117 protein-coding genes and 5 tRNA genes (2 of these 122 running past the window's edge) are annotated in these 111,135 nt (G+C 58.3%); 65 read left to right on the forward strand and 57 right to left on the reverse strand.

Translation table 11 applies throughout. The annotated features are described in order from the left end of the window. Positions 1–351 carry the 3' portion of a M20/M25/M40 family metallo-hydrolase gene (locus tag VOI23_RS06370; protein ID WP_323783209.1) on the forward strand. Its footprint begins 1,029 nt before the window's first position, so only the last 351 of its 1,380 coding nucleotides appear in the window; its start codon lies off the left edge, out of view; its stop codon occupies positions 349–351. Between the two features lie 131 nt (positions 352–482). Continuing rightward, complete coding sequence (locus tag VOI23_RS06375) at positions 483–1,343, forward strand: alpha/beta hydrolase (RefSeq protein ID WP_323783212.1); 861 nt, start codon at positions 483–485, stop codon at positions 1,341–1,343. Here the strand turns inward: VOI23_RS06375 and VOI23_RS06380 are convergent. Then, entirely contained in the window at positions 1,340–2,215 is an 876-nt protein-coding gene (locus VOI23_RS06380; RefSeq protein WP_323783214.1) for a glycosyltransferase family 2 protein, read from the reverse strand. The genes VOI23_RS06375 and VOI23_RS06380 overlap by 4 nt on opposite strands. 186 nt (positions 2,216–2,401) lie before the next feature. Between VOI23_RS06380 and VOI23_RS06385 the strand changes: the two genes are divergently transcribed. After that, positions 2,402–3,124: a hypothetical protein gene (locus VOI23_RS06385; RefSeq protein WP_323783217.1), complete on the forward strand. Its 723-nt coding sequence runs from the start codon at positions 2,402–2,404 to the stop codon at positions 3,122–3,124. On the opposite strand, the gene VOI23_RS06390 is transcribed toward VOI23_RS06385, so the two are convergent. The 3 genes from VOI23_RS06390 to VOI23_RS06400 all read right to left on the reverse strand — a co-directional run bounded on the left by VOI23_RS06390 (position 3,115) and on the right by VOI23_RS06400 (position 3,554). Further along, complete coding sequence (locus VOI23_RS06390; protein WP_323783220.1) at positions 3,115–3,342, reverse strand: RND transporter; 228 nt, start codon at positions 3,340–3,342, stop codon at positions 3,115–3,117. The two genes, VOI23_RS06385 and VOI23_RS06390, sit on opposite strands and share 10 nt — an antisense overlap. A 24-nt stretch (positions 3,343–3,366) precedes the next feature. Then, positions 3,367–3,443: transfer RNA gene (locus VOI23_RS06395), tRNA-Asp, on the reverse strand. A gap of 34 nt (positions 3,444–3,477) precedes the next feature. Continuing rightward, positions 3,478–3,554: transfer RNA gene (locus VOI23_RS06400), tRNA-Asp, on the reverse strand. Between the two features lie 656 nt (positions 3,555–4,210). Between VOI23_RS06400 and VOI23_RS06405 the strand changes: the two genes are divergently transcribed. Continuing rightward, complete coding sequence (locus VOI23_RS06405; protein WP_323783224.1) at positions 4,211–5,680, forward strand: site-specific integrase; 1,470 nt, start codon at positions 4,211–4,213, stop codon at positions 5,678–5,680. Between the two features lie 5 nt (positions 5,681–5,685). Beyond that, positions 5,686–6,198 (forward strand): hypothetical protein, encoded by a 513-nt coding sequence (locus tag VOI23_RS06410; RefSeq protein ID WP_323783227.1) that lies wholly within the window; start codon positions 5,686–5,688, stop codon positions 6,196–6,198. 17 nt (positions 6,199–6,215) lie between these two features. On the opposite strand, the gene VOI23_RS06415 is transcribed toward VOI23_RS06410, so the two are convergent. The 4 genes from VOI23_RS06415 to VOI23_RS06430 all read right to left on the reverse strand — a co-directional run bounded on the left by VOI23_RS06415 (position 6,216) and on the right by VOI23_RS06430 (position 11,349). Continuing rightward, a complete protein-coding gene (locus VOI23_RS06415) occupies positions 6,216–6,827 on the reverse strand; it encodes a hypothetical protein (protein ID WP_323783230.1) in 612 nt (203 codons plus the stop codon). A 162-nt stretch (positions 6,828–6,989) separates the two neighbouring features. Continuing rightward, positions 6,990–9,842 (reverse strand): phage tail length tape measure family protein, encoded by a 2,853-nt coding sequence (locus VOI23_RS06420; protein ID WP_323783232.1) that lies wholly within the window; start codon positions 9,840–9,842, stop codon positions 6,990–6,992. Continuing rightward, positions 9,839–10,156: a hypothetical protein gene (locus VOI23_RS06425; RefSeq protein ID WP_323783235.1), complete on the reverse strand. Its 318-nt coding sequence runs from the start codon at positions 10,154–10,156 to the stop codon at positions 9,839–9,841. Before VOI23_RS06425 ends, VOI23_RS06420 begins: the two co-directional genes overlap by 4 nt. A gap of 506 nt (positions 10,157–10,662) precedes the next feature. After that, a complete protein-coding gene (locus VOI23_RS06430; protein ID WP_323783238.1) occupies positions 10,663–11,349 on the reverse strand; it encodes a recombinase family protein in 687 nt (228 codons plus the stop codon). A gap of 315 nt (positions 11,350–11,664) precedes the next feature. On the opposite strand from VOI23_RS06430, the gene VOI23_RS06435 reads away from it, so the two are divergent. Further along, complete coding sequence (locus VOI23_RS06435) at positions 11,665–12,453, forward strand: hypothetical protein (RefSeq protein ID WP_323783241.1); 789 nt, start codon at positions 11,665–11,667, stop codon at positions 12,451–12,453. Between the two features lie 336 nt (positions 12,454–12,789). On the opposite strand, the gene VOI23_RS06440 is transcribed toward VOI23_RS06435, so the two are convergent. The 12 genes from VOI23_RS06440 to VOI23_RS06495 all read right to left on the reverse strand — a co-directional run bounded on the left by VOI23_RS06440 (position 12,790) and on the right by VOI23_RS06495 (position 19,823). Next, entirely contained in the window at positions 12,790–15,732 is a 2,943-nt protein-coding gene (locus tag VOI23_RS06440; RefSeq protein ID WP_323783244.1) for a primase-helicase family protein, read from the reverse strand. 171 nt (positions 15,733–15,903) lie between these two features. Further along, positions 15,904–16,245: a hypothetical protein gene (locus VOI23_RS06445; protein WP_323783247.1), complete on the reverse strand. Its 342-nt coding sequence runs from the start codon at positions 16,243–16,245 to the stop codon at positions 15,904–15,906. Further along, positions 16,238–16,414 carry a hypothetical protein gene (locus VOI23_RS06450; RefSeq protein ID WP_323783249.1) on the reverse strand — a complete coding sequence of 59 codons (177 nt, stop codon included), beginning with the start codon at positions 16,412–16,414 and terminating at the stop codon, positions 16,238–16,240. Before VOI23_RS06450 ends, VOI23_RS06445 begins: the two co-directional genes overlap by 8 nt. A 355-nt stretch (positions 16,415–16,769) precedes the next feature. Beyond that, positions 16,770–16,979, reverse strand: coding sequence for a hypothetical protein (locus tag VOI23_RS06455; protein ID WP_323783252.1), 210 nt, complete (start codon positions 16,977–16,979; stop codon positions 16,770–16,772). Further along, entirely contained in the window at positions 16,976–17,263 is a 288-nt protein-coding gene (locus VOI23_RS06460) for a hypothetical protein (RefSeq protein WP_323783256.1), read from the reverse strand. Before VOI23_RS06460 ends, VOI23_RS06455 begins: the two co-directional genes overlap by 4 nt. Then, the gene (locus VOI23_RS06465) at positions 17,260–17,772 is read right to left on the reverse strand and encodes a hypothetical protein (RefSeq protein ID WP_323783258.1); all 513 of its coding nucleotides are present in this window, start codon (positions 17,770–17,772) and stop codon (positions 17,260–17,262) included. The genes VOI23_RS06460 and VOI23_RS06465 overlap by 4 nt, the downstream gene beginning before the upstream one ends. After that, positions 17,765–17,938: a hypothetical protein gene (locus VOI23_RS06470; protein ID WP_323783261.1), complete on the reverse strand. Its 174-nt coding sequence runs from the start codon at positions 17,936–17,938 to the stop codon at positions 17,765–17,767. Before VOI23_RS06470 ends, VOI23_RS06465 begins: the two co-directional genes overlap by 8 nt. Next, positions 17,931–18,113, reverse strand: a complete 183-nt coding sequence (locus VOI23_RS06475) for a hypothetical protein (RefSeq protein WP_323783264.1) — start codon at positions 18,111–18,113, stop codon at positions 17,931–17,933. The genes VOI23_RS06470 and VOI23_RS06475 overlap by 8 nt, the downstream gene beginning before the upstream one ends. 1 nt (position 18,114) lies before the next feature. Beyond that, positions 18,115–18,354: a hypothetical protein gene (locus VOI23_RS06480; protein ID WP_323783267.1), complete on the reverse strand. Its 240-nt coding sequence runs from the start codon at positions 18,352–18,354 to the stop codon at positions 18,115–18,117. Next, positions 18,351–18,611 (reverse strand): hypothetical protein, encoded by a 261-nt coding sequence (locus VOI23_RS06485; protein ID WP_323783270.1) that lies wholly within the window; start codon positions 18,609–18,611, stop codon positions 18,351–18,353. Before VOI23_RS06485 ends, VOI23_RS06480 begins: the two co-directional genes overlap by 4 nt. A 26-nt stretch (positions 18,612–18,637) precedes the next feature. Then, positions 18,638–19,192: a hypothetical protein gene (locus tag VOI23_RS06490; protein WP_323783273.1), complete on the reverse strand. Its 555-nt coding sequence runs from the start codon at positions 19,190–19,192 to the stop codon at positions 18,638–18,640. A 555-nt stretch (positions 19,193–19,747) separates the two neighbouring features. Further along, a tRNA-Val gene (locus VOI23_RS06495) sits at positions 19,748–19,823 on the reverse strand. Positions 19,824–19,869: 46 nt separating this feature from the next. Here VOI23_RS06495 and VOI23_RS06500 point away from each other — a divergent pair. From VOI23_RS06500 to VOI23_RS06510, 3 genes are all read left to right on the forward strand, one after another. Next, positions 19,870–20,649 carry an HAD-IIB family hydrolase gene (locus VOI23_RS06500; RefSeq protein WP_323783276.1) on the forward strand — a complete coding sequence of 260 codons (780 nt, stop codon included), beginning with the start codon at positions 19,870–19,872 and terminating at the stop codon, positions 20,647–20,649. Between the two features lie 19 nt (positions 20,650–20,668). Then, complete coding sequence (locus tag VOI23_RS06505) at positions 20,669–21,886, forward strand: glycosyl transferase (protein WP_323783279.1); 1,218 nt, start codon at positions 20,669–20,671, stop codon at positions 21,884–21,886. Positions 21,887–22,067: 181 nt separating this feature from the next. After that, positions 22,068–23,963: a hypothetical protein gene (locus tag VOI23_RS06510; RefSeq protein WP_323783282.1), complete on the forward strand. Its 1,896-nt coding sequence runs from the start codon at positions 22,068–22,070 to the stop codon at positions 23,961–23,963. Positions 23,964–23,974: 11 nt separating this feature from the next. On the opposite strand, the gene VOI23_RS06515 is transcribed toward VOI23_RS06510, so the two are convergent. Further along, a complete protein-coding gene (locus VOI23_RS06515; protein WP_323783285.1) occupies positions 23,975–25,723 on the reverse strand; it encodes a sugar phosphorylase in 1,749 nt (582 codons plus the stop codon). Between the two features lie 138 nt (positions 25,724–25,861). Further along, positions 25,862–26,554 carry an SOS response-associated peptidase gene (locus tag VOI23_RS06520; RefSeq protein ID WP_323783717.1) on the reverse strand — a complete coding sequence of 231 codons (693 nt, stop codon included), beginning with the start codon at positions 26,552–26,554 and terminating at the stop codon, positions 25,862–25,864. Positions 26,555–26,750: 196 nt separating this feature from the next. Here VOI23_RS06520 and VOI23_RS06525 point away from each other — a divergent pair, with 196 nt between their 5' ends. Further along, positions 26,751–28,628 carry a calcium-binding protein gene (locus VOI23_RS06525; RefSeq protein WP_323783289.1) on the forward strand — a complete coding sequence of 626 codons (1,878 nt, stop codon included), beginning with the start codon at positions 26,751–26,753 and terminating at the stop codon, positions 28,626–28,628. A 105-nt stretch (positions 28,629–28,733) separates the two neighbouring features. Here VOI23_RS06525 and VOI23_RS06530 read toward each other — a convergent pair. The 6 genes from VOI23_RS06530 to tgt form a co-directional block, all read right to left on the reverse strand. Then, positions 28,734–28,808, reverse strand: a tRNA-Val gene (locus VOI23_RS06530). A gap of 19 nt (positions 28,809–28,827) precedes the next feature. Further along, positions 28,828–29,259 (reverse strand): HU family DNA-binding protein, encoded by a 432-nt coding sequence (locus VOI23_RS06535; RefSeq protein WP_323783292.1) that lies wholly within the window; start codon positions 29,257–29,259, stop codon positions 28,828–28,830. Between the two features lie 168 nt (positions 29,260–29,427). Next, positions 29,428–31,830 carry an endopeptidase La gene (lon, locus tag VOI23_RS06540; RefSeq protein WP_323783296.1) on the reverse strand — a complete coding sequence of 801 codons (2,403 nt, stop codon included), beginning with the start codon at positions 31,828–31,830 and terminating at the stop codon, positions 29,428–29,430. 234 nt (positions 31,831–32,064) lie between these two features. After that, a complete protein-coding gene (locus tag VOI23_RS06545) occupies positions 32,065–33,342 on the reverse strand; it encodes a PAS domain-containing protein (protein WP_323783299.1) in 1,278 nt (425 codons plus the stop codon). 361 nt (positions 33,343–33,703) lie between these two features. Further along, entirely contained in the window at positions 33,704–34,951 is a 1,248-nt protein-coding gene (locus VOI23_RS06550) for a PAS domain-containing protein (protein ID WP_323783302.1), read from the reverse strand. 216 nt (positions 34,952–35,167) lie between these two features. After that, positions 35,168–36,298 carry a tRNA guanosine(34) transglycosylase Tgt gene (tgt, locus tag VOI23_RS06555; protein WP_323783306.1) on the reverse strand — a complete coding sequence of 377 codons (1,131 nt, stop codon included), beginning with the start codon at positions 36,296–36,298 and terminating at the stop codon, positions 35,168–35,170. Between the two features lie 102 nt (positions 36,299–36,400). Between tgt and VOI23_RS06560 the strand changes: the two genes are divergently transcribed. The 9 genes from VOI23_RS06560 to tpiA all read left to right on the forward strand — a co-directional run bounded on the left by VOI23_RS06560 (position 36,401) and on the right by tpiA (position 43,216). Then, complete coding sequence (locus tag VOI23_RS06560; protein ID WP_323783309.1) at positions 36,401–37,288, forward strand: SPFH domain-containing protein; 888 nt, start codon at positions 36,401–36,403, stop codon at positions 37,286–37,288. After that, complete coding sequence (locus VOI23_RS06565; RefSeq protein ID WP_323783312.1) at positions 37,288–37,560, forward strand: hypothetical protein; 273 nt, start codon at positions 37,288–37,290, stop codon at positions 37,558–37,560. The genes VOI23_RS06560 and VOI23_RS06565 overlap by 1 nt, the downstream gene beginning before the upstream one ends. 156 nt (positions 37,561–37,716) lie before the next feature. Beyond that, complete coding sequence (gene rimK / locus VOI23_RS06570) at positions 37,717–39,132, forward strand: 30S ribosomal protein S6--L-glutamate ligase (RefSeq protein WP_323783316.1); 1,416 nt, start codon at positions 37,717–37,719, stop codon at positions 39,130–39,132. 44 nt (positions 39,133–39,176) lie between these two features. Further along, positions 39,177–39,944 (forward strand): enoyl-CoA hydratase-related protein, encoded by a 768-nt coding sequence (locus VOI23_RS06575; RefSeq protein WP_323783319.1) that lies wholly within the window; start codon positions 39,177–39,179, stop codon positions 39,942–39,944. A gap of 101 nt (positions 39,945–40,045) precedes the next feature. Further along, the gene (locus VOI23_RS06580) at positions 40,046–40,408 is read left to right on the forward strand and encodes an SUF system Fe-S cluster assembly protein (RefSeq protein ID WP_323783321.1); all 363 of its coding nucleotides are present in this window, start codon (positions 40,046–40,048) and stop codon (positions 40,406–40,408) included. Positions 40,409–40,531: 123 nt separating this feature from the next. Further along, the gene (locus tag VOI23_RS06585; protein WP_323783324.1) at positions 40,532–41,188 is read left to right on the forward strand and encodes a MarR family transcriptional regulator; all 657 of its coding nucleotides are present in this window, start codon (positions 40,532–40,534) and stop codon (positions 41,186–41,188) included. Next, complete coding sequence (locus VOI23_RS06590; protein WP_323783326.1) at positions 41,181–41,924, forward strand: DUF3307 domain-containing protein; 744 nt, start codon at positions 41,181–41,183, stop codon at positions 41,922–41,924. Before VOI23_RS06585 ends, VOI23_RS06590 begins: the two co-directional genes overlap by 8 nt. 30 nt (positions 41,925–41,954) lie before the next feature. Then, positions 41,955–42,353: an iron-sulfur cluster assembly accessory protein gene (locus VOI23_RS06595; protein WP_323783329.1), complete on the forward strand. Its 399-nt coding sequence runs from the start codon at positions 41,955–41,957 to the stop codon at positions 42,351–42,353. Positions 42,354–42,460: 107 nt separating this feature from the next. Beyond that, positions 42,461–43,216, forward strand: coding sequence for a triose-phosphate isomerase (gene tpiA, locus VOI23_RS06600; RefSeq protein WP_323783331.1), 756 nt, complete (start codon positions 42,461–42,463; stop codon positions 43,214–43,216). A gap of 140 nt (positions 43,217–43,356) precedes the next feature. Here the strand turns inward: tpiA and VOI23_RS06605 are convergent, their stop codons facing one another. The 6 genes from VOI23_RS06605 to VOI23_RS06630 form a co-directional block, all read right to left on the reverse strand. After that, positions 43,357–44,733: a TRAP transporter large permease gene (locus VOI23_RS06605; protein ID WP_323783334.1), complete on the reverse strand. Its 1,377-nt coding sequence runs from the start codon at positions 44,731–44,733 to the stop codon at positions 43,357–43,359. 4 nt (positions 44,734–44,737) lie between these two features. Further along, positions 44,738–45,427, reverse strand: a complete 690-nt coding sequence (locus VOI23_RS06610; protein ID WP_323783336.1) for a TRAP transporter small permease — start codon at positions 45,425–45,427, stop codon at positions 44,738–44,740. A 78-nt stretch (positions 45,428–45,505) separates the two neighbouring features. Continuing rightward, complete coding sequence (locus VOI23_RS06615) at positions 45,506–46,513, reverse strand: DctP family TRAP transporter solute-binding subunit (RefSeq protein WP_323783338.1); 1,008 nt, start codon at positions 46,511–46,513, stop codon at positions 45,506–45,508. Between the two features lie 350 nt (positions 46,514–46,863). Further along, positions 46,864–48,087 (reverse strand): sigma-54 dependent transcriptional regulator, encoded by a 1,224-nt coding sequence (locus tag VOI23_RS06620; RefSeq protein WP_323783340.1) that lies wholly within the window; start codon positions 48,085–48,087, stop codon positions 46,864–46,866. Continuing rightward, on the reverse strand, positions 48,084–49,835 hold the full coding sequence (locus tag VOI23_RS06625; protein WP_323783342.1) for a sensor histidine kinase: 1,752 nt from the start codon (positions 49,833–49,835) through the stop codon (positions 48,084–48,086). Before VOI23_RS06625 ends, VOI23_RS06620 begins: the two co-directional genes overlap by 4 nt. A gap of 156 nt (positions 49,836–49,991) precedes the next feature. Beyond that, a complete protein-coding gene (locus tag VOI23_RS06630) occupies positions 49,992–50,453 on the reverse strand; it encodes an Lrp/AsnC family transcriptional regulator (RefSeq protein WP_058263493.1) in 462 nt (153 codons plus the stop codon). 146 nt (positions 50,454–50,599) lie between these two features. Here VOI23_RS06630 and VOI23_RS06635 point away from each other — a divergent pair, with 146 nt between their 5' ends. The 5 genes from VOI23_RS06635 to VOI23_RS06655 all read left to right on the forward strand — a co-directional run bounded on the left by VOI23_RS06635 (position 50,600) and on the right by VOI23_RS06655 (position 54,643). Continuing rightward, entirely contained in the window at positions 50,600–50,902 is a 303-nt protein-coding gene (locus VOI23_RS06635) for a DUF2849 domain-containing protein (RefSeq protein WP_323783346.1), read from the forward strand. Next, on the forward strand, positions 50,902–52,569 hold the full coding sequence (locus VOI23_RS06640) for a nitrite/sulfite reductase (protein WP_323783348.1): 1,668 nt from the start codon (positions 50,902–50,904) through the stop codon (positions 52,567–52,569). The genes VOI23_RS06635 and VOI23_RS06640 overlap by 1 nt, the downstream gene beginning before the upstream one ends. Then, complete coding sequence (locus VOI23_RS06645) at positions 52,559–53,299, forward strand: phosphoadenylyl-sulfate reductase (RefSeq protein WP_323783350.1); 741 nt, start codon at positions 52,559–52,561, stop codon at positions 53,297–53,299. Before VOI23_RS06640 ends, VOI23_RS06645 begins: the two co-directional genes overlap by 11 nt. Beyond that, positions 53,299–53,712 carry a DUF934 domain-containing protein gene (locus tag VOI23_RS06650; RefSeq protein WP_323783352.1) on the forward strand — a complete coding sequence of 138 codons (414 nt, stop codon included), beginning with the start codon at positions 53,299–53,301 and terminating at the stop codon, positions 53,710–53,712. The genes VOI23_RS06645 and VOI23_RS06650 overlap by 1 nt, the downstream gene beginning before the upstream one ends. 76 nt (positions 53,713–53,788) lie before the next feature. Then, a complete protein-coding gene (locus tag VOI23_RS06655; RefSeq protein WP_323783354.1) occupies positions 53,789–54,643 on the forward strand; it encodes a ferredoxin--NADP reductase in 855 nt (284 codons plus the stop codon). A gap of 101 nt (positions 54,644–54,744) precedes the next feature. On the opposite strand, the gene VOI23_RS06660 is transcribed toward VOI23_RS06655, so the two are convergent. After that, positions 54,745–55,413: a translation initiation factor 3 gene (locus VOI23_RS06660; RefSeq protein ID WP_323783356.1), complete on the reverse strand. Its 669-nt coding sequence runs from the start codon at positions 55,411–55,413 to the stop codon at positions 54,745–54,747. 196 nt (positions 55,414–55,609) lie between these two features. Between VOI23_RS06660 and infC the strand changes: the two genes are divergently transcribed. Both infC and VOI23_RS06670 read left to right on the forward strand, forming a co-directional pair. Further along, positions 55,610–56,155 (forward strand): translation initiation factor IF-3, encoded by a 546-nt coding sequence (infC, locus tag VOI23_RS06665; RefSeq protein ID WP_323783719.1) that lies wholly within the window; start codon positions 55,610–55,612, stop codon positions 56,153–56,155. Positions 56,156–56,230: 75 nt separating this feature from the next. Further along, positions 56,231–56,827 (forward strand): class I SAM-dependent methyltransferase, encoded by a 597-nt coding sequence (locus tag VOI23_RS06670; RefSeq protein WP_323783358.1) that lies wholly within the window; start codon positions 56,231–56,233, stop codon positions 56,825–56,827. A 186-nt stretch (positions 56,828–57,013) separates the two neighbouring features. On the opposite strand, the gene VOI23_RS06675 is transcribed toward VOI23_RS06670, so the two are convergent. The 4 genes from VOI23_RS06675 to VOI23_RS06690 form a co-directional block, all read right to left on the reverse strand. Then, positions 57,014–57,796 carry a xanthine dehydrogenase family protein subunit M gene (locus VOI23_RS06675; RefSeq protein ID WP_323783360.1) on the reverse strand — a complete coding sequence of 261 codons (783 nt, stop codon included), beginning with the start codon at positions 57,794–57,796 and terminating at the stop codon, positions 57,014–57,016. Positions 57,797–57,850: 54 nt separating this feature from the next. Continuing rightward, positions 57,851–60,226: a xanthine dehydrogenase family protein molybdopterin-binding subunit gene (locus VOI23_RS06680; RefSeq protein WP_323783362.1), complete on the reverse strand. Its 2,376-nt coding sequence runs from the start codon at positions 60,224–60,226 to the stop codon at positions 57,851–57,853. Between the two features lie 92 nt (positions 60,227–60,318). After that, positions 60,319–60,804, reverse strand: coding sequence for a (2Fe-2S)-binding protein (locus tag VOI23_RS06685; protein ID WP_323783364.1), 486 nt, complete (start codon positions 60,802–60,804; stop codon positions 60,319–60,321). 54 nt (positions 60,805–60,858) lie between these two features. Continuing rightward, positions 60,859–61,380: a carbon monoxide dehydrogenase subunit G gene (locus VOI23_RS06690; protein WP_323783366.1), complete on the reverse strand. Its 522-nt coding sequence runs from the start codon at positions 61,378–61,380 to the stop codon at positions 60,859–60,861. A 177-nt stretch (positions 61,381–61,557) separates the two neighbouring features. Here VOI23_RS06690 and VOI23_RS06695 point away from each other — a divergent pair, with 177 nt between their 5' ends. From VOI23_RS06695 to VOI23_RS06710, 4 genes are all read left to right on the forward strand, one after another. Beyond that, positions 61,558–62,247, forward strand: coding sequence for a response regulator transcription factor (locus tag VOI23_RS06695; protein WP_323783368.1), 690 nt, complete (start codon positions 61,558–61,560; stop codon positions 62,245–62,247). Positions 62,248–62,287: 40 nt separating this feature from the next. Further along, positions 62,288–63,469 carry an FIST N-terminal domain-containing protein gene (locus VOI23_RS06700; RefSeq protein ID WP_323783370.1) on the forward strand — a complete coding sequence of 394 codons (1,182 nt, stop codon included), beginning with the start codon at positions 62,288–62,290 and terminating at the stop codon, positions 63,467–63,469. A gap of 4 nt (positions 63,470–63,473) precedes the next feature. After that, complete coding sequence (locus VOI23_RS06705; protein WP_323783372.1) at positions 63,474–65,693, forward strand: PAS-domain containing protein; 2,220 nt, start codon at positions 63,474–63,476, stop codon at positions 65,691–65,693. A 414-nt stretch (positions 65,694–66,107) separates the two neighbouring features. Next, positions 66,108–68,696, forward strand: a complete 2,589-nt coding sequence (locus VOI23_RS06710) for a hybrid sensor histidine kinase/response regulator (protein ID WP_323783374.1) — start codon at positions 66,108–66,110, stop codon at positions 68,694–68,696. Between the two features lie 10 nt (positions 68,697–68,706). On the opposite strand, the gene VOI23_RS06715 is transcribed toward VOI23_RS06710, so the two are convergent. Continuing rightward, a complete protein-coding gene (locus tag VOI23_RS06715) occupies positions 68,707–68,946 on the reverse strand; it encodes an Lrp/AsnC ligand binding domain-containing protein (RefSeq protein WP_323783376.1) in 240 nt (79 codons plus the stop codon). A gap of 144 nt (positions 68,947–69,090) precedes the next feature. Between VOI23_RS06715 and hisB the strand changes: the two genes are divergently transcribed. Together hisB and hisH are read left to right on the forward strand one after the other, a co-directional pair. Further along, entirely contained in the window at positions 69,091–69,678 is a 588-nt protein-coding gene (gene hisB / locus VOI23_RS06720; RefSeq protein WP_323783378.1) for an imidazoleglycerol-phosphate dehydratase HisB, read from the forward strand. 337 nt (positions 69,679–70,015) lie between these two features. Next, positions 70,016–70,654 (forward strand): imidazole glycerol phosphate synthase subunit HisH, encoded by a 639-nt coding sequence (gene hisH / locus VOI23_RS06725; protein ID WP_323783380.1) that lies wholly within the window; start codon positions 70,016–70,018, stop codon positions 70,652–70,654. Between the two features lie 213 nt (positions 70,655–70,867). Here hisH and VOI23_RS06730 read toward each other — a convergent pair whose 3' ends face one another. Then, a complete protein-coding gene (locus tag VOI23_RS06730; protein WP_323783382.1) occupies positions 70,868–71,251 on the reverse strand; it encodes a DUF2147 domain-containing protein in 384 nt (127 codons plus the stop codon). A gap of 133 nt (positions 71,252–71,384) precedes the next feature. Here VOI23_RS06730 and hisA point away from each other — a divergent pair, with 133 nt between their 5' ends. The 5 genes from hisA (at position 71,385) to VOI23_RS06755 (ending at position 74,079) form a co-directional block, all read left to right on the forward strand. After that, entirely contained in the window at positions 71,385–72,107 is a 723-nt protein-coding gene (gene hisA, locus VOI23_RS06735; RefSeq protein WP_323783384.1) for a 1-(5-phosphoribosyl)-5-[(5-phosphoribosylamino)methylideneamino]imidazole-4-carboxamide isomerase, read from the forward strand. Next, positions 72,107–72,394, forward strand: a complete 288-nt coding sequence (locus VOI23_RS06740; protein WP_323783386.1) for a hypothetical protein — start codon at positions 72,107–72,109, stop codon at positions 72,392–72,394. Before hisA ends, VOI23_RS06740 begins: the two co-directional genes overlap by 1 nt. Before the next feature lie 73 nt (positions 72,395–72,467). Next, complete coding sequence (locus VOI23_RS06745) at positions 72,468–72,920, forward strand: DUF2867 domain-containing protein (RefSeq protein WP_323783388.1); 453 nt, start codon at positions 72,468–72,470, stop codon at positions 72,918–72,920. Between the two features lie 71 nt (positions 72,921–72,991). After that, on the forward strand, positions 72,992–73,771 hold the full coding sequence (hisF, locus tag VOI23_RS06750; protein ID WP_323783390.1) for an imidazole glycerol phosphate synthase subunit HisF: 780 nt from the start codon (positions 72,992–72,994) through the stop codon (positions 73,769–73,771). Beyond that, positions 73,768–74,079, forward strand: a complete 312-nt coding sequence (locus VOI23_RS06755) for a phosphoribosyl-ATP diphosphatase (RefSeq protein ID WP_323783392.1) — start codon at positions 73,768–73,770, stop codon at positions 74,077–74,079. Before hisF ends, VOI23_RS06755 begins: the two co-directional genes overlap by 4 nt. 18 nt (positions 74,080–74,097) lie before the next feature. Here the strand turns inward: VOI23_RS06755 and VOI23_RS06760 are convergent, their stop codons facing one another. The 6 genes from VOI23_RS06760 to VOI23_RS06785 form a co-directional block, all read right to left on the reverse strand. Next, positions 74,098–74,799: an ABC transporter ATP-binding protein gene (locus VOI23_RS06760; RefSeq protein WP_323783394.1), complete on the reverse strand. Its 702-nt coding sequence runs from the start codon at positions 74,797–74,799 to the stop codon at positions 74,098–74,100. Further along, positions 74,799–75,569, reverse strand: a complete 771-nt coding sequence (locus VOI23_RS06765) for an ABC transporter ATP-binding protein (RefSeq protein ID WP_323783396.1) — start codon at positions 75,567–75,569, stop codon at positions 74,799–74,801. The genes VOI23_RS06760 and VOI23_RS06765 overlap by 1 nt, the downstream gene beginning before the upstream one ends. Beyond that, positions 75,566–77,425, reverse strand: coding sequence for an ABC transporter permease (locus VOI23_RS06770; protein ID WP_323783398.1), 1,860 nt, complete (start codon positions 77,423–77,425; stop codon positions 75,566–75,568). Before VOI23_RS06770 ends, VOI23_RS06765 begins: the two co-directional genes overlap by 4 nt. Positions 77,426–77,489: 64 nt before the next feature. Next, complete coding sequence (locus VOI23_RS06775; protein ID WP_323783399.1) at positions 77,490–78,695, reverse strand: ABC transporter substrate-binding protein; 1,206 nt, start codon at positions 78,693–78,695, stop codon at positions 77,490–77,492. A 76-nt stretch (positions 78,696–78,771) separates the two neighbouring features. Next, positions 78,772–79,161 carry a hypothetical protein gene (locus tag VOI23_RS06780; protein ID WP_323783401.1) on the reverse strand — a complete coding sequence of 130 codons (390 nt, stop codon included), beginning with the start codon at positions 79,159–79,161 and terminating at the stop codon, positions 78,772–78,774. 86 nt (positions 79,162–79,247) lie between these two features. After that, complete coding sequence (locus VOI23_RS06785) at positions 79,248–79,721, reverse strand: CoA-binding protein (RefSeq protein ID WP_323783403.1); 474 nt, start codon at positions 79,719–79,721, stop codon at positions 79,248–79,250. A 309-nt stretch (positions 79,722–80,030) separates the two neighbouring features. On the opposite strand from VOI23_RS06785, the gene VOI23_RS06790 reads away from it, so the two are divergent. After that, complete coding sequence (locus tag VOI23_RS06790; protein ID WP_323783405.1) at positions 80,031–80,855, forward strand: hypothetical protein; 825 nt, start codon at positions 80,031–80,033, stop codon at positions 80,853–80,855. A 16-nt stretch (positions 80,856–80,871) separates the two neighbouring features. On the opposite strand, the gene rlmB is transcribed toward VOI23_RS06790, so the two are convergent. Continuing rightward, entirely contained in the window at positions 80,872–81,648 is a 777-nt protein-coding gene (gene rlmB / locus VOI23_RS06795; RefSeq protein WP_323783407.1) for a 23S rRNA (guanosine(2251)-2'-O)-methyltransferase RlmB, read from the reverse strand. Between the two features lie 134 nt (positions 81,649–81,782). Between rlmB and VOI23_RS06800 the strand changes: the two genes are divergently transcribed. The 15 genes from VOI23_RS06800 (at position 81,783) to VOI23_RS06865 (ending at position 92,732) form a co-directional block, all read left to right on the forward strand. Continuing rightward, positions 81,783–81,866 (forward strand) — tRNA-Tyr (locus tag VOI23_RS06800). 101 nt (positions 81,867–81,967) lie between these two features. Further along, positions 81,968–83,671, forward strand: a complete 1,704-nt coding sequence (locus VOI23_RS06805; protein ID WP_323783409.1) for a site-specific integrase — start codon at positions 81,968–81,970, stop codon at positions 83,669–83,671. Beyond that, positions 83,668–83,928, forward strand: a complete 261-nt coding sequence (locus VOI23_RS06810; protein ID WP_323783411.1) for a hypothetical protein — start codon at positions 83,668–83,670, stop codon at positions 83,926–83,928. Before VOI23_RS06805 ends, VOI23_RS06810 begins: the two co-directional genes overlap by 4 nt. Next, positions 83,897–84,265 (forward strand): hypothetical protein, encoded by a 369-nt coding sequence (locus VOI23_RS06815; protein ID WP_323783413.1) that lies wholly within the window; start codon positions 83,897–83,899, stop codon positions 84,263–84,265. Before VOI23_RS06810 ends, VOI23_RS06815 begins: the two co-directional genes overlap by 32 nt. A gap of 116 nt (positions 84,266–84,381) precedes the next feature. Then, positions 84,382–84,957, forward strand: coding sequence for a hypothetical protein (locus VOI23_RS06820; RefSeq protein ID WP_323783415.1), 576 nt, complete (start codon positions 84,382–84,384; stop codon positions 84,955–84,957). A gap of 628 nt (positions 84,958–85,585) precedes the next feature. Beyond that, a complete protein-coding gene (locus VOI23_RS06825) occupies positions 85,586–87,124 on the forward strand; it encodes a terminase TerL endonuclease subunit (protein WP_323783417.1) in 1,539 nt (512 codons plus the stop codon). After that, positions 87,118–87,501 (forward strand): HNH endonuclease, encoded by a 384-nt coding sequence (locus VOI23_RS18560; protein ID WP_416376513.1) that lies wholly within the window; start codon positions 87,118–87,120, stop codon positions 87,499–87,501. Before VOI23_RS06825 ends, VOI23_RS18560 begins: the two co-directional genes overlap by 7 nt. Next, positions 87,498–87,992: a hypothetical protein gene (locus VOI23_RS06830; RefSeq protein WP_323783419.1), complete on the forward strand. Its 495-nt coding sequence runs from the start codon at positions 87,498–87,500 to the stop codon at positions 87,990–87,992. The genes VOI23_RS18560 and VOI23_RS06830 overlap by 4 nt, the downstream gene beginning before the upstream one ends. Then, positions 87,989–88,639 (forward strand): hypothetical protein, encoded by a 651-nt coding sequence (locus tag VOI23_RS06835; RefSeq protein WP_323783421.1) that lies wholly within the window; start codon positions 87,989–87,991, stop codon positions 88,637–88,639. Before VOI23_RS06830 ends, VOI23_RS06835 begins: the two co-directional genes overlap by 4 nt. Before the next feature lie 10 nt (positions 88,640–88,649). Next, positions 88,650–89,912: a phage major capsid protein gene (locus VOI23_RS06840; RefSeq protein WP_323783422.1), complete on the forward strand. Its 1,263-nt coding sequence runs from the start codon at positions 88,650–88,652 to the stop codon at positions 89,910–89,912. Next, the gene (locus tag VOI23_RS06845; protein WP_323783424.1) at positions 89,912–90,508 is read left to right on the forward strand and encodes an HK97 family phage prohead protease; all 597 of its coding nucleotides are present in this window, start codon (positions 89,912–89,914) and stop codon (positions 90,506–90,508) included. Before VOI23_RS06840 ends, VOI23_RS06845 begins: the two co-directional genes overlap by 1 nt. Next, a complete protein-coding gene (locus tag VOI23_RS06850; RefSeq protein WP_323783426.1) occupies positions 90,505–91,068 on the forward strand; it encodes a hypothetical protein in 564 nt (187 codons plus the stop codon). Before VOI23_RS06845 ends, VOI23_RS06850 begins: the two co-directional genes overlap by 4 nt. After that, on the forward strand, positions 91,065–92,075 hold the full coding sequence (locus VOI23_RS06855) for a hypothetical protein (protein ID WP_323783428.1): 1,011 nt from the start codon (positions 91,065–91,067) through the stop codon (positions 92,073–92,075). The genes VOI23_RS06850 and VOI23_RS06855 overlap by 4 nt, the downstream gene beginning before the upstream one ends. Then, positions 92,068–92,457, forward strand: coding sequence for a hypothetical protein (locus VOI23_RS06860; RefSeq protein ID WP_323783430.1), 390 nt, complete (start codon positions 92,068–92,070; stop codon positions 92,455–92,457). Before VOI23_RS06855 ends, VOI23_RS06860 begins: the two co-directional genes overlap by 8 nt. An 8-nt stretch (positions 92,458–92,465) precedes the next feature. Beyond that, complete coding sequence (locus tag VOI23_RS06865) at positions 92,466–92,732, forward strand: hypothetical protein (RefSeq protein WP_323783432.1); 267 nt, start codon at positions 92,466–92,468, stop codon at positions 92,730–92,732. A 163-nt stretch (positions 92,733–92,895) separates the two neighbouring features. On the opposite strand, the gene VOI23_RS06870 is transcribed toward VOI23_RS06865, so the two are convergent. Beyond that, positions 92,896–93,414 carry an SRPBCC domain-containing protein gene (locus tag VOI23_RS06870; protein ID WP_323783434.1) on the reverse strand — a complete coding sequence of 173 codons (519 nt, stop codon included), beginning with the start codon at positions 93,412–93,414 and terminating at the stop codon, positions 92,896–92,898. A gap of 146 nt (positions 93,415–93,560) precedes the next feature. Then, positions 93,561–94,481, reverse strand: a complete 921-nt coding sequence (locus VOI23_RS06875; protein ID WP_323783436.1) for an AraC family transcriptional regulator — start codon at positions 94,479–94,481, stop codon at positions 93,561–93,563. 162 nt (positions 94,482–94,643) lie between these two features. Here VOI23_RS06875 and VOI23_RS06880 point away from each other — a divergent pair, with 162 nt between their 5' ends. Further along, the gene (locus VOI23_RS06880) at positions 94,644–95,384 is read left to right on the forward strand and encodes an SDR family NAD(P)-dependent oxidoreductase (RefSeq protein WP_323783438.1); all 741 of its coding nucleotides are present in this window, start codon (positions 94,644–94,646) and stop codon (positions 95,382–95,384) included. A gap of 4 nt (positions 95,385–95,388) precedes the next feature. Here VOI23_RS06880 and VOI23_RS06885 read toward each other — a convergent pair whose 3' ends face one another. After that, entirely contained in the window at positions 95,389–95,931 is a 543-nt protein-coding gene (locus tag VOI23_RS06885; protein WP_323783440.1) for a hypothetical protein, read from the reverse strand. A gap of 96 nt (positions 95,932–96,027) precedes the next feature. Between VOI23_RS06885 and VOI23_RS06890 the strand changes: the two genes are divergently transcribed. Further along, positions 96,028–97,032, forward strand: a complete 1,005-nt coding sequence (locus VOI23_RS06890) for a hypothetical protein (protein ID WP_323783442.1) — start codon at positions 96,028–96,030, stop codon at positions 97,030–97,032. 21 nt (positions 97,033–97,053) lie between these two features. Here the strand turns inward: VOI23_RS06890 and VOI23_RS06895 are convergent, their stop codons facing one another. From VOI23_RS06895 to VOI23_RS06915, 5 genes are all read right to left on the reverse strand, one after another. After that, complete coding sequence (locus tag VOI23_RS06895) at positions 97,054–97,671, reverse strand: hypothetical protein (protein WP_323783444.1); 618 nt, start codon at positions 97,669–97,671, stop codon at positions 97,054–97,056. Then, positions 97,668–99,275, reverse strand: coding sequence for a peptide chain release factor 3 (locus VOI23_RS06900; protein ID WP_323783446.1), 1,608 nt, complete (start codon positions 99,273–99,275; stop codon positions 97,668–97,670). Before VOI23_RS06900 ends, VOI23_RS06895 begins: the two co-directional genes overlap by 4 nt. A 161-nt stretch (positions 99,276–99,436) precedes the next feature. After that, positions 99,437–100,279: a universal stress protein gene (locus tag VOI23_RS06905; RefSeq protein ID WP_323783448.1), complete on the reverse strand. Its 843-nt coding sequence runs from the start codon at positions 100,277–100,279 to the stop codon at positions 99,437–99,439. Positions 100,280–100,380: 101 nt separating this feature from the next. Then, complete coding sequence (locus tag VOI23_RS06910) at positions 100,381–100,980, reverse strand: hypothetical protein (RefSeq protein ID WP_323783450.1); 600 nt, start codon at positions 100,978–100,980, stop codon at positions 100,381–100,383. Between the two features lie 53 nt (positions 100,981–101,033). Continuing rightward, entirely contained in the window at positions 101,034–102,047 is a 1,014-nt protein-coding gene (locus tag VOI23_RS06915; protein WP_323783452.1) for a Hint domain-containing protein, read from the reverse strand. 180 nt (positions 102,048–102,227) lie between these two features. Between VOI23_RS06915 and VOI23_RS06920 the strand changes: the two genes are divergently transcribed. Beyond that, complete coding sequence (locus VOI23_RS06920; RefSeq protein ID WP_323783454.1) at positions 102,228–103,007, forward strand: SDR family oxidoreductase; 780 nt, start codon at positions 102,228–102,230, stop codon at positions 103,005–103,007. A 158-nt stretch (positions 103,008–103,165) separates the two neighbouring features. Beyond that, the gene (locus VOI23_RS06925; RefSeq protein ID WP_323783456.1) at positions 103,166–104,203 is read left to right on the forward strand and encodes a methyltransferase domain-containing protein; all 1,038 of its coding nucleotides are present in this window, start codon (positions 103,166–103,168) and stop codon (positions 104,201–104,203) included. A gap of 55 nt (positions 104,204–104,258) precedes the next feature. Here VOI23_RS06925 and VOI23_RS06930 read toward each other — a convergent pair whose 3' ends face one another. Further along, positions 104,259–104,741 carry a MarR family winged helix-turn-helix transcriptional regulator gene (locus VOI23_RS06930; protein WP_323783458.1) on the reverse strand — a complete coding sequence of 161 codons (483 nt, stop codon included), beginning with the start codon at positions 104,739–104,741 and terminating at the stop codon, positions 104,259–104,261. Positions 104,742–104,958: 217 nt separating this feature from the next. Here VOI23_RS06930 and ectA point away from each other — a divergent pair, with 217 nt between their 5' ends. The 8 genes from ectA to tatC form a co-directional block, all read left to right on the forward strand. Further along, entirely contained in the window at positions 104,959–105,489 is a 531-nt protein-coding gene (gene ectA / locus VOI23_RS06935) for a diaminobutyrate acetyltransferase (protein WP_323783460.1), read from the forward strand. A gap of 57 nt (positions 105,490–105,546) precedes the next feature. Continuing rightward, the gene (gene ectB, locus VOI23_RS06940; protein ID WP_323783462.1) at positions 105,547–106,833 is read left to right on the forward strand and encodes a diaminobutyrate--2-oxoglutarate transaminase; all 1,287 of its coding nucleotides are present in this window, start codon (positions 105,547–105,549) and stop codon (positions 106,831–106,833) included. A 5-nt stretch (positions 106,834–106,838) separates the two neighbouring features. Then, positions 106,839–107,240 (forward strand): ectoine synthase, encoded by a 402-nt coding sequence (locus VOI23_RS06945; protein ID WP_323783463.1) that lies wholly within the window; start codon positions 106,839–106,841, stop codon positions 107,238–107,240. Positions 107,241–107,244: 4 nt separating this feature from the next. Beyond that, complete coding sequence (locus VOI23_RS06950) at positions 107,245–108,669, forward strand: aspartate kinase (RefSeq protein WP_323783465.1); 1,425 nt, start codon at positions 107,245–107,247, stop codon at positions 108,667–108,669. Between the two features lie 188 nt (positions 108,670–108,857). Next, on the forward strand, positions 108,858–109,967 hold the full coding sequence (locus VOI23_RS06955; protein WP_323783466.1) for an ABC transporter ATP-binding protein: 1,110 nt from the start codon (positions 108,858–108,860) through the stop codon (positions 109,965–109,967). 154 nt (positions 109,968–110,121) lie between these two features. Further along, positions 110,122–110,337, forward strand: a complete 216-nt coding sequence (locus VOI23_RS06960; RefSeq protein WP_323783468.1) for a twin-arginine translocase TatA/TatE family subunit — start codon at positions 110,122–110,124, stop codon at positions 110,335–110,337. 4 nt (positions 110,338–110,341) lie between these two features. Beyond that, positions 110,342–110,791, forward strand: coding sequence for a Sec-independent protein translocase protein TatB (gene tatB, locus VOI23_RS06965; RefSeq protein WP_323783470.1), 450 nt, complete (start codon positions 110,342–110,344; stop codon positions 110,789–110,791). After that, positions 110,788–111,135, forward strand: the 5' end (the start) of a protein-coding gene (gene tatC / locus VOI23_RS06970) for a twin-arginine translocase subunit TatC (protein WP_323783472.1). It continues 576 nt past the right edge of the window; only the first 348 of its 924 coding nucleotides appear in the window; the start codon lies at positions 110,788–110,790; the stop codon falls past the right edge of the window. Before tatB ends, tatC begins: the two co-directional genes overlap by 4 nt.

Consider the following 111,135-nt stretch of genomic DNA (forward strand, 5'->3'; position numbering starts at 1 on the left):
TCGTTCCGCGACTATGTCGAAAGCCGGTTGCCCGAAGGGTTCAGCATCGAATACCGCACCGAGAAGGGGTCGCCGGCGTCGCAGATGTCGATCGACAACCCGATGTTCGAGCAGGCCCGAACTGCGCTGAGTGCGGAATGGCCAAACCCGGCGGCTTATGTCGGCTGTGGTGGATCGATACCGATTGCGGGCTATTTTAAGGACATCCTGGGCACCGATGCAATGCTGATCGGGTTCGGCAAGGATGATGACCAGATTCATTCACCGAACGAAAAATACGATCTGTCGAGCTTTCACCGCGGCATGCGCAGCTGGGCGCGCATTCTGGACGCTTTGACAAAACAGGCCTGATCTGACGGAGCGCCCGTTCCGGGCGCGCAGGGGGAGCTTCGCCTTGCGGCGAAGCGGCTTCGGGGGCGCTGCCCCCATCGCGCCTTGCGCGATTCCCCCGGAGTGTTTGGGGCAAAATGAAGGATTAGGACATGCGGGGATTTCAGAACGGGCAAGCGGAGATCGACGGGGCTGAGATAGCCTATGAAATTGGTGGATCTGGGCCGCCGGTTCTGTTGCTGCACGGATTTCCGCAGACCCGGGCGATGTGGTCGGCCATCGCGCCGCGCCTGACCGACAGTTTCACCGTGGTCTGCGCCGATTTGCGTGGGTACGGGAAATCGGCCAAACCGGAGGCGGTGGCCGATTATTCCTTCCGTGAAATGGGGCGCGACCAGGCCGGATTGATGCGCGAACTGGGTTTCGAGCGCTTCGATCTGGTCGGTCATGATCGCGGTGCGCGCACGGCCCACCGGATCGCGCTTGATTTTCCCGACCGGATCAAATCGCTGGTGCTGATGGATATTGTTCCGACCCATCTGTTGCTGGATCAGTTGAGCATGCAGGTTGCCAAGGCCTATTACCACTGGTTCTTCCTGGCCCAGCCGGCGCCGTTTCCCGAACGGTTGATCGGCGCCGATCCCGATTACTATTTCGAGAGTTGCCTGCTGGGATGGGGCGCATCGAAGATCGAGGATTTCGATCCTGTCCAACTGGCCGCCTATCGCGCGGCCTGGCGCGATGCAGACACTATCCGGGGCATGTGCAACGATTACCGCGCCGCCATCGAGGTGGATTTCGCCCTGGACGCGGCTGATCTGGACCGACGGGTCGCCTGCCCGACGCTGCTGCTTTACGGTGCCGACGGGGCGATGGCCCAGGCCTATGACGTCCCGGGCACCTGGGCGGACCGCTGCGCCGACCTGCGGGCCATGGCAATCCCCGGCGGGCATTTTTTTCCTGATACCGCGCCAGAGGAAACCAGTGCGGCGTTGCTGGAATTTCTGGGCTAGAAAACCCCGCTGAAGCGCTCGGGCAGTTCATATTGCGCGTCGTATTCGGGCCGATCGAATTCATAAAACCCGGTATCGCCGCGCAGTTTGAACGTGTCGTGCATATGTTTGCGATAGGCCTGCATGTCGAAGCCGTCGACCATGCTCATCTGGGCGAAGCCGTCGAACAGAGCGCGGTCTTCGCCGCGTTCGGAGGCGAACCAATGGCGCCCGATCGAAGCGTCTGAAATTTCGGCGCCTATTGCGCTGGTCACCGCGTTTCGACGGTTCATCGCGGCGCTGTATTCCTCGAAATCGCAGAATTTCAGATGGAAGAGATACAGCGCCTCGGGCGTGTTGAGCTTGGGATACTGGGCGAAATGGCCGCCCCGCGCAATCTTGGTACCGGTCGAGATCACGCAAGGTTTCGAATAATGCGGCGCGATGCGGACATGGCGGCGCGGGCCAAGAATCCTGTCGCGGATCGGGTCGGGTTCCAGATCGATACGGTGGATCAGTTCCAGCCCGAGCGGGGTCAGCACCTGATCCGCGCGGCGGACTTCGAGAAATTCCAGAAGCGTCCGGCCCTTTTCCGGGTCGATCACCAGCAATTCATCGACATCGCCAACGATGACATGTTTGTAATAGCTTTTCAGCCCGCCAACGATCCCGTTGAGCAGCCGCCAGCGCTTCATATCGAAGTTTTTATGCGGATCGCCCGGCAAGCCGATGATATTGCATCCCTCGGCCAGTTCGGCCACGCCTGCGCCGCGACCGTGATTGATCACATAGAGATTTTCGCGCCCGAAAAGCGCACCGTAATAGCGCAGCCACGCCTTGAGAAAAAAATGGTCGTCGCGCACCATAGTGACGACGGCGGCCGTCGATTGCATTACATCACCTGCAATTATCCCGTTCCGGTTTGCCCGGACGCCTTGTTATCGACAGTCCTAACCTGTTTGATGGGACTTGAGAATTAAAAATATGCGGTCCCTTGAACGAAGGTATCCGCAGCGCAACGCAGAGGGCTTGCCATTATTCTTGATGAATTCAGCCGAACCGGCCTGTTTTTTCGCCGTGTGAACGATGTTCCGCTAACCCAGTTCCAGGTTCTGGGCGAACGGGCTTCGGCCACCAATCTGGTGCGCAAACTGATCGAGAAAAATGTTCAGATCACCCGGACAGAAGCGTTGGGTTGGAAACATGCCGCCCCGCGGATGCCGGCAATCCCGCGCGATTTTCTGGTCGTGGTGGCGGTACGCAATGCCGAAGACTGGGCCCGTTCGATGTTCAAACGGCCCTGGCATCTGGATCCGATGCATCAGGCTTTGAATTTCTCTGCCTTCATCCGCAGCCCATGGCGCAGCATCGTCGATCGCCCCACTGATTTCGAGGAACTACACCCTGAGATTGCCGAAAAGGTGCTGGGTGAAGATTTGCAATATGATCGCCACCCGATAACCGGCAGGCGGTTTGACAACCTGTTTCAGCTGCGCAGTGTAAAACTGGCGTCACATTTGGGAATGCTGAACCGGGGCTGCAATCTGATGCTGGTTAAGGCTGAAACGGTACAGGCCGATCCCGAAGGTTTTGCCAAATGGGCGCTGGACACGCTGGATTTGCCGTTGAAAGGCGAAAGGATCAAGGGTGTCACGCGCCGGATGGGCAACCGGTTCCAGCTCTCGGTAGATCCCGACCTACGGGGCGAAGCGCCTGCTGAATTGAGCGAGCAGGACCGGGATTTCATGCGTCAGGCGCTGGACCTGAAACTCGAAGCGTTACTCGGCTACAGCTATCTCTGATCGCGGTTTTGCAGCGCTCTGACGCCCTTGGCGGCCAACAGAAGCATCGGAAATCCGTGCAGACAAAGATCGAAGATGTCGATTGGTCGGTTCAGATCGCCTGCGGCCAGCATTTTCAGCTTTTCCCACAGATGCGGTTCCGGTGTGAACGGGGCCAGCCCCAAAGCAATCGCAGCCATGATCAGCATCGGCCATGACAAAGTGTCGAGAAATCTCATGGAAGGGCCTGTTATTGAGGAAAATGGCGCGGTTGACGGGGCTCGAACCCGCGACCCCCGGCGTGACAGGCCGGTACTCTAACCATCTGAGCTACAACCGCGCATTTTCTCGGGTCTCATCGGGTTGGGCAGTGGTGGCGCGGTTGACGGGGCTCGAACCCGCGACCCCCGGCGTGACAGGCCGGTACTCTAACCATCTGAGCTACAACCGCTCACTGCCCACCCGGGTCATCCCGAGCGTGAGAGGCTGTTTATGCCGACCGCCCTGCCCCGTCAAGCGCCACTTGGCCGAAAAACCAAAATATTCGGGCGCCTGTTTCAGGCTCTTCGGGTTCCGCCTAGAAATCACAAGAAAGACGCCGAATTTCGACACCGATTTCAGTAGAAAATCCCGTCAACAATGCAAGAATCGAGTCATTGATCACAAGAAATTGGCCTGAGGCACCGTTATGGCGCGGGCAGGCCCAGAACTTTCAATCGCCAAGCGGGACATTGGGTCCGTTTTACATCCCACAGGAAGTGGCCTAATCTATAGGTGAAACGGTGACTAAACAGGAAAAATTCCCTGTAACCGTGTTGTATATATGAAAAATGGTGGGTGATGAGAGGCTCAAAAGCCCCACAATCAACAAAACCCCTTATTTTCAAGCGCTTTTGCACTTCTCCCTTGCACTAAATCGGAAAACCACCCTACAAATTCGGCAGTATTACCCTACAATTTCGCCGAAAGGGGCCGAACATGAACGCCAAGGAAGCCAACGGGATTCCACACCTTAAAGGACCTAAGAACGGTCGGTATCGGTACCAGCGGCGGGTCCCGAAAGACGCACAAGCGGCCCTCGGGGGGCGCAAGGTCTGGGACCAATCCTTGGGCGCGCACTACGGCGCGGCGATGGACCGGGCGCGGCAATTGAATGCGCACTATGACGGACTGCTAGAACGCCTCTCCACGCCAGAAGGCCGCGACAAGCACCACGCAGACATGGAAGACGAAGCCGCCGCTATGGTGGTGCGCATCCGAGCCAATGCGCAGCTAGCGCAAAACGACAAAGGCGAGTGGCAGGAAGCCAAACCGATGGACCGGAATCCGGGAATCTGGCGCGACACAGCGGACAAGATGAAAGCCGCACGCGCCCTGCCCCCGGCACAAGAGCTTGAAGCCTTGGCCGCTCACGCGGCCTTTGCCTTCGGGGACCGGTCAACGTTCGACCTGATAGGCGGCTCGGAATATCATGCGGCACTGGTGGACGTCCTAGAGCCTCAGCGCCCCACCGATGCGGTAGATGCTGCCATGTTCGACGCCATGAAGACCGCGCTAGACGCGCGCATTACCGAACTGGCAGGCGAACGGCTGGTGAACCCCAGGCACACACTGAGTCACCTTCATGCGGCCATCGCAGAACTGCGGAAACTCAAACCCAACACCGTGCGCAATCACAAGGTAACCACCGCCAAGTTCAACAAGTTCCTGCTGGACGAAAAGCGCATGGACTATGAACCTTCTCTGGCCTCGATCACGCCGGACCTGTTGCAGGAATATCTTGACTACCTGTTGCACGACGATGGCGTGAAAAACAGTTCCATCCACAAATATTTCGACGGCATGTCCAGTGTGTTCAATCACGCCATTAAAACCCGGAAAGTACCGGGGGTGATCATGAACCCGGTCAAGACACTGGAAATGCCCCGGACGGATGCAATCGAAGATACGATGTATCTGCCGTTTAACGATGCGGAGATGAAGAGGATATGGGCAGAAGCCCAATGGGAATGGGACCCAGACAACCGGCGGAGCAAGCTCAGTGCTGAACGCCGTCGCGCATTTCTAATGGTGCTGCGGGTGCTGCTGTGGTCTGGCCTGCGCCCTGTCGAAGCGTTTTGGCTACGCGACCACGGCGGGGTCACTGCCGATTACATCGACGTCCAGCGGACCAAGACCGGTATCAAGCGCAAGATTCCGATCTGCGATCACATCGCCGATTTTCCGGCCTTCGTCGCGGATGGTGGCTTTGATGCCTGCATTTTCGAAGGCCTGCACCAAGGCGAGGAATACGGGAAATACAATGCGGAGAAGCTGCACGAAGCCATGCGGCGCTCGTTCGCCGTGATCCGCAAGCGCGCAAGGGTGACCGACCCCCGCAAGGTACTGTACAGTACCAAGGACACGCTATTGCAGCGCCTCCGCGCTGTAGACGGTTACAGCACACCGATTGAGGTAGTTGTCACCGGGCACGTCAAGAAACTGGAAATGGGGCGGCACTACGGCGGAACACTGGGTGACGATCCGGCGATGCGTGCAGCGGTTAAGAAGTGTCTGGACGCGGTGACCTATTGGTGAGCGACATGAAAGAACACGAAAGAATGGCAGGGCGTTTTTGGCAGGTGTCACTAGAATATCTAGAGGCAGCGCAGCTTGCAAACAATCAGCAGCGCGGACGAGGTTTGTACTTTGTGTGCCTTCACAATATCGGACACAGCTTAGAGCTTTACTTAAAATCTCACTTGGTCGTTTTGGATGGTCCGGGCACTGACCCAAAGAAATACAGCCATCACATTCGTGATATGTGGAATGACGACAGGCTAGAGCATATTCGACAAAAAGCTATCAGTCTGCTCGAAGACTCGCGGAGACCGAAAGGAATCGTCATTCATATGATGACCGCCATGGAATTTAGTCGTGAAAAAACCATGGATAGCTACATCGAATTGCTTAGCGAACAGTTTAGCAACGCGAGCAATTATGCACTGAGATATCCACCTGACAGTATCGTGAAAGTACCTGACCCGAAGGAACTCTTATACGTACTGCCCAAACTATACCATCGCGAACCGCCGCTGGACGTCCTGCGGCGCTGATCACGACACAAGCCCGCCTAGGTCTCGTTCTCAGCCGCCCGCAGCGCCTTATACGTCGGGTGCGCTGCGGGCTGGTCGGTTGCTGAGACGGCGGCGGGTTGGGCCTCTGGTGCCTTCGATGCTTTCACCGCGTCCGCTACCTTGTCCAAGATGCCGGACAGGCTGTTGACGTCGATCCGGCCCACCGGGGTGGGCTTGGCTGCTTTGTCGGTGGTCAGGCGGGTTTCTAGGTCAATGAGGCTCTGGACGTTCTTCACACAGGCAGACGCCGTTTTCATGTCTCCCGCCTGCATGGCGAGGATGCGTACCCTGTCGTATTGAGTCGCAAGCCACGGAATGGTGATGCCAAACGCCTCTAGCGGGGTGCCGCCGCCGATGACAGGGGCTAGGGCTTGGCCCTGCAATTCCTCGATCCGGGCGCGGACGTCCGGGCGCTTTGCGAGGTGGGAAGCGTGCGATTTTGCGTTCGCTTCTTTGTAGCCTGCGGCGACGTATGCATCTTCCTGCCGCGCGTGTGTGCCGTTCGCAATTGCCTGTGCGAATTGCTCATGTTTGGCATTTCCAAGGCGGGCCATTACTCGAATCCCCCATTCGTCGGCGGCAACTTGAATATACGGAGTCGCGCCCATTCATATATTCTGATCGACAGCCACAGAATAGAGAGTGCCGCAGCGACGTCAGGGAGGAATCCGAATACGGCCCCGGCTGCGGCCCCCGTTGCCCCGGCGTCGGCGATTGCTTTGATATCTTCTGTCATTACTTAATTACTCTGGTCGATTTGTGGGGGGCTGTTACCAGCCGCCGCGTGGATTTAGTGCGCCGCCGTACCCCGCAGCCTCGGCGATGCGGGTGTCAATCATACCCTCGATGCTCTCCCGGACGGCCTGCCCGATGCGCGCGGCGTTCTGGGGGCTATCGTCGCCGCCCTCAACTTTGACTGCGGTGTGGATGCCGCCGTTGATCGTGACGCCGCCACCTGCGCCGCCGGACATTTCGACCGGTACTTTGCGGCCACGGCTAAGAGGGATAACCGCCTCGTTTGGATGCAGAACGGCGGGCATTCCGCCGGACGTGTTCGCGGTGCCCTCGGCGAAGGCGGGGATTTTCTGCCACGCCGCCGGGTTGCTGGTGTTCGCGACTCCTTCATCGAAGCCGAACAACGAAAGCCCGACCTGCACGGCGGTAGACAACCAATCCCCGCCGGTTCCGCCTGTCGCGGCGCTGGTAGCCTGCCCGGTGGAAATGGCGGTTGCCATGGTCTGCGCTGCGATGTTGCCACCAGTGATGATACCGGCCTGCATTTGGGCTGCGGCAACGTTCCCGCCTGCCCCGAATAGTTTGTCCAGCCCTAGCCCGGTCATGATTTCCCCGGACAGCCCCTTTGCCAACTTGGCGGCGACTTCTGCCTGAATGGCCCGGGCGAAATCTTGGAAGGTAACCTTCTTGCCCATCAGCCCGTCACGGACAGCCGTTTCCAGCGACGACTCTGTCGCGCGGTACATCGTGTCGGCGAACGCCTCGGGGACCTCGCCCAGACGTTCGTTTCGCGCTGCATAGGCGTCGAGATTTGCCAGTAGGGCGGCGGTCTCTTCATCAATCTTCCCGTTGTTCTCCGCCATCACCTGACCGTACAGGCGCGCGGCTTCCTCGCTGCTGTACTGACCCTCTGCCAGCGCGTGCCATGCATATGCCTGTGCTTCGAGGCCCTCAGTGGTGCGGACAATTTCATCCAGCACGCCCCGGCGGTGGCCGCCGCCTTTCTTGGTGGGTTTGTTCGCGTCGTTCAGGCGCTTGCGCAGTTCTTCCTGCTTCTTGGCGGCTGCGTCCAGTTCGTTAATCGCGGCCCATTCCTTGGCGATCTGGTCGGGGGAAATGATCTGCCCGCGTTCTTTGCTGGTGTCGATCATGTCTTGAAGCTGAACCCGGCGGTTGGCGGCCATGGCGGAAAGGCCTTCCGATAGCTGCAAGCCGATGGACTCGTTTTGCGCGTTCAGGCCTGCGATTTGTTGTTCTACGCTCTTACCCATAAGGGACAAGGCACCGGGTACGCTTGTGAGGTTCTGTAGCAGGCGTGCCGCCTCATCTGCGGCGGTTCCAATGGACGCGGTTAGGCCACCGGCTGCGCTCTTGCTGCGGTTTGTGGACTCGCTGGTGCCGTCCATCGCGTGGAGAAGCTTAAGCGCGAAATCCTCAGCGCGGATAAGCTGGGCCAGCATACCACGTCCTGCCCCCTCCGCTTTATCCAATCCGCCTGTGGTGGATTCCACTTCCTTGCGCAGCTTCGTGATAGCTGCGGCTTGGTCTGCGAAGGTGTGGGCGTTGCGAATATCTTCCAGCATGAACAAGAACGTTCTGGCGCGGTCGTTGGTGGTATCGAACGCGCGCCGGACTGCATCCACATCACCTGTAAGTGGATTCCCGTCGCTGGTCAGGGACTCGCGGATCGATGCAGCAAGGTCTGCGTTCTTGGTCGCGGCTTCGATCTGGGCCACCTTTTGCAGGCGCTCTAGATGGGCGTCCAGTTCGTCGTTTACCTTCCCGTATTCCTGACGCAGTTGGCGCAGGTTGCCGCCTGCAAGGGCGTATGAGGCGCTGCGTAGCTCGTTAAGCGCGCTGCGGGCGCCGGACAGAGATTCAGCAAAAGATTTGGTCTTTTCCCGGCCCTTGGTAAACGCTTGGAACAGGGCCGCACCTAGGGCGATTGTACCGATGGTCAGGAGGCTGACCGGGTTCAGCATGGATAGGAAACCACCCTTAAGTGCACCCAGAACGCTGCGAGGTCCGCCGCCAATCTGATTAAGGACCTGCGACAACTGGGTGCCCTGCTGCATCGCCAGCAAGAGCGGCGACTGCCCCGCCGCCAGCATGACGCCGATATCGTTGAATTGCGCGACCATGTTGGCGGTCGCGCCTGACATGTGCATGGAACTGACGCGAACCGACTGAGAATATTTGTTCGAAGAGACAACGCCCATTTGAAGCTGGGTGTTCAGGTGTTCAATCGCATTCTCATGCTGCGATGCAGACAGGACCCCCGCCGCATGGGCCGCGTTCACCTCGCCAAGCTGTTTTTCGTACAGCTTTGACGCCGCAAAAATGGGGTCATACTTCGTTTTCAGCGCGACCAGTTCGGCGGCGTGTGCGGCGCTTGCCTTAGCTGCGGCCTCAGAGGCGCGGGCCTCAGCCTGTAGGCCTGCGGTGGTGGCGCGGTAGTCTGCTTTCGCTGCGCCAAGGTCAGCCGTGCCGCCCGCCTTACCGGCGCGTGATTGCAGGCGCGCCAGCGCGGCCTCGACGCGCTGGATTCCCGATGCATCCCCCATGGCCTCGAACTGGGCGCGAAGCTTCGATGCCTGCCCCGTCGCCGTGGTCATCGCGTTGGTGGTGGCGGTGGCGAGACGCTGGGCGGCTTGCTCGGTGCGGTTCGCGGCCTTGGCGGTATTGTTTAGGGCAGTTTCTGCGCCGCGACCGGGGTTAACCTGCATTCCCTTCTTGAGGTTCTTGAACGTGCCATCGGTGGAGCGTTCCAGCCCCTCCACGGCTCGCTTGATGGATGCCACGGCACCCTTAAATCGCTTCGCGCCGGTTTCGGCGGCGCTGGCATTGATTAGAAGGCGTAGTTCATGGGTCTGTGTGCCGCCGCTCATTGTGCCACCTCATGCAGGTGTGCCCCGGCGCGGGACGGCGGGCAAATCTTATCAATCAGGCCGCGTCGCCATGCAGCCATGTATGCCGATGACTCATTGTTCTGGAACTCAGTGCGCGATTCATACTTGGCCGCGATCTGGCGTAGCTCTTCCTCGGTGAACTTCTTACGCCGCAGGCGCGGCATGTGGTCGAAAAGGAAGGTCAGGCCACGGCGGTGGATTTCTCTGTATTCGGCTGGGAAGCGTTTTGCCATTTCGCCGCGTGAACGACATTGGCGGGCGCGATCCCGCAGGTTTGCGAGGTGTGGATTCATTTGCTCGATCTCGGGGGAGGTTTCTTATATGTTATAATATAACACAATTGCAGACGTTTGTCACGCCATGGCGCGGAACGGTCACGATCACGGCGGGGGTACAGTCATTACGTAACTGCAAGGTAAGGACCGGAATTTTTTATAAAATATGGGGGTACTTAGAACGGAAAAGCGGGGGGTGCTGCGGCGGGTGGGTCACCGGCGGCTGCGTGGCTGCATATGTGTAGCACCTACCAGTAGGTCGGCACTATTGACCCATATCCCTAGACGGGTCCCAGACGCATTCTAGAGGGCCACAGAAGGCCGCTAACGCGGCCATCACCAACCCACATAATCACCAGACTCAACACCTCACAAGCTCGCTCTGCGGCTGTGTGGTGCTGTTACATGTCGATCTGGTGGGATGGTGGGCAAGTCGCCCGCTGACGCGGGCTTTACTGCCTCGACAGCACGGTGTGGTGGTGTGTCGGTGGTGCGGTGTCTCAGGTGTCCCAGAACGTTCCGCGTTAGCGGGCGGCTTTGGCGTCGATCCGGGCCAGCAGGTTCTTGACGGAAGTCGCATACCATTTCCCACCACGCGGCGTCTTGATCCCGCGCGCGTTTAGCTGGTCCGCGATCTGGCGCAGGCTGGTGTGGCCTCCTGCCTTGAGGGAGTCGATTGTGGAGGCGAGACGGTACGCCGCCGCGTCAGCGGCTTCCTTGATAGCTTCCACAGCGTCTGTATTACCCTTCTGGGCGCGCCTAAGGGCCGCTGCCCCGTTGGGGTTACCCAGCTTCACCCCACGCGCTTTGGCGGCTTTCAGGGCCGCTTTGGTGCGCTCTGACGTGATTTCCCGTTCATACTGGGCATGGGATGCCATGACGCCAATCGAGAGGGTGTTGGCGTTCTGCATGTCCAGCGCCTCAAACTCGACGCCCGCGTTACGCAGCGCAAACAGGAATTCCACATCCCGAGACAGTCGGGAAAGTGTGGCGACCACCAGACGCCCGCCCGTGATCTGTGTTTGATGCAGGGCCTTTTCCAGTTCCGGGCGGTCTTTCTTCCGACCGGATTCAACCTCGGTGTATTCTGCGGTGATGGTGGCCTTGTGCTGGGCCGCGTAAGCGGCAACCGCCGCCTTCTGGGCTTCCAGCCCGAGTCCACTCTGCCCCTGCCGTTGTGTCGATACCCGGTAATAGGCGATGATTTTCATGGTTCTGCCCTAGTGTACAAAATTGCGTTACGACCGTTAGACAAATTTATACACCACATCGGCGCGACTGGCAACAAATCACGGTCACGGAACGGGCCGGGACTTCATTCTTCGGCATACAATTGTATACAACTTTTTCAGTTGCGAACTGAGCGACAGGCGGCTGCTGCGGTAGGCTTTTTAGACTGTTCTGGTCGATCGCTTGCTGGTTTTCGAGATAAAAAGGCGAATGGTGCGCGGGTTAATGCAACCTAACGATTGCACAGGCGAAGCATCACGCTAGGGTGAACATAGCACCTCGAAAGGAACGCGGAAATGGCTGGAAAAACCTGCTTTGTTATCTCCCCTATTGGAGACAAGAACACACCTGTACGGAGGCAGGCGGACTGTGCCCTTGAATACATCATCAAGCCTGCCATAACCGAATTAGGATATGATGAACCGACCCGGGTGGATCGCTTGGACAAACCAACGCATATCACCACAGAGATCGTTCAGCACCTTGTTTCTGCCGACATGGTGATTGCGGACCTTTCCGGCTCGAATCCGAATGTGTTTTACGAACTCGGCATACGCCACGCGTACGCGAAACCCTGCATAATGCTCTCAAATTGGGACCCACAGCCACCGTTTGATGTCGGGCACACAAACATTATCAAGTATACCCACGACGACCCCACATCTCACGCTGAAGCGCGTGATCGGATCAAGCACCAAATTACTCAGCTTTCAGGTGGAACACCTGTTAGCAATCCAGTCACATTGGCAGAGGGCATATCAAAGCTGGAATCGAGTGGCGACGATAAGGATCAAATTATTGCAGCACTGACAAAGCAGATGGACGAATTATCCGGACGTGTGGCAACCGTTGAAACGGCTAGCGTACAGGCCTTGCGGGGGTTTGGCAGAAACGCTCTACTCGATATCAGCAACCTAGATGAAGGCCGAGATTTTCTGAGCTGGAGTAGCCATGACGCTCCGGGACACAACAAGATTCGGCTCGCCAAGATTCCAAGTATTTTCGAATTTGACGAAGCGGCGGCAGACATTGATGAGCATTTCGGTCAGATCAACAAGGGATCGGATGAAGGCGGCAACCAATGACCCGATTACTGACCCGTTAACTGACCCGATTACGGACCAACGTAACCACATGTAATCATTAAACTATTCTGGAAGTGACCCGTTAACTCGGTATGACCCGATATCCCCGCCAACTTTGGCGAGAATGCGCGGGCGTGTGCGTTTCTTCTACTCTTCTACTATTCTCAATTTAATTGGGTCAAATAGGGTAATAGGGTCAAGCACACAAAACAGCCATGAAAACAAGGGGTTTCAGGTGACCCGATTACCGCGACCGAAACCGGGTCACCCACGCCGGTAATCGGGTCACCTGAAACGCGAAGGGCGGCTGACGCCGCCCAACACTCTCTCCCTGCCTCACCCGCGACCGTAACGCGCCAAGACCTCTTTCAGATCGCCCAGAGGAGGGACTGGTACGAAACGCACCCGCGCCCCTGTCGTAATGACCGACCGGACCCCGTCCGCGTCCGGGCTTCCCTCATAGGTCACATGCTCCTTGTTATCGTGGACTGCGTCCTCACCAAACAGGGTTTTGATTGCTTTCACCCCTTCGGCTGTTTCATTGCCCCGGCCTTTCTTGATGCCCAGAAAAGCACTCATGTGGGTTTTCGCAACGGGGGTCGTCTCTGTGTCACTTAGGTCGTAGTAGAACGCTTCCCCAGACGCAGTGCGCCCTTGAATAACCCCCTCTTCCAGCGCGTCCACCAGCATCGCCAGCGGACCACTGAGACCCATGCCGACCTGCTGACGCAGGTACTCAGTCTTCGGCGGTGTCCGCAGGCTATCCCACGTCAAATTCACTGCCTCGGGGTTCCAGTGCGTCAGTTCGTACACCATTGCTTCCAAGCCGCCGTCTTTCATCTGGGCGTCGATCTTGGCGAAGTACGGGGCGTCTTCCTTGTGCGCCTCAGACGCCCGCAGCACCAAGAACCGGCGCGCATCTTCCTCGTCGGTCGGGATGATCCAATCGTTATTACTAATGAACGTTGAAGACATGTAGTTCGGGCGCTCTGTCATGTTTTCGAACTTCGGTTCGATGGGGATTTTATCACCGCTGATAATGTCCTTTAGAACACCGCCCGCCGACTTATCCCCGGCCCAGAACGCTTCTTCCGCGACCATCAGCAACTTGCCGTCAAGGTGCTCGTTGAAGTTCCCGGTAATGTGCTTGGGCTGCGTGACCTTGATAGCATTGCACCCCAGTGCCTCGCGTATCCAGTCCCAGACCTTGCTTTTCCCGGTACCTTGTTCGCCGGTCACGGCGATAGAACTTGGCACCTTAACGCCGGGGCGCACGAAGGTGGAAGCAATGTAGGTCAGGACCCAGTGGAACAATTCGTCGTCATTATCGCACAGCACCTCTTTCAGGTGAGTGCGAAGCAGCGACCAGTCACCCTCTACCGGCTCAACAGCGAACCCGGTCCACAGGTTAAAATCTCCGTTGCGGGCGGCTTCTGCGGCCTTCTCGGGGGCAGGTTCATAAACAGTGCGCCCGTAAGTATCGCGCGCGCGATCATACATGAACAGAACCGATGGCTTCAGCTTTTCGACCTTCGGTTCCCCCTTGCCGTTCTCGGTGTAGTAGGAAACTTCCCGATTTCGGAACAGGCGGTCGAGTCCACCCTCGTCATACCACCGTACAGCCGCCCCCGGCGCTGTACGGACACCACCACGTGCGCCACCCTTCGGAAACACCACGTAAGAGAAACGCACCCGCATGGATTCCTTGATCTGGTCGCGGATCAGGTTGACGGCTGCTTTGTAGGCCTTCTGTTTGGCTTCGTCGCTAGCCCCGGCCTTGATCCCGTACTTATCGTAAAGGACCGGATACGCGTCAGAGGCACGAACGAAGCCTTCACCATCGACTAGAAGTTCGTCGTATAGTGGCGCGCGGATATCGGCACAGAAAGCGGCGTCAGCCCCTGCGTCCGAATTGGATACCGACGCGGCCACCTGGCTCTGCTCCTGAACTTCCTCGCCCGGTTCCAGCATGTAAGGGCTGTCATCGTTCAACAGGTCCTCTTCGAACCATTCCTGCCGCAGCATCTCCGCTAGGAAATCCAGCGTCCCGTGATCGGCTGATTTACAAGAATTGCGGTTACAGCGGATCACGAAATTCCCTTTGTCGCTATCCAACGCGTTTACCGCGAAAGTCGCGTTACCACCCTCTTCCGAGTGGTCCCGTTCGAAGGGGCATTCTAGCTGAATTTTGCCTTCAACGCCGGTCGGGTCGCGTAGCTTGTCCGGGCATTCGGACTCGATCAGGTCCGCGATCATCAGGCGGTCTTTTATATCGTGCCACAGCGCCTTGAGATTGCGCCCTGACGGGGTCAACAGCTTGTCGGTGTCTGCCCCCTCGCCTGCCACTGTGAAGGCGTCCTGCGGCCCCTTCAGGCGCTTGGTGTAGTCGCGCTTGCTGAGGGTCGGGATTTCTTCGAAGGTCAGCGGACGCCCCCGCGCAACGGCGGCGTACCAATCCGCCCCCTTGGGGTGGCGGGGCGCGTACATCATCCGGCAGGGATCGGTGCAGGATAGGTCCGGATGCCCGCCCAGTAGTTCGACACCGGCCCCAACGTACTTGGACTCGAACATGTTTAGTTGGGCTTGGTCCGTGTCGCCGAGCGCGTCCATAGCGACCGGAACGGCAAGCGGGAAAATGACTCTGAGCTTGTCCAGCCCTGCGGATTTCAACACGATCTTACTACCACCGCTCGTCCGCTTCACTTCCGAAAACGTGACGGTCTGTAGAAACTCTTCGTCGTAGTGGTGCTTCGAGTGTTCCCGCAAGAACGTCTGAATCTGGTCATCGGTGTAGTTGTCAGCCGCGCCGAACACCTTGACCACGTCATCGCGGGAAATTTCGAAGGTGTCTTTTCCGTGGCTGTGGCTGGTCGATACGATTGCGAACAGGCCTAGTTCTTCGATCCGGTCTAGGATATCGTCCAGCTTGGTTCCGCTGTCGAAATCCAGCGCCATGGCGAAAATCTGATCAACCGCTTTCGCCTTGCGGGCTTTCTCAACGGTGGACGCGTAGACGAAGACGCTGCCAACTTTGTTCTTGCTCTCAATGTGTCGGGTCAGCCCCCAACCCTTCCCGCCTTCCAGCCAATCGCCCCACCGCATGGTCTGGCCTTCCCATTCTCCGTCTTGGGTGTTTCTGCGGTCACGGGGCGCATAGAACTGGCCTGTGGTTAGCGTGGCTTCCTGCTGCAACATGGCGTCGTATTCGGGACATGGCTGTCCCAGCAATTCCGCGCTGTTCCAGTATTCTGCGTCATCAATGACGTGAACGTCTTTCATTTGTAGTTCTCCTAGTTAGCGTCCGATTAGGACGCCAGACACACCTCACCCGCTCCCGGAATCCGGGTCATACGGACATTGTATTCAGGTGGGTCCAATCTTACATTTATACCCGTTTCCGGGCGGTTCTAATCACGATCTGCATTCGGTGATTGACAGCACCTTATCCCCCTAAACCCTTCCTACCGGCTGAACCTTTGTAGGGCGTGTGAAAGTGAACGTTTCGGGGTACTGAAGGTAGCAATCATCCTTGCGGCTAAGTTTGTGGAAAGTGTGCCATTCCGGTCGCGCCTCAAACTCGACCACATCACGACCGATGACCCCAACCCACGCGTTGCCTTTGCTTACTTCAAGATAGTCCGCGAGGATTGACCCTCGGTCGTCTCGAACATCCTCAAGAATAATCATTTTGATGCTTCCGTACCCGTTGTATTGCTCATCGAACCCAACCACATGCGCAGTCATACGGATACGCGGCTCCTTGCGGGCTGTCGTGAATTTTTCCTTAAGCATGGAGCACCACCACGTTACCAGTGGGGATCATCTCCGCCTGCACTCTCAGCACCTCCAAAAGTTCCTGCGTAGCCTCGATGGCTTCCGCGTTCCTCCGTGCTGACAGGACACAATCTGCAATTGTTTCGCTCAACGCCATGGCCATGGTGACGGTCTGGTCAATACTCATCTACTATCTCCTCTGTTTAGCTGTGCCGCCAACATAGCCGCATCAAGATAATCGCGTAACCCTTTGATTTTGAATGTCCGAAAAGGTTGGAAGGCCGATGTGACGTAGAATTGCACGATGTGATCCTAAATCACAAAATGCCCGATTGGCGTGTCCAATCTCCCATAGAGTCACAATATTTCTACCTAAAGCAGAATCTTAACTGCGGCGGAATGTCGCATATGAAACCACCCAGCCGCAGCTTTTTCGGACATTGGGCGGGGCGGCGGAGAAAGGACAAAACCCGCCGCCCCGCGCTTGCGGGCACCACCCCGCCATCCGCCGCGTCGCTGGACATAAGCGCGGCGGCATTCTGTTACGCTGGTCGCACCCAGACGCCGGGGCGCGGATTTAGGAACCCCGCCTCCCGGAGGGCTGGACGGATCGCAATGCCCATCCCGGTAATTTGCCGGACGTCGGTTTCGCGCATGGTCAATTCCTCGCCGGGGTGGTTCTCCGCGAAGATGTTCAGAGCATCGACCAGAGTCCAATGGGGCGCGAAAAGTTCGGCATTGCGCGGCATCATTGTACTGCCTCCCCGTCGATGATGCGGAAGGCGCTAAGCTGACCGTCATGTTGCAGCTCGACGGCCTCAGACCGGGACCACCGGTCACCGATCCCCGCCACATCGAGACCAAGCTCCCGCGCCAGCCGACGCGCCTCGAATATTAGGCGGGACTCTTCTTCGTCCAGTTCATGGGGCGACTTTGCGCCCCGCCGCTTTTCCGCGCGGCTCCACTTCTGTTGCCGCGCCGCCTTCCGGGCCTTTGTGTTGCGATCTTCGCGGATCAGTTCATGCCAACCTCTCATTTCGTGATCCCCCGCGCGGCGTTCATGCGGGCAGTCGCGTCCTCTATGGTCTGGGCGACTGAGTGGTCCGCCACTTTGTTGGCGGAGTCCGGGCGGCGCTGGCCTCGGTCGGCCTCCGGCAACAGGCCAATGCCATGCTGGCGGGCCAGCTTCATGCGCAAATGCGGGTTCCGGACCTGCATCAATGTATCGGCGGTTAGCTCGGTCGCCTCGGGGGCCGCCCCACCCATTTTGGCCTGTTCAAGGCCTTCCGTGTCGGCGAGGTGCTGGCGGACGGCCTCGCTATTGGCCTTGAGGTTGTATAGAGCATTGCTGATATCAGCGCCATCGAGTCCGCCATCGCTGTACACCGCCTCACGGACCTGTACCAAAACGGCGATATCGTCCAGCGGGACGTCCATGCCGAACGCTTCCCGCGCGTGGCGGCTGATTTCGTTGGCGGTTGTCATGAGGCGCGCGGCTTCCTTGGCGCTCAGGTTCTCGATTAGTTTTTCAAGCTTCTCAGACATTGGATTCCTCCCCCTTGATTGCGGCGAGAAGCTCGCCGTAGAATGCGTGTAGTTCTTGATTGACGGCGGTCAGGACAGTTATCGCCTCTGAGGCCTCGTGCAGCGCCTCGGTGAGGAAGGCGATTTTCTCGCCGTCGCTCAGTACCTCGAATGGTAGGTCAAGCATCGGTCGCCCCCTTTAGCTCGGAAATTTCAGCCCGCAGGCGCTCGTTCTCGTCCATCAGCCGCTCTTTTTCGCCGATGACGCGCCGGAAATGGTGCTCTGCGTCCCTGACTGTTCGGCCAAGAAATTTGATCTTCTCCGCGTCGGTCATCGTTTCCCAGATGTGTTCTGTGATCATGTCAGCCCCCGTTCCGGGCTGCGGCCACGGCCTCGAATGCCAGCCGCTCGGCATGGGATAGCCCGCCCGCCTTGGTCTCGGTCATCGCTGCGGCGATCTGGTCCACGGTGTAGCGCCCTGCGACGTCCGGGACGGTGTCCAACGCGATTGCCAGTTCCTCGCCTATATGCATCCCGGAAATCGCGCCGCCCCGAAGGACGGCGAAGATTCCGATGGCGTCATTGATCGTCAGGCCGTTCATTGCGGCACCGCCTTTCCTGCGGCCACCGCCGAGTCGATTGCGGCCAGCTTGGTAATCTCCTGCGCGGTAGTAGCGTCACTATGCGCACGAAGAGTGACCACAACGTCGCGCAGCATGTACTCGCCGCAGGTGTGCGGAAGGTCAGCGAACCACAGGTTCAGGTTATTTTTCATGGTAGCCTGTGCGGCCTCATCAAGCCCCCGCGTTGCGGTGAACAGGCCCAGAACGTGGGCCTTGGTTACAGTAAACAGTTTCATGAGCTTTTTCCTTTTCTGCTCGATAGTTAACCCGCGAGGGCGGTTAGTTCGGTGGGTGTCGCGGTCGCGACGATGTGCAGGGCGATGTAGTCGCCCCACGCTTGCTGCGTATGGTCGGGGAAGCCGGGGCGGCGCTCGCCGGTTAGGACGTAGGCCAGAACCTCGGGGCGGAGAATGAGCCGCCCGAGTGCTGCCCCCAGATTGAACAGGTGGGCCTTCCCCCAGAACGCTTGCCCTGCGGCCTTTGCCGCCATGTCCGAGACGCGGGCAAAGCGCGCCCGCTCTTCCGCTGTAAGCACTCTGTGCAGCGCCTTGGCGCGGTGGTCTAAATCCTCGATGCGGTCGGAAGGATCACCCGCCGGGAAGGCCGCGACTAGGCGGGCCAGATCATCACCGGACAGCCCCCGGCGGCGATTACGGCGCAGGGCCACCACCACATCGTCGGGCCGGAACAGGTGATAATATCGCCCGTTCATGCTCTTGACCCGGCGGCGCGGGACGTCCCGGAACCACCGGGTGATGGAATTTTCTTTTGCGCCCGTGGCATTCATCACGTGCGCGGACGTGATGCAGTATTCCACGGCACCGACTCCTTGCGATCTGTTTTTGATGAGGTGCCAGAGGTTCAGGCGCGCGGCCCTACTGCCATTCCCGGCTATATGTGAAACGCCCCACCCGAAGGCTTGCGTTTTTTCTTGACTTCTGCTGATTACTATGACGCAAAACCGAATCAGAGTCAAGACCAGTCACCAAAACGGGTCACCGGATGGTGATTGACCACACACCACGCTGACGCGGGGGACGCAGCTATATCCTGTCTCGGCGGGTTGGCGTCTCGGTGGGTCACTGCCTCGCCGCCCCGGCGGGTTGGCGTCTCGGTGGGTCACTGTCCCGGCGATGTGGTGGGCCGGTGGGCCGGTGGAGGAAGATTCAGCGAATCGGCGAGGTCCGCGTCAGCGGAAACAGCCCGAGTATTACGGGGAGGGTGACGCGCTAAACGGGCAAAAGCTTGCTTGAAAGCCGTGTAGGGTGCTACCCTACCGTTACCCTACACTACCCTACAAAATCGGGGTCAATTACCCTACACTTGACCCGCTAGGACCCGAAATTATCGTTTAAAATCAATGTGGAAAGGATGGTGGGTGATGAGAGGCTCGAACTCCCGACATCTTCGGTGTAAACGAAGCGCTCTACCAACTGAGCTAATCACCCGTGCGCGCTGTCATAGCGAAAGTCTAGAAAGGGTGCAAGAGGTCAGATGACGAAAGCCCCCCTGATCGTTTTTACCGATCTCGACGGTACGCTGCTGGACCATGACAGTTACAGCTATGCCGCCGCCGCCCCGGCTTTGCTCCGGTTGCGGGAAATGGGGGCGCCGGTGATTCTGGCAAGCTCGAAAACAGCGGCAGAAATTGCGCAGCTCAGGGATGAGCTCGGCCTCGCGGCCTATCCTGCCATCGTGGAAAACGGGGCCGGCATTCTATCGGCATTTGCAAAAACCGCGACCGGCGCGGACGAATATGCCCGTATCCGCACTGCACTAGATCAAGTCGCGCCGGATTTGCGGCGTCACTTCACCGGATTTGGCGATATGACTGCACATGATGTAGCCAAGTCCACCGGGCTGTCGCTGGCGCAGGCGCAGCTGGCCCGACAGCGGTGTTTTTCCGAACCCGGCGAATGGGCGGGAACCGAGGAAGAACGCGGCGTTTTTGAACAGGCGCTGGCCGAGCTGGGCGTCGCGGCGCGCTATGGCGGGCGATACCTGACGCTAAGTCTGGGCAGGACCAAGGCCGACCGGATGGATGAAATCGCCAGTATCTATGGCAACCCGCCACGGATCGCTCTGGGGGATGCCCCGAACGATTTGGAAATGCTGCTGGCAGCGGATTACCCGGTCTTGATCAGCAATCCCCATTCCAAGCCCTTGCCCCAACTGCCCAAGAAACAGGCAAATCGCATCCTTAGAAGCACAAAAACCGGGCCTTCTGGTTGGAACCAAATGGTGCTCTCTCTAATCTCGGACCAACGAACATAACAAACGGAGCCTGAAGCGCGTGGCTGATTTTCACCAGAACGGTAATATCGCAACCCTGCATAATCTGCGTACCAGTGGCCCGGATGTTCTGACCAGAGAGCTAACGACATTCAGCGAAACCCGGAAGATTTCACTGATGCTGCCGTCCCTGTTTTCCGAGCTGGAAGGTGATGCACTACCCAATATCATCGATGAGTTGTCACAGGTTCCCTACCTGCACCGCATCATCATCGGCTTGGATCAGGCGGATGAAGAACAATATCGCTATGCCAAGCAATTCTTTTCCCGGCTACCGCAGCAGCACATCGTGATCTGGAACGAAAGCCCGCGCATGCAGGCGATCGACAATCGTCTGGAACGGTTGGGGCTGGGGCCCTGCGAACCGGGTAAGGGCAAAAATGTCTGGTCCTGCCTTGGGTATATGATGGCCTGTCAGGACAGCGCGGTGGTGGCGATCCATGACTGTGACATCCTGACATATGACAAGGAAATGCTGGCTCGGCTGGTTTATCCGGTGGCAAATCCCAATTTCTCCTATCAAATGTCCAAGGGTTTCTATCCCCGGATCGGTGGCGGAAAAATCAATGGGCGGGTCAGCCGGATGCTGGTCGCACCGATCCTGATCGCATTAAAACGGGTGATCGGTGACCGCGATTATCTCGATTTTTTGCGCTCATTCCGCTATCCGCTGTCGGGTGAATTCGCCATGCGAACCAATATCCTGCCCAATCTGCGGATGCCGTCGGATTGGGGATTGGAAATTGGCGTCCTGTCAGAAGCCTGGCGCAATTTTGCACCGAAATCGGTGTGCCAGGTGGAAATTTCCGACGCTTACGATCACAAGCATCAGATTCTCAGCCCAGAGGACAAGACCAAGGGGCTGAGCCGGATGTCGATCGACATCTGCAAATCGATTTTCCGCAAACTCGCGGCCGATGGCACCGTCTTTACCGAGGAAATTTTCCGTACTCTGAAAGCGACCTATTACCGGTCCGCGCTGGACCTGCTGGAATGCTATTCCGACGATGCGCAGATGAACGGGCTTACCGTTGACCGCCATCAGGAAGAACGCGCGGTCGAACTGTTTGCAGAAAACATCGTCGAGGCCGGGCGCATCTTCCTCGATAACCCGCATGAAACGCCGTTTATTCCGACCTGGAGCCGGGTTCATTCCGCCGATCAGGACCTGATGATGGACCGGCTGAAGGCCGCGCATCTGGATTTCAAGGAAATCTAGAAGGAATATAGCGCAAATATTTCTCTGGTCTGACAGGCATATTGCTTGATCTGAGAACAGTTTGTTTCCACTGCATTCCTTGTGCGAAAGGAACAAAACATGTTGCAATCGTTAACAAAATGCATGCACGAGACGTTCATATTACTTAATGTGTGAGTGTCCTAAGTATTAGGGGAATACGATGTGGGGTTTGATCTTTCTGTTGACCGCGGTCAACAGCTGGGCTGCGATGGAGCTGATTGACTGGCTCGGTTCTGACAACAGCAACGACGGCAGCAATGAAGAAGCCCCCGACGAAATCACCCTGAATGATGGCGTTTTAGCTGGCAGTTCCGGCGACGATTACCTGACACCGGGCAATGACGCGCTTGAAGGCCAAACCATCACCTCTGTGGATGGTGGCGCGGGCGATGATATCATCAGCGGTACGTTGGGCGCCGAGACGATGGATGGCGGCGCAGGTGATGATGAAATGCATGTCATCCCCAGCGGCAGCTACACCGGCGGCGAGGGCAACGATGTCTTCGACATCGAAAGCAACATGAATCATTGGTGGCTGGAAGATACCAGCACATTGTCCGAAGGCGTGATCACCGATTTCACCAAGGACGAAGATCAACTGGTGATGCACCTGCGCAGTGTCGGCGACGAACTGACCCTGTCGAGCCTGAATGTGGCCGACGATGGCGCGGACAGCCTGATCACCTTCAACTACATGCCGACAGCAGACGCAACAGAGGCCGAAACCGCCATTATCCGCGTGACCGGGGCCGCGGGAATCACGATGAGCGATATTACTGTTGAACTGGACGAGTTTGAGACAACGGACGGAGAGACCGTCTATGAAACCGATTTTGTCGATGGCAGCAGTGACGACGACGACCTGTCCCCGATCTTTGGCAATGACGAAGCGATCATCCGCGCCGGCGGCGGCAATGACGTAGTCACCGGGGCCGCACTCGGCACCAACGCCCTGCTGGGTGAAGGCGATGACAGCTATAGCAGCGATGGTGAAGGCAATGTCGTACACGGCGAAGCCGGCGATGACGAAATCATCTCGACCGCGACAACCCAATCAGAGGGCGCGATCGAAAGACTTTATGGCGGAATCGGTGACGACACTATCTCTTCAGCGATGGAAGAGGCCCGCCTTTACGGCGGTTTTGGCGATGACGAAATTTCCGGCGCGGCCAGTTCGTCGATTTCCGGCGGTGAGGGCGACGACATACTGGCCGTCACCACCGAAGGCACCGGACCGGATGTCGGCGAAACCCAGATTCGCGGCGATCAGGGCAATGACACCATCACTGGCAGCGCGACCGACGATGAAATCCTGGATCATCAGGCCGGTACTGTTTCTGTAGAAGGTTTTGACAACGATATAGTGTCGGCCGGAGCGGGCGACGACGTTCTGATGCACCAATTCGGCGATGACAGCTATTCCGGCGGCGCGGGCGACGACCTTCTGTATAGTATTCAGGACGAAGCCGATGCGGCCCCCGATGCCGTTGTGTTCGACGGCGAAGAAGGCGACGACACGCTGGTCGGCAGCATCGTCGGCGCCGGTGACAACCTGATCGGGGGGGCGGGAGATGACCTGTTGGTATCGGGTATGGTGCGCGGCGATGTCAGCAGCGAAACCGTTGGCGAGACCACAACCCTGACCATCGAGCGGGCCATCGGCGATGCCGGTGCCGATACCTTGGATGGTGGCGCAGGCGACGACATAATCCTGTTTGACCGTGCCGATTCCGTCGCCGGCGGCGATGGCGCAGACGATTTCAGGCTTGATCTGAACGACGATGCAGCAGCGGACGGGGATTTCGCCATCATCACCGACTACGACCGGGCCGAGGACGTGATCGCCCTGCATGTCGCGGATGCCGGGGCCGCGACGGTGACGATCGCCAATGGCGCATCCGCCAGCACCGTTTCGGTCGATGGTCTGGTGGTGCTGCAACTGGACGGGGTTCTGGACCTGTCAGCGGACGATATCGTGGTTACCGATACGGCGGCATTCGACAGCGGCAGCTATATCGTGACACATAATACCGGATCAGCGACCAGCACCATTTGATCGCTGGCTGCTCAGCCCCGGTTGGAAATCCATCGGCATTGATAGGGCGCAAATCTGATCTCGGTGCCGGTGGGATCAATCTTTTCCCCGCTCAGCAGATCAACCCAGTTTGCGCCATCTATCAGGTTGATCGCCTGAGGTGCGATAACCAAGGCATCGTCGCTGACATTGTGCAAAGCAAAGATCGACTGGTCCCGCTCTAGACTTTGCCGCCAAAGCCCGAACAAACGCTCGTCAATCTGTAGGGTGAATTGCGTCGCATTCGGGTGGAATGCTTTCTGTCGCCGCCGCACCGACATCCGCCGCAGCAATTCGTTCATGACCCGCGACTGGGTGCTTTCAGGGTCGTCCAGCCGCGCATTCAGATCCTCGTAGTCCCAGCGATGCCGGTTGATGGCGCGGTTCTGACCGCTTTTTTCGACCCCTTCAATGTCGTTTGACGCGCCCAACAGCGCCTGAATATATAGTGCTGGAATGCCTTCCAGCGCCATGATCAGGGTCTGGCTGGCCATGAAACGATCGAATTGCCATTGATCCTTGCCCGCAAAGGTCCCCTTCATAGCATCATACCAGGTGATGTTCAGCTCATATGGGGCTTCGCCGCCACCCGGTAACGCGCGCATCGACACCCGGCCACCAAAATCGCGCACTTTTTCAATCACACGGGCCTGTTCCTCGGCCTCCAGCAACCCTTCGGCAGGGCGCATCCCGATGCCGTCATGACTAGCCGTGAAATTCAGATAGGCGCACCCCATCTGCGCCGGCGGCATGGTCCCTTGCCAGCGGTTCAGCACCCGCGCTGTTCCCGCCATCATCGCGTGCAGGACCAGCGGCGGCAGCGAAAAGTTGTAGACCGAATGCGCTTCGTTCCGGTTCCCGAAATAGCTGAGGTTTTCCGCGTTGGGCACATTGGTTTCGGTCAGCAGGATCACCGGTTCGATCGCGTAATCCGCCAATAGCCGCATCAGCCGCACAATGGCGTGGGTCTGCGGCAAGTGGATACAGCTGGTCCCGACCTCTTTCCACAAGAAGGCCACCGCATCCAGCCGGATGATCCGGACCCCTTTTTCGACATGCATCCGCATGACTCGCAGGAATTCCAGCAAAACCTCGGGATTGGCAAAATTCAGATCGACCTGATCGTGGCTGAAGGTGCACCAGACATGGCGCGGCCCGTTCGCAGTATCGACATCGCGCAGCAGGGGATGGGTGCGCGGCCGCACGACCGATCCCAGATCGTCGGTGGGGTTGGCTTCGAAAAAGAACCGATCATAGGGTTCGTGCCCCTGTAGATAAGCGTTGAACCAATTCGACTGGCTGCTGACATGGTTCAGCACCAGATCCGACATCAGGTTGAATTCCGCAGCGATCCGGCTGATATCGGCCCAATCGCCCAAGACCGGGTTGACCGCGTAATAATCGGTCACCGAAAATCCATCATCAGAGGTATAAGGAAAGAACGGCAGGATATGCACCCCTGCAATCACACCATTGAGGTGCCGGTGCAGGAAATCGTACAGCAGATCCAGCGGTTTGTGCTGACCATCGACAAAGCTGTTGCCGTAGGTAATCAGCAGGCTGTCGCGTTCGCTCCATTGCCCGTTGCCGGGCACCCTGCCGCGTTTACGCCGGTGGGTGCCCTCAGGGAAAAAGGCATCAATGACCTGTGATGCCAGAATATTGGCGTCAACTTCGGGATAGATTTCACCGATCAGCGCCGCCAGTTTCAGACTAAAGGTGTGATTATTGTCTCGGGTCATGCGGAATATAGCCTTACGTTCTATCATTTGTCCGCCAGCCACGGCGGGGCAGCAACCCCGGGGCGGCAAATGAGCGATTCCAGCGGCGCTTTATGCGACATTTGATGAAGCCTTATGCAATCAACCACAATCCTGGCGTCACAAGCAAAGCCCATCCGGTTCAATCAGGTCAGGACCATCATCGGCACTGCCGAAGCGACGCACCTTATGGGCGCGAAAATTCCACCCGGTTCCGAAACTGTCGCGCACTTCATCATCCGAAACTTCGGCCTTCAGCCACGGCACGACCTGATCGTCGCGCAAAATCACCGGCATACGATCATGAATATGCGCAATCTCAGTGTCGGCCGGGCGGGTCAGCAAGGTACAACTGCGCAGTTCACTAGACAGTTTTGACATTAGGCCAGCAAAGAAAAACGCTGGTTCGTTGCTCAGCGGTGCAATGAACCAGGGTTGTTTATGCCCCTTTTGGCCGGTCCATTCGTAATATCCCCGCGCCGGGATCAGGCAACGTCCGTGCCGCCAGGCATCCCGAAAGGTCGGTTTTTCCGCTGCCGTCTCGATCTTGGCGTTGAAGGTGGTCGCTTTCCAGTCGCGGACATCGCCGCGGTGCCAATACGGCACGAACCACCAATGCGCCGAAGACGCCACCAGGTCGGTCCCTTCGGCAAAGGCTATCGCGACCTGTTGCGTTGGCTTGATATTATACCCCTGAGCAGGATCGGGCGCATCTTCGCTTCGCAATTGCCCGCCCGCGTCAAGGAAACCACGCTGGATCGCAAAAAGCTGCGCCCATGTCATCCCTTCCGCTGCAACGAATCTTCCGCACATAATATCAGGGTAGCAGGTTGCGCGGCCGACACCAGAATGGACACCAGTGTTCGTCAGCGTCGGGTCCGGATCAGCATGGTTCTCGGATAACCGAAAATATGCTATATCTGTCATGATTTTATTTCAAACCAAGCAGCTCAGAAGCTGTGTATGGTTCAGTCAAAGCAAATTTAACGACGAGCCGAAAGGATTTCTCATGCCTGTTTATTCTGCCCTCTCTGGCGCACCTTTCACCATCAATACAAACAGCAACGGGCTTGAATACGATCCCGAAGTGGCCGGACTTTCCGATGGCGGCTATGTCGCGGTCTGGACCACGGTTAATCAGGACGGGGAGCAAGACGGGGTAGCCGGACAGCGCTTTGACGCCAGTGATAGCCCAGTGGGGCCGGAATTTCAGGTCAACACCCTGACCAGCAGCAACCAGAACGTGGCCCATGTCACAGCCTTGTCTGATGGCGGCTTTGCAGTGACCTATTCCAGTTTCGGGATCGATGGCAGCATCACCGGTATCGCATTGCAGCGCTACTCTGCGACAGGAACGACGGTAGGCGATGAAACGGTCATCAACCAATACACCAACAGCCAGCAGGACCTGCCTGTAATCACCGAACTGTCTGATGGAAATCTGGTTGCGGTCTGGCAAAGCTATGGATCAGATGGCGTTCTCTACGGGATCGCGGGCAGGATCATACCCGCAACCGGTGATCCGGTGGCGGATGAATTCCAGGTCAACACCTATGTCACCGCCAGCCAGACCAACCCGGATGTTGCCGCTCTCAGCGGCGGCGGGTTCATCGCGGTCTGGCAATCACTCGAACAAGACGGTAGCAGCGAGGGCGTTTTCGCGCAACGCTTCGACAATGGCGGAAATCCTGTGGGCGATGAGTTCCAGGTAAATACTTCGACCAACAGCGCACAAGATCGCGCTTCGGTCTCGGCGCTGGCAGATGGCGGTTTTGTGGTGACCTGGGAAAGTTCGCACATGGCCATTGGCAGTTCGGAAATTTGCGGCCGTGTCTACAATGCTGACGGGAGTACCAGAGTCGGCGAATTCTTAGTGTCACAAACCGATACCGGGTTCGAACAAATGCCTGATGTATTGGGGCTTTCCGATGGTAGCTTTCTTGTCAGCTGGCGTTCGGGTGGCAATGCCTCCAACCCCGATGAATTTCCGGGGGGGCACTACGCGATGCGCTTCGACGCCGACGGAGCGGTGTTGGGCGACGGTATTTTAGTGACCAGCGACAGCCCCTCCGCCCCGCGTCATATGCGACTGACAGAGCTGGATAATGGCGATGTAATCGCGGTTTGGAATTCCTCTACCGGCGATACCGATGGCGCCCAAATTATGGGGCAGCGCCTGTTCACCGCAGGCGAGATTTCCGGCACCGAAGGGGACGATTCTTTGATCGGAGCGGGTCAAGACGACCGGATTCAGGGGTTGGGAGGCAATGACACATTGAGCGGGTTCGATGGAAATGACACGCTGATCGGCGGCGACGGTGATGACTCTCTGATCGGTGGGACCAGCGAAGACGACCTGCGTGACGTGCTCTATGGCGGCAATGGCAATGACCATCTGGATGGCGGTTACGGCAATGACGAACTGCGCGGAGATGCCGGGATGGATACCATCATAGGCGGTTTCGGCGTCGACACCATTATCGGCGGGACTGGTGACGATCAGCTAACCGGCCAGGCCTGGTCGGATCTGATCTTCGGTGGCGATGGAATTGATTTCATCAATGGCGGTTTCGGCTACGACCGGGTCAATGGCGGCGACGGGGCGGACCGTTTTTTCCATCTCGGGGTCTTGGATCACGGTTCCGACTGGATTCAGGATTATAATGCTGCTGATGGCGATGTACTGATCTTTGGCCAATCCGGTGCCACCGCAGACCAGTTCCAGATCAACCTCGCCAATACACCGGATGCCGGCTCGGCCGATGTTGAGGAGGCCTTCGTAATTTACCGCCCAACCGGCCAGATCCTATGGGCGCTGGTCGATGGCGGCGGGCAGGATGAAATCAACCTGGTGCTGGACGGGATCACCCACGATTTTCTGGCCTGAAACAGCGAAGGCATCGACCGGGTTAAGCCGTTAAAAGAAAAGGCGCTCAACCCGCACGGGGAGCGCCTTTTCCAGTAAGCAGCAGTCAACCGGACTTACAAAAAATGGTGGGTGATAAGGGATTTGAACCCCTGACATCTTCGATGTGAACGAAGCGCTCTACCACTGAGCTAATCACCCGGTAGCGCGCCTTTTAAACTCACTCCGCAGCTTCTGCAAGAGGGTCATTTTCTTCATTTTTCGTCCGTAAAACCTGCCGAACTTTGCAGTTAATTACCCGTGCGTTGGACAGGTGCTTCATCCGGTTAATCTTGACCTTGCCAAGTGAATGAAGGTTCATTTCACGGCCATCGGCCAATGCTTCGCCAAGGATACTCAGCGCCGCTTCGATTGCCGGTTTAGCAAAGCGTTTCTTAACGCCGCTGCGTTCCACGACCATTTCGATCAGCTCGGCTTTGCGCAGCTCCAGTTCGTCGGAAACCGGTACGGTTTCGTCGACGATGACAGGATCGGGCGCAGGCGCGGCCTCGACCGCAGTTGTGCGGCGCACCGGTGCTTTGGCCGTGGTTTTCGGCGCTGTTGTGCGACCGCTGGGTTTGGCGGCTACGGTTTTAGTCGGTGTTCGTGCCATGCTAGATATATGCCTCTATGTTTTTTGTTATGCTCGATATTGTATAAAATCATAGGCGAAAAGCCGTGAAAAATCTACCCGGTTAATGAAATGGCTGGAATTCGGTAAAAAAAATGGCGCTTCCCCAAAGGAAAGCGCCATTCAATTTTTCAGCCAGTTAGTAACGGGTCAGTGGGCGACGGCCCCTTCCCCGCTGCTCGACTTCAGGGCGGCAGCGGCAGCTTCTTCTGCCTCTTCGTCCCATTCGATCGGTTCGGGTTTACCGACCAGGGCCAGCCGCAGAACGTCGCTGACATGGCTGACCGGGATAATATCCAGCCCTTCCTTCACGTTATCCGGAATATCGGCCAGATCCTTTTCGTTCTCTTCCGGAATCAGAACGGTTTTCACCCCGCCCCGAAGTGCCGCCAGCAGCTTTTCCTTCAACCCACCGATAGCGGTGGCGTTGCCGCGCAAGGTGACTTCGCCGGTCATGGCGATATCTTTGCGCACCGGAATGCCGGTCAGAACCGAAACAATCGCCGTCACCATAGCCAAACCCGCACTCGGCCCATCTTTGGGCGTCGCCCCGTCGGGAACGTGGACGTGGATATCCCACTTGTCGAATTTGGTCGGCTTTACCCCGATCTTCGGCGCGATGGAACGGACATAGCTCGACGCGGCGTCGATCGATTCCTTCATCACGTCACCCAGTTTCCCGGTGGTCTTCATCCGGCCCTTGCCGGGCAGGCGAAGTGCCTCGATCGACAACAGGTCGCCACCGACGCTGGTATAGGCGAGACCGGTGACCACACCAACCTGATCTTCCTGTTCGGCCAAGCCGTAGCGGAATTTCTTCACGCCCAGGAATTCATCGATATTGTCAGCGCTGACATGGACGCTTTCGGCTTCGCCCTTGACGATCTTGGTGATCGCCTTCCGCGCCAGTTTACCGATCTCTCTCTCAAGGTTCCGCACCCCGGCTTCGCGGGTGTAGCGGCGCACCATTTCGGTCAGCGCATCTTCGCTAACGTCAAATTCGTCCGCCTTCAGGCCGTGGTTCTTGATCTGCTTGGGCAGCAAGTGCTGTTTGGCGATCTCGACCTTTTCGTCCTCGGTATATCCGGCCAGCGGAATAATCTCCATCCGGTCCATCAAAGGCCCGGGCATGTTGTAGGAGTTCGCCGTGGTCAGGAACATCACGTTCGACAGGTCATATTCGACCTCAAGATAGTGATCGACAAAGGTCGAATTCTGTTCCGGGTCCAGCACTTCGAGCATGGCCGAAGCCGGATCGCCCCGGAAATCCTGGCCCATCTTGTCGATTTCATCGAGCAGGATCAGCGGATTGGTGGTTTTCGCCTTTTTCAACGCCTGAATAATCTTGCCGGGCATCGACCCGATATAGGTCCGGCGGTGACCGCGGATTTCGGATTCGTCGCGCACGCCGCCAAGCGAGATGCGGATGAATTCGCGGCCCGTCGCCTTGGCCACCGATTTGCCAAGCGATGTCTTACCCACACCCGGCGGGCCGACAAGGCACATGATCGGGCCTTTCAGCTTGGCCGAACGCTGCTGCACGGCCAAATACTCGACGATCCGTTCCTTGACCTTTTCCAGACCATAGTGATCGACGTCCAGAACGCCCTGCGCGCGGTTCAGGTCCTTTTTCACGCGGGATTTGACACCCCACGGAATCGACAGCATCCAGTCGAGATAATTGCGCACGACGGTCGCCTCGGCGCTCATCGGGCTCATCGATTTGAGCTTCTTCAACTCGCCTTCGGCCTTTTCCCTGGCTTCTTTGCTGAGCTTGGTCTTGGCGATCTTTTCTTCCAGTTCAGCAATTTCATTGCCGCCCTCTTCGCCATCGCCCAATTCCTTCTGAATGGCCTTCATCTGCTCATTCAGATAATATTCGCGCTGGGTGCGCTCCATCTGGGATTTGACCCGGGTCTTGATCTTCTTCTCGACCTGCAAAACGCTCATTTCGCCCTGCATCAGGCCGTAGACCTTTTCCAGCCGTTCGCTGACGGAAAGGGTTTCCAGCAAATCCTGTTTCTGCTCCACCTCGATGCCCAGATGCCCCGACACCAGATCCGCCAGTTTGGCCGGTTCAGAGGTTTCCGAAACCGTCACCAGCGCCTCTTCGGGGATGTTTTTCTTTACCTTGGCATAACGTTCGAATTCACCACCGACAGTGCGCAGCAACGCCTCGATCGTGGCGGCATCGCCGGGAATTTCATTCAGATATTCGGCGCGCGCTTCGAAGAAATCGTCGTTTTCCAGATAATCGGTGATTTTCACCCGGGCCTGACCTTCAACCAGCACCTTGACGGTGCCATCGGGCAGTTTCAGCAGTTGCAGCACATTGGCCAACACACCCGTGTTGTAAATCCCGTCATTCGAAGGATCGTCTTCGGCCGGATCGATCTGGCTGGACAGCAGAATCTGCTTATCGTCCTGCATCACCTCTTCCAGTGCACGGACCGATTTTTCGCGCCCGACGAACAGAGGCACGATCATGTGGGGGAAAACCACAATATCGCGCAGTGGCAGGACTGGATAGGATGCGTTAAGTGGCTCTTGCATGCGTTTTCCTTGTTCTTGGCAAAAAGGCACTGGTCCCAGTGTGGCAACCCCGGCCTTTTCCGTTTCCTGAGGCTTTATCTGGGGTCTGCACCACCGATTTCAAGCATGTCCGGCAACCCCGGGTGGGCAGAATGCCGCGCCTAAACGTAATGAGCAAGGCGCGATTGCCGCAGAACCGGCAAAAAGGCGTCGCATCGCAAGCAGGTAACGGCGCGACGCCCCCCATGACAGGCACTAATCAGGATGTTCCACAGATTGCAAAATGGTTGCGACGTAACTTTTTATTCTTTCCAGATGTGCTTCGATTTCATCATGAAACTGATCCAGACGTGACACGATCGTTTCCAATCCCTTGGCATGATCGCGCAACATGCCGGCTTCGACCCGACAGGCAATCCGGACAGTAGACAGCCCCAAGACCATGCGCTGAAGGAAGTCTGTACGCCGCTGGATCGCAATCGCCGATTTCACACCAAATTCTATGGCCTTGTCTGATTTCAAATCATAGCTGCGCCGAAGCTGATCCAGAACCCGCTTTTCCGCCTCCCACTCTGCACCTTCGGAATGGCCGTTTTCGGTATCGAAAAATTCGGACATCTCCGTCATCAAATGCGATGCGCAGATCATGAAATAGGCGCTCAATTCCTTGGGCGCATCCCAAAGCCCGCGATCCGCTGGAGGCACGGCAAGGGTTTTGAGATGGTTCTGAATGTCTTTCAGCATCAGGTCGTAGTTCTTGGCGATCTCGTTGATAGTCGCCCGACCTACCGCCAGCTTGGCGGCGAATATCTTCATGTTGGCGGTCAGGATTTCCGCTTCCTGAAATTCAGCCGTCAAATTTGTCAGCTCCCGGCGCAGCTTTTCTGACGCAACGGCAAGAGTTCCGCTCTGGGCCAGATCTGGAAGTTGCGGATGGCCGATTGCGATGCGGCGGGCTTCGAATTCCTGATGCAAGGCATGGGCCTGAAACGCGCCATAGGTCGGGAACCCCAAATCGGCCAAGCGTGCGGCAATCACCTTGGCGCTTTCTTCTGGTGACAGGTTCTGTTCCTGTTCGAGTTTGCAAATGTCTTTGTAAAGCCCCTCTACCAGCTTCAGCTGCGGGCTTGTCGGCTTGATCCGCAACGACAGATAACCGCCATCTTCGACCGGGGTTACCAATGCGAAGACCCAGTAATAATGACCTTCCTTGCTTTTATTTTTAACGTAGGCCCCGACAGAATGACCGTTTTCCAACCCGTTCCACAACAGCCAGAAAACACCTTTGGGCATATGGCTGTGCCGGATGATTTTATGCGGCGCACCTTTCAATTCCGAAGCGGAGTAGCCAGCCACCCGGACAAAGACAGAATTATAGGCTTCGATCACTCCGCGCTTATCGGTCCGTGAAAAAAAGATTTCTTCAACATTGAAAGGTTCTTCGACGTTGACTTCGGGCACTATGCGCGAGCGCGCGTAATCGCGCACGGGGTTTTCGGCGGTTTCGAAGTCTCTCACCGTCATTGTGTTCATCGGCAGCTCCAGTCCGGGTCTTAAACTTTGTACTCGTCACCCACAGCCGTTCCGCACACGGCAAACGATCCGCAGCTGTCCAGGCCCGTCGGCAAAAGCCGCGATTGGTGTTGTCAATCGCATCAAAGACAACGACCTCAGAAATCCGAATTTTAGAGAAAGGTGGCGTGACAAACAGAAACCCGATCAGAGAGGGTAAGGCGAATTCTCTGCGGCGACTGCGGCGCAGTTCATTGCCGGTCAAAGCCCAGACCTCCCTTAAAATAGCGCTGAAATTTCCAGCGCGATCAAAGGCTGAATGCGATCATTGTCCGCAGAGATTTCTCCCGTTACCGCCACACCCTGTCCAAAATGACCATGCCTAATACCCCGATTTGCCGATGCATTGCAGGATGCAGGTGACAAGATCCTGAATCCTGACCATCCGGGCTTCAATCGTATCGTGAAAGTTATCGAGCCGTCCAATGATCGTGTCCAGCCCACTGGCGCTTTGACTCAGCGCGCCCGCTTCGACACGGCAGGCGATACGGATGGTCGACAGCCCCAGCACCATCCGCAGCAGGAACTCAATCCGCCGTTGAATGACGAGCGCGGATTTCACACAGTCGTCAACTGCAATCGCGGACTGCGTTTTGTAGCCCGACCTCAGTACATCGATTTGATGCAACTCTTCCGCGCCGTTCTGTGTGTTTTCGCGTGTGTAATCCTTCACCACCTCGTCCAGAAGATGGTAACCGCACAGCATGAAATTCGCCTTCTGCTCTTCTGGTGATGCCCAAATCCCGCCTGCGCGCGGCGGTGCCAGAAGCGTTCTCAGGTGGCTTTGAATGTCGCGCAGCATCAAATCGTAGTTTTTTGCGATCTCATTGATCGTTGCGCGCCCGTGATCCAGTTTGGCGGCAAATATCTTCATGTTTGCCGTCAGGATTTCCGCGCTGTCGAATTCCCTCGCCAGCGCATTGAGTTCGTTCCGCAAATCAGAACTCAGCAGCGAAACCTTTTTTGTATTCACCACGTCCGACATCTGCGGTAGCTTCATCGCGCTTTGCCGGGCCTCGAATTCGGTGCAAAATGCGGTGGACTGGAACCAGCCATAATTCGGGAAACCCATTTGCTTCAACCGGAGCAGAAGTCGCTGCGCGCTTTCTTCAGCGCTCAGGTCTTCCGACAACTCCGCCGCGCGGATTTCCTTGTACAGATCGACGACCCGTAAATATGTTTCGCTGCTCGGCTTGATCCGAACAGAAAAATAGCCGTCTTCGACCGGGGCCGCGAGGGCGAAAACCCAGTAATACTTGCCATCCTTGGTCTTGTTCTTGACATAGGCACCAACCGGATGGCCGCTTTGCAACCCGTTCCACAACAGCCAGAATACCGCCTTGGGCATATCGGGGTGGCGTAAAATTTTATGCGGCGCCCCTTGCAGGTCTTCTCCGTCGAAACCGGAAACACGCACGAAAACGGAATTGAAGGCATTGATCACGCCTCGTTTATCGGTTTTGGAAAAGAACATTTCTTCGATACCGAATGGCATTTCCGCATCGCGGGTCGAAAGGGATAGCGCGGTGACGGGAACTGGGTCCACTATTTCCAATGGCTGCATATTCATCAGGGGGGTCTCCTGGGTGAAATGGGTTGCGTCAATTCACATCTCACCGCTCAATGGCACAGGCGGAAAGACATCTCTCTTCGCAAGGCCGAATACGGCCTTGTAACGACCATTCGGTCTGCGGAAGGTTCTTGTTATGAGTTTTTTTGACTGCAGCTAAACCAACGACCGCCCAGCCATTAGTTTTAATAAAACATACAAAATAGTACCAAAGCCTTAGAGCGGCTCAATATCGCCTTCAGCTCGCTGCGCATGAAAATCGCGTTGAAATGCGTCGAATGTCTCATTTGCGATCGCATCTCGCATTCCCTGCATAAGATCCTGATAATACTGGAGGTTATGCCAAGTCAGCAGCATGCCGCTGATCATTTCCTGGGCCCGGAACACATGATGCAGATAAGCCCGGCTGTAATTGCGACAGGCCGGGCAGGAACAGGCCGCGTCAAGTGGGCGCGGGTCGTCCTGATGGCGGGCGTTCTTGATGTTCAGCACACCATGCCGGGTAAAAACCTGACCGGTACGGCCTGAACGCGTCGGCAACACGCAATCCATCATGTCGATGCCCCGCGCCACCGCACCGACGATATCGTCAGGCTTGCCCACCCCCATCAGATAGCGCGGCTTGTCCTCGGGCAGCATGTCTGGGGCGTAATCGAGAACCTCGAACATCATGTCCTGGCCTTCGCCCACGGCCAGACCGCCTACCGCATAGCCTTCGAATTCGATGGCTTTCAACAATTCGGCGCTGCGTTCGCGCTGATCGCGGTAAATACTGCCCTGCTGGATGCCGAACAGCGCGTGCCCCGGTCGGTCGCCAAAGGCTTCGCGCGACCGCTGCGCCCATCGCATCGACAGCCGCATCGATTCCATAGAGACCTTAGGATCGGCCGGAAACGGCGTGCATTCATCAAAACACATCACGATATCGCTGCCAAGGAGACGCTGAATTTCCATGCTGCGTTCCGGGGTCAGCGTATGGCGCGACCCGTCGATATGAGATTTGAAGGTGACCCCTTCTTCGCTCATCTTGCGCAGGTTCGACAGGCTCATCACCTGAAACCCGCCACTGTCGGTCAGGATCGGCTTTTCCCAGTTCATGAATTTGTGCAGACCGCCCAGCCGGTCGATCCTTTCCGCCGTTGGCCGCAGCATCAGATGATAGGTATTGCCCAGAATGATATCTGCACCGGTCGAAGCCACGCTTTCCGGCATCATCGCCTTGACGGTGCCCGCAGTGCCCACCGGCATGAAGGCCGGTGTGCGGATCTCGCCGCGTGGTGACCGGATCACCCCCAGCCGCGCTTTGCCGTCCTGGCCCAGTTTTTCGAATTCGAAATGGCGTGTCATCTGGCACCTTTTGCTTTTGACGTCCTTTAATCCCGAAATCTCTGGAAGTCCAAGACCCCAAAGCTTATTTGAAATCTACATATTACAACTGGGAATACGAGTATGGACCAATTTTTTTCAGAAATTCAGCCCGGCACAGTGATCTGGCTGCTTATAGCGATCTTTGTCATCTCGATCATTTTTCGAGGCGTGCGCATCGTGCCGCAATCGGAAAAACACGTGGTGGAACGATTTGGCCGCCTGCATTCGGTATTGGGACCGGGGATCAATTTCGTGGTACCTTTTCTTGATAAGGTGAAGCACCGGATTTCGATCCTGGAACGACAGTTGCCGACCGCCAGCCAAGACGCCATCACCAAAGACAACGTGCTGGTGCAGGTCGATACCTCGGTATTCTATCGCATCATCGAGCCGGAAAAGACCGTCTACCGCATCCGCGATGTTGATGCAGCCATCGCCACCACCGTGGCCGGGATCGTCCGCGCTGAAATCGGCAAAATGGATCTGGACGATGTGCAGGCCAACCGGTCCCAATTGATAGACACGATCAAAACGTCAGTCGAAGACGCGGTCGATGACTGGGGCATCGAAGTCACCCGGGCTGAAATCCTCGATGTCAATCTGGATCAGGCGACCCGCGAAGCGATGCTGCAACAGCTCAATGCCGAACGCGCCCGCCGGGCCCAGGTGACCGAAGCCGAAGGCCAGAAACGCGCGGTCGAATTGCAGGCCGATGCACAGCTTTATTCGGCCGAACAGATCGCCAAGGCCCGCCGCATTCAGGCCGAAGCCGAAGCCTATGCCACCGCCGTCGTGGCCAAGGCGATCACCGAACACGGCATCGAGGCGGCGCAATACCAGGTCGCGCTGAAACAGGTCGAGGCGCTGAACGCCTTGGGCGCGGGCAGTGGCAGTCAGACCATCGTGGTCCCCGCCAACGCGTTGGAAGCTTTCGGAGACGCCTTTAAAATGCTAAAGGGAAACAAGTAATGGCAGGCGTCTTGGAAATATGGTGGGTCTGGCTGGCCTTCGCGCTGGTTTTGGCAGTGGCGGAAATTTTTGCCCCGGGCTTCATCTTCCTTGGCTTCGCAGTTGGCGCGGCCTTGACCGCGCTGGTGGTAGCGGTCTCGGCATTTGGCTATCCGGTTCTGTGTGCCCTTTTTGCCATTCTGTCGCTTGCGGCTTGGCTGGTCATGCGACGCCTGTTCAAGCTGCCAAATGAAAAACGCAAGGTTTTCAATACCGATATCAACGATAACTGACATGCTACTGTCTGCGCCTAGGGTATTTACGCGCCCCGTTCCTTTACGCAAATTCCAACCAGCACAAAGACCTGTTGCTTTGCGGACTGAACTCCTTTCAGTGGCGCAAGAACGCCGGACTGACCGGCACGATTCCCAACGAGAAGGAGCCCGCCGATGAAGACGCCAGCCCCGGAATTGCAATTTGGATGGGAAGAATGGGTCTCGCTGCCCAATCTGGGCCTGCCCGCGATGAAGGCCAAGGTCGATACCGGGGCGCGCACCTCGGCTCTGCACGCCACCGATATCGAAAGCTTCGGTGCCGCAGATGCACCGCAGGTGCGTTTCATGGTCCATCCCATTCCCGGCCGTGAAGACCTGGTGATCCCCTGCTCCGCTCAGATCGTCGACCGGCGCGAAGTGACGTCGTCGAACGGCGAGGCAGAAATGCGGTTTGTCATCAGCACGACGTTGTCGGTCAATGGCCAAAGCTGGCCGATCGAAGTGACCCTGACGGACCGGCGCGGTATGGCGTCTCATATGCTGCTGGGGCGGCAGGCGCTCTTGGATCACATCACCATCGTGGCCACCGACCGTTTCTTTCAGCCACAGCTCAATTATGAAGTTTATCACAGCAAGGCAGTGCGCGAAGCCGCCCCGAACCGCGCGCTGCGGATCGCGGTGTTGAGCCGGGAAAACAACTATTCCACCCGTCGGCTGGTCGAGGAAGGCGAAGCGCGTGGTCACACGGTCGAGGTGATCGACACCACCCGCTGCTATATCGCCATCAACGCACTGGCCCCCGAGGTCCATTATGACGGCAAACGATTGCCGCATTATGACGCGGTGATCCCGCGCATCGGCGCATCAATCACCGGTTACGGTAGCGCCGTCACCCGCCAGTTCGAAACCATTGGCACCTTCTGTGTCAATGGCAGCGAAGGCATCACAGCCAGCCGCGATAAGCTTTATGCACACCAGATCCTTGCCGGGCAGAGGATCGGTATGCCCACGACCGCCTTTGCCGCCTCGCCGAAGGATACCGATAACCTGATTGGGTTGGTCGGGGGCGCCCCTTTGATCGTGAAGCTGCTGGAAAGCACGCAGGGCAAGGGCGTGGTACTGGCCGAAACGAAGAAAGCCGCCGAGTCGGTGATTTCCGCCTTCCGCGGGCTCAAGGCGTCTTTCCTTGTGCAGCATTTCGTAAAGGAGGCCGCAGGCGAAGACATCCGCTGCATGGTGATCGGGTCCAAGGTGGTAGCCGCGATGAAGCGCAGCGGTGCCGATGGCGATTTCAGATCGAACCTGCATCAGGGCGGAACGGCCAGCAAGGTCCGGATCACCAAGGAAGAACGCGAAACCGCGCAGCGCGCGGCAAAAGCCTTCGGGCTCAACATGGCCGGTGTGGACCTGTTGCGCTCCGAAAGCGGTCCGAAGGTGCTGGAGGTCAATTCCTCGCCCGGCTTCGAGGGGATCGAGAAAGTGTCGGGCAAAAATGTCGCTGCGCTGCTTTACGATGAAATCGAACGCCGCGCCCGCCCCAGACCAATCCGCCGCCGGAGAAGTGGAAAAGCCGGCAGCGCGGAGTTTTGATTTTTCCGCTCGTGCTGGCATAGTCGGCGCGGGAGGAAACCAAGATGAACACACAAGACATTCCACTGATCGAGGCAGAGGACAAAGACAAGGTTCGGCTGCTGCGGTTGGGCAAGGCACCGGCACATCCGTTGTCGCGGGCGATGATCCGGGCGTTGCACGACCAGATCCGCCAGGCTTTGGCGGATACGAGGATCAATGTGATCGTGCTGGAAGGCCCCGGCCATATCTACTGTGCCGGTCACGATCTGAAGGAAATCGGACGCCATCGCGCCGATCCGGATCACGGTCGGGCCTATCTTGTAGAGCTGTTCACCGAATGCAGCGCACTGATGCAGGACATCACCCTGTCGCCAAAACCAACCATCGCCATGGTTGATGGCATCGCCACCGCAGGCGGCCTGCAACTGGCTGCGGCCTGCGATCTGATCTTTGCTTCGAGCCGGGCCAGTTTCTGCCTTCCGGGGGTGAAGAATGGCGGTTTCTGCACCACCCCCGCCGTCGCGGTGTCGCGCAGCCTGTCGCGCAAGCATATGATGGAAATGGCCCTGTCTGGCGACACGTTCGATGCGGATTGGGCGCTGTCCGCAGGTCTGGTCAACCGGGTTTTTCCGTCCGAACAACTGAGCGCGGCCACAATGGAATTCGCCCAACAGATCGCCAGCTACCATTCCACTGCGATCGCCGATGGCAAACGCATGCTGCACGACCAATTGGAAATGCCGTTGGATCGGGCCTATGCCGAAGCAACCGAGGTAATGGTTGGCCATTTCATGGACCCGGTGCGAATACGGGCAGAAACGAACTGCTGAACCGTCGGTTTTGCCGCTACTGCGCATCCGTTTCGCCGACCCCCTAGACCTTTCCGAACCCAAACCCTATATCTTCGGTCAGGAAATTACGGACAGGTCACATGAACGAAAATGCTGAACCGCTCGAAGGGGAACCGCTGATCGCACCCTCCAGCATCGACCACCCCTTGTACGAAAAGGTGGTCGAGGCATGCCGGACGGTCTATGATCCCGAAATCCCTGTCAATATCTACGATCTCGGCCTGATCTATACGGTCAAGATCACCCCTGAGAACAAGGTCAGCATCATCATGACACTGACCGCGCCGGGCTGCCCGGTCGCAGGCGACATGCCCGGTTGGGTGGTCGACGCGGTCGAACCTCTGGACGGTGTGCAACATGTCGAGGTCGACCTGACCTGGGATCCGCCCTGGGGCATGGAGATGATGAGCGACGAAGCCCGGCTGGAACTGGGCTTCATGTAAGCAAGACGGCAACGCACCCCTTTGAGGGTGCGTTTTCATTTTAGCAACCCATTTAGGCTGCAACCATATAAAGGCAACCTAAATAGGTTGCATTACCTCCTTCGCACCCTATAATAGGTGCGCATGATCTCCGTAGTTTCACATATCGCCGTTCTGACAGGCGATCTGGTCGGCTCCACCGGCCTGAGCCCGGCTGAGGTTACCCAAGCCTTCGACGCCTTGATCGATTGCGCCGCGATGCAGGCCGATTGGCATGGCGCACCGCTGCATTTCACCCGCCAGCGTGGCGATGGCTGGCAGGTTGCTCTAGCCCGGCCCGCCCTTGCGCTGCGCTCCGCGCTCGCCTTCCGCGCCGCGCTGCGCTGTGAAGGCGGTGAATTCGACAGCTATATATCCATCGCCGAAGGCGAGGTGACAGGCGCGATCGGCCCGGACCTCAACGCCGAAACCGCCGCTGTCTTCGTTGCCTCGGGCGATGGGCTGGACATACTGAAATTGCTAAGCCTTTCGGAACGCGTGGTTTATGTCGATGACGCCTATGATGAAGGCGCCCCCCTCAACGCCGTCACCGTGCTGGCCGATCATATTTCGCAGGGATGGACCCCGGCGCAGGCAGCCGCCATCCTGCCCTTTCTCACCCCCGGTGATGAACCCTCCTATACGGAAGTGGCGAAAGCTCTCGGAAAATCCCGGCAGGCCGTGACCAAGGCGCTCGACGCGGCCGGCTATCCGGCGCTCAAACGCGCCCTGCACAGCATCGAGGAAACCGCCAATGGCTGAAACCCTCATCGCCCTGCTTTTCGCCCACGCATTGGCTGATTTCGTGTTGCAACCCAACTGGCTGGCCAGCCGCAAGCATCATCCCGGCATGTCGCTGCTGCATGGTGCGCTGGTGCTGTTGAGCGCACAGATCGCCACCGGGCAGTTCGCCGCCCTGCCGCTGCTGGTACTCGCCTTGCTGCATCTGATAACCGACTTGGTCAAAACCTATGGCGGGGCCACCGGCCTGGCGGGGTTCCTGATCGATCAGGCCCTGCATTTGGTCGCGCTGGCCGGGATCGCCCTGTGGGCCCCTACCCTGTGGGCCACCGGGCAGTGGCCGGTACTGCTGCCCCAATCGATAACTGCCGTCCTGCCCCATATTCTGGCCGTGAGCGCGGGTGCAATTCTGGCGATCCGCGCCGGAGGCTTTGCCATTCAGTTACTGATGCAAGGCCACGCCCTGTCGGACACACCCGAAGAGGACGGCCTGCCCGGTGGCGGTGCCACAATCGGATACCTGGAGCGGGCGCTGATCTTCCTTCTGGTGCTGGCCGGACAAATCGCCGGACTCGGTTTTCTGGTGGCGGCGAAATCAATCCTCCGCTTCGGCACGATATCGGGCGATCGCAAGGCGACAGAATATGTCATCATCGGCACTTTGTTCAGTTTTGGCTGGGCTTTGTTGATCGCGCTTGGCACACAAACCCTGCTGGCCGCCCTGCCGCCGCTTGAGATTACCGCCCAGTGGCCCTAGATTAGACTTGAACAGCAAACAGGATGTCCCATGTTCGGTATTCCCGGCAAACAGGCGGTCACCATGACCGCGCGCGCAGCAACGCAGATTTCCAAGCTCATGAACCAGAAGGGTCATAAAGGGCTGAGGATCGGCGTGAAGAAAGGCGGCTGCGCCGGCATGGAATACACCATGGACTATGCCGACGAGATCAATCCGCATGACGAAATGGTCGAACAGGACGGTGCCCGGGTGATGATCGCACCAATGGCACAGATGTTCCTGTTCGGGACCGAAATTGATTACGAGGTCTCGCTCCTTGAATCCGGTTTCAAATTCAACAATCCCAACGTGACCGAGGCCTGTGGCTGTGGCGAATCGATCAAGTTCAAGGATGTCGAGGAATTGAGCGCCGAACAGACCGTTAACGGCGCGCCCAAGCTCGTCTGATCCCCCTACCCGTATCCTCTAACCGGTGCCGCCCGCTGCCCCTTGACCTGCGGGCGCTTCTGGCAATGATGCGGCGATGACAAAACTTAACAGGCAAGGAATGAATTATGCGTCGCAAGCTGGCAGCGGGAAACTGGAAGATGAATGGCCTGAGCGCCGAGCTGGACCAGATCGACGCGTTGACAGCCAAACATGCCGATAGTGCCATCGACCTGCTGATCTGTCCGCCCGCGACCCTGATCGCCGCTGCGGCGGCACGGATGTCCCCCCATGCGATGATGATCGGCGGCCAGGATTGCCACAGCGAACCCAGCGGTGCCTTTACCGGCGACATCTCTGCCGCGATGCTGGCTGATGCCGGGGCCGGGGCGGTGATCCTTGGCCATTCGGAACGGCGTGAGCAGCATGAAGAAAGCGACGAGATGATCCGCGCCAAGGCGCTCGCGGCGCATCAGTCCGGGTTGATCACGGTGATTTGCGTCGGCGAATCGCTGGCACAGCGCGACGCCGCCAACACGCTCGACATCATCGGCGCCCAGTTGGCCGCCTCGGTGCCGAACAATGCAACAGCTGAAAACCTGGTCATCGCCTATGAACCGATCTGGGCCATCGGCACTGGCAAGGTGCCGACGCTGGACCAGATCGGCGAAGTGCATGATTTCATCCGCGCGCGGCTGGAACACCGCTTCGGCGCAGATACGGGCCATTCCATACGGCTGCTCTATGGCGGCTCTGTCAAGCCGGGCAATGCCGCAGATATCTTTACCGTAACCAATGTCGACGGCGCGCTGGTGGGCGGGGCCAGCCTGAAAGCCGCCGATTTTTCTCCGATCATCGAAGCGCTGGAAACCGCAGCAAGCTGACCGCGTTTCATCTTGGCAAAAATACTCCCGCCGGAGGCTCGGAAAGTCCTTCTCAGGAGTTTTGTCACCTCAGAAAGACACCTTAAACAAAACTGAAACACGGCGCCGCAAGGGGCGCCGTGTTTCAGTTTATGCCCCAATCACTTGGTAATGATCTCAGGCCCCATGATCGAGTTCGGCAAATAGGTGCTGAGCCACGGGATATAGGTCACCATGATCAGGAAAACGAACAATACCGCGAGAAACGGCAATGCGGCCCTGACCACCCGCATCATCGGCATCCCGGCCACACCGGAGGTGACGAACAGGTTCAGCCCCACCGGTGGTGTGATCATGCCGATTTCCATGTTGACCACCATGATGATGCCCAGATGGATCGGATCAATGCCCAACTCGATGGCAATCGGAAACACCAGTGGCGCCACGATCACGATCAGCCCCGAGGGTTCCATGAACTGACCGCCGATCAGCAGGATCACATTGACGATCACCAGGAACATCACCGCGCCAAAACCCGCTGCCAGCATCGCGCCGGCGATCTGCTGCGGGATCTGTTCGTCGGTCAGCACGTGCTTCAGGATCAGCGCATTGGCGATGATGAACATCAGCGTCACTGTCAGCTTGCCCGCCTCGAACAGCGTATCGCGGGTATCGCGGTGAAAAAATGCGGTAATCAGCGCCAGCGGTTTTTCCAGCAGCGACAGGTTGCGTTCGCCTTCGGGGCGGCTTAGCGGCCCCATGTCGCGATAGACGAAGCTGGCGATGAAGAACGCATAGACCGCCGCCACCGCCGCCGCTTCGGTCGGGGTGAAGATACCGCCATAGATGCCGCCCAGGATGATCACGATCAGGAACAGCCCCCAGATTGCGTCCATACCGGAAGCAACGACTTCGCCCCAACCCAGCCATTCGCCCTTGGGCAGGTTGCGCAGCCGCGCGATGACATAGATCGTGGTCATCAACATTGTACCGGCCAGCAGCCCGGGGATGACACCGGCCAGGAACATCCGCCCGACCGACACGTCGGTGGCGCTGGCATAGACCACCATCACGATCGAGGGCGGAATCAGGATGCCCAAGGTGCCAGCATTGGCGATCACCCCGGCGGCGAAATCCTTGGAATAACCGACTTGGCGCATACCCGCGATCACGATTGACCCGATGGCCACCACGGTGGCTGGCGACGACCCCGATAGGGCGGCGAACATCATGCAGGCGAACACACCCGCAATCGCCAGTCCGCCGTGGAAATGGCCCACGATGGCGATGGAAAACCGGATGATCCGCCGCGCCACCCCACCGGTGGACATAAAGGACGAGGCCAGGATGAAGAACGGGATCGCCAGCAGCGTGTAATGCCCCGCCATCGCCTGGAAAAAGCTCTGCGCCACCGACGCCAGCGAGGTGTCGCTGAGCGCCAGCAGGAACAGGATGGAGGACAGCCCGAGGCTGACCGCGATCGGCACGCCAAGCAGCATCAGGCCGACGACCATGGCAAAGAGAATTGCGACTTCCATATACTTAGTCCTCTGCGTTCAGGCTGCGGACGTCGTCGACGGCGTCTTCGGCTTCGTGACTGGCGATCAGGCTGTCGGCCTCGCCGGTCATCACGCGCCACGTCGCCTGTACGAACCGGAACAACAGCAACCCGGCCCCGATCGGCAGCATCGCATAAGGGATGAAGCGCGGGATCTTTTCATAAGCCTCGCCTTCGTTGATCAGCGGTTCGATCCAGCGCAGCCAATCCGGCATTGGGATATCGACCACCTCGTACCAGCTGCGATAGCTGGTACGCTTCATTTCTTCGAAGCCCAGCGGAAACCAGCGCCCGTCGGTCTGCGGCAGGTTGGCGAAATTGGCCCAGTAATCCCAGGCCCCCTTGAACAGCAGGAAGGCGTAAAAAATGCAAAGCGCCCCGGCAATCAGACCCAGCACCCGGCGAATACGCAAATCGAAAAGGTTGATCACCGCGTCGACGCCCAGATGCGCAGTAACCTTGACCGCATAGCTCATGCCGAACAGCACCAGCCAGGCAAACAGGAAGGTGGTCATTTCCAGCCCCCAAATCAGTCCGGTATTGAAGCCATAGCGCAGCACGACATTGATGAAGGTAATCAGGGTCATCAAGCCGAGGATCAGCGCGATCGCGGTTTCCTCGAATTCGTTGACCGCCCGGCCCAAGGCCGTTTGCGAAGAGTGGTGATGAGACATCCGAGCCCCCGTCCCCCGAGTGGATGTGAAGAACCCGGCTCCGTTGAGGGAGCCGGGACAGTTGGCCTGAATTCAGGCTCAGTGCTTGGCGTTGATCGCCTGAGCAGCGGCGATATTGTCTTCGCCGACATCCCCTTTGAACTGCTCCCAGACCGGTTTCATCGTGGCGACCCAGGCAGCGCGTTTATCGTCGTCGAGCTGGCGTACCACACCACCAGCATCAATGATCGACTTCTTTGCGTCGCTGTTCACTTTGGTGGATTCCGAGTTCCGCGCCGCGGTTACTTCGTCGATGATGGTGGCCAGCTGGTCGCGCACGTCTTCGGGCAGGCTGTCCCAGAAATCGGTCGAGGTCACCAGCAAGTAATCGATGATACCGTGATTGGTTTCGGTCACGCCATCCTGCACTTCAAAGAACTTCTTGCCATAGATGTTCGACCAGGTGTTTTCCTGACCGTCAACAACGCCGGTCTGTAGGGCGCCATAGACCTCGGAAAACGCCATCGGCTGCGGGCTGCCGCCCAAGGCCGCCATCTGTGCTTTCAGCACATCGGAATTCTGCACCCGGAATTTCAGCCCGTTCGCGTCGGTCGGGTCCACCAGCGCCTTATTTGCCGACATCTGTTTCATACCGTTATGCCAGAAGGCCAGCCCCAGCAAACCGCGACGGGTCATCGATTCCTTCATCGCCTGTCCGGTCTCAGAATTCTGGAATTCATCCACCGCGTCGATATTCTTGAACATGAAGGGCAGGTCGAAGATGCGGAATTGCTTGGTGAACTGTTCGAACTTCGACAAGGACGGCGCTGCCAATTGCACATCGCCCTGCAGCATCGCTTCGAGGACCTGGTTGTCGTTATAGAGCGTCGAGTTCGGAAAGACCTCCATGCAGGCCTTGCCGTCCATTTCCTCGTTCACACGCTTTTCCAGCAACGATGCGGCGATCCCTTTGGGGTGCTTATCGGTGTTGGTCACATGGCTGAATTTAATGACGATTTCGCCGTCGTCGCAGCCAGCGGACGCCATGACGGCCGATGCAGAAACGCTCAGCGCCAGCGCGGCAGCTGCGGTGGTCAGGAATTTCATGTCTGTCTCCTCCCGAGAGATCGGTAATGATGTCTTGCGCCTCCTCCGGGCGCGGCATGAGGACCTTTCCCCATTCCGCGTCATACGCTCAAGAAAAACTGACAAACGCGTGAAGGGGCATGAAATTATTATATCTTTCAAGACACTATGGGGCCCACCTCAACAAACCCTCCGTGCTGCAAAACAGCATTGTGCGATAAGCCGCACAACAAAAAGCGGCGACTGTGTGAAATTTCGCACAAAGTGGTTTTACCCATTGCTGTCGAATCCCCTACCGGCTGCGGTGTTTGCCCCAAAATCCGGCACGGGTTTCAGGTGTTTCTGAACCAGCAAACGTCTCACCCTCGCGCTTAGCGAAACTCTTCGGGTTTGATTCCATACCGTGCCAGTTTGTCGTAAAACGTCTTGCGCGGCAGCTTCAGCGCCTTGGCCGCTGCGCTGGCATGACCTTCGGCCTTGCGCAACGCGGTGATCAGCAGGCTCCGTTCAACCTGTGCCAGCTGTTCTGCAAGCCCCAGTTTCTGCGCCGCGTCATCGGAATCGTTCAATCCCAAAACAAAGCGCATTGCGGCACTCATCAGAGCGCGGGCATTTCCGGGCCATTCCTGCGTCATCAGCCGTGATACCATCTCGGGTCTTAGCTCGGGGGCATCCAGCCCCGCCTGTTCAGCCGCCTGAGCCACGTAATGCCGGAACAGAACCGGAATATCTTCGGGCCGTTCCGACAGTGACGGGATGCGCACCATCATAACCTCAACCCGGTAATAGAGATCGGCTTGCAGCCGCCCTTCTTCCACCGCCTTGGACAGGTCTTGGGTGGTCCCTGCGATCAGGCGAAATCCACCCTCTTCCAGCGCGTCGATCAGCGCCATTTGTGCATCCGCCGACAATCCCCCGATATCGTCGAGAAACAGCGTCCCGCCCTGTGCCGCCGCGACCACCTCGGTCATTTCGGCCCGGCTCAGCGCCGGAGCGGCGCGTTTCACAAACGGCCCCTTTGCGCTCATGGAACACAAATGCACCACCTCGGCCACCTTGTAGATGCCTGATCCCGGCGCCCCGGTGATCAGAACATCGGTACCCGCCCGCGCCGCCGCGCGTACCCGATCGCGCAGCGCCTCGGACAAGGTCGACTGACCGAACAACATCCGCGCCGCCGGATCGCCGGTTTCCAGCTGCGCTTTGAGACGACGGTTTTCCTGCACCATCGCCCGGGTTTTGATCGCCCGTTCGATCACCGCCAACAGATCCCCCGGCGGGCAGGGTTTTTCCAGAAACCCGAACGCACCCTGCCCCATCGCCTTGACCGCCATCGGAATGTCGCCCTCGCCGGTCAACAACACCACAGGTAATTCAGAATCCAACTTCTGCGTATATTCAAGCAGATGAAACCCGTCCCGCCCCGGCATCCGGATATCGGATAGGATGACACCTTCGAACTCTTCGGAAATGTGGTCCTTGGCTTCGATGAACGATCCCACTGCAGTGGGATGATAATCGGCCAATTCCAACGTCTGAGCCAGCGCTTCGCGTACCGCCGCATCATCATCGACCAGCAAAACCTTCCCCTTCATGCGACGTCTTCCTCCTGCCAGTATTCCAGGTCAACGGTGAACATCGCCCCGGTGGTGGTGTTGCTGCCGCGGATATTGCCACCAAAGCTTTGCACCAGCCCGTAAGAAATTGACAATCCCAAGCCCATGCCTTCGGAACTGCCCACCGTTTTGGTCGAATAGAAGGGTTCGAACACCTTGTCGGGTTCCTTAATGCCGGGACCAATATCGCGCACCGTCACCGCCAATTTACTGCTGTTATTGATGATGATACGGATCTGTCGATCCTCCTGATCCAACATCGCATCGGTGGCGTTGTTGATCAGGTTCACGAAAACCTGGGTCAACCGCACATCACCACCACGAGCCCAGACCGGGCCGTTATACCGCGACGGGTCCCAGTCGAGCGTGACATGATCAGATTTCAGCCGTGCCGCCGCCAGTTCCACCGCCGTCTCGATCACCTGCACCAGATCGACTTTGCCCACAGGTTCGCTTTCGTTGCGCGCGAAGGCGCGTAGGTTCTTGATGATCCGCGACATTCTTGCTGCCATATCCGAAATGCGCTGCAAATTATCCGCCGCGCGTTCTGGCTTGGCGCGGGCAATAAAGGCCGATCCGTTTTCGGCATATTGCTGAATCGCCATCAGCGGCTGATTCAGTTCATGGCTGATCCCGGCGCTCATCTGGCCCAGCGCGCTCAGCTTGCCAGCCTGCACCAGATCGGCCTGCGCCTGTTTCAGCGCTGTTTCGGCGCTTGTGCGTTCGGCGACTTCGTGGCGCAGCGCGACATTCGCCTCTGACAATTCCTTGGTGCGCTCCTGCACCCGGCTTTCCAGCCTTGCATTGGCTTCGGCAAGGGTACGCCGACGTTCGGTGGCCAGAAACAGGAAGGCACCAAAGGTCAGGAACACCGCGGCCACAACCGCTGCCTGCAATGCCGCTAACCGGCGCGCCGGATCGACGTCAATCAGCGCTTCGGCCCGCATGCCGATGATCGGCAAGTCCTGGTGCAGATGCAAGGCACGCCCGGGGACATAGGGCGACCAATCCGTCAACCACAATTCATAGGCACCGATATGGCCGATGGCAAAGGCCGGTTCTGGTCCTGCAGGTGGGAACAACCGGCCATTTTCACCCTGCCGCCAGAACAGCAATTCGGAACGGTTGGAAATGAAAACCTCATTGCGGTCATCGCTAAAAAACACCGCCGGGCGCGCACCGCGCCAATCGGATTCAACCCGGTCGATATTGGCCACCACGACCAGAACCCCGACAACCTCTCGATCTTTGCCAAAACTCGGGGCCGCAAAATAGTAGACCCGGTTTCCGGTATCCTGACGGGTGCCGTGACCTTCGCCCAACGCGCCCTGTAATGCGCGGACGAAATAAGGGGTCGTGTCGATGTCGGCGGGGTCGGATTGGTTGGCCGAAGCCAGAACCCGACCATCGGCATCGGCCAGAAACACATCCAGCGCGGCCGTCTTGTCCGCCGATTTTTGCAGCAGATTTTGCAATTCGTCATTCGCACCGCTCGTCAGCGCCGCCTGCACGGTCGGATGATCCGCCGTGAGAACCGCCAATTGCTGATAAAGCTGCAATTGGCCGGTCAAACGGTCGGTGGCCAAGCTAAGATCCGCCTTGCCACGCTGCGCCAGCTGCGCCAGGGCCTGAACATAGCCATATCGCCAAACCCCGCCGGAAACGGCGACTACGGCCAGTAGGAACAGAACGACGATGATCAGACGTCGCAACAGCGAAGGTTTCATGGCATCAATCTATCGCGCCCGCCCCCGCAAAGACCAGAGCTCATGACGATGGATGATCTGATGCGAAAGGGACAGATCATTTGCACCTTCACCGATTGACCAGAAGGACACCCAGCACCAGAACGACCTGTGGCCTTGGGTCCGGGCCGGGCCGCTCTACAGTGGTAATTCCGTCGTCGATTTGATTTCTTCCATCGACAGCAGCGCGGTGATGTTGTTCACCTTCACCTCGGAAATCAACGCCTGGTAAAACGCATCATAGGCGCGCGCGTTCTTTACCCGCACCTTCAGGATATAGTCGATATCGCCCGCCAGCCGGTGCGCCTCCATCACTTCGGGACGGTTGCGCAGGGCCTGCAGGAATTTCACCTGCCAGTCTGCTTCGTGCTCAGACGTGCGTATCAGAACAAAGAAACAGGCTTCAAAGCCCAGCTTCTCGGCATCCAGAACCACCGTCTGTGGCCCCATGATCCCGGCGTCGCGCATTTTGCGGATACGATTCCAGACCGGGGTCTTCGACGACCCCACCTTGCGGGCGATTTCATCCAGCGACTGACCGGCATCCCTTTGCAACTCCATCAGGATTTTCCGATCGGTCTGATCCATTCGAACCGACATTTCGCCCCCTTCGCCCATTTTGGAACATTATCACCATATCAGCGCGTATTGCCTGAACCAGATCCTTATTTGTTCCAGCACATAGCGCAATAGGGGGAATATTTTCTATATTGGGCATCAAGTCAACCAGAGGAAAAGGCCCTGTCATGGCACGTCCCTTTACACCCAAAGTCATCACCGCCAACGCCTTGTTGGAAGGTGAAGTCGTCTATTTCACGGAAAACGACGACTGGTCGCCGATGCTGTGCAACGCCGAGGTGATCGAGGACGAAGCCCATGCCCAGCTGCGCCTTCTGGAGGCCGAGCGTCAGCAGGCACGGATCGTCGGTGCCTATCTGGCCGATGTGAACAACGGCGCCGATGGTCCCGAACCCAGCCATTTCCGCGAGAATTTTCGCCGCAGCGGCCCCTCGAACTACTTCCACGGCAAACAGGCGGAGTTGATCTGATGTATCGCTATAGTGATTTCGACGATGCCTTCCTGTCCGCCCGCAACGCGCAGTTCCGTGCCCAGGTTCAGCGCCGTATCGACGGGTCGCTGACCGAGGATGAATTCAAACCGCTGCGGCTGATGAACGGGCTCTATCTGCAGCTGCACGCCTACATGCTGCGGGTGGCAATCCCCTATGGCACGCTGAGCGCCGACCAGATGCGTCAACTGGCGCTGATCGCCGACAAGTTCGACAAGGGGTACGGCCATTTCACCACAAGGCAGAACATCCAGTACAACTGGCCGAAACTGCCTGAGGTGCCCGATATCCTTGACGCGCTGGCCGAGGTGAAGCTGCACGCGATCCAGACCAGCGGCAACACCATCCGCAACGTGACCGCCGATCATTTTGCCGGGGCCGCAGCGGATGAAATCGACGATCCGCGACCAGTGGCGGAACTGATCCGGCAATGGTCTACCGATCACCCGGAATTCCAGTTCCTGCCGCGCAAGTTCAAGATCGCCATCACCGGATCGCCCAACGACCGCGCCGTGACCCGCGCCCACGATATCGGGCTACGGATGGTTGAACGGAATGGCGAGGCCGGGTTCGAGGTGATCGTCGGCGGCGGTCTTGGCCGCACACCCGTGGTGGGCAAGGTGATCCGCGATTTCCTGCCCCGCGCTGATCTGCTGCCTTATCTGGAGGCGGTCGTGTCGGTCTACAACACGCTGGGACGGCGCGACAACAAGTACAAGGCGCGGATCAAGATCACCGTCAACGAAAACGGGATCGACGCGATACGCGACAAGGTCGAGACGCGGTTCGCAGACTTGCGGCGGCTGTTTACCGGCGTCGATCAGGAACTGCTGGCGCAGATCGAGGCGCATTTCGCCGCGCCCGAATTTGCTACCAAGGACGAAGCTCCCTTTGAGCTGGCCTATGCCAACAATCCGGTGTTCCGCTCCTGGGCCGACACCAACCTGTACGCTCACAAGGCACCCGGTTACGCTATTGTGTCGATTTCGCTTAAAGCGCACGGCCAGACTCCGGGCGATGCGTCCAGCGACCAGATGCGACTGATGGCCGACCTGGCCGACCGCTACGGACATGGCGAATTGCGCATCAGCCACGAACAGAACGTGGTCCTGCCGCATGTGCACAAATCCGACCTGCCCGCCTTGCACGCGGCGCTGAAACCCGCTGGCTTGGCAACCGCCAATATCGGGCTGATCAGTGATATCATTGCCTGCCCCGGCATGGATTATTGCGCGCTGGCGACCGCCCGTTCGATCCCGGTCGCGCAGCAGATCGCGGAACGGTTCGACGACCTGAAGCTGGAACATGACATCGGCCCGATGAAGATCAAGATCTCGGGCTGCATCAACGCCTGCGGCCATCACCATGTCGGCCATATTGGCATTCTGGGGCTGGACCGGGCGGGGGTGGAAAATTACCAGATCACCCTTGGCGGCGACGGCACCGAGGACACGGTGATCGGTCAGCGCACCGGCCCCGGTTTCGCCTATGACGAAATCACCGATGCGATCGAACGGATTATCCGCACCTATCTGGATCTGCGCGACGTGGCCGAAGAAACCTTCCTCGACACCTATCGCCGACTGGGCCCGGCCCCGTTCAAGGCTGCGCTCTATCCGGAGGCCACGAAGAAGAATGCCGCTTGAAGCCCCGTTCACCCCGGTCGCCGACCGGGTCATGCATCTGAATGCGCGTTATCGGCATCACGCCGCCAGCGCGGTGCTGAAACGTGCCATGAGCGATCCGCAGGTCGGCCGCATTGCAATGGTCAGCTCCTTCGGGGCCGAAAGCGTCGCGTTGCTGCACATGGTGGCGATGGTGGACCGCTCTACCCCCGTCGTGTTCATTGACACCCAAATGCTGTTTCCCGAAACGCTGGCCTATCAGCAAGACGTGGCCGGGCTTCTTGGCCTGACAGATTTGCGCATCATCCGCGCCGACAAGGTCACGCTGGATGCAGAAGATCCCTATGGCGCGCTGCATCTAAGCAATCCCGATGCCTGCTGCGATCTGCGTAAAACCCGGCCACTGGAACAGGCGCTGAAAGGGTTTGACGCCTGGATAACCGGGCGCAAACGGTTTCAGGGTGCCAGCCGCGCCACGCTGGATTTCTTCGAGAACGAAGAGGACAGGCGCATCAAGGTCAACCCGCTGGCCCATTGGGACAAGCAGGATGTGCAGGACTATATGATCAACAACCGGCTGCCCCGCCACCCGCTAATTTCCAAAGGGTATCCGTCGATCGGCTGCACCCCCTGCACCTCGCCGGTTAAGGCTGGCGAAAACGAACGGGCGGGGCGCTGGCGGGGCAGTGACAAAGAAGAATGCGGTATCCATCTGGTGGATGGCAAAATGGTAAGAATTGGAGCAGCATAATGAGCGTGATCGTGACCGATAATGGTTTTCAGACCGATGATTTCGCAGGTGACATCCTAGCGCTTGATGACGTGACCGATAGCGCCGCTTTGGCCATTGATCTTGACCCCGATGCCGATCCTCAAGACTTGGTGGACAGGCTACCGGTCCTGCACCTGATCCGCGTGGATTTCCCCAGTTTCGCCGATGGTCGCGGGTTCACCATTGCGCGGCAATTGCGGCTGATGGGCTTTACCGGGCGTTTGCGCGCCTGTGGCCATGTGATTTCAGACCAATACGCCATGGCCCGCCGGTCGGGATTTGACGAAGTGGAAATCAGCGATGATCAGGCCAGCCGCCAGCCCGAAGCGGAATGGACATTCCGCGCCAATTGGCAAAGCCACGATTATCAATCCCGGCTGCGCGCCGGGTGAAACCGTTTACGCCTTTCATCTGACATGGATCAAAGCTAACTGGGGACTGCCGGTTTACTGACCGGTTTGAAACATAATGACCGAGATGACCACCGTGACCGACACTGCGGCCCCTGCGCCCAAACTGCCCACCCTGCCCGACGCACAGACCGTGACCGAGGTTAAGCATTGGACGGATCGTTTGTTTTCCTTCCGCTGTACCCGGCCTGCATCGCTGCGGTTCCGATCGGGTGAATTCGTGATGATCGGGCTGATGGGCGATCCTGATCCCAAGACGGGCAAACAAAAACCGCTGCTGCGGGCCTATTCGATCGCCTCGCCCAGTTGGGACGAGGAACTGGAATTTTATTCGATCAAGGTACAGGATGGGCCGCTGACCTCGAAACTGCAGCATATCGAAGTGGGCGATCAGATCATCCTGCGCCCGAAACCCGTGGGTACATTGGTGCATGACGCGCTGCTGCCCGGCAAACGGATCTGGTTCTTTGCCACCGGCACCGGCTTTGCGCCCTTCGCCTCGCTGCTGCGCGAACCGCAGACCTATGAAGATTATGACGAGGTCATCATCACCCATACCTGCCGCGAAGCTGGCGAACTGCAATATGGTCATGACCTGATCGAAGCGCTTAAAGACGACGAACTGCTGAACGACGTGATCGGCGACGGGTTCTGGAAGAAGATCAAGTATTACCCCACCACCACCCGCGAAAAGAGCCCGAAAATGGGTCGGATCACCGACCTGATGCGCAAAGGCGAAGCGTTCGAGGATTTGGGCGTCGCGCCAATCAATCCGCAAGACGACCGCGCGATGGTTTGCGGAAATCTGGCCTTCAATCTTGAAATCAAGGCGATGCTGGAAGACTACGGCCTGGAAGAGGGTGCCAATTCGAAACCAGCGCAATACGTGGTGGAAAAAGCGTTTCTAGACTGATCGAGGTGCTGCGCGTTCTGCCGTCTTGATCGACAACACTGCAATATGAAAACGCCGCGCGAAGGATCGCGCGGCGTTTCTGTATTCGCGACCGGGCGGGTTTACAGCCCCAGTTTCGCCCGCGCGGCCTGCAGCGCCGCTTTCAACAGCTCGGGATTATCCTTGGCTTTTTCGATCGCCGCCTTGGTCACCATTTTGGTCGTCGCATTCAAATCAGACGCGTCGATATATTCCAGCGCCTTGTCCAGAGCGAACCCATCAACGGTGAACAGCTCCGCAGGATCAGTGGCTTCAGCGGAATCAGCTGTGGCTGCATCTTCCGTTGCCTCGGGGCTTTCGGTCATGGCCTCGCTGGCTGTTTCAGCCGCATCGCCCGCCGCGTCTGTGGCGGTGTCCATCGCCGCGTTTGCTGCATCGCGTGCCGCATCCGCAGCGGCGCCTGCGGCATCGCTGGCCGCTTCGGTCGCGCTTGCGCTGCCTTCAACCACCGCCTGAACCGCATCTTCTGCCGCTTCTGTGACGCCCTGAACGGTTTCCTCCACGGCTTGTCCGGCCGCTTCGGTGGCGTTCTCCACAGCGGTTTCAACCGCTTCCTGTGCAGATTCATTCGTGTCTTCGGTCACGTCTTCAACCGGCGTGGGGGCTTGCACGCTTGCTGCCGGGGTTTCGGCCACCGGGACCGGTTCGCTTTCCATATTTGGTTTGACGAACACAAAATACGCCGCTGCAATCACGATCGCCGCCAGCACTACCCAAATCGCATTTTTCATCTCAAATCACCTTTTCTTTCCGGGACCGGTTTGCGGCCCGTTCTATCCATGGTCACGACATGCCGACCAACCCTGTCGGCAACAAGGGGGAAAGTGCTAAAATTAAACGCATAGGCGAGGATTTGCCGCTTGAAGTAATCCGGCGAAATCGTTACGTTAGGTCCTCGAATTCGCCAACAATTGAAGGAAGAAAACCATAGCCCGCAGACCTCACAACGCGCCCCCGACGCGCGACACCGGCCCCCGTTACAACGAACGCATTCGTGCTACGGAAATCCGCCTGATCGGCGCTGACGGTGAAAATGTCGGTGTTGTCACCCCTGCACGCGCTATGGCCATGGCAGAAGAGGTGGGTCTGGATCTGGTGGAAATTTCGCCCAATGCCACACCGCCCGTGTGCAAGATCATGGATTTCGGCAAGTTCAAATATGAAACGCAGAAACGCGAAGCCGAGGCGCGGAAAAAGCAGAAGATCATCGAAGTCAAAGAGGTGAAATTCCGCCCCAACACCGATACGCATGACTATGAGGTCAAGATGCGCAACGTGGTGAAGTTCCTGGAAAGCGGCGACAAAGTGAAAATCACTTTGCGGTTCCGCGGCCGGGAAATGGCGCACCAGAATCTGGGTCGTGAACTTCTGGAACGCGTGGCAAAGGACATCACTGAAATCGGTAAGGTTGAAAACATGCCGAAGATGGAAGGCCGCCAGATGATCATGATGATCGGGCCGCTACCCAAATAATTTCTTGTGACAAGCCATTGAAACGCCCCCGGGTCAGGTTACCCTTGGGGGCGTTTGCATTTGAAGGGCGACCTGATGTGGGAAAAACGGTTTTCAGCAACGGATGACTACGTGTTCGGCACCGATCCGGCACGGTTCCTGACCGAACACGCCGAGTACCTGAAAATGGGCGCCACGGCACTGTCTGTCGCCGATGGTGAAGGGCGCAACTCGGTCTGGATGGCGCAGCAGGGAATGCAGGTCACCGCGCTGGAATTCGCGCCTTCGGCCATCGCCAAGGCGGAAAAGCTAGCGCAGACGCGGGATGTCCAGGTGGATTTCCGCCATGCGGACGTGTTGCGTTACGATTGGCCTGAAACTTATGATCTTGTCGCCGGTGTCTTCATTCAGTTCGTCGGCCCCGAAGAACGGCACAAACTGTTCGAAGGCATGAAACAGGCGGTCAAACCTGGCGGTCTGATACTGCTGCACGGCTATACGCCGAAACAGCTGGACCATGGCACCGGCGGACCGCCCTTTGTCGAAAACATGTATACCGAGGCCACCCTACGCACTGCCTTCGCCGGTTGGGACATCCTGGAATGCCGCGAATACGAACGCGAAGTGCAGGAAGGCCGCGGCCATTCAGGCATGTCGGCATTGATTGATTTCGTAGCGCGCAAACCAGGATAAACGCCCAAGTCTCAACCACCAATTTTTGGCAGGCTCCGCCGATTGAGCATTTTCCAGAACGATGAAAGAAACTTCTGCTCTTTCACTGTTCCCAAAATACTCAATGCCCAAAATACTCAATACCCAATGTAGCAAAGAAAACGGCGCGCCCGGATTGAGCGCGCCGTTCCAATTTTTCAGTCGCAATCAAGCAGCGGCAACCGCCCGCTTGGTCAATGTCTTGATCAGGCTTGCTCGATAGGCCGGAGTGCCATGCAGGTCGCCGATAAGCCCGTCTTGCGGCACGCTCAGCCCGTCCACGGCCTCGGGTGAGAAATTCGCCGACAGGGCCTCTTCTGCCTCGGTCCAGCGGAACACCCCCTCTTCCGATGCGCCGGTCACAGCAACACGGACACCATCGGCAGTCTTGGCAACGAACACACCGGTCAGTGCAAAACGCGACGCTGGCTGTTCGAACTTCTGGTAATTGGCCTTTTCCGGGATTGGGAATTTGACCGAGGTGATGATTTCACCTTCCTCCAGCGCCGTGGTGAACATGCCCTGGAAATAGTCATCCGCCGCGATCTCGCGCGCATTGGTCACCACCGTCGCACCCGAGCCCAGCGCTGCCGCCGGATAGCAGGCCGCCGGGTCGTTATTGGCCAGAGACCCGCCAATAGTGCCGCGATTGCGCACCGCCGGATCGCCGATCCCACCCGCCAGAGCCGCCAGCGCCGGATAGGCCCCGGCTTCGGCGGCCACTGTGGCATGGGTGGTGCCAGCACCAATGGTCAGAACCCCGCCCGCAGCCGAAACACCCTTCAGCGCGTCGATCCCGATCAGGCTTACCAGTTTCGATGGCGCGTTCAGGCGCTGTTTCATCGTCGGAATAAGGGTCTGACCGCCACTCAGCGGCTGGGCGTCTTCAGCCTTCAGGGCTGCCACGGCCTCTTCCACGGTGGCTGGTTTTTCGAACTCGAAATTGTACATCTTGTTTCCTCCCCTAAGGGTCTGGGGGCAAAGCCCCCTTTCCCAAGGTTGATATCACTTAACCGACTGGATCGCTTCCCAGACGCGCGACGGGCTCAGCGGCATGTTGATATGTTCAACAGGATATCCGCCACGATGCAATGCATCGATCACCCCATTGACCAGCGCGGGCGGTGATCCGATTGCCCCTGCCTCGCCACAGCCCTTCACCCCAAGCGGGTTATGGGTACAGGGTGTCTGGCAGGAATGATCGACATCGAAAGTGGGCAGATCCGAAGCCCGCGGCATTGCGTAATCCATGAAGGACCCGCTCAGCAACTGACCGTTGTCATCATAGGAGCAGTTTTCCAACAGCGCCTGACCGATCCCTTGTGCCACGCCGCCATGGACCTGACCTTCGACGATCATTGGGTTGATCACATTGCCGAAATCATCCGCCGCGGTGAAACCGAGAACCTCGACCGCGCCCGTGTCCGGGTCGACTTCCACTTCGCAGAAATAGGCCCCCGACGGATAGGTGAAGTTCGACGGATCGTAGAAAGCGGTTTCTTCCAGACCCGGCTCGATATCTTCCAGCGGATAATTATGCGGCACATAAGCAGCCAGGGTGACGTCACCCCAAGCAACCGATTTGTCTGTGCCAGCCACACTGAACTGTCCATCAGCCAGTTCGATATCGGCCTCTGACGCTTCCATCAGGTGGGCCGCGATCTTCTTGGCCTTATTGATCACCTTTTCCGCGGCACGGACCATGGCCGACCCGCCGACCGCGATTGACCGCGATCCGTAAGTACCCATGCCCATCGGCGTTTTCGAGGTATCGCCATGGACAATATCGATCTGGCTTTCATCGATACCGATCATTTCGGCAATCACCTGCGGGAAGGTGGTTTCATGCCCCTGACCGTGGCTGTGCGAGCCGGTCAGAACACTGATCGAACCGGTGGCGTTAACCCGCACCGTGGCGCTTTCATACAGACCCGCGCGCGCGCCCAGTTGCCCCACAAGGTTCGACGGCGCGATGCCGCAGGCTTCGATGAAATGGGCAACGCCCAGACCGCGCAGCTTGCCGCGCGATTTGCTCTCGGCCACGCGCTTGTCGAAATTGGCGTAGTCGCTCATCTCCAACGCCTTATCCAGCGTCGCGTGATAATTGCCGGTGTCATAAGTGACCGCCACAGGCGTGTCATAGGGGAACTGTTCCGGCTTGATGAAGTTTTGCCGGCGCAGTTCCGTTGGATCGACCCCCAATTCGCGCGCCGCCTTGTCGACAACCCGTTCCAACTGGAAGGTCGCTTCGGGTCGCCCCGCACCGCGATAGGCATCGACCGGAACGGTATTGGTGAACACGGCCTTTACGTTGGTGTAAACCAATGGCGTCGTGTAATTGCCAGCCAACAATGTCCCGTGCAGCCAAGTCGGAACAGACGGGGCGAAGGTCGACAGGTAAGCCCCCATATTGGCATAGGTTTCACAGCGCAGCGCGGTGAAATTGTTGTCCTTGTCCAGCGCCAGTTCGATTTTGGTCACGTGATCGCGGCCATGAGCGTCGGAAATGAACGCCTCGGACCGTGACGAGGTCCATTTCACCGGACGGTTCACCGCCTTGGCGGCAAAGGTCACGAAGGCTTCTTCGGCATAATGGAAAATCTTGGTACCGAACCCGCCGCCCACGTCGGGTGCAACCACGCGCAGCTTGTGTTCCGGAATGCCCAGCACGAAGGCCCCCATCAGCAACCGGATCACATGTGGGTTCTGGGACGTGGTGTAAAGCGTGTGATCATCCGTACCGCGGCTGTAATCACCAATCGCCACCCGCGGTTCCATTGGATTGGCGACCAGCCGGTTATTAACCAGTTCCAGCGTGGTGACATGCGCGGCATTGGCGATCGCTTCATCCACCGCAGCCTTGTTTTCCTCCACAAACCCCCAGTCATAGCAAAGGTTCGAGGTCAGATCGTCATGCACCTTGGTGGCGCCGTCCGCCAGCGCGGCTTTCATGTCCACCACGGCCGGCAATTCGTCGATATCGACCACGATCGCCTCGGCCGCATCGCGGGCCAGTTCCGGCGTTTCGGCCACGACGGCGGCAATCGGGTCACCGACATAACGTACCTTACCTTCGGCCAGAACCGGGTGCTTGGGTTCCTGCATCGGTTCACCGAACTTGTCGGTCACCTGCCAGCCACAGGGAATACCGCCCACGGCTTCAAAGTCCTTCGATGTGAACACCCTGAGCACGCCGTCCATCGCTTCGGCGGCTGAGCTATCAATATTGGTAATAATGCCATGCGCGACGTCAGAGCGCAGGAAATGGACATAGGTCTGCCCCGCGATATTGATGTCGTCGGTATAATTACCGTCCCCGGTCAGGAACCTTACGTCTTCGCGCCGCTTCGAGCTGGCGCCGATGCCATGATCCTTCGGCATAGTGAATCCTCCCTAGATCGGAACAGGTTTACCCTGCCCCTTCACTGTTCTGAAAATACTCAAATACCGCGCGCAAACCGCGCGGCTTCCGGTCACTCGGCTGCGACCGCAGGCACGTCCTGACCACTGGCGGCCATAATCGCGCGGACAATATTGTGGTACCCGGTACAGCGGCAGATATTGCCTTCCAGGTAATCCCGAATCTCGGCCTCGCTCGGCTTGGGATTATCCTTAAGCAGCGCGGCTGCCGACATCACCATGCCCGGGGTACAGAACCCGCATTGCAGACCGTGGTAATCCTGAAACGCCTGCTGAATGACGTTCAGCGTCCCGTCCGGTGCAGCCTGACCTTCAATCGTCGCCACCTCGGCGCCGTCGGCATCAAGCGCAAACATGGTGCAGGATTTCACCGCGGCGCCATCGACGTGAACCACGCAGGCTCCACATTGCGACGTGTCGCAACCCACATGAGTACCCGTCATGCCAAGGTTTTCACGCAGGAATGCCGACAGAAGCGTACGCCCCTCGACATCACCTGACACCTTGCGGCCGTTCACTACCATACTCACTTCTGTCATCGTGCCCTCCCTAAGCCGATAAAATTTTCTACATGCTTGGATGATTGTATTGGATTAAGAACTGAAAACTTTTTTCAGCCAACCCTTTTTCTCGCCATCTTCACCTTCTGCCGCGGCGTCATCCGCCTCACCCGGGCCTTCCACGACCTGCTGGAATCGTTCGAAAAACTGGTCTGCCATTTTCTTGGCAAAACCATCAATGATACGGCTTCCCAGCTGCGCCAGCTTGCCGCCGACCTTAGCTTCGACATCGTAAATCAGCTTGGTACCGCCCTCGGGCAGATCTTCCAGAGACACTTTCGCACCGCCCTTGGCGAAGCCTGCCGCGCCGCCCTTGCCTTCCCCGGTCAGGGTCAGACTGTCGCCCTCGACGATATCGGACAGGCTGACAGCGCCCTTAAAGGTCGCTTTGACCGGACCGACCTTCTGCATAACGGTCGCTTCGAATCCTTCTTCGGGCGACCCCGTCATTTCCTGGCATCCGGGCACGCATTCCTTGAGTACATCTGCAGAAAGCAGTGCCGCCCAGACGGTTTGACGGTCCGCATTGATCTCGCGGGAATCAGTCAGATGCATAGATGGGTCCTCCTTGTTATGGACGAGCTAATCTCAAACGCGGCATGATGGCTATGCTACTAAGGGCGTATGACCCTGACTGAAACTGCTTTGGGATACGACCTTTGACTAGTATGCGCCGAAGATCAGGCTTGATATTGTGAACGATAACGCTCCGTTTCGGTATAAGGCAAGGTGATGACACACAGTACGGCTTCGTCCAGTCCGTCCGAAATCCAATCGGCCCTTGTTGTCGATGACCACCCGCTGTTTTGCGACGCTCTGGCTATGACATTGCAGGCGGTGACCGGCACCGCAACGATCCGCGCCACCGCAAGCCTCGAAGCCGCCCTGAGCGAAATTCACCAAAATGGTAACCCCGACATCGTGGTGCTGGATCTGAACTTGCCGGATGTGAAGGGCTTTGACGGGCTGATCCGCCTGAAAACCGCGACACAGGCACCGGTGATCGTCGTTTCTTCGATGAGCGATAATCGGGTGATCACATCCGCGATCAAATCGGGCGCTGCCGGTTTCGTGCCCAAACACAGTCAGCGCGATGTTTTTGCCGCCGCGTTCGACGCAATCCGTCGCGGCGAAGTGTTCATCCCCGACGGGTATGACCTGCTCGACGACGCGGCCGATCTGGATGGCAATGACGCCGCCGCCCGGCTAGCCACCCTGACCAATCAACAGGCCCGCATTCTGCAACTGATCTGCGAAGGCAAGCTGAACAAGCAAATTGCCTATGACCTGTCCATCGCTGAAACCACGGTCAAGGCCCATGTCACGGCCATCATGCGCAAGCTGGGAGTGCAAAGTCGGACTCAGGCGGTGCTGATCGCCAATGAAACGAGCTTTAGTACGATCTTGCAAGACAGCAGTTAAACCGCGACTATCGTGGGGAGGAAAAATGGGAGGAGAGTGGATGGACCAGTTCGCGGGTCCGTCACAAGCGGTTCGCTGTGCGCCTGAAATCGTGCGCACAGCCAATGTCGTGTGCACCGTTGCCGATCCCGTTCAGGATCTGTCCCGCGCCCTTGGCGATGTCGATTTCGACCTCGTGCTTTTGTTCGTGTCGCCACAGGCGGATATCGCACAGATCGCGTCCCGGTCCATCGAAGTGTTCAACGATAGTCTGGTTCTGGGCTGCACCACGGCGGGCGAATTGAATTGCGATGGCTATTCGGACGGCAGTATTGTCGCGGTGGGGTTCCCCCGCGCGCAGTTCCGCGCCCGTATGTTGCAGGTGGATGATCTGGGCGACTATGACGCGCAGACCCTGATCGACCGGATGATTCAGGGCCGCAATGCCCTGATGCGGGACGTTCCCGACTGGGATTATGAGTTCAATTTCCTGATGATTGACGGGCTGTCTCGCTGCGAAGATAAACTGACCGCCGATCTGGCGCTCGGACTGGGACCGGTACCTCTTTTTGGTGGCTCGGCCGGAGACGGGGAAACCTTCGAAACGACATTCCTGATCGCCAATGGCAAGGTCCTGCGCAACGCCGCAATTGTGGCCCAAATTCGCACGATTTGCCCTATCAAGGTGTTCAAAAGCGACCACCTGATCCCGACCGAACAGCGCATGGTGGTGACGGGCGCCTATCCCGAGCAGCGGCTGGTTTACGAAATCAATGCCGAACCCGCAGCACGGGAATATGCGCGCGTGCTTGGCAAAGATCCTGAACAGCTCGACACGTTCACCTTTGCCGCCCATCCGGTGGTGGTGCGGATTGGCGATCAGCATCATGTCAGGTCGATTCAAAAGGTCGCCGAAAACGGTGATTTGTGTTTCTTTTCGGCAATTGATGAAGGTCTGGTACTGACTCTGGCCGAACCATTGGACATGGTCGAGCACCTGAAACAGGAAATGCAGGCCCTTTCGGTCGGTGGTGCCCCTGATACCATCCTCGCCTGTGACTGTCTGCTGCGCAAAGTTGAGGCAGAACAGAAACAAATCAAGGGACAGATATCCGATATTTTAGCAAAAAACCGGGTTGTGGGCTTTTCCACCTATGGCGAACAGTTAAACTCGATGCATGTAAATCAGACGCTGACCGGCGTTGCCATTTATCCGCCCGAGCATTCTACAAAAACAGGCTGAAGCCATGAGCCATTCCCTGATTGATCCGCGTGATTCCACCGAACGGCAGAATGAAAAGCTGATTAAGATCACCGAGTCGCTGATGCGGCGAGTGGAACGGAGCGGCGACGAGTCAGGCGCGGCCTATGCCCAGTTTCAGCGTGCCGTCATTCTGGAAGAAGAGGTGCGCGCGCGGACCCGGGATCTGGCCCGAGCGCTGGAGCTTCTGAACGAATCCAACGCCAAGCTGGCACAGGCCAACCGCGAAACCGAAGCCGCCCAGACCAACCTGACCAATGCCATTGAAACCGTGCAGGAAGGCTTTGCGCTGTTCAATTCCGATGAAAAACTGGTCATGTGCAACAGTCGTTTCGGAATGCATATGCCCGACATCCGCGACAAAATGGTGCCCGGTCTAAGCTTCCAGGACTATGTGCGTCTGGTCAGTCATTCACAGTTCATATCGCTGGGTCAGGCCGAAACGCCCGATCAATGGGCCGCGCGCCGGATGGAACGGCACATGGATCACCATGTCATCTTCAACGCCCGCATGGTGTGGAACCGATGGGTTCAGGTCAGCGAACACCGCACCCCCGACGGCGGCACGGTCATCCTGCAAACCGACGTTTCCGATATCATGCGGCTGGAACGGCGCGAACGGGACCGTATGCTGGACGATCAGGCCAAACTGATCCGCGCCACGCTGGATCATCTGGACCAGGGCGTTTGTATTTTCGACAGTCAGGCGCGGCTGATCGGCTGGAACCAGCGCGCCAGTGAATTATTGTCGATCCCACTGGGGCGATTCCGCATGGGAATCAATTTTCTGATGCTGTTTGAACGGTTCCGCAACGAGGTCAGCTTCGAAGATGGCATGTCGGGCCAGAAGATCGAAGACTGGGTACGCACAGAAAAAGAGCGCCCGCCACTGTCATTCGAATTGCAACATAGCAACTCCAAGATTCTGACCGTTTTCGCCCAGGAAATGCCCGACAAGGGTTTCGTGTTTTCCTTCACCGATGTCAGTGCGGAACGCTCGGCCGTTCAGGCGGTCTATAATGCCAATGAAATGCTGGAGCAGCGGGTCAACGAACGCACGTTAGAACTGGAAGACGCGCTGGCCGAAGCAGAACGGGCGAACGCGTCGAAATCCCGCTTTGTTGCCGCAGCCAGCCATGACCTGCTGCAACCGCTTTCGGCTGCCAAGCTTTATGTTGGATCGGTCGCAGCGGATCATCCAGATTCCGAGATCCGCTCGGTGCTCGACCGCGCCAACAACGCGCTTGTCAGTGTCGAAAGCATCCTGGGCGCGTTGCTCGATATTTCGAAACTGGATTCGGGCCGGGCCTCGGTTCATGTCGGGCAAGTGCCGCTGATGCGGATCATGACCCAGTTGCAGGACGAACTGGCACCGATGGCACAGCACAAAGGACTGGAATTGCGCATGGTGCCGTCTTCGGCAGTGGTGAGTAGCGATGCCACCTATCTGCGCCGTATTTTGCAAAACCTGATGGCAAACGCGGTCCGCTATACCGAAACCGGGCGTGTTTTGGTCGGGGCCCGGCACCTGAAGAACACGATCCGGATCGAAGTGCATGACACCGGGCCTGGCATCCCTGAAGATCAGCAGGACCTGATCTTTCGAGAATTTCATCGGGTCGACAGTCTCAGCAGCGCCTCTGAAGGGCTGGGTCTGGGACTGGCGATCGTCGAACGAGCCTGCGCTTTGCTGCAACACCCGCTGCAAATCCGCTCGACCCCCGGGCAGGGTACGATGTTTTCGGTCGAAGTCCCATTGACGCAACGCGAAAACGAAGCGGCGCGGCAAACGGCGGCGCAACGGGTAATGCCATGTGACAGCCTGGAAAACATGATCGTGCTTCTGGTTGAGAACGATGCGGAGCTGCGCAATGCTCTAACCCTTGCGATGGAACATTGGGACGTCACCGTTCTGGCCTGTGCAACTGAGCCCGAAGCGCGAAGCCTGATCAACGAATTTGGTGTCACCCCGGATGCGATTGTGGCCGATTATCAACTCGATGACGACGAGCTGGGCACCGATCTGATCGACGCCCTGCGCGCCGAATTTGGACCGATCCCCAGTTGCCTGGCCACCGCCAACCGTTCGGTCGAAGTTACTCAGGTCAGTCAGAAGAACGGAATTCACCTGATGCACAAACCCATCGCCCCGGCCGAGTTGCGCGCCTTTCTGTTAAGAGCGTTCCGTCAACCCCTAGGGAAATAGCCTGTCCGGTCAAGACCACGATATATACTTAGGTCGTTCAGGCACCCTGCCAAAACGGGTATCCCATCCTTTTGAAGGGACAGACTTAACTCCCCAGAATTGCTAGGCTTTCGGATAAGGATCGGGCTGCCCGGTTCCAAACACCGCCCATTTTTACGCCGCCCTCCCTCCCTGTAACGTAGGCGCGCGTAAAACGGGCATTCGGAATATGGGCATACAGACCCTAATACGGCGCAAGCCTGCCCAAATCAGTAACGTAACTATTGGTATCGTTTAACAGTGCCCGAATCGTCTTTTTACACTTCTCGCACGGAAGGCTCGACAGAGCGTGCCGCTCTTAATAGGGTGTCACAAAGTGCAGCGCGCGGGATCGAAAAAAATGACGACTTGGGTATCGATGAAACTGGGCGGGGCATGGGTAGTTCCAGAGTACTGATGGCGATCGCCGCCGTCAGCTTCTTGCTGGTGGTATTTCAAACCATTGATGTTGTGCGAAAAGTTCAGCAGTTGCGCGGCGCGTACAGCGAAAACGTGCAATGGTCGCTGAGCCAGTCCGAAGTCGAATTTCTGACCTATCGCAACAGCATCCACGAGGCCAAACCGGATGACGCCGAAAGCCTGGACCTGGTGCGCCAGAAATTCGACATTTTCTACAGCCGTATAGACGTTTTTCAGGTCTCCCCGACCTTTGACAATCTGCGCGGCCAAGAAAATTTCGACACCGCGCTCACCGCGGTCCGCAATTTCCTGTCGCGCACCGTGCCGGTGATCGACGGCGGCAATACAACCCTGGCGGCGGGATTGCGCGATCTGGATCAGCGCGCCGCTGATCTTGCCCCTCAGGTGCGGCGACTGGCCGGTTCAGGGCTTCTGCTCTATGCTGAAAAGCGCAAAGAGCAGCGCAATCAGATTTCCAGGACCCTGATGATCCTGGCGGCGACATCCGCGCTACTGATGGGTACGTTGGTGCTGCTGGCCTATTATTACAATACGCTGAACCGCAGATCGGATGAACGCCGGCGTCAGGTTCTCGAAGCCAGCCAAAGAACCCGCGCGGTGATTTCGACAGCGTTGGATGCGGTGATCGTTGCCGATGAACACGGAATCATCGAAGAATTCAACAACGCTGCCGTGGAAATATTCGGCTATAGCCGGGACGAGGCGATCGGCTGCGAAGTGGCCGATCTGATTGTTCCGGACCACTTTAAAGAAACTCATCAGAAGTCGATGGACCGCGTCCGAATGGGCGGTCCATTCCACGTGGTCAACAAGGGCCGGGTCCGGTTGGACGCCAAACGCCGCAATGGCGATCTGTTCCCCATCGAACTGGCCTTGCAGAAAAGCGAAGTGAACGGTCGCCGTTTCTTTATCGCTTTCATCCGCGACATTTCTTACCGGGTCCGGTCGGAACAGGATCTGATCGAAGCGCGCGATCAGGCCTTGGCTGGCGAAAAAGCGAAATCGCGGTTCCTTGCGGTGATGAGCCACGAAATCCGCACCCCGCTGAACGGCTTGCTGGGCAATCTGTCTCTGATTCAGGACACCCCGCTGAACCAAAGCCAGAAATCCTATGTGGAAAACATGGCCACATCGGGCAAGCTGCTGATGGACCATATCAACGACGTGCTGGATATCGCACGTTACGAGGCTGGCAAACCAATCCTGCGCAATCGCCCAACAGATCTGCAAAACCTGGTTTCGGCGGTTTTGACAAGCCTGAGGGATCAGGCCAACAGTCGCGGCAATAAGCTTGAGACCGTATGGTTTGGGCCCAAGCGGGAATGGGTCCAGACAGACCCGGGCCGCATCCAGCAAATCCTGATTAACATCGTAAGCAACGCGGTCAAATTCACCAAAGACGGCGATATCACCGTCGAAATACACACCGATCCCGACTCTGACATTGTCGAATTCCGGGTGGTAGATACCGGCATGGGCATTTCCGAAGAGGACATGAAAAGCGTGTTTGACGATTTTGTCACCAGCGACAGCGCCTATAACCGCGAAGCGGGCGGCACCGGGCTGGGACTGGGTATCGTCAAGCGCATCACCGCGATGCTGAACGGCGAAGTCGGTGCCGAAAGCGTGCTGGCGGAAGGATCTACATTCTGGGTCCGCATTCCAATGGCAGACGCCGAAGCCCCGCCCGCAACGACCGCACCCGACATTGATCAACTGAACCAGAACAATGCCCGGGCAGATACCGGGGACGCAGAAAACGACCTACCCGCCGCCCCCGAACAACCAGCGAACGGTCCCGGCCTCGACATCCTCGTGGTCGAGGATAACGAAATTAACCGTAACGTCGTGCGCGAAATGCTAAAACGTGAAGGCCACAGGATCGAAGAAGCCTATAACGGCCAATTCGGTGTCGAAAAGGCCGCTGAAAAAACATTCGACTTGATCCTGATGGATATTTCGATGCCGGTTTTGGACGGGCGCGAAGCCACCCGGCGCATCCGCGCCGAAAATGGCCCATCGTCCAAGACCCCGATCGTGGCACTGACCGCCCATGTTCTGCCGGAAAATGTAGCCGAGTTTTTGCAAGACGGTATGCAAGATGTCATGGCCAAACCGTTGATGCGGCAGGATCTGGAACGGATCATCCGCACTCATACGAAATTGCCACGACAGGATGCGGTGCCGCAATCGTCACGATCTCCCGATGCTGCCCCGGACCAGCAATTGATCAATCCGGACACCAATGCCGCACTGCGCGAAAGCGTCGATTCTGCTTATCCGATGTTGCTGTCACAAATGACCGACGAACTGACCGACCTCGTCGACTGGCTGCAGGACGACGGACAGGACTTGGCGGAGATCGCGGATCGCTGCCATAAATTCGCCTCCAGCGCGGCCTTGTTCGGCGCCGAACGATTGCGGCAAGTGCTGATCGAAATCGAATTGGCCGGTAAACGCGACGACAGCGCCACCGTTGCGGGACTGCGGAAAACGCTGCCTGAACTGCTGCGCGACACGCTCGATGCGCTGGAAAAGATCTGAGCCTAGCCGATCAGAATGCCTTGAAAGTCAGCGTCGTCAACGACCGTTCAATGCCATCTATATGCAGCAGGTTTTCATTGATGTATTTGCCGATATCTTCACCTTTGGGGATATACAGCTTGATCAGCAGATCATATTCGCCGCTGGTCGAATACAGTTCGGAATGGATTTCGCGCAGGGCGATTTCCTCGGCCACCTCATAGGTGGTGCCGGGTTTGCAGCGAATCTGGATAAATACGCAGGTGCTCATGGGGCTCGTTCCTCTTTGCGCCAAGCTGGCACGTCCACGCTGGCGCTGCAACGATGATTTGCATTCCCGTATCGGGGCCTATTGCAGCCTTGGAAATGCCCCCGCCCCGGCCTATAAACCTGCGACAGCAACAGGAGACCCGACATGCGGACGGCCAAGATCACGCGCAAGACCGCGGAAACCGATATCTCGGTCGAGATCAATCTCGATGGGACCGGGGTCTATGACAATAAGACAGGCGTGGGATTTTTCGATCATATGCTGGATCAGCTGGCACGCCACTCGTTGATCGACATGACCATCCGCGCCAAGGGCGACTATCATATCGATGACCATCACACGGTCGAAGATACCGGTATCGCCCTGGGTCAGGCGCTGACTCAGGCTTTAGGTGACAAGAAAGGCATCCGGCGCTATGGCGAATGCCACCTGCCGATGGACGACGCACAGGTGCGTTGCGCACTCGACCTGTCCGCGCGCCCCTACCTGATCTGGAACATGGATTTCGAGGCGTCCAAAATCGGTACCTTCGACACCGAACTGGTGCGAGAATTTTTCCAGGCGTTCAGCACCCATGGCGGCATCACATTGCATGTGGACCAGATCCATGGCTTCAACGCCCACCACATCGCCGAAGCCGGTTTCAAGGCGGTGGCGCGCGCGCTGCGGCTGGCGGTGGAAACCGACCCTCGCAAGGCAGATGCAATCCCCTCTACCAAAGGGGCATTGTAAGCAGCCGCGGGGATACGCAGCCGCTTGCAATGACGTGCGCCCGTACCGGACGCGTTGGATTTTCTTCGCCTGAACGCCGCGAAATGGGGGCCCTGCCCCCAAACCCCCGGAGTATTTCGACCAAGATGAAGTTCAAAATGCCCTTTTCGTTTCACCTTGGCGCAAATACTCCCGCCGGAGGCGAAAACCCGAGCGAATTTGGCGAAGACAAATTCGTGAGATATGATGCGCGCGCCCTGGCGCGCACAATCAGGTCCGGCGCTTACCGGCTCCCGCCGCTTGACCTCAGCGGTTTTTCGTTTCAGGTGAAGTCTGCAAAGACAAAGGATCTCGGCCCATGCTGACAGCGATTGTGGATTACGAAAGCGGCAACCTGCATTCGGCGGAAAAAGCGTTTCAGCGTATGGCAGCGGAGACTGGTGCCGGCGATGTGGTGGTGACCTCCGACCCCGACCTGATCCGCAAGGCCGACCGCATCCTGCTGCCCGGCGACGGTGCTTTCCCGGCTTGCCGCGCAGCGTTGTTCGACCATCGCGGCGTGTTCGAGGCGATGGAAGAGGTCGTGATAAAGGGCGGCAAGCCGTTCCTGGGCATCTGTATCGGCATGCAGATGATGGCCACCCGCGGGCTGGAATATAGCGAAACCCCGGGTTTCGACTGGATCGGCGGCGATGTTGTCAAAATCACCCCTTCCGACCCCGCGCTAAAGGTGCCGCATATGGGCTGGAACGATCTGGTCATCGACCAACCTCACCCGGTTTTTGACGGGATCGAAAGCGGAAACCATGCCTATTTCGTGCATTCCTATCACATGCAGGTGACAAATCCCGCGCATTTGCTGGCGCATGTGGATTACGGTGGACCGATCACCGCCATCGTTGGACGCGATAACCTTCTGGGCATGCAGTTTCATCCGGAAAAAAGCCAGAAAACCGGGCTGCGGCTGATCGCCAATTTTCTTGGCTGGAAACCCTGACACACTGCCAAGTCTGCGATTTACGGACAAAAGCGATGCAATCCCGCGCTCCATCCAGTCGTCCTTGACCTTCATTTTGTCCTGAAACACGGCACCACAAAATAGTAAGGCGCGAAACAGCCCCCTCGGATCGCTTCACCCGCCGAATCCCGCAGGTTTCACGCCTGCTCCCCTCTACGCCGTCAGATATCGGTGATATCAGCCAGGCCCGGCCTATTTGATGCGATTCCAGGTCTGTTTCTTGCAAATCGGGCCGATGCAGCCGGACACTTTCAGAACATCGCCCTTCAACGACATTTTCGAGCTGTAAATCTTGTCGGTCGAGGGTTGCCAGATCTTGCCCTTCTTGTAGCTGCCGCGACCTTGGGATTTCATGTCCCAGACCAGTTTTTTGCCGATATTGTCGGACGCATATTCGCCGCTGTCATTGAACGTGCGCGAAATCACACCGCAAAGGCTGTCGCCGCAGGTCGACATCGTGACATGCGCGTACGCGCCGTCATCGACCTGGGTTTTCCAGATCCCTTCGACCGGATCGGCCAACGCTGCACCGGTACCCGCCAGGCCTAGCATTGCGGCCAAAAACAACTTCTTCATGGATTTTCCTCCCTCTAATGGCGCAATCCTGACCCGGAGCGGCGATTCCGATCAAGCCTGACATAGGGGCAAGTTGCAATTTCGGCAGCTCCGTGCAAAAGACCGCCCAACCGACGAAGCGAAAGGCTGTTTCATGATCCTCTACCCGGCAATCGACCTCAAAGACGGCAACGCCGTGCGGCTTTACAAAGGCGAGATGGATCAGGCGACTGTATTCAACGACAACCCCGCCGCGCAGGCGATGGAATTCGTCAATGCGGGCTGCGAATGGCTGCATCTGGTCGATCTCAACGGTGCGTTTGCCGGTGAACCGGTTAACGCCGCCCCGGTCGAAGAAATCCTGGCTCAGACCAAGACCCCCGCGCAGTTGGGCGGTGGCATCCGCGACATGGCGACCATTGAACGCTGGCTGTCCAAAGGACTGGCCCGGGTCATTCTGGGCACTGTAGCGGTGGAGAACCCAGACCTAGTACGTCAGGCGGCCCGCGCCTTCCCCGGCAAGGTTGCAGTCGGCATCGATGCGCGCAATGGCCGGGTAGCGACCAAAGGCTGGGCCGAGGAAACCGATGTAATGGTCACCGATCTGGCGCGGTCGTTCGAAGACGCCGGTGTCGCCGCGATCATCTATACCGACATCAACCGCGATGGCGCGATGCAGGGGCCCAATGTCGAAGCCACCGCGGCGCTGGCCAACGCTGTGTCGATCCCGGTGATTGCGTCGGGCGGCGTCAGTTCGCTGGACGACCTGCGGGCGCTCAAAAATTGTGGTGCGCCGCTCAATGGTGCCATTTCGGGCCGCGCCCTTTACGATGGGGCCATTGATTTGAAAGATGCGCTGTCCTTGCTGCGCGACTGATGTGGCGCTGGCGATACATCGTCGTTCTGATCGGTCTCGTCATTTGTTTCAGCCCGGGTTTGGGCGTCCTTTGGTCCGGCTGGTTCGCAGACCGCCATGATTGCGTCCTTCACGAGGGCTTCAGCAATCCTTGCATCGTGGATGGCGAAGATTGGGGCGAAACGCTCTATAGTGCGTTTGTTCTCGGTTGGCTGATGCTGGCAACCCTGCCATTGGCTGCAGTCCTTACTCTCATTCTGATCGCAATGATCGGTTTCGACCTGATCCGGAAATGGGTTCGGCGCTAGCGCGACAATATAACAATTGCACATGCTTTCAGCCCGTGATTGTCTTTCGGGGCAACATGATCGGAACCGTCCCATGACTAAGGTCGAAAAATCCGTCCTGCCCGCCAAATCCGCGCTTTGGGCGTTACACCGAACGGGTGACTTCGTTGATTGCTATAGCTGCGACAGCGCCTTGCCCCCCAAGACCGCAGCCGAACGTGCGATGCAAATACCCAATTGGGCGTCGCTGTTGATGCGTCTGCGCAATGCGGTCGTTGTGCCGCTGGGGCTTAAGTCCGAATCCGATGCAGGCCCGGTTGCACCGACCGTCTTTCCGATCACACTGGAAACCGAAGACGAGGTTCTGTTCGGCTTCGACGACCGGCATCTGAATTTCCGTATCGCCATGCTACGCGACAAGGACAGGATATTCATGTCCACCTGGGTGCATCCGCACAATTTTCTGGGTCGGGTCTACCTCGTCCTTGTGATGCCGTTCCATGTCTTGATTGTGCGCAATGCGATGCGGCGGCTGGCCTCGGGTTGATCTGCGGCATCGGGCGATTGCATCGCGCCCCGGCGGGGATTATGGAAAGGGCGTCAATCAAAGGACGCGCCATGCTGAAAACCCGCATCATTCCCTGTCTCGACGTGGCCGATGGCCGCGTCGTCAAAGGCGTGAATTTCGTCGATCTGGTCGATGCCGGCGATCCGGTGGAATCGGCCCGCGCCTATGATGCCGCCGGGGCGGATGAGCTGTGCTTTCTCGACATCCACGCCACCCACGAAAACCGGGGCACCATGTTCGATGTGGTGCAACGCACTGCTGAACAATGCTATATCCCGTTGACCGTGGGCGGCGGTGTCCGCACCGTGCAGGATGTGCGTAATCTGCTGCTGGCCGGGGCCGACAAGGTCAGCTTCAATTCTGCCGCCGTGGCCAATCCCGATGTGGTGGCCGAAGCGGCCGATCAATTCGGCAGCCAATGTATCGTGGTCGCCATCGACGCCAAAACCGTGGAAACCGATGCTGATGGCAATGGCGTCAAATGGGAAATCTTTACCCATGGCGGTCGCAAATCCACCGGCATCGACGCGGTGGAATTCGCGCGTCTGGTTGCAGAAAAGGGCGCCGGTGAAATCCTGCTGACCAGCATGGACCGAGACGGCACCCGGGCCGGGTTCAATTTGCCGCTGACCAAGGCGATTTCTGACACGGTCGACATTCCCGTCATCGCGTCCGGCGGCGTCGGCACGCTGGACCATCTGGTCGAAGGCGTTACCAAGGGCGGTGCCAGCGCCGTTCTGGCGGCCTCGATCTTTCATTTCGGCGATTACACCATCCGCGAAGCCAAGGATCACATGGCCGCTGCGGGCATTCCGATGAGGATCGAATGACACTCGACGATCTAGCCAAAACCATCGCCTCCCGCGCCAATGCCGATCCTGACAGCAGCTGGACCGCAAAACTGTTGGCCAAGGGCCCTGAAAAATGCGCCGAAAAGTTCGGCGAAGAAGCCGTCGAGGCAATCATCGAGGCCGTCAAGGGTGACCGCGAGAAACTGGCCTCCGAAGCCGCCGACGTGCTGTTTCACCTGCTGGTCATGCTGCAATCGCGCGACGTACCGCTGGCGGATGTATTAGCCGAACTGGCCCGCCGTCAGGGCACGTCTGGTATCGCTGAAAAGGCATCTCGCAAGGGCTGAGAGAAAACCGTTTCCGCCTCAAGCCGCGAGATAGGCGTCGCGTATCTCGGGATGGGCGCTGAGGTCACCCAGGGTGCCAAAATACACCTGCGCCCCTCCTTCGATGATCACCGCCAGATCAGCGACGGCTTGTGCAAAATGCAGGTTCTGTTCCGACAACAATATGGTCAGGCCCTCTGACTTCAGCTGCCTGATTACATGCGCCATCTGTTCGACGATTACCGGAGCGACGCCTTCGCTGGGTTCGTCCAGCAGGACAAAGCGCGGATTGCCCATCAGCGTGCGGGCAATCGTTAGCATCTGTTGTTCGCCCCCCGAAAGGGCTTTACCCCGGTTGTTGCGGCGTTCGGCCAGATTCGGGAACAGATCAAACAACATGTCCTCGGTCCATGTCACCGCCCCGTCACGCGGCGGTTGCAGCCCGACCATCAGGTTTTCCGACACCGTCAGGTCGGAAAAGATCCGGCGCTCTTCGGGCACATAACCCAGCCCCAGCTTGGCGATTTTATGCGGCGGCAACCCGATCAGTTGCTGGCCTTGGAACAACACACTGCCCGAGGCCGGGCGTACCAGTTGAATGATGGATTTCATCGTGGTGGATTTGCCCGCGCCATTGCGCCCAAGCAACGCCACCACCGTCCCATGCGGCACCGCAAAGCTGAGATCGCGCAGCACATGCGCCTTGCCATAGAAACTGTTGATTTTTTCAACCTCAAGCATCACTGCGCTCCTTCCGGGGCAAACGCGGTCCCGCCACCGAGATAGACTTGCTGAACCATCTGATTGTTGCGGATCTGTTCGGCATTGCCTTCAGCGATCAATTCGCCCCGGTTCAGCACCAAGATCCGGTGCGAATGAGCAAAGACAACATCCATGTCATGTTCAGTGAACAGCACACTCACCCCGCGATCACGCACGACGTCGGCGGTCAGCTGCATCAGCGCCACCCGTTCCTTTGGGGCCATGCCCGCCGTGGGTTCATCCATCAACAGAAGTTTTGGGTCATGAGCCAGCGCAATCGCCAGCTCCATCCGTTTCAAATCACCATAGGCCAGAACGGCAGAATGGCGTTCCGCCTGATCGCCCATCCCAACCATATCAAGAAGCGCCAGCGCCTCGTCGCGGTACAGCCGCGTCGCATAAGGCAAGAAGCGGAAAATGTCGCTATTATGGGACATCAACGCCATCTGTACATTTTCGATCACCGTCATCGAAGTATAGGTGGCGGTGATCTGAAACGTGCGCCCCACCCCTTTGCGCCAGATCTGTCGCGGCTTCAGCCCGGTGATCCGTTCACCCTCCAGATACACGTCGCCCGACGTCACAGGCAATTGTCCCATCAGCATGTTGAAACATGTGCTTTTCCCGGCGCCATTCGGACCGATGAGCGCCAGTAATTCGCCCTTGTGCAGCTCGAAAGAAACATCGTTGACGGCGACAACCCCGTCAAAGTTCTTGGTCAGGCCCCGGGTTTCCAGAATGGCGGTCATTCGTTACCTCCTGGTTTCAGAAACCCGACCCGACGGGCCGCTTTGCGCAGCGATCCAACGATTCCATCCGGGGCAAGAATGACCACGAAAATGATCAACAACCCCATGATCAGCCGCCAATATTCAAACCGGGTCAGCACGTCCTCGATCCCTTTGAACGCCCCTGCACCGACCACGCCACCGGACAGAGTTTTTACTCCGCCAAGGAAGACAACGATCAATGCGTCGAAACTGCGCGCGATTTCCAACTCGTTCGGAAACACGCTGCCCTTTGAAAACACGAACAACGCCCCGGCCAGCCCCCCCATCATCCCGGCAAAGCCAAAGGCGAGCAGCTGAACCTTTTTTGTGTTGATACCGGTGGCTTCGGCCTGGCGTTGACTGTCACGTGCGGCGCGCAGCGCATAACCAAACGGCGAATGCGCCACATGCCGCATCACCAGAATACCACCCACGGCAAAGAACAGGGCGAAATAAAAATAGATCGTGGTGTCCTTCAACCATTCTGCCGGCCAGATATTGATCAACCCGTCATCGCCCCCCGTTACAGCCCCCCATTGAAAAACAAGGCTCCATAAAAGCTGAGCAAAGGCCAGTGTCAGCATAGCAAAATAGACCCCTGTCAGCCGCAGACAGACCCAACCGATAGCCAAAGCGGCCAGACCCGCCCCGATCGGCGCGAGGATAAAGGCCAGCTCCATCGGGGTGCTGGCATGGGTCACCAGCAACGCCGCGACATAAGCCCCGCCGCCGTAATAGGCAGCATGGCCGAAACTGACCATTCCGCCCAATCCCAGCAGGAAATGCAGCGATGCGGCAAACAGGCAGAAAATCAGTATGTCTGTCGCCAGCACCTGTGCAAAGGACGACCCGTAAAGCGGCAACAGCGCCAACACCGCGATCCCGGCCATCACCGCCAGTCGGACCTTTCCCGAAGCGGGTTTGATCGGGCGTTCCGGTTCCCCGGCCTGACCATGTTCCCCGGCAACTTCTTCGCGGCCAAACAATCCGTAGGGCCGGATCATCAGAACCACGATCATCACCACGAACATCAGCACCAGCGTCGATTGCGGCATATAGGCGACACCGAAAACGTTCAGCACCGAAATAATGATCGCCGCCAGATAAGCGCCGGGCAGCGATCCCATGCCGCCAATGACGACCACGACGAACAGCGGCGGCAGTATGTTGAAATCCATCAACAGATCGGCACCGCCTTTGGGCAGTTGCAGCGCCCCGCCCAATCCGGCCAGCGCCGCCCCCAGCGCAAAGACGCCGGTGAATAACCAGGCTTGATTAACCCCCAATGCGCCAACCATTTCACGGTCCTGCGTCGCCGCGCGAACCAGAACCCCCACCCGCGTGCGGGCGATCAGGTACCACAATGCCACTGCGACAAGCGGGGTGATCACCAACAATGCGATGTCATATTTCGGGATCGGTTCGCCCATGATCCGGACCACTCCGCGCAACCCCGGCGCGCGCGGCCCCAACAAATCCTCGGCCCCCCATATGATCAGCGCCAGATCCTGAACCACCAGAATGACGCCGAAGGTCGCAACCAGCTGAAACAATTCAGGGGCACGATAGACCGGCCGCAAAACCAACATTTCGATTGCGACACCGACCGCGCCGACAATCACGCCCGCCAGCAAAATGGCCCCCCAGAACCCGATCATCCCAGGCAACACCTGCATCAGGGAATACCCGACATAGGCCCCCAGCATATACAGGCTGCCATGGGCGAAATTCACGATCCGTGTGACACCAAAAATCAGCGACAAACCGCACGCCACAAGAAACAGCGAACTTGCATTGGCCAGACCAGTCAGAATCTGGGCGACGAAAAGTTCCATCAGTGCATCCTAAGTCTATGCGAGACCGGCCCCCCGAACCGCGTTCCGGGGGTCGGAGACCAGATCATTCGGCAGGGCGCAGCTTTCGAACGTCTTCGTCCGACGGCAGATAGTCCGCTCCGGTCTTATAGGACCAATTAACCATGACGCCTTTGCCGTCCCTCAGGGCGGTGGTGCCGACATAGGCTCCTGCCGTCGACTGGTTGTCGATCGAACGGTAAGAGATGTCGCCCAGCGGAGTCGCAACCTGCAGATCCTCGAACGCCGCCTGAATCGCATCGCTATCGGTCGATCCGGCCTTCGTCAGGGCGGCCGCAATAGATTGGACCGCCATATAGCCGACCAGTGACCCTACCCGCGGATAATCGTCCCAACGCGCCTGATAAGCAGCAACGAAATCCCCGCCGGGTCCATCCTTCAGATCGTACCAGGGATAGCCGGTCACGATCCACCCTTCGGGGGCTTCATCGCCCAGCGGGTCGAGATATTCCGGCTCACCCGACAGCAGGCCAAAAACCTGACGCCCTTCAAACAGGCCGCGATCGGTGCCCTGACGCACGAATTTGGCCAGATCAGTCCCAAAGGTCACGTTGTAAATCGCATCGGGCTTGGCCCGTTCCAACGCCTGCACTTCGGCACCTGCGTCGATCTTGAACACGCCGGGCCACTGTTCGGCAACAAATTCAACATCAGGTTTCAGGCGCAGCAGATTTTCCTTGAACGCGGCAACCGCATCTTTGCCATAGGCGTAATTCGGCGCGATAGTGGCAAATTTCTTGGCATCCGTGTTGGCTGCAGCTTCGGCCAGCATCGCCGCCTGCATATAGGTCGAGGCGCGCAGGCGGAACGTGTATTTGTTACCTGCCCCCCAGACCAGACTGTCGGCCAAGGGTTCCGAGGCCAGATAGACATAGCCCTTTTCGCCCGCAAAGGACGAAATCGCCAAACCGACATTGGACAGGATGGTTCCCGTCAGCATCACCGCCCCTTCCCGGGTCATCAGTTCCTCGGCGATCTTGATCGCCTCGCCCGGTTCTCCCTGGTCATCGCGGAAGATGAATTCCAGCGGTTTGCCCAGCACGCCACCAGCGGCGTTGATCTCTTCCAGGGCCAGTTCGATACCCTGCTTATAGGGCCCGGCAAAGGCGGCCATACGTTTATAGTGGTTGATTTCGCCGATTTTTATCGTGTCTTGCGCCGATGCGACCACAGGCATTGCCGCCAATGTAGCGGTGGCGATCATCGCCTTGAGAAAAGTTGAGCGTTTCATATCTTCCTCTCTTTTGTCCGGTCTGTTTTTGTCGATTTTTCTATAAAGACAAGGCGGACCGGATCGCCGAGGTCTTCTACCGTTTCTGCCGCGACTGAATCGCAAATGCGTTTGCGACATACGTTTGGTCCGTTGTCGATGGCAATTCTGATCGGTCGACGCTGCGGACGCTCTTTTCTTCTTGAACCGCTTCCAAAATTTCTCCGTCGTCGGCAAAGCTAAAATTAAACAGCGCGTCCATCTGCTCCGGCGGCGCCTCATCCCGCGGTGCCATTCTGCGCAGGTTCATCCAGTGGTCGATAATATACTCTTCGATGACCGACGCCACGAAGTGAACTGCAAAAATGCGCCTACCGCGATCACGCTCCTCTTCAGGGCAATTCAGGTCTGTATCGATTCTACCGAAATCAATCACAGCCGTCGATGGCAGATGCAGGTTGCGGGGGGGGGGGGCAGTAATCGACATTGCCCGAAAACCTGCCACATTTCTGGACGCCTCCAATGTGGACAGCCCTTCGCCGAACGGGCCACTACACACAGATTGCGCAAGGATTACAGCTTGGAGGAAATCACCCCGGTCGCAAATCCGCCCATGCGCAATTCGCCATAGAGACGTTGATATTCGATCTTGGGACAGCGATTCATGATCACATCGACGCCACGCGCGCGCGCCGTTTCCGCCGCTTGCGCATGCTCCACGCCAATCTGCATCCAGATCGTCTTGAGGTTGGGAAAACACTCCAGCGCTTCGTCGACGATGGGCGGCACGTGATCGGAACGACGGAAGATATCAATCATATCGACCGGCTTGTCGATATCACGCAAGGAGGCCTGCACCGTTCTGCCGAAAAGCATCTTGCCGGCATGGCCGGGATTGACCGGCACCACGTCAAAGCCCTTCAACGACAGATACCGCGCCACGTAATAGGACGGACGTACCGGGTTCATAGAAACGCCCACCACGGCAACACGTTTGCTGCAGTTCAGTACCTTTTTCAGGAAATCATCGGTATATTCTTCGCTCATCCCCTAGCGATACCCCGAGTGATGATTCAGGGGAAGTCCGTTCCGTCTTAAAAAAGAAAAAGCGCCCAAGTCATCTTGGGCGCCAGTTACGGAACGAGGGACAGTGAATGAGGTCACGAAAGTTCCGATTTCGCGTCTCGTGATTACAAATAGGGTCAAATCCGACAGATAAAAGGGCAGGTAAAGTACCTGTGAAGACGACGTGATTTTTTTCGCTGTTCTTGGCGGCATTCGGCACAAATCCTACAAAATTGAGAAATTTCTTGCCATCATGCTACTATAGGGCGCAAATCCGATCCGGAGTATTCCATGCAGCCAATATTAAAAATGGCCGTAAAAGGCCCTGCCGGCCGGTCCGGCGACCCCAATCCAATCCCGCTCAACGCCAGGCAAATCGCAGTCTATGTCGGCCTTGTCGCCTTTTCTTTGCCAATCATCCTGTACACGGCGGCCTGGCTGGCCCCCTATTGCCGCCCCAGTTCAATCAGCCATTCCTATTACATCCCGTTCTGGGGCAGCTACTTTGTCGGGGCGCTCGGCTTCATCGCGGTATTTTTATTCTGTTATCCTGGTCATACGAAATGGGACAACCGGTTGGCCTCGCTTGGCGCGGTCGGCGCAATGCTGACGGTCATCTTTCCCACCGGCGGGGATGGTTGCGCCGAAAACTATTTCACCGGGCGCAGCCTGATCCGCTATTTCGAAGATACAAGCCTGACTCCGCCCGGGCGCGGTCAGGACATTCTCTATCACTATGATCTGGCCGATCTCTTCGGTTATACCATCACATCACAGACCTTGCATTTCACTGGCGCAGCACTGGTCTTTTCGGTCCTTGCGTATTTCGCGCTATGGGCCTTTCGCCGTGACAATGGCGAAGGTGTGCGGAAGACAGCCAAGGGCGATGTGGAACTGAGCATGCGTAAAATTCAGCGCAACACGATCTACCTGATCTGCGGGTTGACCATCTTGGCATGCATGGCAGCAATCGCCTTCTGGCCAGTTAAAACCAATGACGGTACCACCGCGCTGTTCCCGCCGATTTTTACGCTGGAAAGCATCGCGCTGTTCGCCTTCGGGATTTCCTGGGTTGTGAAAGGCCGATTACTGAAAATCCTGCGGGAAACCGGCTGATCGCACCGGAGTGCGTCTAGCCCCGAACCGCGTAAAGCGCCACTGCGGCGGCGTTGGATACGTTCAGCGACCCGAAGTTACGGGCGAAATCAATCCGCACCAGCTTGTCGCAGGTTTCCTTGGTCTTTTGCCGCAGTCCCGGCCCTTCGGCCCCCAGCACCAGTGCGATGGGCCGATCCCGGGCTCCCTCAACCGCCGCGTCGATCGTCACCTCGGCCTCGCCATCAAGCCCCAGAATCAAATATCCCATCGACCGCAGTTCTTCCATCGCCTCGGCCAGGTTCTTGACCCGCAGATAGGGTTGGCGTTCCAGGGCCCCGCTGGCAGTCTTGGCCAACGCCCCGGTTTCCGGCGCACTGTGATGGCGCGGGCCTATCACTGCCGACGCTCCGAAGACTTCGGCCGACCGCAGAATGGCGCCGACATTATGCGGATCGGTCACCCGGTCCAACAACACCACACGCGGCACCAGACCGGGCTGTCCGGCGCAAACCTGATTTAACCGGCCCCAATCAAGTGGCTTGACCTCCAGCGCGGCGCCCTGATGTACAGATTGCGGATCAATCGGCGCGGAAAATTTGCGCGGATCGACGATTTCCGGCTCAATCCCTGCCTCGACAATGGCCTCGGCCAACTTGTCATGGGCATTCTTGGTCACGATCAGGCGCAGCTTTTCCCGGGCCGGATTCATCAACGCATCGCGCACCGCATGCAGCCCGAATAGCCACACCGTTTCTGCTGCGGAGGCCCGTTTTGCCTGTTCTTTTGCGACCACCCATTTTGGCTTCTTCATGACCCGATCCTTTCCCCGGAAACGTGCCCGCGTTAATGCGCCGTGACATCGCCGCCTGCAAGGGATTTTCTGGTTGACGCCCGTTTCAGACCACAGTAATCAGCCCCTCACCAGACGGCAGTGCCGTCGGAAGTGGGCGACAGGCCGCAAGGTGTGGCAGGGGACTGTAACTCCCTCGCGGAGACGCACGCCTGGTTCGATTCCAGGGTCGCCCACCATTCTTCCTCTAAGTCTTTGATCTTCCATAGATCGCTGATTTAGTTGGGTTTTTTCCATCCCCCTTGGTCACAATTTTGGTATACACAGGGGTATGCGAAAGATGGCCGAGACACATCATTTACAGAAGCGCGGGCAGACCTGGCACTTTTGCCGCCGGGTGCCCACTGCGCTTGTTCCTGTCGTGGGCAAGACCTTCGTCAAGAAAAGCCTGGGGACTTCTGACCTCAAAGAGGCGAAAATTCTTCGCAACGCGCTAAACGTGCAGATCGACGCCGAATTCGCAGCGGCTGAGGCTCAAGGCGATGGTGCTCCCCCGCCTGCCCCCGTATCGCTGGCGATGCTGACGGAGCATCTGCGACAGCACATCGCCGGGCTGGACCAGCGGAGCGCTGCACGGCTGGTCAGTGATCCGCCTGAGACCGAGACCGAAAAAGCCGAGATGAAGCAGGATGCGGAAATCGGCCTGGGCGTCCTGAAAAACCGTGACGACCCGCGCGGCGACGAATGGGTGGCGTCCGTCTTCGACAAGGTGACGGCCCAGGCCGGGGCCAGCCTCTCCGACAAGGAAGTGGTCAGCGGCTTCGCTGAGATCGTACGCCGGGGCTTGATGGAGCTGCAGCACCGCAAGCTGGACCGTCTCCAGGACGATCACGGCGCGGGGCCGCACGATCCGCTCTTTGACGCCAAGAAGCCCCCGGCCATGACCTTTGGCGATTTGTGCGATGTGTACTGGAATGTCCGCTCTGCCGAACTCGCCGCGAACCAGACCAACGAGAAGCGCGGAGACCGAATTGCCGGGGAGATCGCCCTGCTTCGTGAAGCGCTGGGCAAGGATACCCCGCTCACCGAAATCACCTATGACCGCATACAGGAATTCCGTGCGCTCATAGCGAGGGTGCCGACGAACAGGAACAAGATTTTTCCCGGCCTCACCCTCCAACAGCAAATTGCCCGCGCTGAGAAGGCGGGCAAGAACACTCTGTCGATCCAGAGCCAACGCCTCTACCTGCGCTGCCTTCACGATGTGCTCGAAGCTGGCCGGGTGCGGAACTTCATGCCGAACAACCCGGCGACGGGCGTCAAACCGCTGCAGAAAGAGAAAGAGACCGACGCGGAGAAGCGCCTGCCCTGGGAGATAGACCAGGTACGAGGGTTCTTTGAAGGCAAATTCTACAATCTCTGCGCCTCTGACCTCGCCAGCTACACCAAGAAGGATCGGGCCTGGCGGTTCTGGATGCCGCTCTTGATGCTCTATAGCGGTGCCCGTCCGAACGAGATCGCCCAGCTTCACTGCGACGATGTACGTCAGACCGACGCGGGCATTTGGTATTTCAGCCTGAGCGATGAAGACGGCAAGACGCTGAAAACAGGGTCCAGCCGCCGCCGGGTGCCCCTGCATCCTGAGCTAATCAAGATTGGCTTCCTCGAATTCGTGGAGGCGCGGCGCAAGAAGAACGGGGCGAAAGAGCCGCGCATCTTCTCCGAACTGAAACCAGACAAATATGGTTCTCTCGCCGCCTATGCCTCGAAGCGCATCCGCGACACGTTCATCCCCGAGGAAATCACCCTCAAGGATAAGCAGACCTTCTATTCGCTCAGGCACAACGTGCGGGACGCCCTGCGACGGGTGAAGGCCCCGGCAGATACCCTGCTGGCCGTCTGCGGCTGGTCTCCTGCTGGCAAGGCTGTGTCCGATGATTACGGCGACGGGGGCAACCCTGACCTCCACGCGGAGTATGTGGAGGCGATCACCTATCCGGGCCTCGACCTGTCGTTTCTCTACGGGAAAGGAAGCAAGATATGACCAAGCCAAAGCAACCATCTGAACTGTTAAGCGCAGCAACAAAATTGGGAGAGCATTATGCGAGACAGCATTTTGCCAACCATTTGTCCGCCGCAGCCGGTTCTCTATTGGACGAGATTGCAAAAGCCGAAAAGGAGTTTGAAGGGTTCTCTTTGTCCAGTGCTGAAATGGAGAAGGCTCGGGCGCATTTGAAAGCGACGTTTCGAAATGAATGGGAGAGACTATATGACCACGCCGTATCAGGTATTGATCCGTAATATTGCGCTAACTTTCGCAACCCTGTCCGCATCGACTTCATTGGGCCAAGCTGATGTTCTGCAACTTGAAGAGCGCGCGCTCATTGTTTGCGAGTCGATAGGCGAAGCTAAAAGAACCCAGAGAATAACAGAGGCAACAGGGCAGCTTCCTGGTTATGGTCAGCATCGCTGCTGGAAAGTCAGCCCGCCAGCAGAAGTGCTTGTCATTGAGAGAATAGGAACATTCACTTCAATCGTTTATAGGAACCGGATTTACAAAGAGTGGTCGCCAACAACTCCGGCTTGGCTACCTCAAACGTGGCTGGATGGAAGCACAGGTGTGATTTTTCGGGACTAGAAGTGTTGGGGCAGCGCAACTGCCGAGTGTGTGCCGCCCCCATAAATAACTAAGGTGACAACCCCAGATCATGCACAGAATCGTTGATCCGGGCTTCATAGGCAAGAGGAACGACGATGAATTTTCTGAATTCACAAGCGGCCAAGGCCGAGATGAAGAAGGCCGTGAACGTGGGCACCACGTCGGCTAAGACCGCGACCGCGCCCAAGAAGAAGCTGACGAAAGCTGCCCAGGCTAAGGTGCAGAAGGCCAAGGCGGCGAATGAGAAATGGGAACGGCCCAGCCTTGTCGGCATACATCGGATGATGGCAGGCACAGACCTCAAGGCCGGGGTGCTCCTGCACCACATCGTGTTCGAATGGTGTAATCGGAACAAGAAGCTGGAACGCGACGGCAGGGAATGGCTGGCCCATAGCCGGGATGCCTGGGCACAAGCTGCGGGGCTGACGTTCGCTGAATTCAAGAACACCGCCCTGCCAAGGCTAAAGCAGGAGTGCAGCGGTTTCTTAACCATGCGGGCGATGGGCAACGGCTCCGACAAGAAACTGTGGGTGAGCATCAACGACATGGCGATGATGGAGCATTACAACCACGTCACGGGGATGCCGCTCGACATGTACAAGGCCCAGCTAGAGGGCATAGGGCCGGGGTTCCAGAAACCACCGTCCTACGCCTATTCAGCGAGCCTGTGACAGCGGTTCAAAAGTCATTAGGTAATGACGATTGAAACCCCGTGCCGCGTAGGCCCAAAAGTCCGGTTTTATGACGATTATTAATCGTCACGATCTACGGACGATTAGATACTATAAATAGTATCTGTCTTAGAGAGACGCATAAGAGAGAGTTAAGGTCATTACTAAAGTAATGACGCAAAGCACGTCGCTGGCGCTCCGTCTTCGCCAAGGGCTATCGCCTCAATATATCGGGCGAGATATGGGCAGATCGCAGGTATCTCCCCGAAGACCCTCACTCCCCCAATAGCCCCCTCGCTCCCACAGGATTGACGTACAGCCTGGGCCGGAGTAATTGGGAACTGCTGATGCCCGCCGGTCCTACATGATCGGCGCTCGCACTTCGCGGGCGGGCACCATGCAAGCCAAACCATTCAGCTTGCCTTGGTGTGCCCGTGATCCAGACCTATTCCCTCTCTGACTCTCTGCGCGACTCGCTGAACGCCGTCTCTGCGCGTCGGCTACCTGCACCCATCCCGACCCGTCGCACCGACTCAGCGGCCAGCACAACGCCTTGGGGACCCCTGTCCGCACGGGGGGAGGGTGACGCAACTATCGTGGCACGGGGGGGCTACCCAGGAACGCGGAGGTGGGCCGCGTGATCCGTCTCAAGACCAAACCCAAGCGCACACGCATTGACCTGCTGGCGGAGTGGCTGGCGGATACCTTCGTCGTGCCTGCCGGGCCGTCTCGTGGCGAGCCTCTACAACTTCTCGACTTCCAGCGCGCATTCCTGGCGGATCATCTGGAGGACGACGACAACGGCTCCCCGCGCTATCGAACCGTCGCGTTCTCTTGCGCCAGAAAAAACGGGAAGAGCGCGACACTGGCGGGCCTGCTGCTGGGCTATATGTGCGAAAGCTCGCCGCTGTTCATCCCAGGGTTTCGGGCCGCGATCACCGCGCCCAGCGTCCAGCACGCCCAGCTTGTGCCGCAACAGATGATGGACCTCTTGGAGGCTGCGGAATACGACGTCGGGATTTGGTTCGTGAAGTCTCCGCTCCCCGGTGTCCTGCACGGTCCCCAGGGTGGCAAGCTACAATGCCTGAGCGGCCAGCGCACGGCGGGGCACGGCCTCGACCTTGACCTTGCCCTTGTTGATGAGGCTGGTCTGCTTCCGGCTGCGAACGAAAGCCTCCAAAACACGATGGATGCAGTCGCGGCACGGGATGGCCGTGTTCTGGTAGTGGGCACCGCTGGCGACGGTCCTGCTTTTCGTGAAATACTCGACAACCCCGACGCCCGCACGTCCGTGCACCTATACGCCGCCGACCTCTCCGACGATGTGTCCGACCCCGCCACTTGGGCGAAGGCAAACCCCGGCTTAGGCGTCATCAAGAGCGAAGCCTTCATGCGTGACGCGCTGGCCAAGGCCGAGCAATCCGGCTCACTCACCGAATTCCGCGTCTGGCACTGCAACGAACCGCTCAGCCCGTCCCGCCAGCTCCTACTGGAGTACCAGACGCTCCAGGCCGCATACGATGCCACCGCCAGCCTGATCGACGGCGAACCCGTCTTCATCGGTATGGATTTGGGCGGCTCAGCCGCGATGACTGCCGCCGCCATCATCGGGGCCGAAAGCGGCGTGATCCGGCCCTTGGCGGCGTTCCCTGGGGAGGGCTTGGACCTCCTACAGCGTGGGAGGCGTGACGCGGTAGGCGACCTGTACGTGAAGCTCCACGACAGCGGCGAGCTGTTCACCACCAGCGGCCAAGTCACCGATGTCGCCGAATTCTTGGCCCGTCTCCGCGAAGAAGTCGGTGCTCACCCTGTCCTGAGTATCAGCGCCGACCGATTCCGCGACAGCGAGTTTCGGAGCGCAATGGCCCGCGCCAAGATTGATTGGCCCATCGTCACCAGGGGCACCGGCCCGCGTGACGGCGACCAAGACATTCGGGCGACCCGACGTCTTTTCCTCAGCGGCAAGGCCAAGCTGCAACGGTCCATGCTGATCGAAGCCGCCATTGGTGAAGCCGATGTGCGCGTGAGCGCGACAGGGGCCGTCCAGCTCGACAAGAGCCACGCCAATGCCCGGATCGACGCCGCCCAGGCTCTTGTGCTGGCGTGTTCTGCCTTCGTCACCGCCCAGGATGCACCCCAGCCGACATTTGAGGTGCAGCTATGGTAGCACGTCGCCAGAACCGTACCGTGCTCGACACTGCCCAGTGGGCGAAGTCGATCCGCCCCGCGATTGCACATCGCGCGAAATACCGATGCCAAGAGTGCGGCAAATTCGTGGGCCTTCACGGGCATGTCGATCACATCGTGCCCCGTGCTGATTGTGAAGCCGCGATGATCGACCCGCGCGACCCGTCGAACCTCCAGTACCTCTGCCCGAGCTGCCACAACGCTAAATCCGCCCACGAGAAGGCCGCTCGCCAGCCCGACGCTAAGCCGCCTAAGCGGCCCCGCTCGAATGTTCCAGGCCGTGAGGCGTTTCACGCGGCACTAGGAATTGCAGATGATTGCAATGGCACGAGTACAAATCGGGGATTGACACAATGACTGACACCTTCCGCGAAACGATCCTCGAAACCTTCGCCTTGTCCTTGCGAGACGTGACCGGGGGCCAGCCCGTCGAAGACCCGTATCCGCTCAGCTTCTCCGAAGTTGTACGCGGGCCTCTGCGCCTGACCTCGCCCAAGCGCCTCACTGCTGGCGTGGTGCCGGTGAAAGAGACCAAGGCTCTTGGCACCAGCTTTGTCACCTGCCGCTTGGAAGTCTCGATTGATTTCCGTTACCGGGGCCAGCCTGGGGAAGAACCGGCCAAATTCGTTGAAACCATCATCGGCATGGTGCAGCGGCGTATCCTGTCCGACCGCACCTTGAACGGCCTCGCCGTTGACACCGATGAAGGCGGGAACGTCGTCAACATGGACGACCCCGAGGACGCCAGCGCCGAAGGTTCGGTGTTCTTCATCGTGGAGTACCGCCACGACCTCGACGACCCCCGGCACTATCTGGGCCAGCCCCCGGCTGAGGCGGTGGCGACATGAGCGCAGCACACGAAATCGGCCTGAGCGTCAGCTTCGGGAACAAGCGGTATTGGGATGCCTGGGCGGGCCTCGACGCGCTGGCCGATACTCTGGGCCGCAACGTCGATGACCTGGGCCATGTCGTCGCGCGTGAGATGCGCGTGTTCATCAACGAAGAGATGGAAAAGCTCGCCAAGCGGCATTCCGGCACCACCACGACGAACACGGCACTTGCCGCCCGAACCGGGCGGCTTGTCCGTGAGCTGCAGCGTGGGGGCGTCGTGCATGACGCCCAGAAGATCGAAGACGTGTACGGCCAGATCACCTTGCCCAGCGAGTACCGCATTCACGAGTACGGCGGGACGATCCGGCCCAGCGAAGGCAGCTACCTGTTTGTGCCGTTGCCTGCTGCGCTCAAGGCCGATGGCACGCCCAAGAAACTCAACCCGCGCCAGTGGCGGGATACCTTCATCGCTGAGAGCCGCAACGGCAACCTCCTGCTGTTCCGCCGCGTCGGGCGCAAGCTCGAACCCCTCTACGCCCTGAAACCCCAAGTCAAAATCCGGCCCCGCCTGGGGCTGGTGAACCAGATGAAGAAAGGCTTCCCCGAATTCGCGGATCGAATGCTTGAAGCCCTTTTCGACAACCTTACTCGCGACATCAACTGAGGAACTTACAATGTTGAAATCCCAAGAAATCCAACTGGCCCAGAGCAAGCGCCGGGAGCGCATGGCAGAAATCCAGAAGGCCGACGAAATCAACGACGATGGCCGCAACGAACTGCGCAACCTTACCGACGCCTACCAAGGCGCAGAGGTGGAGCTGCGGGCCGCGCTGGTGCTGGAGGATGCCGAACGCGCATCCATCAAGGAACCCGACAACGCCGGCCAGGACTTCGAGCGTGAGTGCCGCCAATTCAGCCTGTCGGGCATGGTGGCGTCGATCACCGAAGGCAAGCCCCTGTCTGGCCGTGAACTCGAAGTCAGCCAAGAGCTGGAGCAACGCAACGGCCCCGGCCAGAAGGGCGGTGTGCTGGTGCCCTGGGAAGCGTTGGAGGTTCGGGCCGATGCCGTGACCGACGCCACGGCGGGCACCTCGCAAGAGTTGGCCAGCCGTCCGACCATGAACGCCCTGCAACGGTTCTTCGAGACCAGCGCCGCCCAGCGGTTCGGTATCCAGGCCCTGCAAGTGACCGGCACGCCCAGCTTCCCCGAAGTGACCGGGGGCGGCTCTCTGTCGTGGGTCGCAGAAGGCAGTGGTGCCGATGCTGCGGCGATCACCACCACGGCGAAGGCACCGACGATCCACACCGCCACCGCCCGCTATGTCGTCACCCGCCAAGCGACCCGTCAGAACGCGGCCCTCGAAAGCATCCTGCGCCGCGATCTGGCAGAGATCATGCGCGAAGGTATCGACAAGGTGGCGTTCCAGGGCACCGGGGCCAGCGAAGACCCGGCGGGGCTGGAAACCGTGTTGACCGGCAGTCGTGCAATCGACGTGTCCGACACCGCGTCCTTCTCCGAATTCCTGCTGCGGGCCACCGAACTGCAGGAGACGGCCAAGCTGGGCGATCCGTCTGGCGTCCGCTTTGCGGGGGCACCCATCGTTCACCAGACCCTTGCAGATACGCTGGTGACGGGCACCGCCGTCTCCGAACTCGACCGCCTCAAGAGCGCCGGGTTCGGGATGCTGTGGAGTCAACAGGTTTCGGCCCGTGGTGCCCGTGACGCCACCGACAAGGGCGCGTCGAACGTCTACCTCAGCGCCGGGAGCGGGTTCGGTTACATGCCCACCTGGGGCGGGGTCGAGATGATCGTTGACCCGTATTCGGAGAGCAAGTCGGGCAAGATCGCGATCACCTGCTTCTCCTTCCTCGACCTGCTGTTCCAGCGCATCGATACGCATTGGCTGAAGCTGGAAAACGTCCAGGACCGCGCCTGATGGAGCAAGCCCGGCTGATCTGGCCCGCCTCTGACCTTGAGGTGCGGCAACAGGGGAAACGCCCGATCATCGCCGGGCGGTTCCCTTACAACTCGCTGGCGGTGCTCTCTGATCGGGGCACCGTCCGCAAGGAAAGCATCATGCCCGGCGCTTTCTCCTACACGCTGGACGACCCCGACCGGGAAGTGAACCTTCTGTTCGGCCACAGCTTCGACCGGCCTCTTGCTTCACGGTCCAGCGGTACGCTGGAGCTGAAAGACAGTGAACGGTTCCTTGAATTCGTCGCCACCATCCCTGAGGGCGCAGACCGCGCATCGCATGTGGTCGATGCCCTGGCGATGATCGGTTCGGGGCTGGCGACAGGTATCAGCCCAGGGTTCCGAGTGCCGCCGTCCGATGTGGTGCCGGGGGCGGAAAAGCTGGTGCCTGAGCCGGGAAACCCCGCTGTGAAAATCCGGCAACTCTGGGCGCTCTTGCTCTTTGAACTGAGCATCGTCACCCGCCCCGCCTACGGCGACAGCGAAGCGGAGTTGCGGGCCTTGTCTCGGGATGCCCTGGCCCACGTTGCCCGCCCGGAAAGGATCATCCTGCCGTGATTACCCTACTCGAAACCACGTTCACCCCCGGCGATGATCCTGCAACCTCGCTCCTGGCGTCCGAAGTTGCCTTCGAAGCGGATGCAACCGAGACCGAGGCCACGGCGATGCTGAGCGCGTCCTGGTCGCAGATCGAAGCCTTCACGGGCCGCACCTACCGCGACACGACCGCCGGAAAGATCATCGTCAAGACCGATGCCCCCATGCAGTACCAATGGCCCAGGTATCCCTTCCCCGATGCTCTGACGGTAGAGGCGTATTCGGGTGGGTTCTGGGCGTCTGCAACGGCCTCTTATGTGGCCGAAGCCGGGTTGATCGACCTCGACCCGTTCACGCTCTACCGGCTGACCCAGACCGGCACCGTAGCTGGGGCACCCGTCACGGCGGGGGTGGAACAGGCCGTCTACAACCTCGCCCTGTACCAGCTCATGCAAGGCCCCAGCCGCCGGGAATACCGCTCCCAAACCTCTGGAGACTTTGCGTTCACCCGTGAAGCGTTGATGCCTGTCTTTCGCGGCTCAGGTGCTGGGGCGCTACTCGCATCGGAGGTGCGCCAATGATCTGGCCGTTCAAGCGTAAATCCGACGACATGGAACAGCGCTCTATGGGCGTCACGCTGGCCTATATGGAGCATCGCCGCCGGGGCCTTCTCACCGATGGGGCCGTGCCCTTGTCTGCTACGGTAGGCACCGCCTTGCACTACTGGACCAGCGGCTTTGCGATGCTCGACCTCGCACCCGTGCCCGTCGATCCTGCCACGCTGGCGGCGATGGGCCGTGACCTTCTCTTGCGGGGGCAGACATGCTGGCACATCCGGGCCGATGGCTCAGACCTCAGGCTAGATCACGTCGCCTATTGGGACGAGTTGGCCGGGGGCAAGTTTCATCTGCACATCGCGCATCCGAACTCGACAGAGACGCGCAAAGCCCTGGCCGATGAGGTGTTGAAGCTCACCATCAACGCAGACCCTGCCACCCCGTGGCAAGGCCGCTCTCCCTGGGCGATGATGGGCCTCAGCCCCGCCTTGATGGCGGAGATCGAACGCGCGGTAAGCAACGCCACGGCGTACACCGGCAAGGGCCTCCTGCCGATGCCCTCGACCATTCCAGAGGAGCAACAGGCCAAGGCCGCGACCGGCCTGCAATCGTCGTCGCTTGCCGTGGTATCCTCGAAAGCTGACTTCGCACACCAGACCGGCGGGCACACTTCCGAATTCCGCCGGGTGGACCTGACCCCGGACCTCCAGAAGGCCGACCTCAACGGCTTCACCACCGACCTGCACCACCGTCTCCTGACGGGATGCGGTATCCCGCCAGCACTGGTGACGGGCAACGGCAATGCCGGGGCCATGCGGGAAGGGTATCGGCTCTTTGCACTGCAAACTATCTTGCCGCTTGCCCGCCAATGCCTGCCCGAACTGACGCGCAAGATTGGCGTCCAGACCGTCAGCATTGACCAGATGATGTCCGCCGATGTGGCGGGCCGTGCCCGTGCCGTAGGTGTTCTTACAGGGGCCGGGGTGCCCCTCGACAAGGCCATGAAGTTGGCGGGGTGGAGTGATGAGTAAGCTATCCGCCCTCGCCACCGCCAAGCGTGCCGCACGCCAGAACCCCGCCTTCAAGCAGGCGATTGTGTACGCCACCGCGACGGATGCCGGGGCACCCGTCTACACGGCAGAGGGTGAGCTGCAGTATGACAAGGCCGACGACACGCTGGGCTATATCGACAAGACCAAGGAAACCGTCCTGACCCTGGCCGCGACCTATCAAGGGTCGCACCTCGTTACCGTTCTGAGTGAGGTTGCCCCGAACGGCGCGGCCCTGATCCTGATCGACAGCACGTTCTATCAAATCGTGTCGGTGCATTCGTCCAACGTCCTGGCAACGATGGTGACGTATGATTGCCGTGCTCTCGACGCCACCGACGCCCCGACGATCCGAAACGCTTGAAGTGCCCCATGCCCGTACCGAAAACCATCCCGACCCTTCCTCCTGCCGGTGCCTCTGCCGAGGAAACCGGCGCGGCTCTAGCTGCCCTCTTAAACTGGATCGTGAAGGCCCGCCTTGGCGACCTCCTAGAGGCCGGGTTGACCCATGCCGATGTGTTCCGACTGGTTCGGGTGGCTGACGATTACCGGCGTGGGGAGTTTGGCCCCGACACTCTGGCGACGATCCACGACCTTGCCCCCAAGCTGGACCGGGTGAACCTCTACAAGACCCCTTGATTTGGTATACAAACCGGGGTAATTTGCTCGTGACCAAGGCAAGGGAAATGCCTTAAAAATAATGGCTTGAGTGGGAGAAGACGACGATCCAGGGTCGCCCACCACTTCCTTATCTGAAAATTTGGACATTCACAGCCCAACCGCCCCGACCGACGGTGTCGGGTCAGCACCCGGTTGCCGTGCCGACATCGCTCAACCGGGCCTTCAGCGCCTGATTCATCCGTTCATAACCAGGCTCGATTGCATCCAGTTCGGCATAGGACACGAAAAGCCCCGAGAACACCTCTGTGTGATGCAACCGGGTGCAGCCGGGATTGATTGGATCCAAATCAAACCAGTGCACGCCCCTGAATAGTCCTGCCGGTCCACCGCCCCAGACAAGGCTGCGGTTTTCTTCTAGCTCCAACACGCGGGGGTGTATGGTCAGCGAATTCCCGTTGGGTTTGACGATTTTGACCGTCAGTTTCCGACCTCGCTGTAATACTCCTTCGACATGCACATGGTAGGGGTTCCATTGAGGATACGCATCGATATCCGTCAGTACCCGCCAGACCGCATCGACCGGTGCGGGCAAATCGATTGCCGTGTCGATTTCGATGCGGGTGGTCTGTTTGACCGTGTCGGCCCGGGCCATTACGCCCCCCGCGATAAGAACGGTGGAAAGAATTGCAGTTCTCAACATGTCAGTCTCCTGTGTTTGACAACAGAAGAATGGCCTAAGCGGCAACCGCTTTATTGAAACATCACGCCAGACCGGCCAGCCTCGGATGGGCAAATTTGATCTCGGTAGAAAGCGGGACGAGATGCACCTAAAACGCTGATATCAATTTAGATAACGTCACCTGAAATGCCGCGAAACACTCTTGGGGTCATATTCGTCGTGCGCAGAAAATCGCGCTGGAAATGCGCCTGATCGGCGTATCCGCAGCAATACCCGATTTCTGCCAACGGCGCGCGGCTGCGGGTCAACAGATCAGTCGCCGCCCGCATCCGCGCCCGTCGCAGGATAGAGGAAAAGCTGTACCCTTCCCCGCTGAGATGGCGCTGCAATGAGCGCTCCGAAAAGGCCAGATTGCGGGCGGCATCGCTCAATTTCCAGCTCTGGCCGATATCACTGGCCAGAAGATCGGTCAGTCTGGCGTTGACCGGGACGTCGGTCGGACCAGCCATGGTATCGGACACTTGACCGGCCCGATCCGCACGCCATGTAATAACAAAGGTTTCCAGGCTTTCCTCCGGCGGCAATGAAACGTGTTGCAGCTGCTTTGGATCAAACTCGCGCGCACCGATCCACAACTGTGCCCCTTCGACGCCGATTGCCTGCAACAGCCCCAATAGCAGCCCCGATATCAGACAATTTTCCCCCAAGGTTGCCGGGGCTTCCGTGTTGGTCCGCGTACAAGCCCATTTATGCGCACCTTCCCGGTCAATCCTTATCCGATTGCTGGAATGGTAATACCGTTCCAATCGCATCCATTTCTCTGCCAACACAGCCGGGTCAGGGGACCGTTTCAAAACCGTTATCGCCGGCGTTTCATCGGCCAGATCCAGATATTGCCCCACTGACAGTAAAATCCCTGGTCCCAACCGGTCCAACACACGCGCCACCAGATCGCGTTTTGCCGCCTCTGAACTGACCGCATGCTGCATCGGGTCGGGCCGTCGCAGCCCTCCCAGCAAATCGGCATCGATGCCGGAAACGACGTTGTGGATCAGGCTGATCAATCCGGTGCTGGAGAACCGATCCATGCTGCGGGTCCCCTTCTGTTGCTTTCACCATATCATACCAGCGGTGGCCGTTCCTTATTGAAAAATCACGCCATACGCCGAGAGCAGGCTTGGCGTGATTTTTCAATATCTGACAGGGCCACGCAGCTAGGTCAGAGGCATATTGAAACAAAGGGCGCAGATATGTCTGAAAAACCAATCTCCAAAGGCAAACGCAGTGTCGTAATCACCGGTGCCAGCCGTGGTATCGGTCGTGCGCTGGCTCACCTCCATGCGGCGCATGGCTTTGACGTGCTGGCCGTGGCGCGAAATTTCAAAGACTTCCCGCACCATCCCAACATTACCTGCCTGCCTCTGGACCTGACCTGGTCCGATGCAATTCCCAAAATCATCGGATGTCTGAACGCCACTGCCCGTCCTTTCGAAAGGTTGATCAACAATGCTGGCATCCAGGTTGAACTGGACCTGACTCGCGATGTCGGGGACGAAACGCCAGCACTAATCGACCGGGAAATCGCACTGAACCTGACCCTCCCGATACATCTGAGCCATGCAATGGTGCCGCTGATGGCGCGACCGGGCGGGACCATCGTCAATGTCACTTCGCTAACATCGCGTCAGCCCAAATCTTCAGCCCCTGTCTATTCCGCGACCAAGGCCGGTCTGGCCTCGTTCACGTCGGCGCTGCGCCATCAACTCGCGCCTTTGGGTATCCGGGTGGTCGAAGCCGTGCCGCCACTGGTCGACACCGATATGACACTGGGGCGCGGATCGGGAAAACTATCCGCTGAAGCCATGGCACAGGCAATCTACGACGGCATTGCCGCTCAGCGGCGCATAATAGCGCCGGGGCTATCGCGCCCGGTTCTGTTGCTAAACCGCCTGCTGCCTGAATTGGTCGCAAAAATACTGGCGAAAAGCTGAGACCTCAGGGCATCAACACCGACTTGCGGTCGAACGTAGCCGAATCGGTTGTCATGTCGTCATAGAAAACCTCGACATAGACTTGTTGCACCGATTTCGGCGGTAACCCCATGATCGGCATCCCCTCTTCTCCGACCAAGGCATTGGGGGATGCCGTGTCTTCATGGCAGGCTGGCAGATCGTAAAGTTGCAGCGGACCGCCATTGATCGAATATCTGATCGCATTCAACCCGCAACGCCAGCTAAGCAGTTGGGTGAAGTAGACAATGTCATGCCCGTCATATTCACGCACAGCGATCCAACTGGCCTTGGTCATGCCAAGGATCGGGCGCACTTCCTGCGCTGTGGTGAATTTGCCGCTGGGTGCCTCGGCGGACTGTGCCTGACCTTGAGCCTGGGCTTGAACCTGAACCTGAGCTGACGTTTCAGAGCTTGTGCTTTGGGTTGCCGGTGCGACTTGTACCGCGGCCTGATCGGTAGGTTTCGTGCCGCCATCGCTGCCGCCCTGAGCCGCCATCGCAATCATCATCAAGAAAAAATTCAGCATTAATCGCTTCCTTCTGCAAAATCCGCAGCGGCCCCTTCTGTTGCGGCTGCCGTGCCCCTATACTGTTAAAAAAAACGAGGTCAGGGCAGTCCGAGTATGACCAAAACGGAACAAAAAATCCAACCTTTCAATATCGTCATCATTGGCCAGACCAACAGGCTGCAATATGAGGCGTTGCTGTTTGCCGCCTCGTTCAATGCGACCAATCCCGATTTTCCTGGACGTTTCTTTGTCGCCATGCCGCAACCAGGCCCCCTGTGGCAAGATGACCCAAGCATCTCGAACACCTATATTCTTGAATTACTGGAAGAATTCGGGGCAGAACTCCTGCCCTTCGAAAACCGGTATTTCGGCCAATCCTATCCCCATGGCAACAAGATCGAAGCGCTGGCGGCGCTGCCCGAAGGCGAACCCTTTGTGTTCTTCGATACCGATACGCTGATCCTCGACGACCTGACCGAAGTGCCTTTTGATTTCGACCGGCCCACGGCTTCGCTGCGGGTCGAAGGCACCTGGCCCAAACTGGAACTCTACGGCCCGGGCTATACCGAGATTTGGAAGTCGCTCTATGATCGGTTCGGGCTGGATTTCGAAAGCTCTCTCGACCTTTCTCAGCCGGATGAATATTGGCGCAGATACCTCTATTTCAATGCAGGTTTCTTTTACTATAAATGCCCCAAGATTTTCGGAGACCTGTTTGCCGAATTCGCGCTGTCGATCAAAACCGACCCGCCAGCACCATTGGTATGCCAGTCGCTGAATCCCTGGCTAGATCAGGTGGCCCTGCCCTTGGTCATCCATGCGCTTGGCGGTGGTCGCGATGCCCTCCCCAAAGGCTATCTGGACGGGGATTACAGTTGCCACTATCGTTTGTTGCCAATGCTTTACGCACGCGAAAGCGACAGGGCGGTCGAGTTGTTAGAAGAGATTGCAGCGCCGAACCGGATCAAGAAAGCGCTCAAGCAATACGAGCCGATCAAGCGCTTTGTCTATCAGGGCAAAGGCGACAGAGCGCGCAACATGTTCGACCGCGATGACCTGCCACGCCGGGAACAGATGATCCGGCAAAGGCTGAAGAAAAACGGCCTTTGGCTGCGCTGAAATAGCCCGCCAAAGCCGGTGTCAAATTACAGAGCTGAACGCCGTCGGATGCAACACCGGTTGGTAGCCCGCTGCCAAAGTCCGTACAATCGGGGCCGGTGTCAGGACGGCAATCCGGCCAAGTGGACGGATGCGCTTTGACACGTAACCATCTGTTGTAAATATAATAATATAGTTTTTCATCACCAGCGCAGGCTCCGGTGCCAGCACAAAACAACCATCGGGCAATGTTTCGGCCTGAGCCTCGAAACGGATTTGCGTCCGGTTGCGGGATACACGGGTGGGATGCAGCGCGGTGTCGATATCGGCAAGCCGCGCGACGGGACCCTGCGCCGCCTCCCAGGCGCTGCGAAACCGGACAGCATCGGCCCGGCGGCATTCGTGGCACGGCCGGTGCCCGGCGGCCAAGGCCACCGCTTCATCAAGAAAAAACAAAGCCGTCCAACCGCGTTCGGGCATCGGCCCGTGATAGCGGTCCTTGAACCGCAAGGCGCAGCAAAGCCAGTGTTTGTGCCGCCAGCGAGATCGTCCCAATGACCCATCGGGCCGGTGCAAAATTCCGCGATTACCGGTGAACAGACCCCGCGCCGGATCGGCCACGATGTCCCCTGTCGGCAGAACGCGGTTTTGCAGTGTCACACCATCATTTCTTTCGTCGCGGACAGAGTTATATCTGGGTAATCGCGTTCAACACGGTCGATATCCCATTGTAAACGCGTCAGATAAACGATGTCTCCATCATGGTCCCGGGCGATATGTTGTTTGTTGGCGTCGACGAATTTATCCACCGCAAGCTTGTCACCATGAACCCAGCGGGCAGAGGTGAACTGCGATTGTTCGAACCGAACGGGCAGCCCGTATTCCAATTCGATCCGGCTGGCCAGAACTTCGAACTGAAGCGCGCCGACGACGCCGACGATGAATCCCGAACCGAAATTCGGTTTGAACACCTTGGCCGCCCCTTCTTCGGCGAATTGCATCAGCGCCTTTTCCAGGTGCTTGGCCTTCATCGGGTCGCCCGCGCGGCAGGTTTGCAGCAGTTCCGGCGCGAAGCTGGGGATGCCGGTGACGCGGATCGCTTCGCCTTCGGTCAGGGTGTCGCCGATGCGCAGCTGGCCGTGGTTGGGGATGCCGATGATATCGCCGGCCCAGGCTTCTTCGGCCAGCTCACGGTCGGAGGCGAGGAACAGCACCGGGTTGGTCACGGCCATCGGTTTCTTGGTCCGAACATGGGTCAGTTTCATGCCGCGCTTGAAATGCCCCGAGGCCATGCGGATGAACGCGACCCGGTCGCGGTGCTTGGGGTCCATATTCGCCTGAACCTTGAAGACAAAGCCGGAAACCTTTGTTTCATCAGGAGAAATCTGCCTTGGCTCCGCCTTCTGAACCTGCGGTTCCGGGCCGTATTCGCCGATCCCGTCCATCAGTTCCTTGACTCCGAAAGAGTTGATCGCAGACCCGAACCAGATCGGGGTCATGTGACCTTCGAGAACCGCTTGCGGATCGAGTTTCGGCAACAGCTCTTTCGCCATCTCGACCTCTTCGCGCAGCTTTTCGATCAGGTCAGCGGGGACATTTTCGGCCAGTTTTGGATCATCCAATCCTTTGATTTCAATGGTTTCTGCCACTTTGTTCCGATCGGCACGGTCCATCAGTTCCAGCCGGTCATTCAACATGTCATAGCAGCCGATGAAATCCCGGCCCTGACCGATCGGCCAAGAGGCCGGGGTCACGTCAATCGCCAGATTTTCCTGAATTTCATCAATGATATCAAAGGTGTCCCGGCTTTCCCGGTCCATCTTGTTACAGAAGGTCAGGATCGGCAGGTCGCGCAGGCGGCAGACCTCGAACAATTTCTGCGTCTGGCTTTCCACCCCCTTGGCGCCGTCGATCACCATCACCGCCGCATCCACCGCCGTCAGGGTGCGATAAGTGTCTTCGGAAAAATCCGAGTGACCGGGAGTGTCGACAAGATTGAACCGGAAGCCATTGTAATCAAACGACATTGCAGATGCCGAAACCGAAATCCCCCGGTCCTTTTCCATCTGCATGAAGTCCGACCGGGTGCGCCGCGCTTCGCCCTTGGCGCGGACCTGACCGGCCATCTGAATCGCGCCACCATAGAGCAGGAACTTTTCCGTAAGCGTGGTTTTGCCAGCGTCGGGATGCGAAATGATCGCAAAGGTCCGGCGACGGGCAATCTCGGGTGGCAGTTCGGGGCGGTTTGGGGCGGTGTCTAACATGGTCGGGCATATATTGATGCGCGCATCACTTGGCAAGCTTGGCAGGGCATGGCGCTGCAAAGCTTTGGGACATTTGCGGTATTTGTAGTGTGAAACGCTACAGATTGCCCGCTCAGCGAAATCCGCCCCCGCTGGCGGGGCTGAAGACCGGTCGAACGGGCTTAGGAAACCGGTTGCCGGACGATCAGGACATCGCAGGGCGGGCTGCGCATCATGTCAGACGCCACGCTGCCCAGAAAGGCGCGGTGCCGACCGACACGGCCATGCGCCCCGACAACGATGAGATGAGCGTCTTCGCGCCGCGCCACGTCGCCCAAGACTCTTGCCGCGCCACCTTCAACGAACTGGGTCTCGGCGAGGATATCGGGCAATTCCGCGGTATCGCGCCATTGCGCATCGTTCTGGATCGGTTCCTTGCTGAAACTGCGCAGCAATGTGTCCTCATTTTCAGATTGCGCCAGCATGCCGCGATACGGCACCTGAAGCGTGTGAACCGGCAGGATGCGCGCATCCGCCGGCGCGAGCTTTGCCGCCAAACCGGCACCGGCTGTCGAATTGGGCGAAAAATCCGCGCCGAGAACGATGGTTTGATAAGGGCGTTCGTCGCGATCCGCAGCAAGCAGGACCGGCACCTGAGCCAGACGGGTGATCCGTTGCGCCGTGGTTTCGCGCAGGAGATCCAGAAAGCTTCGGTCACGATGCGACCCCATCACCAACAGGTCGGCGCCGTCCCGTTCGACACTGGCAATGATGTCGCCGGTCGGGTCGCCACGTTCGACCCGGATTTCATAATCCACGCCAGCCCCAAGGGTCTGACCAAAAGCGCCGAGCGATTTCCGTCCCTGTTGAATGATATCGTCAATAATCGGTAATGGCAGGGCGTCATCGACGATACTCAGGACGATCAGCCGCGCCTTGAGCGCCCGCGCAATGGCAAACCCGCGGCGCACCGCCATATCTCCACGAAGTGAAAGGTCGGTTGCCGCGATGATGGTATCAATCATGTCTGTCCCCTGAAATTCGCCAATACAATCGTTTTCAAGTGGTCAGGTAAGTTCGTTCCGGGGGATATCAAGTCCCCGCAGATGGCCGCAGACAGGACAAATCAATTGTCCAGCACACGCTGCGCATCGTCCCAGCAGTCAAGGTGACGAAAACTTTGATCGACCGACCATAAAAACCGGTGCGACACCGAATTCCGTCTCAGATAGTCCTGCCAGATCAGGTAGCGCCGGGTCAGGTCCATGTAGTTCAAGCGCGCCAGCTTGTACTCGCGCGGATAGGTGCCAACCGCATTGTCCATGCCCCAGCCAAGACCCAGATAATCGCGGCGCTCGATGCGCGATCTGATTTCAGATCTGGGCGCAACCAGAACATCCACCGTGATCTCGTGCCCGGCTTCGAAAACCCGGCTGAACAGGGGGTGGTCATGCACCCGTCCGGCCAGCCCTCCGGTCCGGTCATCGCCGCGGCTATCCTGAACGGCCGAGATATCCATATGAAACAGATCCCCGGATTTCAGCGCTGACCGCAGGCCACTGCGGAACATATGTTCGTAGACCGGTGAGGCGGTTTCAAATTCACGGTCGTTGGTGACTAAGTGGCGTATATAGGTCGATTTTCCCGCACAGGAGAAACCCAACACGACATGCACGCCTCGCGGCTGCGTTCTGTTTTCCAGAATATATTCATGCTCGAACCCCACCGAAAACGCATCATACGCGGCGCGATTCCCGTCAAGATTTTTTTGGTAAATTATCAGCCGGTGGAGGCGCGCCGCAGCGTTTCGGTCAAATCTTCGTCGCCTTTCGCGGCGGGCGGCAGATCGAAATCCAGATAGGACCGGTCGGAATGGCGCAGGCTGCCCGATTGCAGACGCGCGGCGACTTCCGGCGGCAGGGCCGACGAGGTGCGCAGATCGGCCAGCAGGGTTTCGGCGGCGATGCCTTCGGCATAGATGATCTGATGGTCGTCGAACAGAAGTTGGTAATATTCGATGAAACCACCATCGGTGCGGGTCACGGTGGTGCCGTTGACCAGATTGCGGGCCTTGATCAGCAATTCGGACCGGCCTGCGCCCAATTCGTCGGAACGCTGATAAACGAACAGGCGATGTTCCGGGCTGACCACCAGATCGTTGGTGTTATGCAAAGCCCCGGCGGCGATATGGACCGGGGCGAATTCACCCAATGCGCGGGTGGTGGATTGACCGATCCAGCGCAATTCCTGCGGCCCGTCATCGCGGGTCAGCACCCGGTCGCCGACAGCGAGGTCTTCGACCTTGCGCTGTTCACCGGTTGCCATGGTGATATGGGTGCCACGGGTGAAGCTGACGCAGGCGATTTCGCCCAGCTTGGTTCGGGCGTTTTCGGTATCGACCCCGACCAGCACCAATTCGTCCTTGGACCGCAGCGGCGCGAATGACAGGGCATAGATTTCCGCGACATGGCCCTGTTCGTCGACTTCGACCAGCACCAGAATTTCGGTGGTGGCGCCATCGGAGGACATGAAGGTCAGGCAGCTGTCGAGATGGATCGTGGCCCCCGGGGTTCCGGTTTCTGTGTTGCCGGTGATGGTGAACATGCCATTGCGACCCGGTGCAACGGCAAGCCGGGCAGGCTTCGCGCCCGCGCGTACGAAATAAGTATCGTCCAGTACCAGTTCATCGGCGAATGACAACGTGTCGCCCAAATTCGCCCCATATGACACCACCATCGCCGCCGAGCGGTAGACCGGAAGCGTGAAGACGGAACTTGGAACGAAATCATTCATTGGTTCAATATTTCCTTACAGCAACAAACGGCGCACTCACCTGGCTCTTTTCCTAAATTAGGATTATGGCGCAAAACGTGCAAAGTGACGGCCTTTTGCTGGCATTTGCCTTTCGTAGGGGTCACTATACTTAACGGTAGCCAACACCGGCATTTTAGAAACTTGAGGGGCATGCATAGCATGGATTTGGGAATTTCGGGCAAAAAAGCCATCGTCTGCGCGTCGAGCAAAGGTTTGGGGCGCGGCTGTGCCGAAGCGCTGGCACAGGCGGGCGTCAATCTGGTGATGAACGCGCGCGGTGCCGAAGCGCTGGAAGCAGCGGCGCAGGAAATCCGCCAGAAATATGGCGTCGAGGTTACAACCGTCGCCGCCGACGTCACCACGGAAGAAGGCCGCGCGCGGTTGCTGGAAGCAGCAGGTGAGGTCGACATTCTTGTCAACAACGCCGGAGGCCCACCGCCGGGCCTGTGGACCGACTGGGACCGCGAAGATTTCATCAAGGCGCTGGATGCCAATATGCTGACCCCGATCGCGCTGATCAAAGCGCTGGTGCCGGGGATGATGGAGCGCGGCTGGGGCCGTGTGGTCAATATCACCTCGCAATCGGTCAAGGCGCCGATTCCGGTGCTGGGCCTGTCGAATTCGGCGCGTGCCGGTCTGACCGGCTATGTCGCGGGCACCTCGCGCCAAGTGGCAGGCAGCGGCGTGACGATCAACAACCTGCTGCCGGGCATTCACGCCACCGACCGCGCGGTGTCGCTGGACACCGGGGTGGCCGAACAACAAGGCATCAGCATCGAAGAGGCCAAGGCGCAACGGTGCAAGACGATCCCTGCCGGGCGCTATGGCACGCCAGAAGAATTCGGCGCGATGTGTGCCTTCCTGGCATCGCAACTGTCCGGGTTCATCGTTGGCCAGAACATCCTGCTGGATGGCGGCGGAGTGAATTCGACCATGTGATCGTCACGGTTTCGGCTAGAAAACGAGGGCAGCGTCAACACCGGGTGTGCGCTGTCCTTTGTCATTCCATCACTCTTGCGTGACGGGCCCCCGCGCCGCATTGCCCGGAGCGGGGACAGGTCTTATCCCGTTGTGAACAGACGACAAAGGGGACTGCGATGCAGCACGAAAAGGTTCAGGACTATTACGGCAAGGTTTTGCAGGGCAAAGATGATCTGCAAACAAATGCCTGCTGCGATCCGCTGGCGATGCCCGGCTATGTCAAGGATGTGCTGTGCAATGTTCATGACGAAGTTCTGACACGCTATTACGGCTGCGGATTGGTGATGCCGCAGGGGCTGGAGGGCGCGCGGGTGCTGGATCTGGGTTGTGGCGCGGGGCGCGATGTCTATGCCCTGGCGCAACTGGTCGGCCCGGAAGGGTCGGTTGTCGGCATCGACATGACCCCGGAACAGTTGGCTGTGGCAGAGGCGCATAAGGACTGGCACGCGGAAAAATTCGGCTTTGCCAATGTCGCGTTTCATCAGGGTTTCATCGAGGAACTGGACAAGCTGCCGTTGGAGCCGGGCAGTTTCGACGTGATCGTGTCCAATTGCGTGGTCAACCTGTCGACCGACAAAGACGCAGTGCTGCGCGGCGCTTATAAGCTGCTGAAACCGGGCGGCGAGATGTATTTTTCCGATGTCTATGCCGACCGGCGGGTGCCGCAGGCGATGGCAGAGGACGAGGTGCTGTATGGGGAATGCCTGTCCGGGGCGCTGTATTGGAACGATTTCCTGACCATTGCCAAACGTGCCGGGTTCGATGATCCGCGTCTGGTCAGCCACCGCCCGCTGACGATAGAAAACCCTGCGCTGCAAGACCGGGTGGCACCGCTGAAATTCACCTCAGCCACCTACCGCCTGTTCAAGCTCGACGGGCTGGAACCCGACTGCGAAGATTACGGTCAGGCGGTGATCTATCGGGGCACCCTGCCCCATGCGCCGCACGGTTTCGCACTGGACGCACACCACTACATCGAAACCGGCAAGGTATTCCCGATCTGCGGCAACAGCTGGAAAATGCTGGCAGACACGCGGTTTACCGGGCATTTCAGTTTTATCGGTGATTTTTCCACCCATTACGGCATTTTTGCCGGGTGTGGTGGGGACGCGCCCTTTGGCGATGAAACAGACGCAGCGGTTTCCTGTTGCTGAGCCTGACCGCAGCCGGTTGCGGCATTGAGAGGGCGCCCGGGGGGCGGGCCGCCCCTTAGATTTCGGTTACCCGGTGAATGTCACCGGTATACAGCACGGGAGAGGCGTCGATATCTTCGGCGTCCAGCATCGAGGCGACCCGTTCCAATGAGGCGACCAGCATCGCCTGTTCCCAATCTTCCATCGCGGCAAATTTGCGCACGAAACGCTGCTGTAGCGGATCGGGTGCGTCGCTGATCGTTTGCCAACCCTGTTCGGTCATCGCGATATTGGTCTGACGCCGGTCGGTCGAGGATTTTTCCCGGCTTACCAACCCCTGCCGCACCAGTTTGTCCACCAGCGACGTGACCGTCGCCTGCGACACCCGCATGCGCAGTGAAATTTCCTTGGCGGTGGTCTGTTCCTTCTCGGCGACGATCTGCAACACCCGGAACTGAACCGCCGTAACGCCCGACGATTGCGCCAGTTCCCGGCCGAACAGGTCGGTTGCCCGCAAAATGCGGCGCAGAGCGATCAAGCTGACATCAATGCGATCCATTATCCGCCTCCTGCTGTGTGACTCATTAAATATAGGGAAGAATACTTTGAAAAACAATGCGTCTTTCATTTAGCATATCAAAGCATTTATATCATTGTTTTATATCAGTAATTTCCAATATGCGGCACAAATTGCCCTAAATTCGCTTCGCCTGTTGAAGTTTTTGATTGCACATGTTACTTAGCCTATCGAAGCAACTTGGAGGCACCAAAGATCCATGCGACATGCACGCGGAATGACAGGCACGGCGTTACCGACCCTGCGCGAACCCGAAGCAAAAGACGGGGCTGATATCTGGGAGCTGGTCCGCAGCTGCCAGCCGCTGGACGAGAACTCGATGTACTGCAACCTGATCCAGTGCGATCACTTCCGTGAAACTTGCGTGATCGCGGAACTTGACGGTGAAACCGTGGGTTGGGTTTCAGGCTATATCCTGCCCTATGATCCCGACACGTTGTTCATCTGGCAGGTTGCCGTGGCCGAAAAGGCGCGCGGTATGGGTCTGGGTGCGCTGATGTTGCAAAACATTCTGGCGCGCGATGTCTGCGCTGACGTTGCCCGGGTTCAAACCACGATCACCGGCGACAATGACGCGTCCTGGGCCTTGTTCCGCAAGTTTGCCCGCATCAAGGATGCCGAACTCGATTCGCAGCCCTACTTCACTCAGGCGCTGCATTTCCGGGATCGTCACAAGACCGAAAACATGGTCACGATCTCGTTGAAGAACCGGATGCGCGCGGCGGCCTGAGCCATGCTGCGCCCCTCGGTTTTTAACTCACTGATAAACTTACCAAAAGGAAGTCATATGCTGACGTCTCCGTCTGATCCGATTGTATTTCAACGCCGTGAATCCGAAGCACGGTCCTATTGCCGCGGTTTCGACGCTGTGTTCGCAAAGGCCGCCGGGTCCGAGCTGATTGATGCTGACGGGAACCGCTATATCGATTTTCTGGCGGGCTGTTCGTCGCTCAATTACGGCCATAACGACCCCGACATGAAAACGGCGCTGATCGATCACATCGCCGGCGATGGGATCGCCCACGGTCTGGACCTGCACACCGATACCAAGGCGCGGTTTCTGGCGGCGCTGGAAACCCATATCCTGGAACCGCGGAACATGGACCACAAGGTGATGTTCACCGGCCCCACCGGCGCCAACGCGGTCGAGGCCGCGATGAAGCTGGCCCGCAAAGTGACCGGGCGTACCAACGTGATCGCCTTTACCAACGGGTTTCACGGCGTCACCATGGGAGCGCTGGCCGCGACCGGCAACAAATACCACCGTGGCGGTGCGGGCATGACGCTGAACGGCGTGACCCGGATGCCGTTCGACGGCTATATGGGGGCGGATTTCGACACCAGCACGCTGCTGGAAAAGATGCTGTCCGATCCGTCTTCGGGGGTCGATGCCCCGGCGGCGATCATTCTGGAAACCGTGCAGGGCGAAGGCGGACTGAATGCCGCGCGGCCCGAATGGGTCCGCAAGGTGGCCGAGCTGGCGAAAGAGCATGGCGCGTTGCTGATCATCGACGATGTTCAGGCCGGTTGTGGCCGCGCGGGCGATTTCTTTTCCTTCGACGCTATGGGGATCACGCCGGATATCATCACGATGGCCAAGTCGATTTCGGGCTTCGGCCTGCCGATGGCGCTGATGCTGGTGCGGCCCGAGCACGATATCTTTGGCCCGGCGGAACATAACGGCACCTTCCGTGGCAACACCCATGCCTTTGTCACCGCACGGATCGCGATTGAAAAATTCTGGGCCGATGACAGTTTCCGCGACCAGTTGGCGGAAAAGGAACGGATGATCGTGGCGGCACTGGCGGCGATTGCCGAAATGGTGCCTGGTGCGACGCTGAAGGGCCGCGGGCTGATGCGCGGGGTCGATGTCGGGTCGGGCGAGCTGGCCAGTGAAATCTGTGGCCGTGCCTACGAGCAGGGTCTGGTGATCGAAACCTCGGGACCGAATGATGAGGTGGTCAAGATCCTGGCCCCGATCACGACCCCCGACACGCTGTTGCGCAAAGGGCTGAACCTGCTGCTCAACGCGGTCTATGACAGCACGACCAACATGAAACTCGCGGCGGAGTAACCAATATGATTGTCAGAGATTTCAACAAGATCATCCAGGATGAGAAAGACCGCGTCGTATCGGATGCGAATTGGACCAGCGTGCGGATGCTGCTGGCCCAGGATGGGATGGGGTTTTCCTTCCACATCACCTTTCTCGAAGCCGGATCGGAACACACGTTCGAATACAAGAACCACTTCGAAAGCGTTTATTGCATGCAGGGCAAAGGGTCGATCACCGATCTGGCGACCGGCGAAACCCACGCGATCGAACCGGGCGTCATGTATGCGCTGAACGAACATGACCGCCATATCCTGCGCGCCGAGGAGGAATTGGTCATGGCCTGCGTGTTCAACCCGCCGGTCACCGGGACCGAGGTCCACCGTGAAGACGGTTCCTACGCCCCGGCGGAGGAATTGGTGGACTGATCCAATGGCACACACTGTTGAAAAAATCGGTGGCACGTCCATGTCTCAACTGGACGTGCTGAGAGACACGTTGTTCATCGCCGACCGCAAGGACAATTCGCTATACGGTCGCATTTTCGTGGTATCGGCCTTTGCCGGGATCACCAACCTGTTGCTGGAACACAAGAAAACCGGCGAGGCGGGGGTCTATGCCCTGTTTGCCAATGCCGATTCCGATCATGGCTGGCACGAGGCTCTGGACCGGGTCGCGGTGGCGATGACCAAGGCGCATGATGCCGTTCTGGATCACGACGCCGACCGCGAACGGGCCAGCGCATTCGTGCAGGAACGGATCGAGGGCGCACGCAACTGTCTGATCGACCTGCAACGGCTGTGTTCCTACGGTCACTTCAGGCTGGCCGAACACATGCTGCAAATCCGCGAACTGCTGTCAGGGCTGGGCGAGGCGCATTCGGCGCTGGTCACCACCCTGATGCTGCAACGCCACGGGATCAATGCAAGGCTGGTCGATCTGTCCGGCTGGCGCGACGATGGCGAGGTGACGCTGGAGCAGCGGATCGGCAACGCGATGGAGGGGATCGACCCAACCGTCGAAATGCCAATCGTAACCGGCTATGCCCAATGCGCCGAAGGGTTGATGCGGGAATTCGACCGGGGCTATTCCGAGGTGACATTTTCCTGTCTTGCCGCGCTGACCCATGCGCGTGAAGCGATTATTCACAAGGAATTCCACCTGTCCTCGGCCGATCCGAAGCTGGTCGGGGCAGACGCGGTGCGCAAGCTGGGCCGGACCAATTACGACGTGGCCGACCAGTTGTCGAATATGGGGATGGAGGCGATCCACCCCAAGGCGGCGAAAACCCTGCGCCAGGCCGAGGTGCCGCTGCGCGTCACCAACGCCTTCGATCCCGGCGATCCCGGCACGCTGATCGACGATCAGCCGGCCGAGAATCCGGGCGTCGAAATCATCACCGGACTGGATATCATCGCGCTGGAGCTGTTCGAACAGGACATGGTCGGGGTCAAAGGCTATGACGCCACGATCCTTGACGTGCTGACCCGGCACGATGTGCGCATCGTGTCGAAAGTGTCGAACGCCAACACGATCACCCATTATCTCGATACGTCGCTGAAAGCGATGCGCCGGGTCGAAAAGGATCTGGCGGCGCGTTATCCGCAAGCGACGATCACCAGCCGCAAGCTGGCGCTCGCGTCGGTGATCGGGCGCGATCTGAGCGGATTGTCGGTACTGACCCGCGGGTTGCAGGCGATCGCGAACAAGGGGCTTGAATCGATCGGTGCCAGCCAGGGACCGCGTAATGTCGACACCCAGTTCATCCTTGAACGCGATGACCTGAAACCGGTCATCAAGGCGCTGCATGACGAGTTCATCACCAATGCCGCGCAAACCCTGCGCAAGGCCGCCTGACGAAGTGCGGTTCCGGGGCGCGGGCGGAGGCAACAGCGGACATTCCGCACGCCCCGCCCCACCCTACCCAGATCGGAAAATCTGAGACCGGGCGCGGCGCCCCGTATTTGCCGCCTTGTGCGTTGGCACGAGGATTGCTAAGGACTTGGGAAACCCGATGGTTTTGATCGGAAACCCAGGAAACGCCCTTGTCCGCCATTCCCCCCCGTCTTGAAATCCGCAATCTGGTCCGTCGCTTCGACGGTCAGCCGGTGGTCGACGACGTATCGCTGAAGGTCAATCCGGGGCAAGTGACCTGTCTTTTGGGGCCATCTGGCTGCGGCAAGTCCACCACGTTGCGGATGATCGCAGGGGTGGAAATGCAGGACGAAGGCGAAATCTATGTCGATGGCAACCTGATTTGTGACACGGTGTTCCGCATTCCGCCGGAACGCCGCCATATCGGGTTGATGTTTCAGGATTTTGCGCTGTTCCCGCATCTGACCGTGGGCGACAACGTGGCCTTTGGCCTGTCCGGGTCGAAGGATCAGAAACGCGCCCGGGTCGAGGAATTGCTCGACAAGGTCGGTCTGACACGGTTCATCGACGGCTATCCTTACCTGTTGTCGGGCGGCGAACAGCAGCGCGTGGCGCTGGTGCGGGCGCTGGCGCCCCGGCCGAAAATCATGCTGATGGACGAACCGTTTTCCGGTCTCGACAACCGGTTGCGCGACGATATCCGTGACCAGACGCTGGAAATCCTGAAACAGGAAGATGCGGCGGTTCTGCTGGTCACGCATGAACCCGAAGAAGCGATGCGCATGGCTGACGAAATCGCACTGATGCGCAATGGCCGGATCGTGCAACAAGGTGCGCCGTATAATATCTACAACGCCCCAAGAGACAAACAAGCGGTCGCCTTTTTCAGCGATATCAACGTGATCCGTGGCAAGGTCAAAGGCGCGTTGACGGAAACCCCGTTCGGTCAGTTCCTTGCTCCGGGGGTGCCGGACGGCAATGAGGTGGAAATCGTCATCCGGCCGCAGCACCTGAAAATCGAATTTGACCGTGGCGGCAAGGGCCCGTTGCCGACGCCGCAACATGGATCGGCGGCGCGGGGTGAAGTGGTGCGGGCGCGGTTCATGGGATCGGAAAGCCTGATCGAGATTCGGATGGATTACGACGGGTCGATCCTGAAGGCGACGGTGCCCAGCGTGTTCCTGCCCAACCCGGGCCGGGTGTTATGGCTGATGTTCCGGCGCGACCGCTGTTTCGTGTTTCCCGCCAGCCAGCTGCCAAAAGGCAATTTTTCTGCGTAGTTTTTGGTAGTCGAGCCCCGTTCAAACCGTTGACGGGCAAAAAACCGCCCCCGTGCGGCGCTTTGGTTCTTCCAACCGGCCCCTTTCATCATTAGATACGGAAGATGATTTACACGGGCTTTGCGAACAGGGTCCGATCTAGGGAGATACACTCATGTTGAACAATATCGGCCTTCCCGGCCTTCTGCTGATCGCCGTCGTCGTTCTGGTTCTTTTCGGTCGTGGCAAGATCAGCTCTTTGATGGGCGAAGTGGGCAAGGGCATCACCTCGTTCAAGAGGGGCGTCAACGAGGGCAGCAAGGAAATAGAAGAGCAGGCCGCCGATGAGGCCAAGGACGTGACCCCGGAAAGCGAAACGGACAAGGTCTGAGCCGATGTTCGATCTTGGTGGGAGCGAGCTGCTGGTGATCGGCGTCGTGGCGCTGATCGTGGTGGGTCCGAAGGATCTGCCCGGGCTGTTCCGCACGGTCGGCAACTTTGTCGGCAAGGCTAAGGGCATGGCGCGCGAATTCAGCCGTGCGATGGATCAGGCGGCGGACGAAGCGGGCGTCAAGGATGTCACGGCGGGCCTGAAAGCCGCGGCGAATCCCACGCAGTTCGGTCTCGACAAGGTCAAGGATGCCGCAGGCGATCTGACCGACTGGAGCGCCGGCGACAAACCGCTGGACGATGACCGGGCCGACGCCGCCAGGAAAATTCAGGACGCTACCGCCAAGAAGGCGCAGGCGCGGCTTGATGCCGAAGCGGCGGCGAAAGACCCCGCGCCCGCCGACACGCCCGATGCCCCTGCGGCAGAACAGCCCCCCGCCGAGGACAAGGCATGACCAACACCGACGATTTGGAAGACAGCAGCGCGCCCCTGATCGAACATCTGGCCGAGCTGCGCACCCGGCTGATCCGCGCGATGATCGCGTTTGTCATCGGTATGGTGATCTGTTTTTCCTTCGGCGGTGCGATCCTTGATTTCCTGCTGATCCCGATCGAAAAAACCATGCGCGATCTGGGCAATCCCAATCCGGTGATGCAATACACCGCGCCGCAGGAATATTTCTTTACCCTGATCCGCATTTCGATGGTGGGCGGTCTGGCGCTGTCTTTTCCGGTCATTGCCCACCAGTTGTGGCGCTTTGTGGCTCCGGGGCTGTACAGGAACGAAAAAAGCGCGTTC

This window comes from Thalassovita sp., from assembly GCF_034670005.1.
Classification (GTDB): Bacteria; Pseudomonadota; Alphaproteobacteria; order Rhodobacterales; family Rhodobacteraceae; genus Thalassobius.

Excerpts from the sequence above, each read along its gene's own strand:
- VOI23_RS06375 (WP_323783212.1), top strand. The coding sequence starts at position 483 with ATGCGGGGATTTCAGAACGGGCAAGCGGAGATCGACGGGGCTGAGATA.
- VOI23_RS06380 (WP_323783214.1), bottom strand. The coding sequence starts at position 2,215 with ATGCAATCGACGGCCGCCGTCGTCACTATGGTGCGCGACGACCATTTT.
- VOI23_RS06390 (WP_323783220.1), bottom strand. The coding sequence starts at position 3,342 with ATGAGATTTCTCGACACTTTGTCATGGCCGATGCTGATCATGGCTGCG.
- VOI23_RS06410 (WP_323783227.1), top strand. The coding sequence starts at position 5,686 with ATGAAAGAACACGAAAGAATGGCAGGGCGTTTTTGGCAGGTGTCACTA.
- VOI23_RS06415 (WP_323783230.1), bottom strand. The coding sequence starts at position 6,827 with ATGGGCGCGACTCCGTATATTCAAGTTGCCGCCGACGAATGGGGGATT.
- VOI23_RS06420 (WP_323783232.1), bottom strand. The coding sequence starts at position 9,842 with ATGAGCGGCGGCACACAGACCCATGAACTACGCCTTCTAATCAATGCC.
- VOI23_RS06425 (WP_323783235.1), bottom strand. The coding sequence starts at position 10,156 with ATGAATCCACACCTCGCAAACCTGCGGGATCGCGCCCGCCAATGTCGT.
- VOI23_RS06430 (WP_323783238.1), bottom strand. The coding sequence starts at position 11,349 with ATGAAAATCATCGCCTATTACCGGGTATCGACACAACGGCAGGGGCAG.
- VOI23_RS06435 (WP_323783241.1), top strand. The coding sequence starts at position 11,665 with ATGGCTGGAAAAACCTGCTTTGTTATCTCCCCTATTGGAGACAAGAAC.
- VOI23_RS06440 (WP_323783244.1), bottom strand. The coding sequence starts at position 15,732 with ATGAAAGACGTTCACGTCATTGATGACGCAGAATACTGGAACAGCGCG.
- VOI23_RS06445 (WP_323783247.1), bottom strand. The coding sequence starts at position 16,245 with ATGCTTAAGGAAAAATTCACGACAGCCCGCAAGGAGCCGCGTATCCGT.
- VOI23_RS06450 (WP_323783249.1), bottom strand. The coding sequence starts at position 16,414 with ATGAGTATTGACCAGACCGTCACCATGGCCATGGCGTTGAGCGAAACA.
- VOI23_RS06455 (WP_323783252.1), bottom strand. The coding sequence starts at position 16,979 with ATGATGCCGCGCAATGCCGAACTTTTCGCGCCCCATTGGACTCTGGTC.
- VOI23_RS06460 (WP_323783256.1), bottom strand. The coding sequence starts at position 17,263 with ATGAGAGGTTGGCATGAACTGATCCGCGAAGATCGCAACACAAAGGCC.
- VOI23_RS06465 (WP_323783258.1), bottom strand. The coding sequence starts at position 17,772 with ATGTCTGAGAAGCTTGAAAAACTAATCGAGAACCTGAGCGCCAAGGAA.
- VOI23_RS06470 (WP_323783261.1), bottom strand. The coding sequence starts at position 17,938 with ATGCTTGACCTACCATTCGAGGTACTGAGCGACGGCGAGAAAATCGCC.
- VOI23_RS06475 (WP_323783264.1), bottom strand. The coding sequence starts at position 18,113 with ATGATCACAGAACACATCTGGGAAACGATGACCGACGCGGAGAAGATC.
- VOI23_RS06480 (WP_323783267.1), bottom strand. The coding sequence starts at position 18,354 with ATGAACGGCCTGACGATCAATGACGCCATCGGAATCTTCGCCGTCCTT.
- VOI23_RS06485 (WP_323783270.1), bottom strand. The coding sequence starts at position 18,611 with ATGAAACTGTTTACTGTAACCAAGGCCCACGTTCTGGGCCTGTTCACC.
- VOI23_RS06500 (WP_323783276.1), top strand. The coding sequence starts at position 19,870 with ATGACGAAAGCCCCCCTGATCGTTTTTACCGATCTCGACGGTACGCTG.
- VOI23_RS06510 (WP_323783282.1), top strand. The coding sequence starts at position 22,068 with ATGTGGGGTTTGATCTTTCTGTTGACCGCGGTCAACAGCTGGGCTGCG.
- VOI23_RS06515 (WP_323783285.1), bottom strand. The coding sequence starts at position 25,723 with ATGACCCGAGACAATAATCACACCTTTAGTCTGAAACTGGCGGCGCTG.
- VOI23_RS06520 (WP_323783717.1), bottom strand. The coding sequence starts at position 26,554 with ATGTGCGGAAGATTCGTTGCAGCGGAAGGGATGACATGGGCGCAGCTT.
- VOI23_RS06525 (WP_323783289.1), top strand. The coding sequence starts at position 26,751 with ATGCCTGTTTATTCTGCCCTCTCTGGCGCACCTTTCACCATCAATACA.
- VOI23_RS06535 (WP_323783292.1), bottom strand. The coding sequence starts at position 29,259 with ATGGCACGAACACCGACTAAAACCGTAGCCGCCAAACCCAGCGGTCGC.
- lon (WP_323783296.1), bottom strand. The coding sequence starts at position 31,830 with ATGCAAGAGCCACTTAACGCATCCTATCCAGTCCTGCCACTGCGCGAT.
- VOI23_RS06545 (WP_323783299.1), bottom strand. The coding sequence starts at position 33,342 with ATGAACACAATGACGGTGAGAGACTTCGAAACCGCCGAAAACCCCGTG.
- VOI23_RS06550 (WP_323783302.1), bottom strand. The coding sequence starts at position 34,951 with ATGAATATGCAGCCATTGGAAATAGTGGACCCAGTTCCCGTCACCGCG.
- tgt (WP_323783306.1), bottom strand. The coding sequence starts at position 36,298 with ATGACACGCCATTTCGAATTCGAAAAACTGGGCCAGGACGGCAAAGCG.
- VOI23_RS06560 (WP_323783309.1), top strand. The coding sequence starts at position 36,401 with ATGGACCAATTTTTTTCAGAAATTCAGCCCGGCACAGTGATCTGGCTG.
- VOI23_RS06565 (WP_323783312.1), top strand. The coding sequence starts at position 37,288 with ATGGCAGGCGTCTTGGAAATATGGTGGGTCTGGCTGGCCTTCGCGCTG.
- rimK (WP_323783316.1), top strand. The coding sequence starts at position 37,717 with ATGAAGACGCCAGCCCCGGAATTGCAATTTGGATGGGAAGAATGGGTC.
- VOI23_RS06575 (WP_323783319.1), top strand. The coding sequence starts at position 39,177 with ATGAACACACAAGACATTCCACTGATCGAGGCAGAGGACAAAGACAAG.
- VOI23_RS06580 (WP_323783321.1), top strand. The coding sequence starts at position 40,046 with ATGAACGAAAATGCTGAACCGCTCGAAGGGGAACCGCTGATCGCACCC.
- VOI23_RS06585 (WP_323783324.1), top strand. The coding sequence starts at position 40,532 with ATGATCTCCGTAGTTTCACATATCGCCGTTCTGACAGGCGATCTGGTC.
- VOI23_RS06590 (WP_323783326.1), top strand. The coding sequence starts at position 41,181 with ATGGCTGAAACCCTCATCGCCCTGCTTTTCGCCCACGCATTGGCTGAT.
- VOI23_RS06595 (WP_323783329.1), top strand. The coding sequence starts at position 41,955 with ATGTTCGGTATTCCCGGCAAACAGGCGGTCACCATGACCGCGCGCGCA.
- tpiA (WP_323783331.1), top strand. The coding sequence starts at position 42,461 with ATGCGTCGCAAGCTGGCAGCGGGAAACTGGAAGATGAATGGCCTGAGC.
- VOI23_RS06605 (WP_323783334.1), bottom strand. The coding sequence starts at position 44,733 with ATGGAAGTCGCAATTCTCTTTGCCATGGTCGTCGGCCTGATGCTGCTT.
- VOI23_RS06610 (WP_323783336.1), bottom strand. The coding sequence starts at position 45,427 with ATGTCTCATCACCACTCTTCGCAAACGGCCTTGGGCCGGGCGGTCAAC.
- VOI23_RS06615 (WP_323783338.1), bottom strand. The coding sequence starts at position 46,513 with ATGAAATTCCTGACCACCGCAGCTGCCGCGCTGGCGCTGAGCGTTTCT.
- VOI23_RS06620 (WP_323783340.1), bottom strand. The coding sequence starts at position 48,087 with ATGAAGGGGAAGGTTTTGCTGGTCGATGATGATGCGGCGGTACGCGAA.
- VOI23_RS06625 (WP_323783342.1), bottom strand. The coding sequence starts at position 49,835 with ATGAAACCTTCGCTGTTGCGACGTCTGATCATCGTCGTTCTGTTCCTA.
- VOI23_RS06630 (WP_058263493.1), bottom strand. The coding sequence starts at position 50,453 with ATGTCGGTTCGAATGGATCAGACCGATCGGAAAATCCTGATGGAGTTG.
- VOI23_RS06635 (WP_323783346.1), top strand. The coding sequence starts at position 50,600 with ATGGCACGTCCCTTTACACCCAAAGTCATCACCGCCAACGCCTTGTTG.
- VOI23_RS06640 (WP_323783348.1), top strand. The coding sequence starts at position 50,902 with ATGTATCGCTATAGTGATTTCGACGATGCCTTCCTGTCCGCCCGCAAC.
- VOI23_RS06645 (WP_323783350.1), top strand. The coding sequence starts at position 52,559 with ATGCCGCTTGAAGCCCCGTTCACCCCGGTCGCCGACCGGGTCATGCAT.
- VOI23_RS06650 (WP_323783352.1), top strand. The coding sequence starts at position 53,299 with ATGAGCGTGATCGTGACCGATAATGGTTTTCAGACCGATGATTTCGCA.
- VOI23_RS06655 (WP_323783354.1), top strand. The coding sequence starts at position 53,789 with ATGACCGAGATGACCACCGTGACCGACACTGCGGCCCCTGCGCCCAAA.
- VOI23_RS06660 (WP_323783356.1), bottom strand. The coding sequence starts at position 55,413 with ATGAAAAATGCGATTTGGGTAGTGCTGGCGGCGATCGTGATTGCAGCG.
- VOI23_RS06670 (WP_323783358.1), top strand. The coding sequence starts at position 56,231 with ATGTGGGAAAAACGGTTTTCAGCAACGGATGACTACGTGTTCGGCACC.
- VOI23_RS06675 (WP_323783360.1), bottom strand. The coding sequence starts at position 57,796 with ATGTACAATTTCGAGTTCGAAAAACCAGCCACCGTGGAAGAGGCCGTG.
- VOI23_RS06680 (WP_323783362.1), bottom strand. The coding sequence starts at position 60,226 with ATGCCGAAGGATCATGGCATCGGCGCCAGCTCGAAGCGGCGCGAAGAC.
- VOI23_RS06685 (WP_323783364.1), bottom strand. The coding sequence starts at position 60,804 with ATGACAGAAGTGAGTATGGTAGTGAACGGCCGCAAGGTGTCAGGTGAT.
- VOI23_RS06690 (WP_323783366.1), bottom strand. The coding sequence starts at position 61,380 with ATGCATCTGACTGATTCCCGCGAGATCAATGCGGACCGTCAAACCGTC.
- VOI23_RS06695 (WP_323783368.1), top strand. The coding sequence starts at position 61,558 with ATGACACACAGTACGGCTTCGTCCAGTCCGTCCGAAATCCAATCGGCC.
- VOI23_RS06700 (WP_323783370.1), top strand. The coding sequence starts at position 62,288 with ATGGACCAGTTCGCGGGTCCGTCACAAGCGGTTCGCTGTGCGCCTGAA.
- VOI23_RS06705 (WP_323783372.1), top strand. The coding sequence starts at position 63,474 with ATGAGCCATTCCCTGATTGATCCGCGTGATTCCACCGAACGGCAGAAT.
- VOI23_RS06710 (WP_323783374.1), top strand. The coding sequence starts at position 66,108 with ATGGGTAGTTCCAGAGTACTGATGGCGATCGCCGCCGTCAGCTTCTTG.
- VOI23_RS06715 (WP_323783376.1), bottom strand. The coding sequence starts at position 68,946 with ATGAGCACCTGCGTATTTATCCAGATTCGCTGCAAACCCGGCACCACC.
- hisB (WP_323783378.1), top strand. The coding sequence starts at position 69,091 with ATGCGGACGGCCAAGATCACGCGCAAGACCGCGGAAACCGATATCTCG.
- hisH (WP_323783380.1), top strand. The coding sequence starts at position 70,016 with ATGCTGACAGCGATTGTGGATTACGAAAGCGGCAACCTGCATTCGGCG.
- VOI23_RS06730 (WP_323783382.1), bottom strand. The coding sequence starts at position 71,251 with ATGAAGAAGTTGTTTTTGGCCGCAATGCTAGGCCTGGCGGGTACCGGT.
- hisA (WP_323783384.1), top strand. The coding sequence starts at position 71,385 with ATGATCCTCTACCCGGCAATCGACCTCAAAGACGGCAACGCCGTGCGG.
- VOI23_RS06740 (WP_323783386.1), top strand. The coding sequence starts at position 72,107 with ATGTGGCGCTGGCGATACATCGTCGTTCTGATCGGTCTCGTCATTTGT.
- VOI23_RS06745 (WP_323783388.1), top strand. The coding sequence starts at position 72,468 with ATGACTAAGGTCGAAAAATCCGTCCTGCCCGCCAAATCCGCGCTTTGG.
- hisF (WP_323783390.1), top strand. The coding sequence starts at position 72,992 with ATGCTGAAAACCCGCATCATTCCCTGTCTCGACGTGGCCGATGGCCGC.
- VOI23_RS06755 (WP_323783392.1), top strand. The coding sequence starts at position 73,768 with ATGACACTCGACGATCTAGCCAAAACCATCGCCTCCCGCGCCAATGCC.
- VOI23_RS06760 (WP_323783394.1), bottom strand. The coding sequence starts at position 74,799 with ATGCTTGAGGTTGAAAAAATCAACAGTTTCTATGGCAAGGCGCATGTG.
- VOI23_RS06765 (WP_323783396.1), bottom strand. The coding sequence starts at position 75,569 with ATGACCGCCATTCTGGAAACCCGGGGCCTGACCAAGAACTTTGACGGG.
- VOI23_RS06770 (WP_323783398.1), bottom strand. The coding sequence starts at position 77,425 with ATGGAACTTTTCGTCGCCCAGATTCTGACTGGTCTGGCCAATGCAAGT.
- VOI23_RS06775 (WP_323783399.1), bottom strand. The coding sequence starts at position 78,695 with ATGAAACGCTCAACTTTTCTCAAGGCGATGATCGCCACCGCTACATTG.
- VOI23_RS06780 (WP_323783401.1), bottom strand. The coding sequence starts at position 79,161 with ATGTCGATTACTGCCCCCCCCCCCCGCAACCTGCATCTGCCATCGACG.
- VOI23_RS06785 (WP_323783403.1), bottom strand. The coding sequence starts at position 79,721 with ATGAGCGAAGAATATACCGATGATTTCCTGAAAAAGGTACTGAACTGC.
- VOI23_RS06790 (WP_323783405.1), top strand. The coding sequence starts at position 80,031 with ATGCAGCCAATATTAAAAATGGCCGTAAAAGGCCCTGCCGGCCGGTCC.
- rlmB (WP_323783407.1), bottom strand. The coding sequence starts at position 81,648 with ATGAAGAAGCCAAAATGGGTGGTCGCAAAAGAACAGGCAAAACGGGCC.
- VOI23_RS06805 (WP_323783409.1), top strand. The coding sequence starts at position 81,968 with ATGGCCGAGACACATCATTTACAGAAGCGCGGGCAGACCTGGCACTTT.
- VOI23_RS06810 (WP_323783411.1), top strand. The coding sequence starts at position 83,668 with ATGACCAAGCCAAAGCAACCATCTGAACTGTTAAGCGCAGCAACAAAA.
- VOI23_RS06815 (WP_323783413.1), top strand. The coding sequence starts at position 83,897 with ATGACCACGCCGTATCAGGTATTGATCCGTAATATTGCGCTAACTTTC.
- VOI23_RS06820 (WP_323783415.1), top strand. The coding sequence starts at position 84,382 with ATGAATTTTCTGAATTCACAAGCGGCCAAGGCCGAGATGAAGAAGGCC.
- VOI23_RS18560 (WP_416376513.1), top strand. The coding sequence starts at position 87,118 with ATGGTAGCACGTCGCCAGAACCGTACCGTGCTCGACACTGCCCAGTGG.
- VOI23_RS06830 (WP_323783419.1), top strand. The coding sequence starts at position 87,498 with ATGACTGACACCTTCCGCGAAACGATCCTCGAAACCTTCGCCTTGTCC.
- VOI23_RS06835 (WP_323783421.1), top strand. The coding sequence starts at position 87,989 with ATGAGCGCAGCACACGAAATCGGCCTGAGCGTCAGCTTCGGGAACAAG.
- VOI23_RS06840 (WP_323783422.1), top strand. The coding sequence starts at position 88,650 with ATGTTGAAATCCCAAGAAATCCAACTGGCCCAGAGCAAGCGCCGGGAG.
- VOI23_RS06845 (WP_323783424.1), top strand. The coding sequence starts at position 89,912 with ATGGAGCAAGCCCGGCTGATCTGGCCCGCCTCTGACCTTGAGGTGCGG.
- VOI23_RS06855 (WP_323783428.1), top strand. The coding sequence starts at position 91,065 with ATGATCTGGCCGTTCAAGCGTAAATCCGACGACATGGAACAGCGCTCT.
- VOI23_RS06860 (WP_323783430.1), top strand. The coding sequence starts at position 92,068 with ATGAGTAAGCTATCCGCCCTCGCCACCGCCAAGCGTGCCGCACGCCAG.
- VOI23_RS06865 (WP_323783432.1), top strand. The coding sequence starts at position 92,466 with ATGCCCGTACCGAAAACCATCCCGACCCTTCCTCCTGCCGGTGCCTCT.
- VOI23_RS06870 (WP_323783434.1), bottom strand. The coding sequence starts at position 93,414 with ATGTTGAGAACTGCAATTCTTTCCACCGTTCTTATCGCGGGGGGCGTA.
- VOI23_RS06875 (WP_323783436.1), bottom strand. The coding sequence starts at position 94,481 with ATGGATCGGTTCTCCAGCACCGGATTGATCAGCCTGATCCACAACGTC.
- VOI23_RS06880 (WP_323783438.1), top strand. The coding sequence starts at position 94,644 with ATGTCTGAAAAACCAATCTCCAAAGGCAAACGCAGTGTCGTAATCACC.
- VOI23_RS06885 (WP_323783440.1), bottom strand. The coding sequence starts at position 95,931 with ATGCTGAATTTTTTCTTGATGATGATTGCGATGGCGGCTCAGGGCGGC.
- VOI23_RS06890 (WP_323783442.1), top strand. The coding sequence starts at position 96,028 with ATGACCAAAACGGAACAAAAAATCCAACCTTTCAATATCGTCATCATT.
- VOI23_RS06900 (WP_323783446.1), bottom strand. The coding sequence starts at position 99,275 with ATGTTAGACACCGCCCCAAACCGCCCCGAACTGCCACCCGAGATTGCC.
- VOI23_RS06905 (WP_323783448.1), bottom strand. The coding sequence starts at position 100,279 with ATGATTGATACCATCATCGCGGCAACCGACCTTTCACTTCGTGGAGAT.
- VOI23_RS06915 (WP_323783452.1), bottom strand. The coding sequence starts at position 102,047 with ATGAATGATTTCGTTCCAAGTTCCGTCTTCACGCTTCCGGTCTACCGC.
- VOI23_RS06920 (WP_323783454.1), top strand. The coding sequence starts at position 102,228 with ATGGATTTGGGAATTTCGGGCAAAAAAGCCATCGTCTGCGCGTCGAGC.
- VOI23_RS06925 (WP_323783456.1), top strand. The coding sequence starts at position 103,166 with ATGCAGCACGAAAAGGTTCAGGACTATTACGGCAAGGTTTTGCAGGGC.
- VOI23_RS06930 (WP_323783458.1), bottom strand. The coding sequence starts at position 104,741 with ATGGATCGCATTGATGTCAGCTTGATCGCTCTGCGCCGCATTTTGCGG.
- ectA (WP_323783460.1), top strand. The coding sequence starts at position 104,959 with ATGCGACATGCACGCGGAATGACAGGCACGGCGTTACCGACCCTGCGC.
- ectB (WP_323783462.1), top strand. The coding sequence starts at position 105,547 with ATGCTGACGTCTCCGTCTGATCCGATTGTATTTCAACGCCGTGAATCC.
- VOI23_RS06945 (WP_323783463.1), top strand. The coding sequence starts at position 106,839 with ATGATTGTCAGAGATTTCAACAAGATCATCCAGGATGAGAAAGACCGC.
- VOI23_RS06950 (WP_323783465.1), top strand. The coding sequence starts at position 107,245 with ATGGCACACACTGTTGAAAAAATCGGTGGCACGTCCATGTCTCAACTG.
- VOI23_RS06960 (WP_323783468.1), top strand. The coding sequence starts at position 110,122 with ATGTTGAACAATATCGGCCTTCCCGGCCTTCTGCTGATCGCCGTCGTC.
- tatB (WP_323783470.1), top strand. The coding sequence starts at position 110,342 with ATGTTCGATCTTGGTGGGAGCGAGCTGCTGGTGATCGGCGTCGTGGCG.